94 protein-coding genes and 1 other RNA gene (2 of these 95 cut by a window edge) are annotated in these 115,343 nt (G+C 59.7%); 49 read left to right on the top strand and 46 right to left on the bottom strand.

Annotation, left to right across the window (positions count from 1 at the left end):
* On the top strand, window positions 1-704 hold the 3' portion of the coding sequence (tal, locus tag ACYZTY_RS08320) for a transaldolase (RefSeq protein WP_461958046.1). It extends 223 nt beyond the left edge of the window; the window shows 704 of its 927 coding nt (coding positions 224-927); its start codon lies off the left edge, out of view; its stop codon occupies window positions 702-704.
* A 101-nt stretch (window positions 705-805) separates the two neighbouring features.
* Here tal and rssC read toward each other — a convergent pair whose 3' ends face one another.
* Window positions 806-1,288, bottom strand: a complete 483-nt coding sequence (rssC, locus tag ACYZTY_RS08315; RefSeq protein WP_007935262.1) for an anti-sigma factor antagonist RssC — start codon at window positions 1,286-1,288, stop codon at window positions 806-808.
* Window positions 1,288-2,469, bottom strand: a complete 1,182-nt coding sequence (gene rssB, locus ACYZTY_RS08310; RefSeq protein ID WP_461958045.1) for a two-component system response regulator RssB — start codon at window positions 2,467-2,469, stop codon at window positions 1,288-1,290. Before rssB ends, rssC begins: the two co-directional genes overlap by 1 nt.
* Before the next feature lie 276 nt (window positions 2,470-2,745).
* On the opposite strand from rssB, the gene ACYZTY_RS08305 reads away from it, so the two are divergent.
* Entirely contained in the window at window positions 2,746-3,045 is a 300-nt protein-coding gene (locus tag ACYZTY_RS08305; protein WP_461958044.1) for a PilZ domain-containing protein, read from the top strand.
* A 61-nt stretch (window positions 3,046-3,106) separates the two neighbouring features.
* On the opposite strand, the gene ACYZTY_RS08300 is transcribed toward ACYZTY_RS08305, so the two are convergent.
* On the bottom strand, window positions 3,107-3,796 hold the full coding sequence (locus ACYZTY_RS08300) for an MlaA family lipoprotein (protein WP_461958043.1): 690 nt from the start codon (window positions 3,794-3,796) through the stop codon (window positions 3,107-3,109).
* A 199-nt stretch (window positions 3,797-3,995) separates the two neighbouring features.
* Here ACYZTY_RS08300 and ACYZTY_RS08295 point away from each other — a divergent pair, with 199 nt between their 5' ends.
* Together ACYZTY_RS08295 and ACYZTY_RS08290 are read left to right on the top strand one after the other, a co-directional pair.
* Window positions 3,996-4,616 (top strand): HAD family phosphatase, encoded by a 621-nt coding sequence (locus ACYZTY_RS08295; protein WP_461958042.1) that lies wholly within the window; start codon window positions 3,996-3,998, stop codon window positions 4,614-4,616.
* 109 nt (window positions 4,617-4,725) lie between these two features.
* Window positions 4,726-4,989 (top strand): DUF4404 family protein, encoded by a 264-nt coding sequence (locus tag ACYZTY_RS08290; protein ID WP_461958041.1) that lies wholly within the window; start codon window positions 4,726-4,728, stop codon window positions 4,987-4,989.
* Between the two features lie 188 nt (window positions 4,990-5,177).
* On the opposite strand, the gene queF is transcribed toward ACYZTY_RS08290, so the two are convergent.
* The gene (gene queF, locus ACYZTY_RS08285) at window positions 5,178-6,008 is read right to left on the bottom strand and encodes an NADPH-dependent 7-cyano-7-deazaguanine reductase QueF (RefSeq protein WP_461958040.1); all 831 of its coding nucleotides are present in this window, start codon (window positions 6,006-6,008) and stop codon (window positions 5,178-5,180) included.
* Window positions 6,009-6,069: 61 nt separating this feature from the next.
* Window positions 6,070-6,594, bottom strand: a complete 525-nt coding sequence (copI, locus tag ACYZTY_RS08280) for a copper-resistant cuproprotein CopI (RefSeq protein ID WP_461958039.1) — start codon at window positions 6,592-6,594, stop codon at window positions 6,070-6,072.
* 155 nt (window positions 6,595-6,749) lie between these two features.
* On the opposite strand from copI, the gene ACYZTY_RS08275 reads away from it, so the two are divergent.
* Window positions 6,750-7,430 (top strand): heavy metal response regulator transcription factor, encoded by a 681-nt coding sequence (locus ACYZTY_RS08275; RefSeq protein WP_461958038.1) that lies wholly within the window; start codon window positions 6,750-6,752, stop codon window positions 7,428-7,430.
* Entirely contained in the window at window positions 7,430-8,773 is a 1,344-nt protein-coding gene (locus tag ACYZTY_RS08270; protein ID WP_461958037.1) for a heavy metal sensor histidine kinase, read from the top strand. The genes ACYZTY_RS08275 and ACYZTY_RS08270 overlap by 1 nt, the downstream gene beginning before the upstream one ends.
* A gap of 94 nt (window positions 8,774-8,867) precedes the next feature.
* Here the strand turns inward: ACYZTY_RS08270 and ACYZTY_RS08265 are convergent, their stop codons facing one another.
* The 3 genes from ACYZTY_RS08265 to ACYZTY_RS08255 all read right to left on the bottom strand — a co-directional run bounded on the left by ACYZTY_RS08265 (window position 8,868) and on the right by ACYZTY_RS08255 (window position 12,119).
* On the bottom strand, window positions 8,868-10,112 hold the full coding sequence (locus ACYZTY_RS08265) for a lipoprotein-releasing ABC transporter permease subunit (RefSeq protein ID WP_461958036.1): 1,245 nt from the start codon (window positions 10,110-10,112) through the stop codon (window positions 8,868-8,870).
* 65 nt (window positions 10,113-10,177) lie between these two features.
* Entirely contained in the window at window positions 10,178-10,861 is a 684-nt protein-coding gene (gene lolD / locus ACYZTY_RS08260) for a lipoprotein-releasing ABC transporter ATP-binding protein LolD (protein ID WP_167360488.1), read from the bottom strand.
* A gap of 7 nt (window positions 10,862-10,868) precedes the next feature.
* Window positions 10,869-12,119 carry a lipoprotein-releasing ABC transporter permease subunit gene (locus ACYZTY_RS08255; protein WP_461958035.1) on the bottom strand — a complete coding sequence of 417 codons (1,251 nt, stop codon included), beginning with the start codon at window positions 12,117-12,119 and terminating at the stop codon, window positions 10,869-10,871.
* Between the two features lie 94 nt (window positions 12,120-12,213).
* Between ACYZTY_RS08255 and ACYZTY_RS08250 the strand changes: the two genes are divergently transcribed.
* Both ACYZTY_RS08250 and ACYZTY_RS08245 read left to right on the top strand, forming a co-directional pair.
* Window positions 12,214-12,792 carry a PilZ domain-containing protein gene (locus ACYZTY_RS08250; RefSeq protein ID WP_461958034.1) on the top strand — a complete coding sequence of 193 codons (579 nt, stop codon included), beginning with the start codon at window positions 12,214-12,216 and terminating at the stop codon, window positions 12,790-12,792.
* Between the two features lie 14 nt (window positions 12,793-12,806).
* On the top strand, window positions 12,807-13,529 hold the full coding sequence (locus tag ACYZTY_RS08245; RefSeq protein ID WP_461958033.1) for a glycerophosphodiester phosphodiesterase: 723 nt from the start codon (window positions 12,807-12,809) through the stop codon (window positions 13,527-13,529).
* A 42-nt stretch (window positions 13,530-13,571) separates the two neighbouring features.
* Here ACYZTY_RS08245 and sthA read toward each other — a convergent pair whose 3' ends face one another.
* Window positions 13,572-14,966 (bottom strand): Si-specific NAD(P)(+) transhydrogenase, encoded by a 1,395-nt coding sequence (gene sthA, locus ACYZTY_RS08240; RefSeq protein WP_007907752.1) that lies wholly within the window; start codon window positions 14,964-14,966, stop codon window positions 13,572-13,574.
* A 207-nt stretch (window positions 14,967-15,173) separates the two neighbouring features.
* Window positions 15,174-16,160: an FAD:protein FMN transferase gene (locus ACYZTY_RS08235; protein ID WP_461958032.1), complete on the bottom strand. Its 987-nt coding sequence runs from the start codon at window positions 16,158-16,160 to the stop codon at window positions 15,174-15,176.
* 401 nt (window positions 16,161-16,561) lie between these two features.
* Between ACYZTY_RS08235 and tcuC the strand changes: the two genes are divergently transcribed.
* Window positions 16,562-17,860, top strand: a complete 1,299-nt coding sequence (gene tcuC, locus ACYZTY_RS08230; protein WP_461958031.1) for a tricarballylate/proton symporter TcuC — start codon at window positions 16,562-16,564, stop codon at window positions 17,858-17,860.
* Window positions 17,861-18,060: 200 nt separating this feature from the next.
* On the opposite strand, the gene ACYZTY_RS08225 is transcribed toward tcuC, so the two are convergent.
* Window positions 18,061-19,524, bottom strand: coding sequence for a glyceraldehyde-3-phosphate dehydrogenase (locus ACYZTY_RS08225; RefSeq protein WP_461958030.1), 1,464 nt, complete (start codon window positions 19,522-19,524; stop codon window positions 18,061-18,063).
* Window positions 19,525-19,887: 363 nt separating this feature from the next.
* Between ACYZTY_RS08225 and mfd the strand changes: the two genes are divergently transcribed.
* From mfd to ACYZTY_RS08210, 3 genes are read left to right on the top strand one after another with little or no spacing between them, the layout of a single operon-like run.
* The gene (gene mfd / locus ACYZTY_RS08220; protein WP_461958029.1) at window positions 19,888-23,337 is read left to right on the top strand and encodes a transcription-repair coupling factor; all 3,450 of its coding nucleotides are present in this window, start codon (window positions 19,888-19,890) and stop codon (window positions 23,335-23,337) included.
* A gap of 10 nt (window positions 23,338-23,347) precedes the next feature.
* Window positions 23,348-23,914 carry a CsiV family protein gene (locus ACYZTY_RS08215; RefSeq protein ID WP_461958028.1) on the top strand — a complete coding sequence of 189 codons (567 nt, stop codon included), beginning with the start codon at window positions 23,348-23,350 and terminating at the stop codon, window positions 23,912-23,914.
* 10 nt (window positions 23,915-23,924) lie between these two features.
* On the top strand, window positions 23,925-26,618 hold the full coding sequence (locus ACYZTY_RS08210; RefSeq protein WP_461958027.1) for an SNF2-related protein: 2,694 nt from the start codon (window positions 23,925-23,927) through the stop codon (window positions 26,616-26,618).
* Between the two features lie 118 nt (window positions 26,619-26,736).
* Here ACYZTY_RS08210 and ACYZTY_RS08205 read toward each other — a convergent pair whose 3' ends face one another.
* The 4 genes from ACYZTY_RS08205 to ACYZTY_RS08190 form a co-directional block, all read right to left on the bottom strand.
* Complete coding sequence (locus ACYZTY_RS08205) at window positions 26,737-30,033, bottom strand: DEAD/DEAH box helicase (protein ID WP_461958026.1); 3,297 nt, start codon at window positions 30,031-30,033, stop codon at window positions 26,737-26,739.
* Window positions 30,034-30,078: 45 nt separating this feature from the next.
* Window positions 30,079-30,816 carry an S-methyl-5'-thioinosine phosphorylase gene (locus ACYZTY_RS08200; RefSeq protein WP_461958025.1) on the bottom strand — a complete coding sequence of 246 codons (738 nt, stop codon included), beginning with the start codon at window positions 30,814-30,816 and terminating at the stop codon, window positions 30,079-30,081.
* 12 nt (window positions 30,817-30,828) lie between these two features.
* Entirely contained in the window at window positions 30,829-31,827 is a 999-nt protein-coding gene (nagZ, locus tag ACYZTY_RS08195; protein WP_461959272.1) for a beta-N-acetylhexosaminidase, read from the bottom strand.
* 170 nt (window positions 31,828-31,997) lie between these two features.
* On the bottom strand, window positions 31,998-32,705 hold the full coding sequence (locus tag ACYZTY_RS08190; RefSeq protein ID WP_461958024.1) for a TetR/AcrR family transcriptional regulator: 708 nt from the start codon (window positions 32,703-32,705) through the stop codon (window positions 31,998-32,000).
* A gap of 229 nt (window positions 32,706-32,934) precedes the next feature.
* On the opposite strand from ACYZTY_RS08190, the gene lexA reads away from it, so the two are divergent.
* Window positions 32,935-33,543 (top strand): transcriptional repressor LexA, encoded by a 609-nt coding sequence (gene lexA / locus ACYZTY_RS08185; protein ID WP_046026989.1) that lies wholly within the window; start codon window positions 32,935-32,937, stop codon window positions 33,541-33,543.
* Between the two features lie 10 nt (window positions 33,544-33,553).
* Window positions 33,554-34,027, top strand: coding sequence for an SOS-induced cell division inhibitor SulA (sulA, locus tag ACYZTY_RS08180; protein WP_461958023.1), 474 nt, complete (start codon window positions 33,554-33,556; stop codon window positions 34,025-34,027).
* Between the two features lie 93 nt (window positions 34,028-34,120).
* Here the strand turns inward: sulA and ACYZTY_RS08175 are convergent, their stop codons facing one another.
* From ACYZTY_RS08175 to ACYZTY_RS08145, 7 genes are all read right to left on the bottom strand, one after another.
* The gene (locus ACYZTY_RS08175; RefSeq protein WP_010456352.1) at window positions 34,121-34,354 is read right to left on the bottom strand and encodes a hypothetical protein; all 234 of its coding nucleotides are present in this window, start codon (window positions 34,352-34,354) and stop codon (window positions 34,121-34,123) included.
* Between the two features lie 106 nt (window positions 34,355-34,460).
* Window positions 34,461-34,985, bottom strand: coding sequence for a DUF6586 family protein (locus ACYZTY_RS08170; RefSeq protein ID WP_131059949.1), 525 nt, complete (start codon window positions 34,983-34,985; stop codon window positions 34,461-34,463).
* Between the two features lie 141 nt (window positions 34,986-35,126).
* A complete protein-coding gene (topA, locus tag ACYZTY_RS08165) occupies window positions 35,127-37,754 on the bottom strand; it encodes a type I DNA topoisomerase (protein ID WP_461958022.1) in 2,628 nt (875 codons plus the stop codon).
* A gap of 114 nt (window positions 37,755-37,868) precedes the next feature.
* Window positions 37,869-38,105: a DUF1653 domain-containing protein gene (locus ACYZTY_RS08160; protein WP_046047845.1), complete on the bottom strand. Its 237-nt coding sequence runs from the start codon at window positions 38,103-38,105 to the stop codon at window positions 37,869-37,871.
* 100 nt (window positions 38,106-38,205) lie between these two features.
* Window positions 38,206-39,381: an acetyl-CoA C-acyltransferase FadA gene (gene fadA, locus ACYZTY_RS08155; protein ID WP_461958021.1), complete on the bottom strand. Its 1,176-nt coding sequence runs from the start codon at window positions 39,379-39,381 to the stop codon at window positions 38,206-38,208.
* A gap of 32 nt (window positions 39,382-39,413) precedes the next feature.
* Window positions 39,414-41,561: a fatty acid oxidation complex subunit alpha FadB gene (gene fadB / locus ACYZTY_RS08150; protein WP_461958020.1), complete on the bottom strand. Its 2,148-nt coding sequence runs from the start codon at window positions 41,559-41,561 to the stop codon at window positions 39,414-39,416.
* Window positions 41,562-42,222: 661 nt separating this feature from the next.
* A complete protein-coding gene (locus ACYZTY_RS08145; protein ID WP_461958019.1) occupies window positions 42,223-42,660 on the bottom strand; it encodes a hypothetical protein in 438 nt (145 codons plus the stop codon).
* 104 nt (window positions 42,661-42,764) lie between these two features.
* Here ACYZTY_RS08145 and ACYZTY_RS08140 point away from each other — a divergent pair, with 104 nt between their 5' ends.
* Window positions 42,765-43,205, top strand: a complete 441-nt coding sequence (locus ACYZTY_RS08140; protein WP_461958018.1) for a universal stress protein — start codon at window positions 42,765-42,767, stop codon at window positions 43,203-43,205.
* A 182-nt stretch (window positions 43,206-43,387) separates the two neighbouring features.
* Here the strand turns inward: ACYZTY_RS08140 and ACYZTY_RS08135 are convergent, their stop codons facing one another.
* A complete protein-coding gene (locus ACYZTY_RS08135; RefSeq protein WP_461958017.1) occupies window positions 43,388-45,307 on the bottom strand; it encodes an ATP-binding cassette domain-containing protein in 1,920 nt (639 codons plus the stop codon).
* Between the two features lie 213 nt (window positions 45,308-45,520).
* Between ACYZTY_RS08135 and ACYZTY_RS08130 the strand changes: the two genes are divergently transcribed.
* Window positions 45,521-47,449 (top strand): transglycosylase SLT domain-containing protein, encoded by a 1,929-nt coding sequence (locus tag ACYZTY_RS08130; protein WP_461958016.1) that lies wholly within the window; start codon window positions 45,521-45,523, stop codon window positions 47,447-47,449.
* Window positions 47,450-47,529: 80 nt separating this feature from the next.
* Here ACYZTY_RS08130 and ACYZTY_RS08125 read toward each other — a convergent pair whose 3' ends face one another.
* Entirely contained in the window at window positions 47,530-48,555 is a 1,026-nt protein-coding gene (locus ACYZTY_RS08125; protein WP_461958015.1) for a Fic family protein, read from the bottom strand.
* Between the two features lie 68 nt (window positions 48,556-48,623).
* Complete coding sequence (locus tag ACYZTY_RS08120; protein ID WP_461958014.1) at window positions 48,624-50,390, bottom strand: ABC transporter transmembrane domain-containing protein; 1,767 nt, start codon at window positions 50,388-50,390, stop codon at window positions 48,624-48,626.
* Between the two features lie 257 nt (window positions 50,391-50,647).
* Between ACYZTY_RS08120 and ACYZTY_RS08115 the strand changes: the two genes are divergently transcribed.
* Window positions 50,648-50,827: a PA1571 family protein gene (locus ACYZTY_RS08115; RefSeq protein ID WP_461958013.1), complete on the top strand. Its 180-nt coding sequence runs from the start codon at window positions 50,648-50,650 to the stop codon at window positions 50,825-50,827.
* Window positions 50,828-51,005: 178 nt separating this feature from the next.
* Here the strand turns inward: ACYZTY_RS08115 and pdxB are convergent, their stop codons facing one another.
* Window positions 51,006-52,148 carry a 4-phosphoerythronate dehydrogenase PdxB gene (gene pdxB / locus ACYZTY_RS08110; RefSeq protein WP_461958012.1) on the bottom strand — a complete coding sequence of 381 codons (1,143 nt, stop codon included), beginning with the start codon at window positions 52,146-52,148 and terminating at the stop codon, window positions 51,006-51,008.
* 340 nt (window positions 52,149-52,488) lie between these two features.
* On the opposite strand from pdxB, the gene ACYZTY_RS08105 reads away from it, so the two are divergent.
* Window positions 52,489-53,898: an MATE family efflux transporter gene (locus ACYZTY_RS08105; RefSeq protein ID WP_461958011.1), complete on the top strand. Its 1,410-nt coding sequence runs from the start codon at window positions 52,489-52,491 to the stop codon at window positions 53,896-53,898.
* Here ACYZTY_RS08105 and tusA read toward each other — a convergent pair.
* On the bottom strand, window positions 53,895-54,146 hold the full coding sequence (tusA, locus tag ACYZTY_RS08100) for a sulfurtransferase TusA (protein WP_123403368.1): 252 nt from the start codon (window positions 54,144-54,146) through the stop codon (window positions 53,895-53,897). The genes ACYZTY_RS08105 and tusA overlap by 4 nt on opposite strands.
* A gap of 210 nt (window positions 54,147-54,356) precedes the next feature.
* Window positions 54,357-55,430: a 23S rRNA (cytidine(2498)-2'-O)-methyltransferase RlmM gene (gene rlmM, locus ACYZTY_RS08095; protein WP_461958010.1), complete on the bottom strand. Its 1,074-nt coding sequence runs from the start codon at window positions 55,428-55,430 to the stop codon at window positions 54,357-54,359.
* 488 nt (window positions 55,431-55,918) lie between these two features.
* Here rlmM and acnA point away from each other — a divergent pair, with 488 nt between their 5' ends.
* From acnA to ACYZTY_RS08070, 5 genes are all read left to right on the top strand, one after another.
* Window positions 55,919-58,660: an aconitate hydratase AcnA gene (gene acnA, locus ACYZTY_RS08090; RefSeq protein ID WP_461958009.1), complete on the top strand. Its 2,742-nt coding sequence runs from the start codon at window positions 55,919-55,921 to the stop codon at window positions 58,658-58,660.
* Between the two features lie 244 nt (window positions 58,661-58,904).
* On the top strand, window positions 58,905-59,696 hold the full coding sequence (locus ACYZTY_RS08085; protein ID WP_461958008.1) for a lysostaphin resistance A-like protein: 792 nt from the start codon (window positions 58,905-58,907) through the stop codon (window positions 59,694-59,696).
* 103 nt (window positions 59,697-59,799) lie between these two features.
* Window positions 59,800-61,365, top strand: coding sequence for a methyl-accepting chemotaxis protein (locus ACYZTY_RS08080; protein WP_461958007.1), 1,566 nt, complete (start codon window positions 59,800-59,802; stop codon window positions 61,363-61,365).
* Window positions 61,366-61,574: 209 nt separating this feature from the next.
* Entirely contained in the window at window positions 61,575-61,721 is a 147-nt protein-coding gene (locus tag ACYZTY_RS08075; RefSeq protein WP_461958006.1) for a hypothetical protein, read from the top strand.
* 6 nt (window positions 61,722-61,727) lie between these two features.
* A complete protein-coding gene (locus ACYZTY_RS08070; protein ID WP_461958005.1) occupies window positions 61,728-62,147 on the top strand; it encodes a type II toxin-antitoxin system YafO family toxin in 420 nt (139 codons plus the stop codon).
* A 110-nt stretch (window positions 62,148-62,257) separates the two neighbouring features.
* Here ACYZTY_RS08070 and ACYZTY_RS08065 read toward each other — a convergent pair whose 3' ends face one another.
* Together ACYZTY_RS08065 and ACYZTY_RS08060 are read right to left on the bottom strand one after the other, a co-directional pair.
* Entirely contained in the window at window positions 62,258-62,617 is a 360-nt protein-coding gene (locus tag ACYZTY_RS08065) for a DUF6124 family protein (protein ID WP_461958004.1), read from the bottom strand.
* A 983-nt stretch (window positions 62,618-63,600) separates the two neighbouring features.
* The gene (locus ACYZTY_RS08060; protein ID WP_461958003.1) at window positions 63,601-64,281 is read right to left on the bottom strand and encodes an alpha/beta family hydrolase; all 681 of its coding nucleotides are present in this window, start codon (window positions 64,279-64,281) and stop codon (window positions 63,601-63,603) included.
* A 99-nt stretch (window positions 64,282-64,380) separates the two neighbouring features.
* Between ACYZTY_RS08060 and ccoN (ACYZTY_RS08055) the strand changes: the two genes are divergently transcribed.
* From ccoN (ACYZTY_RS08055) to ACYZTY_RS07970, 18 genes are all read left to right on the top strand, one after another.
* Window positions 64,381-65,805 (top strand): cytochrome-c oxidase, cbb3-type subunit I, encoded by a 1,425-nt coding sequence (ccoN, locus tag ACYZTY_RS08055; RefSeq protein ID WP_461958002.1) that lies wholly within the window; start codon window positions 64,381-64,383, stop codon window positions 65,803-65,805.
* A gap of 10 nt (window positions 65,806-65,815) precedes the next feature.
* Window positions 65,816-66,424 (top strand): cytochrome-c oxidase, cbb3-type subunit II, encoded by a 609-nt coding sequence (gene ccoO / locus ACYZTY_RS08050; RefSeq protein ID WP_461958001.1) that lies wholly within the window; start codon window positions 65,816-65,818, stop codon window positions 66,422-66,424.
* A gap of 21 nt (window positions 66,425-66,445) precedes the next feature.
* Window positions 66,446-66,646 (top strand): cbb3-type cytochrome oxidase subunit 3, encoded by a 201-nt coding sequence (locus ACYZTY_RS08045; RefSeq protein ID WP_461959271.1) that lies wholly within the window; start codon window positions 66,446-66,448, stop codon window positions 66,644-66,646.
* Complete coding sequence (gene ccoP, locus ACYZTY_RS08040; RefSeq protein WP_461958000.1) at window positions 66,643-67,596, top strand: cytochrome-c oxidase, cbb3-type subunit III; 954 nt, start codon at window positions 66,643-66,645, stop codon at window positions 67,594-67,596. The genes ACYZTY_RS08045 and ccoP (ACYZTY_RS08040) overlap by 4 nt, the downstream gene beginning before the upstream one ends.
* Before the next feature lie 483 nt (window positions 67,597-68,079).
* Window positions 68,080-69,522, top strand: coding sequence for a cytochrome-c oxidase, cbb3-type subunit I (ccoN, locus tag ACYZTY_RS08035; RefSeq protein ID WP_461957999.1), 1,443 nt, complete (start codon window positions 68,080-68,082; stop codon window positions 69,520-69,522).
* Entirely contained in the window at window positions 69,522-70,130 is a 609-nt protein-coding gene (gene ccoO / locus ACYZTY_RS08030) for a cytochrome-c oxidase, cbb3-type subunit II (protein WP_131059970.1), read from the top strand. The genes ccoN (ACYZTY_RS08035) and ccoO (ACYZTY_RS08030) overlap by 1 nt, the downstream gene beginning before the upstream one ends.
* A gap of 5 nt (window positions 70,131-70,135) precedes the next feature.
* On the top strand, window positions 70,136-70,321 hold the full coding sequence (locus ACYZTY_RS08025) for a CcoQ/FixQ family Cbb3-type cytochrome c oxidase assembly chaperone (protein ID WP_003175465.1): 186 nt from the start codon (window positions 70,136-70,138) through the stop codon (window positions 70,319-70,321).
* Complete coding sequence (gene ccoP / locus ACYZTY_RS08020) at window positions 70,318-71,301, top strand: cytochrome-c oxidase, cbb3-type subunit III (protein WP_461957998.1); 984 nt, start codon at window positions 70,318-70,320, stop codon at window positions 71,299-71,301. Before ACYZTY_RS08025 ends, ccoP (ACYZTY_RS08020) begins: the two co-directional genes overlap by 4 nt.
* 178 nt (window positions 71,302-71,479) lie before the next feature.
* A complete protein-coding gene (locus tag ACYZTY_RS08015; protein ID WP_461957997.1) occupies window positions 71,480-71,734 on the top strand; it encodes a type II toxin-antitoxin system Phd/YefM family antitoxin in 255 nt (84 codons plus the stop codon).
* Complete coding sequence (locus ACYZTY_RS08010; protein ID WP_461957996.1) at window positions 71,734-72,144, top strand: PIN domain-containing protein; 411 nt, start codon at window positions 71,734-71,736, stop codon at window positions 72,142-72,144. Before ACYZTY_RS08015 ends, ACYZTY_RS08010 begins: the two co-directional genes overlap by 1 nt.
* A gap of 206 nt (window positions 72,145-72,350) precedes the next feature.
* Window positions 72,351-73,760, top strand: coding sequence for a cytochrome c oxidase accessory protein CcoG (ccoG, locus tag ACYZTY_RS08005; protein WP_461957995.1), 1,410 nt, complete (start codon window positions 72,351-72,353; stop codon window positions 73,758-73,760).
* Between the two features lie 11 nt (window positions 73,761-73,771).
* Window positions 73,772-74,311, top strand: coding sequence for a FixH family protein (locus ACYZTY_RS08000; protein WP_109628930.1), 540 nt, complete (start codon window positions 73,772-73,774; stop codon window positions 74,309-74,311).
* Between the two features lie 172 nt (window positions 74,312-74,483).
* A complete protein-coding gene (locus ACYZTY_RS07995) occupies window positions 74,484-76,934 on the top strand; it encodes a heavy metal translocating P-type ATPase (protein ID WP_461957994.1) in 2,451 nt (816 codons plus the stop codon).
* Between the two features lie 24 nt (window positions 76,935-76,958).
* Window positions 76,959-77,177, top strand: coding sequence for a cbb3-type cytochrome oxidase assembly protein CcoS (gene ccoS, locus ACYZTY_RS07990; RefSeq protein WP_461957993.1), 219 nt, complete (start codon window positions 76,959-76,961; stop codon window positions 77,175-77,177).
* Window positions 77,170-77,853 carry a sulfite exporter TauE/SafE family protein gene (locus tag ACYZTY_RS07985; RefSeq protein WP_461957992.1) on the top strand — a complete coding sequence of 228 codons (684 nt, stop codon included), beginning with the start codon at window positions 77,170-77,172 and terminating at the stop codon, window positions 77,851-77,853. Before ccoS ends, ACYZTY_RS07985 begins: the two co-directional genes overlap by 8 nt.
* Before the next feature lie 194 nt (window positions 77,854-78,047).
* A complete protein-coding gene (gene hemN, locus ACYZTY_RS07980) occupies window positions 78,048-79,430 on the top strand; it encodes an oxygen-independent coproporphyrinogen III oxidase (RefSeq protein ID WP_461959270.1) in 1,383 nt (460 codons plus the stop codon).
* Between the two features lie 162 nt (window positions 79,431-79,592).
* The gene (gene fnr / locus ACYZTY_RS07975; RefSeq protein WP_090182045.1) at window positions 79,593-80,327 is read left to right on the top strand and encodes a fumarate/nitrate reduction transcriptional regulator Fnr; all 735 of its coding nucleotides are present in this window, start codon (window positions 79,593-79,595) and stop codon (window positions 80,325-80,327) included.
* 79 nt (window positions 80,328-80,406) lie between these two features.
* On the top strand, window positions 80,407-80,955 hold the full coding sequence (locus ACYZTY_RS07970; RefSeq protein ID WP_461957991.1) for an adenine phosphoribosyltransferase: 549 nt from the start codon (window positions 80,407-80,409) through the stop codon (window positions 80,953-80,955).
* A gap of 135 nt (window positions 80,956-81,090) precedes the next feature.
* Here ACYZTY_RS07970 and ACYZTY_RS07965 read toward each other — a convergent pair whose 3' ends face one another.
* The 5 genes from ACYZTY_RS07965 to dnaX all read right to left on the bottom strand — a co-directional run bounded on the left by ACYZTY_RS07965 (window position 81,091) and on the right by dnaX (window position 86,887).
* The gene (locus ACYZTY_RS07965; RefSeq protein ID WP_461957990.1) at window positions 81,091-82,239 is read right to left on the bottom strand and encodes an acyl-CoA dehydrogenase family protein; all 1,149 of its coding nucleotides are present in this window, start codon (window positions 82,237-82,239) and stop codon (window positions 81,091-81,093) included.
* Between the two features lie 196 nt (window positions 82,240-82,435).
* Window positions 82,436-83,038, bottom strand: coding sequence for a recombination mediator RecR (gene recR, locus ACYZTY_RS07960; protein ID WP_461957989.1), 603 nt, complete (start codon window positions 83,036-83,038; stop codon window positions 82,436-82,438).
* A 65-nt stretch (window positions 83,039-83,103) separates the two neighbouring features.
* Window positions 83,104-84,138 carry an NADP-dependent oxidoreductase gene (locus ACYZTY_RS07955; RefSeq protein WP_461957988.1) on the bottom strand — a complete coding sequence of 345 codons (1,035 nt, stop codon included), beginning with the start codon at window positions 84,136-84,138 and terminating at the stop codon, window positions 83,104-83,106.
* A gap of 264 nt (window positions 84,139-84,402) precedes the next feature.
* Window positions 84,403-84,741 carry a YbaB/EbfC family nucleoid-associated protein gene (locus tag ACYZTY_RS07950; protein WP_109628912.1) on the bottom strand — a complete coding sequence of 113 codons (339 nt, stop codon included), beginning with the start codon at window positions 84,739-84,741 and terminating at the stop codon, window positions 84,403-84,405.
* 67 nt (window positions 84,742-84,808) lie between these two features.
* A complete protein-coding gene (gene dnaX, locus ACYZTY_RS07945) occupies window positions 84,809-86,887 on the bottom strand; it encodes a DNA polymerase III subunit gamma/tau (RefSeq protein WP_461957987.1) in 2,079 nt (692 codons plus the stop codon).
* 144 nt (window positions 86,888-87,031) lie between these two features.
* Here dnaX and ACYZTY_RS07940 point away from each other — a divergent pair, with 144 nt between their 5' ends.
* On the top strand, window positions 87,032-87,781 hold the full coding sequence (locus ACYZTY_RS07940) for a substrate-binding periplasmic protein (protein ID WP_461957986.1): 750 nt from the start codon (window positions 87,032-87,034) through the stop codon (window positions 87,779-87,781).
* A gap of 143 nt (window positions 87,782-87,924) precedes the next feature.
* Here ACYZTY_RS07940 and ACYZTY_RS07935 read toward each other — a convergent pair whose 3' ends face one another.
* Window positions 87,925-89,625 carry a putative bifunctional diguanylate cyclase/phosphodiesterase gene (locus ACYZTY_RS07935; RefSeq protein WP_461957985.1) on the bottom strand — a complete coding sequence of 567 codons (1,701 nt, stop codon included), beginning with the start codon at window positions 89,623-89,625 and terminating at the stop codon, window positions 87,925-87,927.
* 303 nt (window positions 89,626-89,928) lie between these two features.
* Here ACYZTY_RS07935 and ACYZTY_RS07930 point away from each other — a divergent pair, with 303 nt between their 5' ends.
* Entirely contained in the window at window positions 89,929-90,243 is a 315-nt protein-coding gene (locus ACYZTY_RS07930; protein ID WP_461957984.1) for a helix-turn-helix domain-containing protein, read from the top strand.
* Between the two features lie 202 nt (window positions 90,244-90,445).
* Here the strand turns inward: ACYZTY_RS07930 and ffs are convergent.
* From ffs to ACYZTY_RS07900, 6 genes are all read right to left on the bottom strand, one after another.
* Window positions 90,446-90,542: signal recognition particle sRNA small type (gene ffs, locus ACYZTY_RS07925), an RNA gene on the bottom strand.
* 307 nt (window positions 90,543-90,849) lie between these two features.
* Entirely contained in the window at window positions 90,850-92,016 is a 1,167-nt protein-coding gene (locus ACYZTY_RS07920; RefSeq protein WP_461957983.1) for a zinc-binding metallopeptidase family protein, read from the bottom strand.
* A 199-nt stretch (window positions 92,017-92,215) separates the two neighbouring features.
* Window positions 92,216-94,573: an NAD-dependent DNA ligase LigA gene (gene ligA, locus ACYZTY_RS07915; protein WP_461957982.1), complete on the bottom strand. Its 2,358-nt coding sequence runs from the start codon at window positions 94,571-94,573 to the stop codon at window positions 92,216-92,218.
* A 125-nt stretch (window positions 94,574-94,698) separates the two neighbouring features.
* The gene (gene zipA, locus ACYZTY_RS07910; RefSeq protein WP_131059988.1) at window positions 94,699-95,553 is read right to left on the bottom strand and encodes a cell division protein ZipA; all 855 of its coding nucleotides are present in this window, start codon (window positions 95,551-95,553) and stop codon (window positions 94,699-94,701) included.
* A 258-nt stretch (window positions 95,554-95,811) separates the two neighbouring features.
* A complete protein-coding gene (gene smc / locus ACYZTY_RS07905) occupies window positions 95,812-99,300 on the bottom strand; it encodes a chromosome segregation protein SMC (protein WP_461957981.1) in 3,489 nt (1,162 codons plus the stop codon).
* A gap of 2 nt (window positions 99,301-99,302) precedes the next feature.
* A complete protein-coding gene (locus tag ACYZTY_RS07900; RefSeq protein ID WP_461957980.1) occupies window positions 99,303-99,962 on the bottom strand; it encodes a GntR family transcriptional regulator in 660 nt (219 codons plus the stop codon).
* 266 nt (window positions 99,963-100,228) lie between these two features.
* Between ACYZTY_RS07900 and xdhA the strand changes: the two genes are divergently transcribed.
* The 4 genes from xdhA to guaD all read left to right on the top strand — a co-directional run bounded on the left by xdhA (window position 100,229) and on the right by guaD (window position 106,368).
* Window positions 100,229-101,683, top strand: coding sequence for a xanthine dehydrogenase small subunit (xdhA, locus tag ACYZTY_RS07895; protein WP_461957979.1), 1,455 nt, complete (start codon window positions 100,229-100,231; stop codon window positions 101,681-101,683).
* The gene (gene xdhB / locus ACYZTY_RS07890; protein ID WP_461957978.1) at window positions 101,676-104,075 is read left to right on the top strand and encodes a xanthine dehydrogenase molybdopterin binding subunit; all 2,400 of its coding nucleotides are present in this window, start codon (window positions 101,676-101,678) and stop codon (window positions 104,073-104,075) included. Before xdhA ends, xdhB begins: the two co-directional genes overlap by 8 nt.
* Window positions 104,076-104,209: 134 nt before the next feature.
* On the top strand, window positions 104,210-105,055 hold the full coding sequence (gene xdhC, locus ACYZTY_RS07885; RefSeq protein ID WP_461957977.1) for a xanthine dehydrogenase accessory protein XdhC: 846 nt from the start codon (window positions 104,210-104,212) through the stop codon (window positions 105,053-105,055).
* Window positions 105,056-105,063: 8 nt separating this feature from the next.
* A complete protein-coding gene (gene guaD, locus ACYZTY_RS07880; RefSeq protein WP_461957976.1) occupies window positions 105,064-106,368 on the top strand; it encodes a guanine deaminase in 1,305 nt (434 codons plus the stop codon).
* Window positions 106,369-106,522: 154 nt separating this feature from the next.
* Here the strand turns inward: guaD and ACYZTY_RS07875 are convergent, their stop codons facing one another.
* Window positions 106,523-107,287: a GntR family transcriptional regulator gene (locus tag ACYZTY_RS07875; RefSeq protein ID WP_008027375.1), complete on the bottom strand. Its 765-nt coding sequence runs from the start codon at window positions 107,285-107,287 to the stop codon at window positions 106,523-106,525.
* A 355-nt stretch (window positions 107,288-107,642) separates the two neighbouring features.
* Between ACYZTY_RS07875 and ACYZTY_RS07870 the strand changes: the two genes are divergently transcribed.
* Window positions 107,643-108,833: a benzoate/H(+) symporter BenE family transporter gene (locus ACYZTY_RS07870; RefSeq protein ID WP_461957975.1), complete on the top strand. Its 1,191-nt coding sequence runs from the start codon at window positions 107,643-107,645 to the stop codon at window positions 108,831-108,833.
* 186 nt (window positions 108,834-109,019) lie between these two features.
* On the opposite strand, the gene ACYZTY_RS07865 is transcribed toward ACYZTY_RS07870, so the two are convergent.
* On the bottom strand, window positions 109,020-109,364 hold the full coding sequence (locus ACYZTY_RS07865; RefSeq protein ID WP_007896965.1) for a YggL family protein: 345 nt from the start codon (window positions 109,362-109,364) through the stop codon (window positions 109,020-109,022).
* A 234-nt stretch (window positions 109,365-109,598) separates the two neighbouring features.
* Here ACYZTY_RS07865 and dacB point away from each other — a divergent pair, with 234 nt between their 5' ends.
* A complete protein-coding gene (gene dacB / locus ACYZTY_RS07860; protein WP_461957974.1) occupies window positions 109,599-111,059 on the top strand; it encodes a D-alanyl-D-alanine carboxypeptidase/D-alanyl-D-alanine endopeptidase in 1,461 nt (486 codons plus the stop codon).
* Between the two features lie 129 nt (window positions 111,060-111,188).
* Here the strand turns inward: dacB and ACYZTY_RS07855 are convergent, their stop codons facing one another.
* A complete protein-coding gene (locus ACYZTY_RS07855; RefSeq protein WP_461957973.1) occupies window positions 111,189-113,588 on the bottom strand; it encodes a sensor domain-containing diguanylate cyclase in 2,400 nt (799 codons plus the stop codon).
* Between the two features lie 141 nt (window positions 113,589-113,729).
* Window positions 113,730-115,343 carry the 3' portion of a bifunctional 23S rRNA (guanine(2069)-N(7))-methyltransferase RlmK/23S rRNA (guanine(2445)-N(2))-methyltransferase RlmL gene (rlmKL, locus tag ACYZTY_RS07850; RefSeq protein ID WP_461957972.1) on the bottom strand. It continues 657 nt past the right edge of the window, so 1,614 of the gene's 2,271 nt are visible here — the last part of the coding sequence; its start codon lies off the right edge, out of view; it ends in the stop codon at window positions 113,730-113,732.

Genomic DNA, 115,343 nt, shown 5'->3' with positions numbered 1-115,343 from the left:
GCCAAGAGATTCTGAAGGTTGTACCGGGCCGTATTTCCACTGAAGTGGATGCCCGCCTTTCGTTCGACACTGACGCCGTATTGAAGCGTGCGCACCGTCTGATCGAGTTGTACGACAAGGCCGGCATTGGCCGCGACCGCGTGCTGATCAAGATTGCCTCCACCTGGGAGGGCATCCGCGCCGCCGAGAAGCTTGAAAAAGAAGGCATTCAGACCAACCTGACGCTGCTGTTTTCGTTTGCTCAGGCTGCGGCCTGCGCTGATGCCGGTGTGTTCCTTATTTCGCCGTTCGTAGGTCGCATCTATGACTGGTACAAGAAAGCCAACGGCAACGACTACACCGGCGCGGATGATCCGGGCGTGCAGTCGGTCACGCGTATCTACAACTACTACAAGGCCAATGACTACAAGACCGTGGTCATGGGCGCGAGCTTCCGTAACCTGAATCAGATCGAGCAGTTGGCCGGGTGTGATCGCCTGACCGTCAGCCCGGACCTGCTGGAGAAGCTGGCGGCGGACACTGGCAAGCTGGAGCGCAAGTTGGCCCCGGGTCATGCGGGTGAGGCGCGCTTGAGCCTGAATGAAGCGCAGTTCCGCTGGTTGTCCAACGAGGATGCGATGGCGACCGAGAAACTGGCCGAGGGGATTCGTCAGTTCGCTCGCGACCAGGAAAAACTCGAAGCACTGCTGCAAGCCAAGCTGTGATCTAGTTCAGCGCAATGCAAAAAGGGCGAACCCTTACAGGTTCGCCCTTTTTTATACTTTGAATTTTGGGTGTTTGCTCTGGCCCCATCCATATCAGGGAATCAATGCCGCTCTAAAGCATTCACCAAATCATGGAAGGCTTCACGATTCGAGTCGTTCAGGCCCATGAGGATTTTGTGTGCTTCGAGCACCTTGATCCGCACGACTTCTTCGGACTGATCCTGGTCTGGCAGGTCGGTCAGGCATTCAGGGCACGGGATCGGGCGGTCAACGATGTTGAACACTTGCTCGAACCCCATGGACTGCAACAGACGGGTGATGTCTTCGTGGGTGGTGACGACGGTCGGAAGCAGGCCGACCTTTTGCCGCGACAGGATCGACAGTTTGGCCAGCAGGCCAAGGGTGGTGCTGTCGATGCTGCGGGTTTCGGTCAGGTCGATCACGATCGCGTTGAAGTTCAACGCGGTGAAGATCCGCTCAATAGTCGCATCCAACGCCGAACACAGGGTCAGGCGAACTTCACCGACGAACTTCAGGACGAAGGTGCCATCCTGCTCGGCGAACTGGATTCTACCGGTACTCATTAAAGATTCCTGCTCAACACCAACAGGGCGATATCATCCGGCATCTCCCCTAGCGTGGCCAATCCAAAAACCTGCCGCAGACCATCCAGGCTGCCGCCCGCTGCCTTGACCCGCTGGGGCAAAGCCGCTTCTTTTTCTTTGAGTGTAGGTTCTGGCAAAAGGTCCAGAATGCCATCGGACATCAGCGTCAGGCTGAACGTCGGCGGCAGCTCCAGCACGTGGTCTTCATAGGTGGCTTCATTGAAGAGGCCCACCGGCAAACCACGCCCTTCCAGATAACGAACACTGTCTGGCGTGTACAACACAGGCAACGGCAAATGACCACCGATGCTATAGGTCAACAAACCTGTCTCCTCGTCGATGACTCCACCGACCATTGTGACGTGTTTACCCAGCTTACAACTGATCAGGCCCCGGTTGATATGACCAAGGACCTCTGAAGGCTTGAATTCTGGCAATGTGCCGCTGCGCTTGGATTCGAACAGCAAGCGCGTGGTCATGAACTTCAGCAGCACGGTAACAAAGGCTGAAGAGGCGCCATGACCGGAAACGTCCGCCAGGTAGAAGGCTACCCGGCGCTCGTCGACCCGAAAGTAGTCAACGAAATCACCCGACAGGTACAGCGACGGGATGATCTGGTGCGCGAACTGGAACTCGTCGATGGTCCAGGGGCTGACCGGCAGCATGTTCATCTGCACCTGGCGACCGGCGTTCTGGTCTTCCTGGAGCAGGTTCAGGCTGGCGGCGAGCTCTCGGTTGGCCTTTTCCAGCTTCTCGCGGTAGCGCTGGTTTTCCAGCAGCAGGCGCGCGCGATCCAGGGCCCGGCGCACAGAGTGCTCGAGCACAGCCAGATCTTCGAGAGGCTTGATCAGGTAGTCCGCCGCGCCCAGGCGCAAGGCCTCGACCGCGTCGTTCATCACGCCGGCTCCCGAAACCACGATCACCGGAATTTGCGGCGAAAGCTCGGTGACCTGGCGAATGAGTTCGAGTCCGCCCATCTGCGGCATGCGCAGATCGCAGATGACCAAGTCGGGCTTGTCTTGCTCGAATACCTGAAGTCCCTGCTGGCCATTGCTGGCCTGCAGGACACTGAAACCACTGTCTTCCAAGTAGGCCGCGAGGCTCGCGCGCACTACTTCGTCATCATCGATTATCAGCAGCGTGGCACTGGTTTTTGGCATGTGGGCAAACGGCGCCAGAATTAGGTTGGCGTAGCAGGCAGGGGTTTTGTCCCGGCTCACACTACTGGATTCGCTTTCTAGCCTCTCTAATGCACCGTTTTCGAGCGTTTGCCCTACACACAGGTACACCAGAGGTGCCCTTCTAAGGCGCAGACGGTACTCCCATCCGCGGGGCGTTTCAAGCTCACGCCGATGGTCGCTTGACGTCTTTACTTGTCAAATCACCGGGAGTTATAAGAACAGGCAAAACCGTAACCCAATGGAAGGATGAAGCCCATGAGTCAAACCGATCGGGACTACAGCGAAAAGCGCGATTTCATCCGCATGCGGGTTGATGCCGATGTGTCGCTGATTCACGAAGGCGATGAGGTGCCAGCCGTCTGCATCGACCTTTCCAGCAGTGGCATTCAGGTTGAAGCACCCCGCCTGTTCAAGGTCGGTGACCGGGTCAGCGTGCGCATCGATTCCGATCACACAGCGCTCAAAGGGCTTGAGGCCGACACCGAAGTGGTCTGGGTGAAAGAACAGGACGGTGGCAGTCAGAAACTCGGGCTTACAATCTTGAAGATGAAATAAACCCGCAGCCAAACGAAAGAAGGCGGCCGATTGGCCGCCTTCTTCATTTTACCGGTCGAAATCAAAAATCGTCTTCGACCTGGCCGTCTTTGACTTTGAACTCGCGGTTTTGCAAGTACGCATTGCGGATGAACGTGTACTTGTCGCCGCTGATCAGCTTCTCGCTCGACAGCAAGCTGGCGCGGGTGTCGACGATATTCAGGCCGAAGACCGAGTTACGCACCGGCACGTCGTTTATGTAGCGGTACGGGCCGGTGTAGCCGTCGACATACTTGGAAGGCGCATCACGCAAGGTGCTGGGGCCCAACAGCGGCAGCATTACGTATGGGCCGCTGCCCACGCCCCAGTAACCGAGCGTCTGGCCGAAGTCTTCGTCGCTACGATTCAGGCCCATTTGGGTGCCGACATCGAAGAAGCCCAGCAGGCCGAAGGTGGTGTTGAAGATCAGACGCGCGGTGTCTACGCCCGCGGCAGCCGGTTTGACCTGCAAGACGTTGTTGGCAAGGTTGGTGACATCACCGACGTTGCGGAACATGTTGTGAATGCCGTCTTCGAGGAACTGCGGCGTCACGAATTCATAGCCTTGAGCGATTGGCTTCAGGGCGTAAGTGTCGACGAAGTCGTTGAACTGGAAGATAGGACGGTTGACGCTTTCCCAAGGGTCGTCTTCCGTGGCAGCCTGGGCTGCGAACGGAACCAGCAACACGCTGGCACACACACAAAGCTGAGCTAGACGATTGCTCCAGCGCATAGATAACTCCTTGGATTGTACTGGCGAGGGCGCTTGGCCCAAGCGTTAAGCTGGCTAGTATAAGACGGAAAAGCCGATTTAGGGCAGCCTCGCACGCGATGGCCTACGGATGATTCGTCCTGATTGAGAGCGCTTCACATCAGTGTCACTCAACTGTCACCGGCGGCGCATAGCCTTGTCGCTATTTCAGGGACGTTATATGCCGCACGCCGAAGCCTTGCCCCTCGCTGCACCCAGCCTGACCGCCGTATTGTTCGGGCTCAGCGGTTGCCTGGTGGATTTCGGTGCCCGGATGCGCCAACACAACACTCTCACGGCCGAGCACGCCGAGGTTACGCTTGGCGCGCTGGACAGTCTGAACAGCTTGCAGCGCCAGCAGATTCCTTGCGCCTGGCTTGACGAGCTACCACCCGCACTCAGCCATTCCCTGGCCAGAGCCCTGCCCGCGTGGATCAAACCTTCGCAACACCCCGCAACAATCAATCCATGGCCGGCCCCGAACGCTTGCTGGCAAGCCTTGATGGCATTGAATGTCGAACAACTCGATGGTTGCGTGCTGGTCAGCGGCGAACCGCGATTGCTGCAATCGGGGTTGAATGCCGGGCTGTGGACGATCGGCCTGGCGTCCTGCGGCTCGCTCTGCGGGTTGGCGCCCAGCGAATGGCAAGTCTTGAGCCAAAAGGAACGCGAGCATTTGCGCGGTAAAGCGACCGTGCAGTTGTTCAGTCTGGGTGTGCATTCGGTGATCGATCACCTCGGCGAACTCGACACCTGCCTGGCGGACATCAGCCTGCGTCGGCTCAAAGGCGAAAAGCCCTGATCGAGATCATGCAGGCAACGCAGGAGTGGATTAATCTAAAGGCAAGCCATAGACCTTTGGCACGCTGCTGCGGTCTATGCCAGTGCCTATCGATAAAAGGAAGAACGCCATGCCTGCCCGCGAACTGCAACAACAACTCAATACTCTGCGCGAGCAATTGGAACAGAATCCGCCGCTGACGGAAGCCGAGCGCGAAGACCTGCACGCGCTGATGCAACAGATCGAACTTGAGCTTGAACTTGAAACCAAAACCCAGGACTCCAGCCTCGCCGATGGCGTCAACCTGGCCGTCGAACGCTTCGAAGTCGAACACCCCACCATTGCCGGCACCTTGCGCAACATCGTGCAAGCCCTCGGCAACATGGGGATCTGAACCCACCAGATGCAAAAAAGCCCTGCTATCGCTAGCGGGGCTTTTTCATATCCGGGATTTGCAATGCAATCCCCCTGTAGGAGTGAGCCTGCTCGCGATGTCTGAGTGTCAGGCGACATCTATGTTGGATGAGCCATCGCCATCGCGAGCAGGTCGAATCGTCGCACCGTCGCTCCCACAGGGTTACTTTATTGACGAACCAGGCGGTGGTTCGGCAGTTGAACGGTTTCAGTACTGCGATACGGGTTGATGTCCAACCCACCGCGCCGCACATACCGTGCATAGACCGTCAACTTCTCCGGCTTCAGCAACCGCTGCAAGTCGAGGAAAATCCGCTCCACGCACTGTTCATGGAAGTCCGAGTGCTGACGGAAGCTCACGATGTACTCCAGCAAACTCGCGTGGTCCAGCGCCGCGCCACGGTATTCCACCGCCACGCTGCCCCAGTCCGGCTGGCTGGTGACCGGGCAGTTGGATTTGAGCAAATGGCTGTGCACGCTCTCTTCAACAATGCGCGAATCATCGCAACGCAGCAGCTCCGGACGCGGATGCTCGTAGTTGCTGACGCTGATCTCCAGGTCATCGATGCACACACCCGGCAACGCCACGACGCCTTCGGCTTCAACATCCTTGAGGCTGCGGATCCGCACGCCAACCGGCTTGCCGGCAGCGGCCGAGAGGTCTTTCACCAGCGTTGACTCAAGGGTCGCGGTATCGGCAAACGGCGTCTGATTCAACGAGTTCAGGTACAGCTTGAACGACTTCGACTCGATGATATTCGGCGAATCCGCCGGGATGCTGAATTCGCCAATCGCCACCACCGGCTTGCCCGACGGCAACAACCACGACAACTCGAAGCAGTTCCAGAAATCCACACCCTTATAAGGCAGGGTTTGCGCCGTCAGGCCCAACTCGGCCCATTTCGCGGTGCGCGGGATCGGGAACAGCAAGGACGGCGTATAGGTGGCGATGTATTCGCTGGATTTGCCCAGCGGCGAGTGTTCGGCTGCGGGATGCATGGCGGAAACCTGACTGAAGAATCAGCGGATTCTACCAGCCTTTGCGCCCGCCTTAGAGTGCTTACTGACTGACAGTCAATTTGCCGACCATGCCCGCCTGGTAATGGCCGGGAACATTGCAGGCAAATTCCAGGTTAGTGGCCTTGGTGAAGGTCCAGGTCAGCTCGGCGGTTTTGCCCGGTTCGACGAGGACGCTATTCAGGTCATCGTGTTTCATCATCCCGTGATCCATGCCGGCCATCGAGCCGTGGTCCATTTCCTTCATGCCTGTAGGTGTGAGCATGCCGTTTTGCTGCATCTTCAACATTTCCTGCTGATGTCTAGCATGCATCGCCGCATCACCCAGGTTGAATTCGTGCAACAACTGGCCTTTATTCACCAGCACCAAACGAACCGTCTCACCGGCTTTGATATCGATCGCCTTGGGCGTGAACGACATGTCACCCATCACCACCTCGACACTGCGAGTCGCCTTGGCCGCGGGGGCCGGTTGACCGAAATCGTAGGTATGCGCCGGCGAAGCCCACACCGGCGAGCTCAGAGCCATCAAACACGCGGCCAGCACCAGAGGTTTGCGCAAAAACATAGTCGTACTCCAACAAGATAAGGTTCAGCCTGTGGAAAACTCTAAACTGTCGCCACTGCCCGCAACCTGACAGCCAGATTACAACTTTGTCAGGTTGAGCTGCATCAGCGCTGCCCACGGTATAAAGCGTTCGTTCCATTTGCCTCGAGTTGCCCATGAAGCTGCTGATCGTCGAAGACCAACCTAAAACCGGCCACTACTTGCGCCAGGGCCTGACCGAGGCCGGTTTCATCACCGAACTGGTGGCCGACGGCAGCACTGGCCAACAACTGGCATTGAGTGGTGACTACGCATTGTTGATCCTTGACGTGATGCTGCCCGGCCGTGATGGTTGGCAAATTTTGCAAGCGGTACGCAGTGCCGGTCTGGATACGCCGGTACTTTTTCTGACGGCGCGAGATGCAGTGGAGGACAGAGTCCACGGCCTAGAACTCGGCGCCGACGATTACCTGGTCAAACCGTTCGCTTTCTCCGAGTTGCTGGCTCGGGTCCGCAGTCTGTTGCGACGCGGTAGCGCCTCGCCTCAGGAAACCAGCCTTGCACTCGCCGACTTGCGCCTGGACTTGATCCGCCGCCGGGTGGAACGCAGTGGTCAGCGCATTGACCTGACCGCCAAGGAGTTCGCCCTGCTGGAAATGCTTCTGCGGCGCCAGGGCGAAGTGCTACCCAAATCACTGATCGCCTCCCAGGTCTGGGACATGAATTTCGACAGCGACACCAATGTCATTGAGGTCGCGATCCGCCGTTTGCGCCTGAAAATCGACGATGAATTCCCCAACAAGCTGATTCATACCGTGCGCGGCATGGGTTATGTCCTTGAAGAGCGCCCTGCCTGATGCGTCGACTTTCGTTAAGCAGTCGCCTGGCACTGCTGTTTGCGGCTTGTACTGCCGTGGTTTCGTTGTTTGCCGGGGTGTTGTTCAGTCGCGCCAGCGAGGCGCACTTCATCGAGCTCGATCAGCAGTTGCTTGACGGTAAGTTGATTGGTTTGCGCCGCGCGCTGCACGACGTCCGGTCGAGTGAAAGCGAAGTCAGACTGGCGGATGAACTGAGCCGGCAGGCCGATCTGTCGCTGCGAATCACCGGCAGCGATGGCCAGCGCTGGTATGACAGTTCATCGCGCCTGCCTGAAAACCTCCCGCAAAAACCGGGCTTATCCACGTTGAACGACGACGGCACCGATTATCGCGTGCTGAATGCGCCACTGTTTGTCGACCGACCTGACTCACCGCAACTGACCTTGCTGCTGGACATCACCCATCACCAGCACTTTCTGCAACGCATGCAGCACTTGATCTGGCTGACCGTCGGTTTGTCGGCCCTGGCCACCGCGTTACTCGGTGCATGGGCGGCACGCAGTGGCTTGCGCCCGTTGCGGCGCATGAGTGCGATCGCCAGCGGGGTTTCGGCGCAATCGCTTAATGCCCGACTCCCCGAAGAGAATATGCCGTCGGAACTCACCGAATTGGCCCACAGCTTCAACGCCATGCTCGGACGCCTGGACGACTCTTTTCAGCGCCTCTCGGCCTTCTCTGCCGACATTGCCCATGAACTGCGCACGCCTCTGTCGAATCTGCTGACCCACACCCAGGTCACCCTCACCCGCCCCCGGCCTATCGAGGATTACCGCGAAGCGCTGCACAGCAACCTCGAAGAACTGCAATGGATGGCGCAACTGGTCAACGACATGTTGTACCTGGCCAAGGCTGACCATGGGTTGTTGACGCCCAAGCGGGAATCGTTGGAGCTGGCGGAAGAAGCGGATGTGTTGCTGGAGTTTTTTGCGCCATTGGCTGAAGACGCCCGGGTGACGTTGAGCCGTGAGGGCAGCGCGCAGATGGAGGGTGACCGCAGCATGTTGCGGCGGGCGCTGTCCAATTTGCTGGATAACGCGTTGCGGTTTACGCCTGCTGATGGAGAGGTGCGGGTGCGGATTGTTGATCAGGTCAAAGGCTTGAGTTTGATGGTTGAGAACAGTGGAGGCGGGATTGAAGGGGCGTTGCTGCCGCGATTGTTTGACCGGTTTTATCGGGGTGATCCGGCGCGTCAGGAAGGTAGCAGTGAGCATGCGGGGTTGGGGTTGGCGATTACCCAGTCGATCATCCGAGCCCATGGTGGGCAGATTCGGTGTGAATCGGAGAATGGGTGGACGCGGTTTGTGATTGACATGCCCAAGTGAGAATGAGGCCAGCAGGTCCGGCCCCTTCGCGGGCAAGCCTCGCTCCTACGCGATCATGTAGGAGCGGGCTTGCCCGCGAAAGCGGTGTAACGGTTTACGAATACCGCAACGCGTGAGCCGGTTCGATCTTCGCCGCACGCCACGCCGGGTATACCGTTGCCAGGAAGCTCAAGATGAACCCGGCGGAGCAGATCAACAACACATCCCCACCCTGCAATTCCGACGGCAAGTTACTGACGAAATACACGTCAGAACTGAAGATGTGCTGGCCACTGACCCGCTCCATCCACCCCACCAGCTCACTGACGTTCAACGCTGCAATCACGCCGAGCACGCCACCGATCAAGGTGCCGACAATCCCGATCACCGTGCCCTGCACCATGAAGATCGCCATGATCTGCCGCGGTGTAGCGCCGATGGTGCGCAGGATCGCGATGTCCGCGCCCTTGTCGTTCACCACCATGATCAACGTGGCGATGATGTTGAACGCCGCCACGGCGACAATCATCAGCAACAACAGGCCGATCATGGTTTTTTCCATCTTCATCGCGCTGAACAGGCTGCCCTGGGTGTGGGTCCAGTCGTCAGCCTTGTAAGCCGTGCCCAAGCCACCCGCGATATCGCTGGAAACCTTCGGCGCGGCGTACAAATCCTTCACCGCCAGACGCACGCTCTGCACCTGGTTCGGCTCCCAGTGCTGCATCTGCGCGGCATCGGCGACGTGGATCAGCGCCATCGAGCCATCCAGCTCGGCACCCACCTTGAACACGCCGACCACGTTCAGGCGCTGCATGCGCGGGGTAATACCGCCCGGTGCGGTGCTGACTTCCGGCACGATCAGGGTGATCTTGTCGCCGACATTCAGGCGGAAACGCCGGGCGGTGATCTCGCCGATCACCACGCCGAACTCGCCCGGCTTCAACGCATCGAGACGGCCCTGAACGATGTGCTGGGCGACGATTGACACCTTGCCTTCCAGCGCCGGGTCGACGCCGCTGACCTGGATCGGCTGCATCGTGCCTTTATAGGAGAGCATGCCTTCCATCTCGGTGAACGGCACGGCGGCGGTGACTTCCGGGTTTTTCATCGCGGCGGCGGCCACCGGTTGCCAATCGTCGATCGGGTTCACGCCGACGATGGTCGCGTGCGGCACCATGCCGAGGATGCGCGAGCTCATTTCGCGCTGGAAGCCGTTCATCACCGACAGCACCACGATCATCGCCAGCACGCCGAGGGCGAGGCCGATCATCGAGGTCATCGAGATGAAGGAAACAAAGCGATTGCGGCGCTTGGCGCGGGTATAGCGCATGCCGATAAAGATCGATAACGGTCTGAACATTCGCTGGGGCACCGTATAAAAATAAAAGACCCGACGCACTGTTCAGTACGCCGGGTTTTGGTCAATCAGATGGGCGTCAGGCAACCTTCCTGCAAATGCAGGACGCGATCCATCTGGCGAGCCAGGTTCATGTCGTGAGTCACCACCAGGAACGCCGTGCGCATCGAGGTGCTGAGTTCCAGCATCAAATCCTGAATGCCCTGGGCGGTGTGGGAGTCGAGGTTGCCGGTCGGCTCGTCGAGCATCACCAGGCCTGGTTTGTTCACCAGAGCGCGGGCGATGGCCACACGCTGACGTTCGCCGCCGGACAGTTCGGACGGTTTGTGCTCCAGGCGATGACCCAGCCCTACCCGCTCCAGCAACGCGGTCGCACGCTGACGCGCTTCCGGGATCGCGGTTTTGCCGATCAGCAGCGGCATGCAGACGTTTTCCAACGCGGTGAACTCAGGCAGCAGATGGTGGAACTGGTAAACGAAACCCAGCGACCGGTTGCGCAACAGACCGCGATTCTTCTCACTCAGGGCTGACAGCTCTTCGCCGTCGAGCCAGACGCTGCCCTTGGTTGGCGTGTCGAGGCCGCCCAACAGGTTGAGCAAGGTACTTTTGCCCGAACCCGAGGTGCCGACGATCGCCACGCGCTCACCCGGATGCAGCTCCAGTTGCAGGCCGGCCAGAACTTCTACCGACTCCGGACCTTCCTCGTAGGATTTGCCCAGGTTGCGGCAGCTCAAGATTGCTTTATCACTCATACCCAACTCACTCATAACGTAGCGCCTCCGCAGGCTGGGTGCGCGCGGCACGCCAGGCTGGATACAGGGTGGCGAGGAAACTCAGGACCAACGCGGCGGCGCAGACCATCAACACGTCCTGGCTCTGCACTTGCGACGGCAGGTAATCGATGAAGTACACGTCGGCGTTCAGGAACTTGTGGCCGATCAACCCTTCGAGGGCGGAGATCGCGGCGCTGACGTTCAGCGCGGCGAAGATCCCGACCACCGCGCCGATCAGCGTCCCGATCACGCCAATGACCGTGCCCTGGACCATGAAGATGGCCATGATCTGCCCCGGCGTGGAGCCCAGGGTGCGCAGAATCGCGATGTCGCCCTTCTTGTCATTCACCACCATCACCAGCGTGGAAATGATGTTGAAGGCCGCGACGGCGACGATCAGCAGCAACAGCAGGCCGATCATGGCTTTTTCCATGCGGATTGCCTGATACAGGTTGCCGTGGGTGCGCGTCCAGTCGCGGGCATAGAAATGGTCTTCGCCGAGTTGCTGGGCGATATTCCACGCCGTGCGCGGGGCCTGGAACAGATCGTCGAACTTCAGGCGGATGCCCTGGACCTGATCCGGCTTCCAGCGATGCAGCTTCGCCAGATCCTGCAGGTTGGTGACACCCAGATAGCCGTCGATCTCACCAGCGCCGACATGGAAAATACCCACGACGGTGAAGCGTTTCATGCGCGGGAACATCCCGGCCGGGGTCACCGTGACTTCCGGCGCCACGAACGTCAGCTTGTCGCCGATCGCAGCGCCGAGCTTGGCGGCTGCCTTATCGCCGATGACGATGCCGAAACTGCCCGGCGTAAGGTCGTCGAGTTTGCCCTGCTGCATGAAGTTATCAATGATCGAGACCTGGCGTTCCAGCGCAGGGTCGATGGCATTGAGCAGGACTTTGGAGACTTTGCCGTTGTTGGTCAGCAAACCCTGCATCTGGGTGAACGGCGCCACGGCCGTCACCTGCGGGTTCTGCTTGACCTTGGTGGCCAGGCTTTGCCAGTCGCTGATTGGCTCACTGGACTCGATGGTCGCGTGGGGCACCATGCCCAGCACGCGGGTGCGCATCTCATGATCGAAGCCATTCATGACCGAAAGCACGACGATCATCACGACCACGCCGAGGGCGAGTCCGATCATTGAAGTCAGGGAAATGAACGACACAAAATGATTGCGACGCTTTGCACGGGTATAACGCGTGCCAATAAATACGAAGAGAGGTCTGAACATGTCGGGGCTTGTTCGGAGGGAAAAGGAACGTCCTTGTGGCGGGGGTCGATAACCAGCTTTACACTCAGACCACCGCCGCTACCATGGGTTCGCCATGTCGACATTAGATGAAGAAGATCGCCGCGAATACTACCGTATCGAGGACACGATCGCACTGGAAATTCGGCCCCTGTCCGCTCCCGAAGCCGCAGGCCAGGAAGTGTTGCAGGATGCTTCCCCACTGTTCAACTTGCTCAGCGAACTGCACCTGAGCGAATTCGAGTCGCAACACCTGTTACGCCAGATCAGTGAGCGCGACCGCAACCTCGCCGCATTCCTGAAATCCCAGAACAAACGCATCGATCTACTCAGTCAGGTGATCGCCATCACCGTGCTCGGGCAGATCGGCGAGCCGCAGCCGGTGATCATTTCCGAAGGCGGCATCGACTTTCAGTACCCGACGCCCATCGCCGTGGGTGCGCACCTGTCGGTCAAACTGGTACTGATGCCGCAAGCCCTCGGCCTGTTGCTGCGGGCCAGGGTCACGCATTGCGATCGCAAGGCTGGCGCCTACGATGTCGGCACCGAGTTCCAATACCCGACCGATGCCCAACGCCAATTGCTGGCCCGCTACATTTTGCAGAAGCAGGCCCAGGAACGACGTCTGGCCCGCGAAAACGAATCAGGCATTTAATTTAAGGAAGAACCGTGACCCTCATCTACGGCCATCGCGGCGCCAAGGGCGAAGCACCGGAAAACACGCTGACCAGTTTTCAGCAATGCCTCAAGCACGGCGTACGCCGCTGCGAACTGGACCTGCACCTGTCCATGGACAACGAGTTGATGGTCATCCACGACCCGACGCTCAAGCGCACCACCGACCGCCGCGGCAAGGTTGTCGAGCAAACCGCAAAGGACCTGGTGACCTACGACGCGCGCAAGGGTGGCCCGGGCTGGATCAAGCCCTGCCCGATTCCGACACTGGAAGAATTGTTCGAGAAATGCGATTTCGAGCATTGGCAGTTGGAAGTCAAAAGCGCTTCACGCACCCGCGCCGCGACGACCGTGCTGGCGATTCGCGAAATGGCTCAGCGTTTCGGCCTGCTGGACAAGGTCACGATCACGTCGAGCTCACGTGAAGTGTTGAAAGCCGCACTGGACCTGGTGCCGGACGTGTCTCGCGGTCTGGTGGCCGAGTACGCGTGGCTCGACCCGTTGAAGGTCGCGCAAAGTTATGGCTGTGAAATTCTGGCGCTGAACTGGACCCTGTGTACGCCGGAACGCCTGCAGAAGGCGCAGCGTCAGGGGTTGCATGTGTCGGTATGGACAGTCAACGAGCCCGCGCTGATGCGCAGACTCGCCGACTTCGGCGTTGACAGCCTGATTACAGACTTTCCCGGTTTGGCCAGCGCCACCCTCGAGAATTGCTGAAATCGGTCTCCCCGGCCGGCTCAGGCCACCGGCCGGAGCCGCTCAAAAAAGCCGGTTGAGGCCATCGTACGCCGCTACCCGATAGGCTTCGGCCATGGTCGGGTAGTTGAACGTCGTGTTGACGAAGTACTTCAACGTGTTCAATTCGCCCGGCTGGCTCATGATCGCCTGACCGATGTGAACGATCTCCGACGCCTGATAACCGAAGCAGTGAACGCCCAGCACTTCCAGGGTCTCGCGGTGGAACAGGATCTTCAACATGCCCTGAGGCTCGCCGGCAATCTGTGCACGCGCCATGCTCTTGAAGAACGCCTTGCCCACTTCGTACGGCACCTTGGCCTGAGTCAGCTCTTGCTCGTTCTTGCCGATCGAGCTGATCTCCGGAATGGTGTAGATGCCGGTCGGCACGTCGTTGACGAAGCGCCAGCTGTTGTTATCGACGATGCTGCCAGCGGCCGAACGACCCTGGTCATGCGCGGCACTGGCCAGGCTCGGCCAGCCGATCACGTCACCGGCACCGTAAATGTTCGGTACGCAGGTGCGATAGGCTTCGTCGACTTCGATCTGGCCACGGCTGTTGACCTTCACGCCGATGTTTTCCAGACCCAACTGATCGGTGTTGCCAGTACGGCCGTTGCACCAGAGCAGGGCATCGGCCTTGATCTTCTTGCCGGACTTGAGGTGCAGGATCACGCCGTTGTCCACGCCTTCGACGCGGTCGTAGTCTTCGTTGTGGCGAACCGTGATGTTGTTGTTGCTGAAGTGGTAGCTCAGGGCCTGGGAAATTTCCGAGTCGAGGAAGCTCAGCAACTGACCGCGGTTGTCCACCAGCTCAACCAGCACACCCAGGCCACTGAAGATCGAGGCGTACTCGCAACCGATCACGCCCGCGCCGTAAACAATGAGTTTACGCGGGGTGTGACCGAGGCTGAGGATGGTGTCGCTATCGTAGATACGCGGGTGATGGAAATCGATGTCCGCCGGGCGATAAGGACGCGAACCGGTGGCAATGATGATGTGTTTGGCCACCAGTTTTTCGACCACGCCGTTGGCGCAGACCACTTCGATGGTTTGCTCGTCGGCGAAGCTGCCGGTGCCGAAGAACACGTCGACACGGTTACGGGCGTAGTAGCCGGTGCGCGAGGCGACTTGTTTGGAAATGACTTTTTCGGCGCTTTTCAGCACGTCCGGGAACGAGAACCAGCGCGGCTCACCAATGGCCCGGAACATCGGGTTGGTGTTGAACTGCATGATCTGCCGGACCGAGTGACGCAGTGCCTTGGACGGGATGGTACCCAGGTGGGTGCAGTTGCCGCCGACCTGGCGACGGCTATCGACCATCGCCACCTTGCGCCCTGCTTTGGCGGCGTTCATTGCCGCGCCTTCTCCCGCCGGGCCGGAACCCAGCACCACCACGTCGTAGTTGTAGACAGCCATGCGTACTCCTCAGAACAGGCCGCGGCGCCCTCGGCACCTGCGGCTAAATCACGCCGATCTGCGGCGTGAAGGAACAATTTGGGGCCAGTGCAGAACCCGGACACAGTCTATAGAAGCGTCAACGCCGGGCACATTAACCCTTGGTCGCGTCGTAGGCTAGTTTTGCCTGCACTACAACGCCAGTCTTCAATGCGCGGATCACCGCAATCATTCGGTTTTGCCGCCACTGAGGCGCTCAAAAGCCTGATTGGTTCGTGTGACGAAACCTGTATCGGCACGAATCACAAAAAATGCGCCGATATCGTGTTTTTCTGCGTAGTCCCAACCGCGCTCCGGGCCGAGAATCAGCAACAGCGTCGATAAGCCATCGGCCATTAACGCTGAAGGATTAATCACCGTGACTGACGCCAGGGTGTGTGAGACCGGCGCACCGGTGCGGGCATCGAAGGTGTGGGAATAGCGCTTGCCGTCCTGCTGAAAATAATTGCGGTAGTCGCCAGAGGTGGACACGCCGTAACCGTCGACCGTGATGATTTTTTGCGCAACTTGCTGGTCGTCGCGGGGCTCCTCCAGCGCGATCTTCCAGGCTGAGCCGTCGAGTTTCTTGCCCGCCGCCTTGAGCTCGCCGGTGACCTCGGCCAGATAGTTGTGGATACCCAGCGCTTCGAGCTTTCCGGCAATGGTGTCGACGGCATAACCGGCGGCGATGCTGTTGAAGTCGACTTCGACGGCGGCGTCCTTGCACAGCTGATCGCGATCGATGCGCAGGTGCTGGTATCCCACACGCTGGCGTACTTCGGCGAGCGCCTGGGCAGCGGGGACTTTTTCCTCGCGGCCCTGCGGGCCGAAACCCCAGAGATTGAGCAGTGGTTCGACCGTCAGGTCGTAGGAGCCTTCGCTTTGTTCCGAGAGCTGCTCGCCGACGCGGACCAATTTAAGGATTGACGCGGGCATTTTCTGACAGCGATGGGCCGGGAGATCGTTAAAACGCTCGATGTCCGAGTCGCTGCGGTAGGTGGACATTTGCTGGTCAATGTCGGCGAGGATCTTTTCCACCTGCACCTGGACGTCTTTTGGAGTGGGAAGATCGGCATGGTGCACGTATTTGATCGAATAAGTGCTGCCCATGGTGGGGCCGCCGAAGCTTTCCATGGAGTCGGAGTTGCCACAGCCGGACAGGGCAACGAACAACACAAGGAAAGAACCCTTCCAGCGACTCAACAATTTTCACGCCCCCAACGCATTCCCTGACACCACGCCAAGGCTCGCCATTATGCGACAGAAATGTGGGAGTGAGCCTGCTCGCGATGAGGCTATGACATTCAACATTGATGTTGACTGTCAGACCGCCATCGCGAGCAGGCTCACTCCCACATTGATCTGCGTTGGTCACACGTTTTTAGTTCGCTCCAGCGCAATCCGTGACGCTTAATGGCTATATCGTTTAAGCAGCAAGCTAACTAGTTGTTGCCTAACGATCTTCATACACATATCGTTACAAAACTGTTCGCCGAGGGAGCCTGCCTTCATGGCGGCGGCGAGGACGCGTCTAAATCAGGGATTTCCGACAAGATAGCCAAAGTGAGTACGTTGAAATGTCCTCGAATACGGGCAAAGGCAAAGCGATTTTTCGCGTTGTCAGCGGTAACTTTCTCGAAATGTTCGACTTTATGGTCTACGGCTTTTACGCCACGGCCATCGCCAAAACCTTCTTCCCTGCCGACAGCGCTTTCGCCTCCCTGATGTTGTCACTGGCCACTTTTGGTGCCGGCTTCCTGATGCGTCCTTTGGGGGCTATTTTCCTTGGGGCCTACATCGACCGTCATGGTCGCCGCAAAGGCTTGATCATCACCTTGGCGATGATGGCTGCCGGTACGGTGCTGATTGCTTGCGTGCCAGCTTACGCCACACTGGGTGTTGCGGCGCCGCTGATCGTGCTGTTCGGTCGCCTGCTGCAAGGCTTCTCGGCCGGCGTGGAACTGGGCGGTGTGTCGGTGTACCTGGCGGAGATATCCACGCCGGGTCGCAAGGGTTTCTTTGTCAGTTGGCAATCCGCCAGTCAGCAAGCCGCGGTGGTGTTCGCCGGCCTGCTGGGCGTCGGTTTGAACCACTGGCTCAGCCCCGAAGAAATGGGTGACTGGGGCTGGCGCGTGCCGTTCCTGATCGGCTGCATGATTGTGCCGGTGATCTTCGTGATCCGTCGCTCACTGGAAGAAACGCCGGAGTTCCAGGCGCGCAAACACCGCCCTACCCTGCAAGACGTCGTCCGCTCGATCAGTCAGAACTTCGGCATCGTCATCGCCGGCATGGCGCTGGTGGTGATGACTACCGTGTCGTTTTACCTGATCACCGCCTACACCCCGACCTTCGGCAAAGCAGAACTGCACCTGTCGGATCTGGATGCGTTGCTGGTGACCGTGTGCATCGGTCTGTCGAACTTCTTCTGGCTGCCGGTGATGGGTGCTGTGTCCGACAAGATCGGGCGTAAACCCCTGCTCCTGGCGGCGACAATCCTGGCGATCCTCACGGCCTACCCTGCCTTGTCGTGGCTGGTGGCGAACCCGAGTTTCAGCCATTTGCTGATCGTCGAGTTGTGGCTGTCGTTCCTGTATGGCTCGTACAACGGGGCCATGGTCGTGGCGCTGACCGAGATCATGCCGGTGGAAGTTCGTACCACCGGTTTCTCATTGGCCTACAGCCTGGCGACGGCAACCTTCGGCGGGTTTACGCCTGCGGCGTGTACGTACCTGATCCATGTGCTGGACAACAAGGCTGCGCCGGGGATCTGGCTCAGTGGCGCGGCGGTGCTGGGGTTGATTGCGACACTGGTGTTGTTCAAAGGCAATCGGCATGAACTGCGGACTGCGCAAGCGGCGGTAGTCGGCAGCGCCTGATACATCGCCTTCGCGGGCAAGCCTCGCTCCTACAGGGCATGCGCCATTTCAAAACTGGCTAATTACCTGTAGGAGCGTGCGATGCGGCGATCCGACTTGCCCGCGAAGAGGCCTGGATCGACAAAACACTTGCAACTGACAAAACACACAAACAAAAACGCCCCGACCAAAGTCGGGGCGTTTTCATGTGCGGCTAAGGCTTAGCGCGGAAATGCTGGCGGGTTTACACCGGCCATGTCTTCCATCACGCGAACCACCTGGCAGCTGTAACCGAACTCGTTGTCGTACCAAACGTACAGAACAACGCGGTTGTCTTGGGTGATGGTTGCTTCAGCATCCACAACGCCTGCGTGGCGCGAGCCAACGAAGTCGGTGGAAACCACTTCCTGCGAGTTGACGTAGTCGATTTGCTTATGCAGATCGGAGTGCAACGCCATGTAGCGCAGGTACTCGTTCATCTCTTCACGGGTGGCGGCTTTCTCAAGGTTCAGGTTGAGAATGGCCATCGACACGTTTGGCGTCGGAACGCGGATCGCGTTACCGGTCAGCTTGCCGGCCAGTTCAGGCAGTGCCTTGGCGGCAGCAGTGGCAGCACCGGTCTCGGTGATCACCATGTTCAGCGCAGCGCTACGGCCACGGCGATCGCCTTTGTGGAAGTTGTCGATCAGGTTCTGGTCGTTGGTGTACGAGTGAACCGTTTCAACGTGACCGTTGATGATGCCAAACTTGTCGTTGACGGCTTTCAGCACCGGCACGATGGCGTTGGTGGTGCAGGAAGCGGCCGAAACGATCTTGTCATCAGCGGTGATTTCACCGTGGTTGATGCCGTGAACGATGTTCTTCAGCTTGCCTTTACCCGGCGCGGTCAGAACAACGCGATCGATACCCGGGCAAGCCAGGTGCTGGCCCAGGCCCTCAGCGTCACGCCATACGCCGGTGTTGTCCACCAGCAGCGCGTCTTTGATGCCGTACTGGGTGTAATCCACTTCAGTCGGGTTTTTCGCGTAGATAACCTGGATCAGGTTGCCGTTGGCGGTGATGGTGTTGTTTTCTTCGTCGATGGTGATGGTGCCGTTGAACGAACCATGTACCGAATCACGACGCAGCAGGCTGGCGCGTTTGGTCAGGTCGTTTTCGGCGCCTTTGCGCACCACGATGGCACGCAGACGCAGACCGTCGCCACCACCGGTTTTTTCGATCAGGATGCGCGCCAGAAGACGGCCGATACGACCGAAGCCGTACAGGACGACATCGGTGCCTTTGCGGGCGGAAGCGTTTTGCTGGCCAACCACGTCAGCCATTTCTTCGCGGACGAACTGCTCGGCAGTGCGGCCATTGCCTTCGACGCGGAATTTGTACGCCAACTTGCCCAAGTCTACCGAAGCTGCGCCGAGCTTGAGCTCGCTCATGGCCTTAAGCAGAGGGAATGTTTCGTGGACGGAGAGTTCGCTATCGTCGGAAGAACGATGGCGAGCAAAGCGGTGAGCTTTGAGAATCGCGATGACAGACTGGTTGATCAGGCTGCGGCCATAGATCGAGCTCACCACGTTGTTATTGCGGTAGAGCTGACCGATAAGTGGAATCATCGCTTCTGCGAGTGCTTCACGGTCGATCCATTCACCAAGACACTGGTCGGGCTTCTGAGTCACGGGAACCTTCCACATGTAGGGGCAGAAAAAAGGGGCTACATTATGCCGCCGAGTGGCTCCCGTAGCAATGCGCGCCTGTCGTGCGATCCGTAACAATTTCCCGTTCAAAAAAATCACGCACCGCTAAAGCCCAGTAAAACCGCGGCTTTCAGCGCAGTCAATTTTTTGGAGACACCGCTGTCTTATCCGTAACCCTCCGTAACACTCAATCGTTTTGCCACTACATAATCATCAATTTTCAACAAAAAACCGGCAGATTTTGTCTTTACCACTACATTTCGCCAAACCTGCGTAATAGACACAGTCTGCAACTGACAGGCGGCACCCGGGGCCGCTACAATTACCGACTTTGTCGCAACGCTTGGAGCTCAACCTTCCGTGCCCGTTCTGCGTCTACCGCTTCTCCCTGCCGCGGCAGGTAAACAGCACTGGGGCAACCTGCCCGGTGCCGCCCTGAGCCTGGCCATCGCCGAGGCCGCCAGCGCTGCTAAGCGCTTTACCCTGCTACTGACCGCCGACAGCCAAAGTGCCGAACGGCTGGAACAGGAGCTGAGTTTCTTCGCCCCGGATTTGCCCGTACTGCATTTCCCGGACTGGGAAACCCTGCCCTACGATCTGTTTTCGCCCCACCAGGACATCATTTCCCAGCGCATCGCGGCCTTGTACCGGTTGCCGGAGCTGAGTCATGGCGTGTTGGTCGTGCCGATCACCACGGCGCTGCACCGCCTCGCGCCGACCAAATTCCTGCTCGGCAGCAGCCTGGTGCTGGACGTTGGCCAGAAGCTCGACGTCGAGCAGATGCGCACCCGACTGGAAGCCAGCGGCTATCGCTACGTCGACACGGTGTACGAGCACGGCGAGTTCACCGTCCGCGGTTCGTTGATCGATCTGTTCCCGATGGGCAGCAAACTGCCTTTCCGTATCGACTTGTTCGACGACGAAATCGAGACGCTGCGGACATTCGATCCGGAAAACCAGCGCTCCATCGACAAAGTCGACACTGTTCGCCTGCTGCCCGCGCGGGAATTCCCGCTGCAAAAAGATGCGATCACCCGCTTCAAGGCTCGCTTTCGTGAGCGTTTCGATGTCGACTTCCGTCGCTGCCCGATCTTCCAGGATTTGAGCAGCGGGATTACACCGGCCGGTATCGAGTACTACCTGCCACTGTTTTTCGACGAAACCTCGACGCTGTTCGATTACCTGCCCCAGGACACCCAAGTGTTTTCCCTGCCTGGCATCGAACAGGCTGCGGAGAATTTCTGGAACGATGTGCGCAATCGTTACGAAGAGCGCCGCGTCGACCCGTCCCGTCCTTTATTGCCACCGGCCGAGTTGTTCCTGCCGGTGGACGATTGCTTCGCACGCCTGAAGAACTGGCCACGGGTGGTTGCCAGTCAACAGGACGTGGAAACCGGCGTCGGCCGCGAGCGCTTTCCAGCGCGAGAACTGCCGAACCTGGCCATTGAAGCCAAGGCCACTCAGCCGTTGGCGGCGCTGGCCGGTTTCCTCGACGAGTTCCCCGGACGCGTGCTGTTTACCGCCGAGTCTGCGGGCCGTCGTGAAGTGCTGCTGGAATTGCTCGAACGCCTGAAGCTGCGACCGAAAACCGTCGACAGCTGGCCGGACTTCGTCGCAAGCAAGGAGCGCCTGGCGATCACCATCGCGCCGCTCGACGAAGGTCTGGTACTCGACAACCCTGCCTTGGCGCTGGTTGCCGAAAGCCCGTTGTTCGGTCAGCGCGTGATGCAGCGTCGTCGCCGCGAAAAACGCACCGACGCCAACAACGATGCGGTCATCAAGAACCTTACCGAGCTGCGCGAAGGTGCGCCGGTGGTGCATATCGATCACGGCGTCGGTCGCTACCTCGGGCTCGCGACCCTGGAAATCGACGATCAGGCCGCCGAGTTCCTGACCCTGCAATACGCCGAAGGGGCCAAGCTTTACGTGCCCGTGGCCAACCTGCACTTGATCGCACGTTACACCGGCAGCGACGATGCGTTGGCCCCGCTGCACCGTCTCGGCTCCGAAACCTGGCAGAAAGCCAAGCGCAAAGCCGCCGAACAGGTGCGCGACGTCGCCGCCGAATTGCTCGACATCTATGCACGTCGCGCCGCTCGCGAAGGTTATGCGTTCGAAGACCCGAAAGCCGATTACGCGACGTTCAGCGCCGGGTTCCCGTTCGAAGAAACCCCGGACCAGCAGACCACCATCGATGCCGTGCGCGCCGACATGCTCGCGCCGAAACCGATGGACCGGCTAGTCTGCGGCGACGTCGGTTTCGGCAAGACTGAAGTGGCGATGCGCGCTGCGTTCATTGCGGTGCACGGCGGTCGCCAGGTGGCGATCCTGGTGCCGACCACCCTGCTCGCCCAGCAGCATTACAACAGCTTCCGCGACCGCTTCGCCGATTGGCCGGTGAGCGTGGAAGTGATGAGCCGTTTCAAGTCGACCAAGGAAGTGAACGCCGCGGTCGCCGATCTCGCCGAAGGCAAGATTGACATCGTCATCGGCACGCACAAGCTGCTGCAAGACGACGTGAAGATCAAAAACCTCGGGCTGGTGATCATCGACGAAGAGCACCGGTTCGGTGTCCGTCAGAAGGAACAGCTCAAGGCCCTGCGCAGTGAAGTCGACATTCTCACCCTGACCGCCACGCCGATTCCGCGCACGCTGAACATGGCGGTGTCGGGCATGCGCGACCTGTCCATCATCGCCACGCCGCCGGCCCGTCGCCTGTCGGTGCGGACCTTCGTCATGGAGCAGAACAAGAGCACGGTCAAAGAGGCCCTGCTGCGTGAGTTGCTGCGTGGCGGCCAGGTCTACTACCTGCACAACGACGTGAAGACCATCGAGAAATGTGCCGCCGACCTCGCCGAACTGGTGCCGGAAGCGCGGATCGGCATCGGCCACGGGCAGATGCGCGAACGCGATCTCGAACAGGTGATGAGCGACTTCTACCACAAGCGCTTCAACGTGTTGATCGCCTCGACCATCATCGAGACCGGCATCGACGTGCCAAGCGCCAACACCATCATCATTGAGCGTGCCGACAAATTCGGCCTGGCGCAGTTGCACCAATTGCGCGGCCGCGTCGGCCGCAGTCACCACCAGGCTTACGCATACCTGCTGACGCCGCCACGCCAGCAAATCACCCCGGACGCGGAAAAGCGCCTGGAAGCGATCGCCAATACCCAGGACCTCGGCGCGGGCTTCGTGCTCGCCACCAACGACCTGGAAATCCGTGGCGCCGGTGAGTTGCTGGGCGACGGCCAGAGCGGTCAGATCCAGGCCGTGGGTTTTACCCTGTATATGGAAATGCTCGAGCGCGCGGTGAAATCGATCCGCAAGGGCGAACAACCGAACCTCGATCAGCCGTTGGGCGGTGGCCCGGAAGTCAACCTGCGTGTCCCAGCGTTGATTCCCGAAGCCTACTTGCCGGACGTGCATGCCCGACTGATTCTCTACAAACGCATTGCCTCGGCCACCGATGAGGAAGGCCTCAAGGACCTGCAAGTGGAGATGATCGACCGCTTCGGCCTGCTGCCGGAGCCGACCAAGAACCTGATGCGCATCACGGCGTTGAAGCTGCAAGCCGAATTGCTGGGCATCAAGAAAGTCGACGGTGGCCCGCAAGGCGGCCGGATCGAGTTCGCGGCGCAAACGCCGGTCGACCCGCTGACCCTGATCAAACTGATTCAGGGCCAGCCCAAACGCTACAAATTCGAAGGCGCCACGATGTTTAAATTCATGGTCCCGATGGAAAGCCCGCAAGAGCGCTTTAATACTGTAGAGGCGCTGCTTGAGTGCCTCATTCCGAAAACTGCTTGAAGGACGCCGCATGCGCCTGTTTCGTTTACTGACTTTGCTGACCACTCTGGTCGCTCCAACGGCGTTTGCCGATAACCTGTATCAGGTTGAAATGATCCTGGTGCGGCAGAACGCCGTGCCTGCCATTGTCAGCAAAGCCGCACCGGAAGACTGGGCCGCCGGCGCCCAGCGCATCAGCCCCGACAGCTTCCGCACGCCGAGCCTGAATCCCGAAGTGGAAAAGCTCACCGCCAGCAATGAGTACTCGGTGTTGCTGCACAAAGCCTGGCAGCAGACTCTCGGTGAAGAAGCCACTAAAGTCGCGATCAGCGAAGGTACCGAACAATTTGGCCAGTTCCCGATCGAGGGCACGTTGAGCTTGAAACTGGGGCGTTTCACCGACGTCGACGCCGACTTCTGGGTCAACCAGATCGACGCCAACGGCATGGTCACCGCCAGCGAACGCCTGAAGCAGGAAAGCCACACCAAGAACGGTCAGCTGAACTTCCTCGACAACGGCCACCTGGCCCTGCTGATCAAGATCACTTCGTTGACCGCCCCGGCACCTCGGCCAGTCCCCGATGAAATTCCGGACTGATTGAGTCCTTATGTCAGCGACCCTGAGCAAACCCCTGGCACCTTCCTGGGTCAGCCGATTCAAGGAACAGAGCCTGGAGCGTGGCCGTCGCTACGCACTGGAGAACCGCGTCAGGATCGTCGAGGCCGGCGACGCCACGATCATCGCCGCTTGCGAAGGCTCTGGCGGTAACGTTTACCGTCAGACGATTCGCCTGCGCGAGTCAGCCAAAGCGACCTTGCTGATGGTCGACGCCACGTGCACTTGCCCGGTTCACGCCAACTGCAAACATTGCGCGGCGGTGCTGCTGAAAGTCCAGGAAACCCTCGCCTATCCTGCCGCCGCACAGGACGCCGAACTGCTGGAAAAACTTCAGGCCGTGCTGGAAAACCGCAGCCCGAAAGCCCCGCCCCAAGTCCTTGTGGATAACGTACAACCGGTGCCGCGCCTGTGGCTCGCCAGTATCGAGTTCAGCGCCTTCGAACCGCGCAACGGCAAGATGCAGCGCTACATCCAGCATCGTGCGGCGCTGTCTTTCAGCTACCTGGATGAATACGTCTGCGGACAGAAAAACGCCGACGTCCTGATTCGGCAAGAAACCCAGACGCTGCGGATAAAACGCCACCCGGACGTCGAACAGGCCTACAGGGAGCAGTTGCGAATCCTCGGTTTCAAAATCGCCACCCGCCAGAGCAAAGCCTTGCCGGAAAGTGCCGGCGATCTGTATGAGATGGTCAACGACAGCGCCTGGCTGACCTTTACCCTCAACGAACTGCCGAAGTTGCGCACCCAGGGCTGGGAGCTGCAGATCGATGAGGAATTCGGTTTCGACCTGACCGCCGTGGATGACTGGTACGCCACTGTCGAGCAGGCGCCGGAGCGCGACTGGTTTGATCTGGAACTGGGGATCATCGTCAACGGCGAGCGCCTGAGCCTGCTGCCAATCCTGTTGAACCTGATGCGCTCCCACACCGAAATACTCAATCCGGAACGCCTCGCCCGGCGTCGTGACGACGAACTGATTCTGGTGAACATTCCCAACCGCCCGAATTCCGAGTACGGCCCCTTGCAGGTCGCCCTACCCTTCGGTCGGTTGAAGCCGGTGTTGGCAACCCTCGGCGAGTTCTACCTGCAAGAGCCTGGCGAAACCACGCTGCGCTTGAGCAAGGCCGACGCCACGCGCCTGAATCCGCTGGAAGGCATGCCGCTGCTTTGGGAAGGTGGCGAGCAGATCCGCACGTTCGCCCAGCGCCTGCGGGACATCAAGGACTACACCGCGACGGCCCCCGAAGGCTTGAACGCAACCTTGCGCCCGTATCAGCTGGAAGGCTTGAGCTGGATGCAGTCGTTGCGGCAACTGGAAGTCGGCGGAATTCTCGCGGATGACATGGGCTTGGGTAAAACCCTACAGACACTGGCGCATGTTCTCAGCGAGAAGAACGCCGGACGCCTCGATCGACCGTGCATGGTGGTGATGCCCACCAGCCTGATCCCGAACTGGCTCGACGAAGCCGCGCACTTCACGCCGCAACTCAAAGTACTGGCGCTGTACGGCGCCAGCCGCAAAAAGCATTTCGACCATCTGGCCGATTACGACCTGGTCCTGACCACCTATGCATTGCTGCCCAAGGACGTCGAACACCTGGCGGCCCAGCCTCTGCATGTGCTGGTTCTGGACGAAGCGCAGTACATCAAGAACCCCAACAGCAAGGCTGCTCAGGCGGCCCGTGAGTTGAATGCGCGCCAGCGTCTGTGCCTGAGTGGCACGCCGCTGGAAAACCACTTGGGTGAACTGTGGTCGCTGTTTCACTTCCTCTTGCCTGGCTGGCTTGGTGACGTAAAAAGCTTCAACCGCGATTACCGCGTGCCGATTGAAAAGCGCGCCAGTGAAGTCAGACTTCAGCACCTCAATGGTCGGATCAAACCGTTTCTGCTGCGCAGGACCAAGGAGCAGGTGGCGACGGAGTTGCCGCCGAAGACCGAAATCATCCATTGGGTCGAGCTCAACGAAGCCCAGCGCGATGTGTATGAAACCATGCGCCTGGCGATGGACAAAAAAGTCCGCGATGAGATCACTCGCAAAGGCGTGGCACGCAGCCAGATCATCATTCTTGAAGCGCTGCTGAAGCTGCGCCAGGTGTGCTGCGATTTGCGCCTGGTCAACGATGCCGTGCTGCCGACGCGCGGCAGCACATCGGGCAAGCTCGACAGCTTGATGGAAATGCTCGATGAGTTGTTTGAGGAAGGTCGGCGGATTTTGCTGTTTTCGCAGTTCACGTCGATGTTGGCGCTGATCGAGGTCGAACTGAAGAAACGCGGCGTTGAATATGCGCTGCTGACGGGACAGACCCGTGACCGACGGGCGCCGGTGAAAGACTTCCAGAGCGGCAAGCGTCAGATCTTTCTGATCAGCTTGAAGGCAGGTGGTGTCGGTTTGAACCTGACGGAGGCGGATACGGTGATCCACTACGATCCGTGGTGGAACCCGGCGACGGAAAATCAGGCGACTGACCGGGCGTATCGCATCGGCCAGGAGAAGCCGGTGTTCGTCTACAAAATGATTGCCCGAGGCACGGTGGAAGAGAAGATTCAGCACCTGCAAAAGGAAAAATCCGACCTGGCGGCGGGGGTGCTGGATGGGCGCAAGACTGGGGACTGGAAGTTGCAGAGTGACGATATTGAAGCATTGTTTGCGCCGTTGCCGGATAAGCTGGAGAAGCGCTGAAATCTGCGGCGTCTGGTAGATCGTCTTCGCGGGCAAGCCTCGCTCCTACAGGATTGATGTGAGTCCGGTAGGAGCGAGGCTTGCCCGCGAAAGGGTCACCTCGGTCTTACTGAAGGCATCAGGGCTTGAGATTGGGCAGCGGCGCAAACAGCGCCTCAATATCACTCTGCTCAAGCTTCCAGCCGCCAGTTGTTCCACCTTCAAGCACCGCCCCGGCCAATGCAGCCTTCTCCAGTTGCAGCGCCTGTATTTTTTCTTCTACCGTGCCACGAGCTATCAGCTTGTAGACGAACACGGGTTTGTTTTGCCCGATCCTGTAGGCCCGGTCAGTCGCCTGGTTTTCGACCGCCGGGTTCCACCAGGGATCGAAATGGATGACCGTATCCGCAGCCGTCAGGTTCAGACCTGTGCCACCAGCCTTCAAACTGATCAGAAACAGCGGCACTTTACCGCTCTGAAAATTCTTGACCGGTGTGCGCCGATCCGTCGTCTCACCCGTCAACAACGAGTAGCCCAGACCACGTTGCTGCAACTCTTCCTCAATCAAGGCGAGCATCGAAGTGAACTGTGAAAACAGCAAAACCTTTCGGCCTTCGCTGAGCAACTCTTCCAGCATCTCCATCAAGCTGACCAGTTTTCCGCTACCAGAACGAAGGGCCTTCGCGGTGAGCGGCGTTTTGATCAACCGCAGATCGCAACACACCTGACGCAGCTTGAGCAATGCATCGAGGATGATGATTTGACTGCGCCCGACACCACTGCGGGCAATTTCGTCGCGAACCTTCTTGTCCATCGCCACGCGCACGGTTTCATACACATCCCGTTGTCCATCACTGAGATCAACCCAATGCACAATCTCGGTTTTCGGCGGTAACTCGGTCGCCACCTGATCTTTCTTGCGACGTAACAAAAAGGGCTTTATCCGCGCCGTCAGGTGCTGCATCCGCTCGGTGTTACCGTGCTTTTCAATCGGCGTGCGGTAGTCGCGGTTGAAGGTTTTGCTGTCGCCAAGCCAGCCGGGCAGCAAAAAGTGAAATTGCGACCACAACTCGCCGAGGTGGTTTTCCATCGGGGTGCCGGACAGGCACAATCGCTGGCGGGCCTGCAGGTCGCGGGCTGCCTGAGCAGCTTTGCTGACCGGGTTCTTGATGTTCTGCGCCTCATCGAGAATCAGCACACTCCACAACTGAGGCTGCAATACTTCCAGGTCCCGAGGCAGCAATGCGTAGGTGGTCAACACCAAGTCGTATTCGGCAAGACTGGCAAAATCTTTTTGCCGCGCGGCGCCATGCAGCGCCAATACCTTGAGCTGCGGAGCAAAACGCAGTGACTCGTCGAGCCAGTTGGGGATCAGGCTGGTAGGCATCACGGCCAGTGCCGGGCGATCAAGCCGCCCGGCCTGCTTTTCCGTTAGCAGATGAGCCAGGGTTTGCAGGGTTTTCCCCAGGCCCATATCGTCGCCGAGGATGCCGCCGACCTCCAGTTCGCGAAGGGTTTGCATCCAGTTCAGCCCTTCAAGCTGATACGGCCGCAGTGTCGCTTTCAACCCTTCGGGCGCCGAGACATGAGCATGATTCGACTCACGCAGACGCTTTGCAAAACTGCGCAGTCGTTCACCGCCCTGCCAAATGAGCGGGACGCCTTCCAGCGCACTGAGGCGCGCGGCATCCGGCAAACTCAAACGCAATGAATCACCTTGATGCGTCCCCAGGTACAACTCGCCCAGGGTGACCATCAGCGGTTTGATCCGGCCATAGGGCAGCGCGACTTTGCCATGGGGTTTGGCACCGAAACGCCCATCACCCAGCCCAATCAGCAACAGTTCGTCATCGTTGCGTTGGGCAAGGCTTGCGGGATCCATCAGCTGTGGCTGGCTACGCAGCAAATGCAGCAATATCGGCAGCAGGCTGTGACGTTCGCCGTTGACGACGATACCCAGCTGCAGATCGAACCACTGGTGCCCCGATCCTTCCTCGACTTGCGCATACCACTCTTCTACAGGCTGCACGTTGAAGTGAAAGTTATCGCTGATATCGATCAGCCAGTTTTTCTCCCTCAGCGCCGGGACTCCGTTTTGCGCAAAGGCAAGCCAGGCTGCGTCATCCGCCAGGGTGAACATTTCGCCGGGACGGTCCAGGCTGCTTTTGCGCGTGGCCTTTTTAAAACCTTGTTTTTGCAGGGCCTGACGCAGGGCTTTCTCGGCGGAGGGGTTGCGCTGTATACGCTGGGTTTCAGTCCCGGAAAGGATTAACACTTCCGGATTTCTGTCCGACGTCGGATGACCGTTGTAGGTGAACGCCAATGCGGCGCGATGCTCTGGCTCATGCTGCCAGCGGACGTAACGCTTGCCACTGGCGAGTGACAGGTGAGCCTGAGGGAAAACGCCGTCAATGACCCGCTCCGTCAGTGTGTGAGGTGGCGGTGCAACTTTCGTCGCCGCCCTCATCCGATGACTGAACTGCATGGCCTGACGCGCCGGAATATCCGGGACCAACGACAAGTGACAAGCCAGTTTTTCATCCATCTCGCTGAACAGCGGCCCTACTTGCAGCCGCTCGCGATCCAGATAGTACAAGGGCTCCAGGGCCAGGATCGTTTCCACTGGGGCTGCGTCACTGCCCCATTGTGGGCGAAAACTGCCATTGGCTTGTTCGGCCCACGCAAATTGACCCGTTCTTCTCATTCCCGGCGTCAGGGGTTGTGGCTGTTCTAGATCGAGGAAAAGGCGCGAGGTTCGCAACAGCATTTCGATGAGTTCGGCGCCACTGCTGCCTTCCAAGGGGTAGCCTGCGTAATAGGCGTGATGGGAGTGAACGGCGACTAATAGCCTGGCGATTCGAAGGTCGAGCTCCGTCAGGTAACCGGGTTGGCGTATCAGCGTGTCCGACAGCGAGTACATCGACTTGATGTCTTGCAAACGGCCGTCCTTGAGCTGACGCGCCTTGAAAATCTCCAGCGTCCATTTCCCGACGGTGGGCGTGGCCCTGAGTTTGTAAAACAGGCGCGTACTCGTCACCTGCGACGGTTCATCGGGGGGATTGCTTGCGGATGGAATACCGGCGAGCCAGCGCTCCAGTTCACGATTCAGGTGAACGGGAGCCGTACTGTCAGCAACAGCGACAGGAAGGTCTTGCAGATGATAAATAACGGTTGCGCAATGTTTGCAATCGATCACAACGGGGCATGAGCAGTTGCAGTCCAGCTCAAAAGTACCATTGGCATCTTCGACCAGCTCAATGTGCTGTTCGTAGACGTTACCCTGGGAGCCCCTGCAGGTTGCACGAACCAACACATCATCAAGTTCGAGGATTTTTACCCGATGCTCAGGGGCATATCTGCGCGCCTTATCCAGAGCGCGATGACTGAATGCCTCCGCCCACGGCAGCTGTTGAAGTTGCTCGATGATTGTCGACATACACTCAATGCTTTTGATAATGAATTAATGATGGTGGCGTACAACTTAGCCTTTTAACACCCGCGCCAACGTCGACTTCACCTTCCCCATCCCGTCCAGCAACGCCTGCTCGATCTCGGCCATGGTGATCACCGCCGTGGATTTGCCCGCTGCCGGGTTCACCACCAGCGCCAGGCACGCATAATCCAGTTCCAGCTCACGCGCCAATGCCGCTTCCGGCATGCCGGTCATGCCGACGATGTCGCAGCCATCACGTTCCAGTCGCGCGATTTCAGCGACGGTTTCCAGACGTGGCCCCTGGGTGCAGGCGTACACGCCATGACTGCTATAACCGACACCTTCAGCCGCCAACGCCGCGATCAATTGCTGACGTAGCGGTTGGCTGTAGGGATAGCTGAAGTCAATGTGGGTGACGTGCTCCAGGTTATCGGCGAAATAGGTGTGTTCGCGACCGCTGGTGTAGTCGATCAGTTGATGCGGCACACAGAAATGCCCGGTGCCCATGGCTGCATGAATCCCGCCCACGGCGTTGACCGCGAGGATCGCTTCGGCACCCGCCTGTTTCAGCGCCCAGAGGTTGGCGCGGTAGTTCACCTGATGCGGCGGCAAACGGTGCGGGTGACCGTGACGGGCGAGGAACAGCACTTCCTTGCCGGCGTATTCACCGATCTGCACTTCGGCCGAAGGCGGGCCATAGGGCGTATCCACCGCCAGTGACTGACGAATGCTCAGACCTTCGAGTTGAGTCAGGCCGGTGCCACCGATAATCGCGTAAACCGTCATAACGAAAAGTCCTTATTCAATCAGTTGAGCTTCTTTAAGCGCGCCAATGGCAGTCAGCCAGCGCGGGTTCTGACGGTATTCAGTATTGACGTACGACTGGCCACGCATCCGCGCAATGCGATCAGACGGTTGGACCTTCAAGCGCTGGGCGGCGCTCAAGGCCAATTCCGCAGCAGCCCGGTCGTTGCACACCAGCCCCATGTCGCAACCGGCGGTCAGCGCGGCTTCGATACGGCTGGCTGCGTCGCCAACCACGTGGGCGCCAGCCATGGACAGGTCGTCGCTGAAGATCACGCCATCGAATTGCAGCTCGCCGCGCAGGATGTCCTGCAACCAGCGACGGGAGAAGCCGGCGGGCTGGGAATCGACTTGCGGGTAAATAACGTGGGCCGGCATGACGGCGGCCAGTTGCTTGCTCAATTTGGCGAACGGCACAAGGTCGTTGGCGCGGATTTCATCGAGACTGCGTTCGTCGTTCGGGATCGCGACGTGGGAATCCGCCTCGGCCCAACCGTGACCGGGAAAATGCTTGCCGGTGGCGGCCATGCCGGCGCTGTTCATGCCGCGAATGAACGCACCCGCCAGCAGCGCTGCGCGCTCAGGGTCACCTTCGAACGACCGGGTACCGACGACGGCGCTGCGCTGGTAATCCAGGTCCAGCACCGGGGCGAAACTCAGATCGAGGCCAACGGCCAGCACTTCGGTGGCCATGATCCAGCCGCACTGCTCGGCCAGGTATTCGGCGTTCGGGTTGTCGGCGATGGCGCGCATGGCCGGCAATCGTACGAAGCCTTGGCGCAGACGCTGAACACGACCGCCCTCCTGGTCCACCGCCAGCAGCAGCTCGGGACGAATGGCGCGGATCGCGGCGCTCAGCTCACGCACCTGGCGCGGGTTTTCGATGTTACGGGCGAAAATGATCAGGCCGCCCACTTCGGGCTGACGCAACAATTGGCGATCTTCGGCCGTCAGCCAGGTACCGGCGACGTCCACCATCAACGAGCCTTGCAGGCCAGCAGTCATAGAGATTCCTTGATAACGAAAAACCCGGCTCGCGTGAATACGCCGCCTTGGGCTGTACCCGGCAGGTCGGCGATATCAGTAGGGAGCGGGTTCAGAACGAGAGTCGGCATGGGCGGCTAGCTTAGCGGATGTCAGCCGCCGCGCCCACCCGTGCGGTGTTAAACCTTGGCAGCAGCCGGGGCCGACTTGCTGCGCGGACGCAATTGCGCGGTGGCCATGGCCGTGTCGGTGACGCCGGTTTCGGCACGCATGCCCGCGGCCAGGAACGGCACCATCAGGCGCATCACTTGTTCGATGGAGGTGTTGACACCGAAATCGGTCTCGGCAATGGCGCGCAACGCCTTGATCCCCGACATGCTGAACGCCGCGGCGCCGAGCATGAAGTGCACGCGCCAGAACAATTCGATAGGTGGAATACGTGGCGCAGCTTCGTTGACCAGCATCATGTAGCGGCGGAACACTTTGCCGTACATGTCTTCCAGATAACGACGCAGGTGGCCCTGACTCTGGCTGAAAGCCAGCCCCAGCAAGCGCATGAAGATGGACAGATCGTTACCGCTGCGAGGCTGCACGACGAGCGCCTGCTCAACGAGAATTTCGAGCAGCTCTTCGAGGGTCGGTTTGTTTTCAGGCTTGGACTGACGCCGCTCCAGCTCTTTATCAAGGCTCAGGCAAAACGGCCCGAGAAAGCGCGAAAAGACAGCCTGGATCAGCGCCTTCTTCGAACCGAAGTGATAATTGACCGCCGCCAGATTGACACCAGCCTTGCTGGTGATCAGACGCAACGAGGTTTCAGCGAAACCTTTTTCCGCGAACAACTGCTCGGCAGCATCAAGAATGCGTTCAACGGTTTCCGACTGGGCCATGGCTACTCCGCCTGACAAACACTTGTTTGAAACATACGTTTCAGCCTGTGCATTGTCAAGCTTGCCGGTTCGTTTTGGGAATGGTCGGTCAGCTATTTAACCATACAACGGCGAGGCTTTAATCAGCAGGCTGATTGACCGTCCAGCGGCCGGCCAAAAAAGGGGCATTGCCAAGACCGTTTCACTGTATATAATCCCAGTCACTGTATAAAAAGACAGAGCGATCAATATGCTAAAGCTGACGCCACGCCAAGCAGAGATTCTGGCCTTCATCAAACGCTGCCTCGAAGACAACGGCTACCCGCCGACCCGTGCGGAAATCGCTCAGGAGCTGGGTTTCAAGTCGCCCAACGCGGCGGAAGAACACCTCAAGGCGCTGGCCCGCAAGGGTGCGATCGAGATGACCCCGGGCGCCTCCCGCGGCATTCGCATCCCGGGCTTCGAAGCCAAGGCCGACGATTCCACCCTGCCAATCATTGGCCGAGTGGCTGCCGGTGCGCCGATTCTGGCCCAGCAGCACATCGAAGAATCCTGCAACATCAACCCTGCCTTCTTCCATCCGCGCGCCGATTATCTGTTGCGCGTCCATGGCATGAGCATGAAGGACGTCGGCATTTTCGACGGCGACCTGCTGGCCGTCCACACCACCCGGGAAGCCCGCAACGGCCAGATCGTCGTGGCGCGAATCGGCGACGAAGTGACCGTCAAGCGCTTCAAGCGCGATGGCAGCAAGGTTTGGTTGATTGCCGAAAACCCTGAATTCGCCCCTATCGAAGTCAACCTGAAAGATCAGGAACTGGTGATCGAAGGCTTGAGTGTCGGCGTCATTCGCCGCTAAAGGAGGCTTTATGCAGTTCCCACACACATCACAGCAAGCCCAACTGCCGTTGTTCGAGGCATTCATGGTGCAACCGATGGCGCCGATCCTGAAAGACGTGGTCGAGTCGCCCTGGAGCACCGAACCCGAAGTTTTCAGCGAGCTTTCACTGCGTGGTGCGGCCGGGAACTGTCTGAACCTTTTGGCGCCGATTCTCCGGGAGCTGAGTCAGGATCAGGACGCGCGGTGGCTGACACTGATCGCTCCGCCAGCCAGCCTGACTCAGGCGTGGTTGCGAGACGCTGGCCTTAACCGCGAACGCATCCTGCTGCTGCAACCTCGCGGCACTCAAAGTGCTCAGCAGTTGACCTGCGAAGCCTTGCGCCTGGGCCGCAGCCACACCGTTGTCAGCTGGCTCAACCCGTTGAACACAAACTCACGGCAACAGTTGATCAGCGCAGCCCGTACCGGGGATGCGCAGAGCCTGAATATTCGCTTGGGTTAACGTGTAAACAAAGCGCGCAATGAATAGCGCGGGGCTTCTCAAAGGATAGAGAAGCCGGTCCGTAGCCGTATCAGCAGAAAGCGACGAATGGAATCAGTGGAGGACCCGCGAACTCTCATCGGTATTGAATTCGCCTTCAACCAGGCGTCCTGCCATCTGGACACCGACGCTCAACATCGCCTTGGCGACTTCCACGTGCTGGCCCTGCAGGAAAGCCTTGGCATCCTCGGAGAAATCCAAAGTAACCAGAGAACCCTCGTCCTCAGCCCTGCGCAGCTCGATTCGGCCGTCTGGTAACTCGACAATTTCTAGAAAGGACGTTGGCATAAAGGTCTGTTCTCCACGAAAGGCGGGGATTATATAGGCATCGGCCAGGCTTCGCTCGGTAACTTGACCAGCAGCGCTTTTAATCGCACTGCCTGGTCTCAGCCGATCAGCACTCGTTCAAGCCTTCGCGAAACCGGATCGCCAGCGCTTTCAGGTTTTGACGCCAGCTCTCCAGCTCTTCGCGACTCAACTCCTCTGGCGCCTCTTCCTCATCCAGGTTAACCGCCAGGATAAGCGGTTGAGTCACGTCACCCTTGGGCTTATGCGGAGCGCGAGGCGGTTGGAACATCGCCGCGTGAGCCGCTAGCAGCTTGGCTAGCCAGGTTTCCCGATTCTGAGCCAGCTCGACCATCTCTGCCATCTCAGGAATGGCGATGGCTTCCAGCACTTCGCGAGTGAGCAGCATCTCCGCCCGAGGCGCATTGGCCTGAGGCAAGCGGTAGAAACCGGCAATTTCATGGCACAGCCCCAGCAACGCACCGTACAAGTGAAACAACGCCGACTCGCGCCCGGCCTGAATCAGAGCAAGGGAATTCATCGCCCGCCCCTCTTCGGCTCTGGCGAGCGCTTCCAGCGACAGGCCGGCGAAATAAATCTTCTGGTTAGTACGGGTATAGAGTTCGTGGGCCATGACGGCAGCCTCCACAACGAAATAATTGCTTAACGCAGGTCAGACAGTGTCGGGGATCAGCCGATCTGACTGCAAGCACAAAACAAAAAGGCCGCATGAGAACCCGAGGGTTGTCATGCGGCCTTTTGTGTACAGCCTCTTTTACGCTTTGGCTGCCGGACGCTTGTCTTCAACCGTCCATTTGCCGCCGTCGTAGTACGCCTTCCAGCCAGTCGGCTTACCGTCGACTTCAGTCTGCACGTACTGCTCTTTGGTCTTGCGGCTGTAACGGATTACAGCAGGCAGGCCGTCCGGATCTTTCTTCGGTGCTTCACAGAGGAAGTGGTACTTCGGATCGATCTCATCCTTGTGCGGCACAATTTCGATGACCAGCGGAGCACGCGTCTCGCGGTTTTTCGGGAATTGGCTGGCCGCCAGGAACAGGCCGGAAGCACCGTCGCGCAGGATGTAGGTGTCGTTGACCTTTTCGCATTTCAGCTCAGGCATCTTCACCGGGTCCATCTTCGGCGGTGCCGCATCACCGCTTTTCAGCAGCTTGCGGGTGTTCTTGCACGTTGCGTTGGTGCAACCGAAGAACTTGCCGAAACGGCCGGTCTTGAGCTGCATCTCGCTGCCACACTTGTCGCATTCCAGGCTCGGACCTTCATAGCCCTTGATGCGATAGGTGCCCTCTTCGATTTCGTAGCCAGCGCAATCAGGGTTGTTACCGCAGATGTGCAGCTTGCGCTTCTCATCCAGCAGGTAAGCGTCCATCGCCGTGCTGCAGATCGGGCAGCGGTGCTTGCCACGCAGCACCAGGGATTCCGATTCACCCTCGTCGTCCGCAGCGATTTCGTCGCCCGGCACCAGGTTGACGGTGGCCTTGCAGCGTTCTTTCGGTGGCAGGCTGTAACCCGAGCAACCCAGGAACACGCCAGTCGATGCGGTACGAATCTGCATCGGACGACCGCACAACACGCACGGAATGTCAGTCATCACCGGTTGGTTGGCGCGCATGCCGCCTTCGGCGCTTTCGGCTACTTCAAGTTTCTTCTTGAAATCGCCGTAGAACTCGTCGAGCACGTTTTTCCAATCGCGTTCGCCCTGAGCCACGTCATCGAGGTTCTCTTCCATGCCGGCGGTGAAGCCGTAGTCCATCAGATTGGAGAAACTCTCGGCCAGACGCTCGGTCACGATGTCGCCCATCTTTTCCGAGTAGAAACGACGGTTGTGCAGTGCTACGTAGCCACGGTCCTGAATGGTCGAAATGATCGCCGCGTAGGTCGAAGGACGACCGATACCGCGTTTTTCCATTTCTTTAACAAGGCTCGCTTCCGAGTAACGCGCAGGCGGCTTGGTGAAGTGCTGGGTCGGATCAAGCTTGATCAGCTTCATCGCGTCGCCCTGAGCCATGTCCGGCAGCACGTCGTCGTCACCAGGCTTGGCAATTTGCGGCATGACGCGGGTATAACCGTCGAACTTCAGGATGCGGCCCTTGGCGCGCAGCTCGAAATCGCCGGCACCGACGGTGACCGTGGTCGACAGGTATTGGGCCGGCAGCATCTGGCAAGCGAGGAACTGGCGCCAGATCAGCTCGTAGAGCCGCTCTGCATCACGCTCCATGCCCGACAGCTTGCTTGGCTCGGTGTTGGCGTCAGACGGACGAATCGCTTCGTGAGCCTCTTGTGCGCCTTCCTTGCTGCTGTAGACATTCGGGTTTTCCGGCAGGTACTTCTTGCCGAACTCGCCTTCAATATAGGTGCGCGCCATCGTCACGGCATCGACCGAGAGGTTGGTGGAGTCGGTACGCATATAAGTGATGTAACCAGCTTCGTACAAACGCTGGGCCATCATCATGGTTTTCTTCACACCGAAGCCCAGGCGGTTACTCGCAGCCTGTTGCAGGGTGGACGTGATGAACGGTGCCGAAGGCTTGCTGCTGGTCGGTTTGTCTTCGCGCTTGACGATGCTGTAGCTGGAAGCCTTGAGCTTCTCCAGCGCGGCCATGGCCTGAGCTTCGTTGAGCGGCTTGAAAGCTTCGCCTTTCTCACGCGCCACGTCGAAGCGCACAGTCGCGCCCTTGGCGGTGCCGAGGTCAGCGTGGACTTCCCAGTATTCTTCCGGGTTGAACGCGCGAATTTCACGCTCACGCTCAACGACCAGTTTTACCGCAACCGATTGCACGCGACCGGCGGACAGGCCACGGGCGACCTTGGCCCACAGCAGCGGCGAAACCATGTAACCCACCACGCGATCGAGGAAGCGACGCGCCTGCTGGGCGTTGACACGGTCAATGTCCAGCTCGCCGGGTTTGGAGAAGGCTTCCTGGATCGCTTTCTTGGTGATTTCGTTGAACACCACGCGCTTGTAGCGGCTGTCGTCACCACCGATGGCTTCGCGCAGGTGCCAGGCAATGGCTTCCCCCTCGCGATCCAAGTCGGTTGCGAGATAGATGGTGTCAGCATCTTTGGCGAGCCGGCGCAGCTCTTCGATGACCTTTTCCTTGCCCGGGAGGATCTCGTACTTGGCTTTCCAGCCATGATCGGGATCGACACCCATGCGCGAGACCAGCTGCTTGCGCGCCTTCTCTTTCGGCGTGAGCACCGGACCTTCACCCGCGGCGGCCTTGCCGCGCTTGGCGGCTGGCTCTTTGCTGGCGCTAGCCGAACCGCTGGTGGGCAGGTCTCGGATATGGCCGATACTCGACTTCACCACGTATTGGTTACCCAGATACTTGTTGATGGTCTTGGCCTTAGCCGGGGATTCCACAATGACCAGCGATTTGCCCATGGATCAGAAAATTCCTGAATTCTAGAAGTGAAAGGCGGTTGGCGCCTGACGCGGCACCGCTATATATAGTGGCTACAAGGTGAGGTCAAGCGCAGGGTCTTGCGCGCACTCAGCTTATGGCTTGGAAAAAAGGCTCGGTTCGGCTTGCACCAAAGCAAAGCGTGGCACCTGTTCGCCGTCAACCTCGACTGACTCCAGGAACATGCTCAAGGGACGCACCCAAAAGCCGTAATCGCCATACAGGGCTTGGTAGAAGACCACTTCTTCTTCGGTTTCCGAATGCCGCGCGATGCTGAATACGCGGTACTGCGGACCTTTGTAATGCTGGTAGAGCCCAGGTTGTATCGGCATGGTTTGGCCCTCACTCAAATCTTTTAAAAATAAAAACAAAAAATAAATTCAGAAAAACAAAAACCGGGGCACTTGGCCCCGGCTTCCATCAGCGAAACGCTTAAACGCGTTCGAAGACGGTGGAGATGCCTTGGCCGAGACCAATGCACATGGTGGCTACCCCGAAGGTGCCGCCATTCTGCTTCATCACGTTCAGCAAAGTGCCGGAGATACGGGCACCGGAGCAACCGAACGGGTGACCCAGGGCGATCGCGCCGCCGTGCAGGTTAACCTTCTCGTTCATCTTGTCGAGCACTTTCAGATCTTTCAGCACTGGCAGGGCCTGTGCGGCGAAAGCTTCGTTGAGCTCGAAGAAGTCGATATCGTTAATGCCAAGGCCCGCACGCTTCAGTGCTTTTTGAGTGGCCGGTACTGGACCATAGCCCATGATTGCCGGATCGACACCTGCCACTGCCATCGAGCGGATAACCGCCAGCGGCTGGATGCCCAGGTCCTGTGCACGCTGCGCCGACATCACGATCATGCAGGAAGCACCGTCGGTGATCTGCGACGAAGTACCGGCCGTTACGGTGCCGCCCTTCGGGTTGAACGCTGGCTTCAGAGCCGCCAGGCTTTCCAGGGTGGTTTCCGGACGAATGGTTTCGTCGTAGTCGAACAGTTTCAGGAAACCGTTCTCGTCGTAGCCCTGCATCGGGATGATTTCGTCTTTGAACTTGCCTTCCAGGGTTGCCTTGTGAGCGAGCTGGTGGGAGCGCACGCCGAAAGCGTCCTGTTGTTCGCGAGTGATGCCGTGCATTTTGCCCAGCATTTCAGCGGTCAGGCCCATCATGCCCGAGGCTTTTGCCGCGTACAGCGACATGTGCGGGTTCGGATCGACACCGTGCATCATGCTCACGTGGCCCATGTGCTCGACGCCACCGACGACGAACACGTCACCGTTGCCGGTCATGATCGCTTGTGCGGCAGTGTGCAGCGCGCTCATCGACGAACCACACAGACGGCTGACGGTCTGGCCGGCAGCAGTGTGCGGGATCTGCGTCATCAGGGACGCCATGCGGGCGATGTTCCAGCCCTGCTCCAGGGTCTGGTTTACGCAGCCCCAGATCACGTCTTCGACTTCGCTCGGGTCAACCTTGACGTTGCGTTCCAGCAATTTGCTGATCAGGTGCGCCGACATGTCTTCAGCGCGGGTGTTGCGGTGCATGCCGCCCTTGGAGCGGCCCATCGGAGTACGACCGAAGTCGACAATCACGACGTCTCTTGGATTCAAGCTCATAAAATTTCACTCTCGCTCAAAAGTTGGGACGCTTAACCGAAGAACCGTTGGCCGGTTTTGGCCATTTCACGCAGTTTTGCGGTCGGGTGGTACAGCGCGCCCAAATCAGCGTACTGGTCAGCCAGGGCAACGAACTCGGCAACACCGATCGAATCGATGTAGCGCAGCGCACCGCCACGGAATGGAGGGAAACCAATACCGTAGACCAGACCCATGTCGGCTTCGGCGGCGGTTTCAACAATGCCGTCTTCCAGGCAACGCACGGTTTCCAGGCACAGCGGGATCATCATCCAGTTGATGATGTCTTCGTCAGTGACTTCGCGCTGCTCGTAAACGATCGGCTTGAGCACTTCCAGCACCGACGGATCGGCCACTTTCTTCTGCTTGCCGCGCTTGTCGGTCTCGTAAGCGTAGAAACCCTTGCCGTTCTTCTGGCCCAGGCGCTTGGCTTCGTAGAGCACGTCGATAGCCGAACGGCGATCGTCTTTCATGCGGTCCGGGAAGCCTTCAGCCATCACGTCACGACCGTGGTGGCCGGTGTCGATGCCGACCACGTCCATCAGGTAGGCCGGGCCCATTGGCCAGCCGAATTTTTCCATGATCTTGTCGATACGGACGAAGTCCACACCGGCGCTGACCAGTTTGGCGAAACCGCCGAAGTACGGGAACAGGACGCGGTTGACCAGGAAGCCCGGGCAGTCGTTGACGACGATCGGGTTCTTGCCCATTTTCTTGGCGTAGGCAACGGTGGTGGCAACGGCCAGCTCGCTGGACTTCTCACCACGAATCACTTCAACCAGCGGCATCATGTGCACCGGGTTGAAGAAGTGCATGCCGACGAAGTTTTCCGGACGCTTGAGGGCTTTGGCCAGCAAGGTGATGGAAATGGTCGAGGTGTTGGACGCGAGGATGGTGTCCTCTTTGACCTTGTCTTCGACTTCGGCCAGAACGGCTTGCTTGACCTTCGGGTTCTCGACAACAGCTTCAACGACCAGGTCAACGTGACCGAAATCACCGTAGGACAGGGTCGGACGAATGCCGTTAAGCACTTCAGCCATTTTCGCCGGGGTCATGCGGCCTTTATCAACGCGGCCGACCAGCAGCTTGGCGGCTTCAGCCAGGCCTTGCTCGATACCGTGCTCATTGATGTCTTTCATCAGGATCGGCGTGCCTTTGGAAGCCGACTGATAAGCGATACCGCCACCCATGATGCCAGCGCCCAACACGGCAGCCTGCTTCACGTCTTTGGCGATTTCGTCGTAGGCCTTGGCCTTTTTCTTCAGCTCCTGATCGTTCAGGAACAGGCCGATCAAGCTCTGTGCGGCAGAAGTCTTGGCCAGTTTTACGAAACCGGCGGCTTCGATTTCCAGCGCTTTCTCACGACCGAAGTTCGCGGCTTTCTGGATAGTCTTGATCGCTTCAACCGGTGCCGGGTAGTTCGGACCGGCCTGGCCTGCCACGAAACCTTTGGCGGTTTCGAAAGCCATCATTTGTTCGATTGCGTTCAGTTTCAGCTTTTCCAGCTTAGGCTGACGCTTGGCCTTGTAGTCAAATTCGCCGGAGATGGCACGCTTGATCAGCTCCAGGGCCGCTTCCTGCAGTTTCTCAGGTGCAACCACGGCATCGACGGCGCCGACTTTCAGCGCGTCTTCAGGACGGTTTTCCTTGCCGGCGGCAATCCACTCGATGGCGTTGTCGGCACCGATCAGGCGCGGCAGACGCACGGTACCGCCGAAGCCCGGGTAGATGCCCAGTTTGACTTCCGGCAGACCGATCTTGGCCTTGGTGGACATGACGCGGTAGTCCGCCGCCAGGCACATTTCCAGACCGCCACCCAGCGCGATGCCGTTGATCGCGGCGACAGTCGGGACATTGAGGTCTTCGAAATCGCTGAAAATCTTGTTGGCTTCCAGGTTGCCAGCAACAAGCTCTGCATCAGGCAGCTTGAAGTTCTCGACAAATTCGGTGATGTCGGCGCCGACGATGAAGACGTCCTTGCCACTGCTGACGATCACACCCTTGATCGAAGCATCTGCCTTGATAGTGTCTACAGCCTGACGCAGTTCGTTCAGGGTTAGACGGTTGAACTTGTTAACGGACTCACCCTTGAGGTCGAATTTCAATTCGACGATGCCACTTTCAAGAGCCTTAACCGTGATGGCTTTACCTTCGTAAATCATCAACTGATCTCCACGATATGGAAGCTGAACAGTACACGTCGGACGCAGGCGAATGGCTCGGCAGGACGCTTATCGTCGATGCTAACGCCAATCCACCCGGCACACCCGCCAACGCGATAGTCGGGATTCTGTAGGAGCGGTCTGAAATACAAACGCTCAATTCATACGCCCGTTTGATTTGGGTACGCCACCTTCACGGAATTTCCGACAATTGTCAATCGCCCAAAATACGGGTTGAAACGCGACTTTGCGGTCACTTCCGTACTGCGAAGATCTTCAACACGCATCTGCATGTGAAGCCATTCATAGAATCAATAGTTAGAAAAGTCGCCCTAATTCGCTGCAGCCCGTGTTTAACAAGCTACGCTGGCGGGAAGTCGAAGAAAAAACATGAACGCTTCCGGCGAATGCCCAGCGTAAGATCAGCCCTACAGCGAATTACCGGCCTGCCTGGCCATCCCCAGCCCGATGATGATGTCGGGCTTTTTATTGCCCGCGATAACGGCCAACGCCCCTGTAGCAGCTGCCGAAGGCTGCGTCCGGCTGCGCAGCAGTCGTCAATCAGGCGCCCCGGTGTATCGGGGAGTCTCGTGGTCAGGCTTTACGACGACTTCGTCGCCGAACGCAGCCTCGCGAGCTCGGCAGCTGCTACAGATCGGTGTCAGGCGAGCGCTTTGAGCGTGGCATCGATTTGTTGCAAAACCGTCGCCTCGCCTTTCTCGCCCCAATACAGGGTGATCATCTGTTTGTCCGCCTCAACCTTGTAGACGTTGGCCGGCAATTTTTCGAAATGATTGAGCAGCGCTCGATCTTCGCAAACTTCCTGCCACTGGTTCACCCACACACCCGGCGATTTTTGCCAATAACTCCAGCACGCCGGCTGATTGCCACGGCGCGGCCGATGATACTGGGCGCAAGGGCTCGGCGGCTCCTGGCTCAGCCAGTGCGGCCACTCCTGAGGCGCAAGCTGCATGGCCAACCCGATACGCCGTGCCTCCATGCGCAACGCCATGCGCCCGCTCTGCCCACGGGACGGTCGCAACCACGCCAGTGGACTCAGTACCACCAGCAGGATTGACACCACTATCCAGACCGTCATATCTGTACTCCCGATTCTTGATGAGCGCTTTGAGTCACTTTGGAACCAATGCGCTTGAAACCAGCCATACTTACCAATATTGCAATCCTCAGGAGGAGCACCTCATGCCCTACTACCACATTCTGGTCGCTGTAGATCTAACCGATGAGTGCGACCCTGTAATCCACCGCGCTCGCGAGCTGTCAGTGAGCAACGGCGCGAAATTATCCCTGGTCCACATCGTCGAACCGATGGCCATGGCCTTTGGTGGCGACGTCCCCATGGACCTGTCACAACTGCAACAGCAGCAGTTCGATCAGGCCAAGGAACGCCTCGACCGACTGATCGTGAAATATCCGGAACTCTCCAAAGAATACAGCCACCTGACCTACGGCCAGCCACGCCAGGAGATCCACCACCTGGCCAAGGAACAAACCTGCGACCTGATCGTGGTGGGCAGCCATGGCCGACACGGCCTGGCATTGCTGCTGGGCTCCACCGCCAATGACGTACTGCACGGTGCGCCATGCGATGTGCTCGCGGTGCGCCTGCAAAACAAGAGCTGACAACCGATCCTGTAGGAGCCGGCTTGCTGGCGATACAGGCACCGCGATCCATCAGGTGAACCGCGTCATCGCTCATCGTCGGAACGCCGCCCGCAGCAAGCCGGCTCCTACAGTGGATTGCATTCCATACGAAAAGCCCGGCGGTCATCACTGAACGCCGGGCTTTTTTATTGCAGGATCAATCAGGCATCCAGCTCGGCCCAACGCTCGACCATCACGTCGTGCTCAGCCTGCAACTGCTCAAGCTGAGCGATCACGGCAGCGGTCTCGGCCGCAGGACGCTGATAGAAACCGGCATCGGCCATTTGGGCCTCAACGGCTGCGATCTGCTGTTCCATGGCTTCGATCTGAGCCGGCAACATCTCCAGCTCACGCTGCAACTTGTAACTGAGTTTCTTCTTCGCTACAGGCGCTTCGACTGCCGCAGCAACCGGTGCCGCTTCGGCCTTCACAACCGCCGAAGTCAGGTCGGCTTTGCCGGACTTGCTTTCGGTCACGCCCAGCAGGCGCGGCGAGCCGCCCTGACGCAGCCAGTCCTGATAACCACCGACGTATTCGCGAACCTTGCCTTCACCCTCGAAGACCAGGGTACTGGTGACCACGTTGTCGAGGAATGCCCGGTCGTGACTGACCATCAGCACGGTGCCGTTGAAAGTCAGCAAGACCTCTTCCAGCAGTTCGAGTGTTTCCACATCGAGGTCGTTGGTCGGTTCGTCGAGGACCAGCAGATTCGCCGGTTTGCTGAACAGCTTGGCCAGCAACAGGCGCGCACGCTCACCACCCGACAGCGCCTTGACCGGCGTGCGGGCACGCTGCGGGCTGAACAGGAAGTCACCGAGGTAGCTCAGCACGTGACGGCTCTGACCATCGATATCGATGAAGTCGCGACCTTCGGCCACGTTGTCGATCACGGTCTTTTCCAGGTCCAGCTGATGGCGCAACTGGTCGAAGTAGGCCACGTCGATGCGCGTCCCCTCTTCCACTTTGCCGCTGGTTGGCTGCAGACCGCTGAGCATCAGTTTCAGCAGCGTGGTCTTGCCGGTACCGTTGGCGCCAAGCAGACCGATACGGTCGCCGCGCGTCAGGACCATCGAGAAATCCTTGATCAGGAACGGGCCACCCGGATGCGCGAAACTCACGTTATCGAGGACCATCACCTGCTTGCCGGATTTGTCAGCGGTGTCCAGCTGAATGTTGGCCTTGCCGGTGCGCTCGCGACGTTCGCTACGCTCGACGCGCAGGGCTTTCAATGCGCGCACGCGGCCTTCGTTACGGGTGCGGCGGGCCTTGATGCCCTGGCGGATCCAGACTTCTTCCTGGGCCAGCTTTTTGTCGAACAGCGCGTTGGCCGTTTCTTCAGCGGCCAGCGAGGCTTCCTTGTGCACGAGGAAACTGGCGTAGTCGCCGTTCCAGTCGATCAAACCGCCGCGATCCAGTTCCAGAATGCGGGTCGCGAGGTTCTGCAGGAATGAACGGTCGTGCGTGATGAACAGCACGGCGCCCTGGAAATCCTTCAGTGCTTCTTCGAGCCAGGCAATTGCACCGATGTCCAGGTGGTTGGTCGGTTCGTCGAGCAGCAGCAGGTCCGGTTCGGAAACCAGGGCCTGGGCCAGCAGGACGCGACGACGCCAGCCACCGGACAATTCGGCGAGGGTCTTGTCGGCCGGCAACTGCAGACGGCTCAAGGTGCTGTCGACCAGTTGCTGCAAACGCCAGCCGTCACGGGCTTCGAGGTCATGCTGGACGTGCATCAGTTTGTCCAGGTCGGCGTCGGTGACGATGTTCTGGCTCAGGTGGTGATACTGCGCGAGCAACTCGCCGACACCGTCCAGGCCTTCGGCCACTACGTCGAACACGGTCCGCTCGTCGGCTACCGGCAATTCTTGCGGCAATTCGCCAATCTTGAGGCCGGGTGCACGCCAAACGGAGCCTTCGTCGGGCTTCTGGTCGCCCTTGACGAGCTTCATCATGCTGGACTTGCCAGTGCCGTTGCGGCCGATGATGCACACCCGCTCACCACGGGCGATCTGCCAGGACACCTTGTCCAACAACGGCATAGCGCCGAAAGCAAGGGACACATCGCTGAATTTGAGCAGGGTCATGAGCTTCTCCAAAAACCGGGCGCGCATTCTACCTGACTTGAGGCTTCAGAAGGCCGGCAATTTCAATGTCGAAGCACTCTGCATGACAATTGTTGCGAACTTGTGCAGAGAGGCCGGCAAAGCTTTCGCCCGTTGCTGGCAAAAGGCTAAGCTACAGACAATTCAGTGCAGGTTAAGCCTGCGCTTGTCGTGATTTCTCTGCCCGGACGTCTCATGCGCAGTCGCCTTTTCAGTCTTTTGTCTTGTTTGCTTCTTTCTGCCACTGCCGTTCAAACCGCCCAGGCGGTGGACCTGTCCACCCAGCGCCAATATTACGATGAGGCCAAGCGTGCCTTGGCCAAGGGCGATACCGGCCCTTACTTTCGTTATAGCCAGGCCCTCAGCGATTATCCGCTGGAGCCGTATCTGGCCTATGACGAACTGACCGCACGGCTGAAAACCGCCAGCAATGCCGAGATCGAAAAATTCCTCGCCGAACACGGTGACCTGCCTCAGGCCAACTGGATGAAATTGCGCTGGTTGCGCTGGCTGGCCGATCGCGGCGACTGGGCGACCTTCGTCAAGTACTACGACCCCAAGCTCAATTTCACCGAACTGGACTGCCTGAACGCGCAGTACCAGATCGGTCATAACCAGAAAACCGAAGGCTACGCCAACGCCAACAAACTCTGGCTGACCGGCAAATCCCAACCTGCCGCCTGCGACGCGCTGTTCGGGCAATGGGCTGCCGAAGGCCAATTGACCGAACAGAAACGCTGGGAGCGCACCAAGCTCGCTGCCCAGGCGCGCAACTATCCACTGGCCAACAGCCTGATCAACGGCCTGACCACCCTCGCCCCTCGCGGTCGTTTGCTGGTGGATGTGGCGCAGAAACCCGAACTGCTGAACCAGCCATCGCGCTTCACCCCGGCCGACGAACCGATGTCCGACGTGGTCAGCCTTGGCCTGCGCCGCCTGGCCCGCCAGGATCCCGACAAGGCCATGGACCTGCTCGACGGCTATGCCAGCAGCATGCATTTCTCCCGCGATGAAAAAGTGGCGATCGCCCGTGAAATCGGGTTGACCCTCGCCAAACGCTTCGATCCTCGCGCGCTGGACATGATGACCAAATACGACCCGGAGCTGCGCGACAACACCGTGTCCGAATGGCGCATGCGCCTGCTATTGCGCCTGGCCCGCTGGGACGATGCCTATCAGCTGACTCGCCGCTTGCCGCAGGATCTGGCGACCACCAACCGCTGGCGCTACTGGCAGGCCCGCAGCCTGGAACTGGCACAGCCGCAGAACCCGGAAGCGCAAACGCTGTACAAGAACCTCGCCCGCGAGCGGGATTTCTACGGTTTCCTCGCAGCCGATCGTTCGCAATCACCTTATTCGCTGAACAACAAACCCTTGGTCCTGAGCCAGGCGCTGATCAACAAGGTGCGCAACACGCCAGGCGTGCGTCGCGCCCTAGAATTCCACGCCCGCGGGCAGATCGTCGACGGTCGTCGCGAGTGGTACCACGTCAGCCGTCACTTCAGCCGTGACGAAATGGTCGCCCAGGCGAAACTGGCCTACGACCTGAAATGGTATTTCCCGGCGATCCGCACCATCAGCCAGGCGCAGTACTGGGACGATTTGGACATCCGCTTCCCGATGGCTCACCGCGAAACCCTGGTGCGTGAAGCCAAGGTTCGTGGCCTGCATTCGAGCTGGGTGTTCGCCATCACCCGCCAGGAAAGCGCCTTCATGGCCGACGCCCGCTCCGGCGTCGGCGCCAGCGGCCTCATGCAACTGATGCCTGGCACTGCCAAGGAAACCGCGCGCAAGTTCAGCATCCCGCTGGCCTCGCCGCAGCAAGTGTTCGACCCGGACAAGAACATCCAGCTCGGCGCCGCTTACTTGAGCCAGGTTCACAGCCAGTTCAACGGCAACCGCGTCCTCGCCTCCGCCGCCTACAACGCCGGCCCCGGCCGTGTGCGCCAGTGGTTGCGCGGCGCTGATCACCTGAGCTTCGACGTGTGGGTGGAAAGCATCCCGTTCGACGAAACCCGCCAGTACGTGCAAAACGTGCTGTCGTACTCGGTGATCTACGGCCAGAAGCTCAACTCGCCACAGCCGTTGGTGGATTGGCATGAGCGGTACTTCGACGATCAGTGATGGTGCTTTGACGCGCAAAAAAAAATGCCCGTATTGAGAAATGCGGGCATTTTTTTTGATGTTCAAACATCTACGTCGAGTCAGTACCGCACCGCCGTTCGTTCGCCAAGCTCGGTCAGGCGATACCTTTGAACCGGACTGCGGGGGGAATCGGGATCTGTCATTTCAATTAAGCCGACAGTTAATGCAGGCTTGAGATAGTTTGCCCTGAAGGTCGCCTTGTGAGCTAACCCAACCTCAGCCATCAGATCGTTAACCTTCAGTGGAGCGCTTCCACGCAGAGCAATCAGCAGTTTCGCTACTTGGTCGGTTACTTGGTCGGTTACTTGGTCGGTCGTAGGTTCACTTCGGGCGGCCTCGCCAAGCGCAACGCTCAACGCTTGCAACATGAACTCGACAAAAGGCGTTGATTCGGCCAACTGATCGGCTGCCGACAACGCAGCGTAATAAGCGTCCTGCTGCTCTCGAATCACCGCTTCGACTGGCAGATAAGCCAATACCGGCCGCCACTGACTGAGTATCAAGGTTTGCCAGAGTCGTCCCATCCGCCCATTTCCGTCGGCGAAGGGATGAATAAACTCAAACTCGTAATGGAACACGAAGCTGACGATCAATGGGTGCCAATCTGAATCGCTGAGCCATGCCAGCAAATCGTCCATCAAGTGCGCAACGCGACTCGGCGGCGGTGCCATGTGGACTAATTTTTCGCCACGGTAAATACCTACACCCGCTCGGCGAAACTGCCCGCAGTCGTCAATCAATCCACCCATCAGCAACTCATGCGCCCGCAGCAGGTCGGACTGGCTGCTCGACCGCCACTCGGGCATGGCTTCATAAGCCGCAAACGCGTTACGCACTTCCTGGATTTCTCGCGGCAGGCCAAGAACCCGTCGGCCCGCCAGAACTGCGGTCACCTGCTCAATGCTAAGGGTGTTGTTCTCGATCGCCAAAGTAGCCTGAATCGTACGAATTCGATTGCTGCGACGTAGTTGAGGCGTCTGCAAACGTTCGTCCACAGCCGTCAGTTGACCGATTTGTTCGCTGATCTCGGCAATCAACGCCAACATCCTTGTAGTCAGGGTCAACGGTGGTTGATAACGGCTCATATCCTCATCCAGGCTCGTAACTGAGGTCGACATAATGCCCGAACCTTGCAGCGTTCAGCAGCTCTCATTCATGCGGCTTCGTGCCCATCACTAAACTGCAACGCCGCCAACCGCGCATACAGCGCATTGCTCGCAATCAACTCCTGATGCGTCCCCACTGCCACCAATTTCCCTTGATCCATCACCGCGATCCGGTCGGCATTTTTCACCGTGGCCAATCGGTGGGCGATGACCAGGGTGGTGCGGTTTTTCATCAGGCTCGGCAGGGCTTGCTGGATCAGGTGTTCACTCTGTGCATCAAGGGCGCTGGTGGCTTCGTCGAGCAACAGGATCGGTGCGTCCACCAGCAGCGCCCGTGCGATGGCCAGGCGTTGGCGCTGGCCGCCGGACAACCCGAGGCCGCCGTCGCCGAGGTGTGTCTGGTAGCCGTGGGGCATTTGCTCGATGAAGTCGTGTGCGTAAGCGATTCTCGCCGCTTCCTGGACTTGGGCCAGGGTCGCTGTCGGGTTGCCGTAGCGGATGTTCTCTTCGATGCTGCCGAAGAACAGCGCCGGATTTTGCGAGACCAGGGCGAAGCAACGACGCAGGTCGAGCGGATCGAGTTGGGTCAGCAGCACGCCATCCAGCAGGATCTGTCCCGAGGCAGGATCGTAAAAACGCAGCAGCAGGTCATACACCGTGGATTTACCGGCACCGGACGGACCGACAAGGGCGAGGGTTTCGCCCGCATTGATGGTCAGGCTCAGGCCATCCACGGCATAGCTGTCTGGACGCGACGGGTAGGAAAAGCGCACGTCTTGGAGCGACAGATCGCCCTTCACCCGATCAGGCAAAGTGACCAAACCTGAGGTGGGCGCCTGAATGATGTTTTCAGAACGAAGCAATTCGGCAATCCGTTCGGCAGCGCCTGCCGCACGCTGCAACTCACCTATCACTTCGCTCAACGTGCCAAAGGCACTACCGACGATCAGGCTGTAGAAAACGAATGCCGCCAGCTCACCTGCCGAGATCCGTCCGGCGATCACGTCCATACCGCCGACCCACAGCATCACCCCAACCGCGCCCAGTACCAGCACGATCACCAGCGTAATCAGCCAGGCTCGTTGAAAAATGCGTTTGCGCGCCGTGTTGAACGCCTCCTCCACTGTCACAGCGAAGCGCTGCTCGTCCTGAACCTGATGGTTGTAGGCCTGCACGGTTTTGATCTGGCTGAGGGTTTCGGAGACGTAGCTGCCAATGTCGGCAATGCGGTCCTGGCTGAGGCGCGACAGGCCGCGTACCCGACGGCCGAAAATCAGGATCGGCGCGATCACCAGCGGCAACGCTACCACCACGATGCTGGTGAGTTTGGGATTGGTGATAAACAGCAAGACAATCCCGCCGATCACCATCAGCAAATTGCGCAAAAACAGCGACAACGAAGAACCGATCACCGATTGCAGCAACGTGGTGTCGGCGGTCAGCCGTGACTGGATCTCGGAGCTGCGATTGTCTTCATAGAAGCCCGGATGCAGATAAACCAGATGATTGAACACTTGCTTGCGGATGTCCGCGACCACGCGCTCGCCGATCCACGACACCAGATAGAAGCGCGCAAAGGTGCCAACCGCCAATCCGACCACCAGCAACATGAACAGGCCGATGGTCTGGTTGAGCAAATGCGCCGATTGGGTCATGAAACCCTGATCCACCAACAAGCGAATGCCCTGCCCCATCGACAAGGTGATGCCGGCGGTGATGATCAGGGCGAGCAAGGCGCCGAAGGCCGGCCAGCGATAAGGTGCAAGAAAACGGCTGGTCAGGCGAATCGCACGGCGGTGACGGGCAGAGAGCATCGGGTTATCCAGTACGCAATTGATGGGGCCAGCCTATACCGCTTAAGTGGGGTGGAACTCTGTAAATCACAATGAGTCAGGTTAATTATGACCACAACGACTAGCGCCTAGACGCTATTGGTCTAATGTCCGGGTGGCAACACTGCGCTATTTCTGGTGGACTGATGTTGCCGCCCTGGAAAGATCGCAGGGAGTTGTCACAGCCCGGTCACCTGGCGGTTTTAAAGTAGGTACACAACCTGATGAGGAGACAGGCCATGTCCTTGCAAAACAGCAGCGAAGACAAAATTGAAGTGATCCGCACGCAGCCAAACCAGTCTCTGGGTTGCTCGATTATTGATAAGGAAGGGCGCGAAGTACCGATCACTGAAGACATGATCCAGCAAGCCTGCAGCGAACTGGAAAAGCGATTGGTCAAGCCTGCCGAACAAAAGTGATATAGCCACCGTCTTCTTTGACCCGGCCCTGATGGCCGGGTTTTTTATGGGTGATGATCCGGGAGTTGCGGTGCGGCTATTCGCGGGCAAGCCTCGCTCCTACAGGTCGTGCGTCAATTTCGGAGTCGCGTTCATCCCGTAGGAGCGAGGCTTGCCCGCGAAAGGGCCGACTCGGTCTCTAAACTGCCGTTGCACCCAACGCCGCCACTATCTTCAACAACTCAGGCGAACGCCCCTCTATCCGCACCGTCAACCCATCAATCTCCCGCCGCTGCGGGTAATGCTTGCGCAACGCATCAAACGCCGCACGCTGCTCGCTCACATTGCCTACAAGGCTGCGACGGAAATCCGCATCGTCCCGGCGCGGGTCGTACACACCGCGGCACAGCATCGCCAGCGCCCAGGCTGGATCAGTTTCAGCATGTAAGGTCACCTGCGACACCCATGGCGCCGGCAGCAAATCGCTCAAACTGACCTGGGCCGGTTGCCCGATAAATTCGCAATAGGCCTGGTAGATCTGCGCCGTCCCTCGCTGCTTGCCATCAAGGCTATAACCGGCAATGTGCGGCGTCGCCAGCACGCAGAGTTCGGCCAGCGCCACATCGACTTCAGGCTCGCCTTCCCAAACGTCGAGTACCGCTTGCAGGTCTTCGCGCTGCAACAACACCTGGCGCAGGGCGGCGTTGTCCACCACCGGGCCACGACTGGCGTTGATCAGCCAGGTGCCCGGCTTGAGTTGGTTCAGACGGTTTTTTTCGAACAGATGCCAGGTCGATTGTGAGCCGTGTTTCTTCAAAGGGGTGTGCAGGCTGATGACGTCGCACTGCTCGATGATCTGTTCGAGGCTGACGTAATCGCCACCTTCAGCGGCTTGCCTTGGCGGATCACAGACCAGCACGTTCCAGCCCAGGCCTTTCAAGACGTTGACCAGTCGACCGCCGACTTCACCGGCACCGACCACGCCGTAAGTGCGACGGGTCAGGTCAGCGCCTTCGATTTCGGCCAGGGTCAGCAAACTGCCAAGCACGTAGTCGACCACGCCACGGGCATTGCAGCCGGGCGCGCTGGACCAGGTAATGCCGGCCTGCTGAAAGTAATCCAGATCCAGGTGATCAGTGCCTATGGTGCAGGTGCCGACAAAGCGCACCTTGCTGCCTTCGAGCAACGCGCGATTGACGTTGGTCACCGAACGCACCAGCAGTACATCGGCCTGCTCGACGGTGGCGCGGTCGATGGAACGTCCCGGCACCCGGCGGATTTCGCCGAAACCTTCGAAAAAGGCATCGAGCAGCGGGATATTTTCGTCGGCAACAATCAGCATGGCAGGCTCCTTTGGCGGGTTGGCAGTGTAGGCGGAGATGACCATTGTGGGCCAGCAAGCATTGCGCGCCCGCTGTAGCAGCTGGCGAAGCCTGCGTTCGGCTGCGTAGCAGTCGTGAAATCAGACGCTGCGGTGATTCAGGAAAACCGCATGCTCAGGTCTCGCGACTGCTTCGCAGTCGAACGCAGGCTTCGCCAGCTGCTACAAGGTTGCGTCGCCACAGGGAGGTCGCTACGTTCGAAAACCGATTACAAATAGGTAACACAGGACTTTTCCTGACCACTGCGTCAAGGCGTAGAATGCGCCGCCTCGTGCATCAAAATCTCTGGACGTTTCGCCCTTGAATTCCGTGACTGACCGCCCCGCCGCTATTTCCCTCTCCCGCCCGGCCCGGGTTCGCCTGGAGCTGAAAAACCTGCTCGGCCTGGCGCTGCCGATCATGATCGCGCAACTGGCGACCACCGCCATGGGCTTCGTCGATGCGGTGATGGCGGGTCGGGTCGGCCCGCGTGATCTGGCGGCCGTGGCGCTCGGCAACTCGATCTGGGTTCCTGTGTTTCTGTTGATGACCGGCACCTTGCTGGCCACCACCCCGAAAGTCGCCCAGCGCTTCGGTGCCGGCACCCACAGCGAAATTGGTCCGATCGTGCGTCAGGCGTTATGGCTGGCCTTGGTGGTGGGTTTGATGGCGACCGGCATGCTGTTCAGTGCCGAACCGATCCTGCACATGATGAAGGTCGACCCCGAACTGATTGGCCCGTGCATGCAATATCTGCACGGTATCGCCAGCGGCCTACCCGCCGTCGCCCTCTACCATGTGCTGCGTTGTTTCAGTGATGGCCTCGGGCGTACGCGTCCGGCGATGGTGCTGGGTCTGTGCGGGTTGGCGTTGAATATTCCGCTGAACTACATCTTCATCTATGGCCACTTCGGTGTACCGGCCATGGGCGGTGTCGGTTGCGGCTGGGCCACGGCGATTGTGATGTGGGTGATGGCACTGGGCATGGCCGGCTGGGAACGCTGGGCTCCGGCCTATCAGTCGAGCCAGTTGTTCAGCCGTTTTGACTGGCCGCAATGGTCGGTGATCAAACGCCTGCTGGGCATCGGCCTGCCCATCGGCATCGCGGTGTTCGCCGAGTCGAGCATCTTCGCCGTGATCGCCCTGCTGATCGGCAGCCTCGGCGCCACCGTGGTTGCAGGACACCAGATCGCCCTGAACTTCAGCTCGCTGGTGTTCATGATCCCCTACTCCCTCGGCATGGCCGTGACCGTGCGGGTCGGCCAGGCGCTCGGTCGCGAGGAGCCGCGTGAAGCGCGCTTCGCTGCGGGTGTCGGCATGGGCACGGCGCTGGCGTATGCGTGTATTTCGGCGAGCATGATGCTGCTGTTGCGCGAACACATCGCAACGATCTACACCGCCGACCCGACGGTGATCCGAGTGGCGGCGATGTTGATTGTGTATTCGGCGCTGTTCCAGTTTTCCGACGCGATCCAGGTCACTGCGGCCGGCGCACTGCGCGGCTATCAGGACACTCGGGTGACGATGATCCTGACGTTGTTCGCCTACTGGGGGATCGGTTTGCCGGTGGGTTACGCGCTGGGCCTGACCGACTGGTTCGGCACGCCGAGCGGCCCGAGCGGGCTGTGGCAGGGTTTGATCGTGGGCTTGAGTTGCGCGGCGCTGATGCTGTCGATCCGCCTGACGCGCAGTGCACGCAAGCGGATCCGCATCAGTCATTCGGCGGGTTAAGCGAGTTTCTTGCGGATCCAGTAGAGGTAGGTGCCTGCCTCTTCATGCTGCCCGACCAGTTCGTGATCCAGAAACACGCAAAACTTGGGAATGTCGCGACGGGTCGAGGGATCGGTCGCGATTACCTTGAGCAGGCCGCCGGGTGCCAGGTCACGGATGTGCTGGTGCAGCATCATCACCGGCTCCGGGCAGTTGAGGCCGGTGGCGTCGAGGGTGCCGTCTACCGGCGTATCAATCATTTCACTCATGATTCACTCCTGAAACTTGCCGGCATTGTCGCGCATTGCCGGGTGTTCGGTCATCTGTGTCGTACACCGCCCCGCCCATGTAGGAGCGAGCGGTGCGGCGATCCGACTTGCCCGCGAAGGCGTCCTTGAAGACGCCAAAAGCTTCGCGGGCAAGCCTCGCTCCTACAGGGTTGTGTGGCGCCCCGCAAATACGAGGGTAAGCAGTGTGTATTAGCGGGATTTGGGTTTCTTTACGTCAATCCGGCGCAGGTGGCAGGTCACTTCTTCACGGTCGTGATACAGCTGCTTACAGCCGATCTCGACCCGAATGCCACGCTCCTTGAACCCGTCGGCGATGCGCTCCAGCAAGCGTTTCACTTCGGCGTAACGCTGTTTCATCGGCAACTTCAGGTTGACCACCGCTTCGCGGCAATGGCCCTCGCCAATCCACTCTTCCAGCATCGCGGCGTTGCGCGCCGGTTTCTCGACGATGTCGCAAACCATCCAGTCCACCGGCTGCCGGGGTTTGTAAGTGAAACCGTCGGCCATTAAGTGCTGCACCAGTCCGGTGTCCATCAGGCTTTCGGCCATCGGACCGTTGTCGATGGCGGTCACCAGCATGCCGCGGTTAACCAGTTGCCAGGTCCAGCCGCCGGGGGCGGCACCGAGGTCGACGCCGGTCATGTCGCTGTGCAAGCGCTCATCCCACTGATCGCGAGGGATGAAGTGGTGCCACGCTTCTTCCAGCTTCAGCGTCGAACGGCTCGGGGCTTCACGGGGAAACTTCAGGCGTGGAATGCCCATCGGCCACATCGCCGAGTTGTTGGACTCGGCCAGGCCCATGAACACTTCGCGGCCGCTTTTGAAAGTCAGCAGCAGACGCGGCTTGTGGGCGTCCTCCACCAGCTTGCCGGCCGCCATCAGGGCTTTGCGCAGGTGGCCTTCGAATTTCTTGCAGAAGTTCGACAGTTCCTTGCCATCGTTGGTGTCGACCATTTCCAGCCACAGGCTGCCGCACAGCGGGAAGTCCGCCATGTGCGCGAGGATCACGCTGATACGGTCGGTTTCCGGCAGGTCGATGAAGATCCCGCGAGCCCATTGGCGTGGGAAGATCAGCTCGGCGAAACGCTGGCCGCGCATCAGGCGCTCGGCGCCGTCTTCTTCGGTGCAGATGAATTCGGCGCAGGCGCTGGCGGTCTTGGCCTTGGCATAACCGGCCACGTTCAGCCGCGCGGCGTGTTCGGAAATCTCGGAACAGACTTCGCCTTCGAAGCCCGGCCGGCAATGCATAAAGAGGGTGTTCATTCTTACTCCTGGGCAGTTGGCGAAGAATTCAGCCACTGCGCGATGCCCAGACTTGCGTTGAAGCAAAGCCTGTCACGAAAACCGGCGCATGATAGCCGAGTTCGGAACCCAGGGTCTGTTAACGCTTGCTGACGACCGCGACGCTGCCCCATTTGGCGCTGGGCAAGACGCGAGGAACGCAGTTTGGTTGTTCCAAATAAGTTCCGAGCAACGCCGCCCAGCGCCAAATGGGGCGCGTCCCTTCGGGTTGCGCGCCAAAGTGTGCGAGGCTGCGTTGCGGGATTTGCTAAGGGAACAACCATTGGCGGCATCCCGCGCCTTGCCTCGCGCACTTTGGCATCGCAACGCGGCTCGTCAGCAAGCGTTAACAGACCCTGAGACTTGGCCATAGAGTCCAGTTATTAGCTTTAACGAATGAACAGGGCTAGGTTAAGGGCTCTGTCTGTCCCGTCAGTCCGTAGCCGTGCGGACCCAAAGGAGTCATTTCAATGCCGTCCCTCGATAGCCTGAAAACCCTTAAAACCTTACAAATCGACGACAAGACCTATCACTATTTCAGCTTGCCGGATGCCGCCAAAAGCCTGGGCGATCTGGACAAGCTGCCGATGTCGTTGAAAGTGCTGCTGGAAAACCTGCTGCGCTGGGAAGATGAAAAAACCGTCACCGGCGCCGACCTTCGGGCAATTGCCGCCTGGCTCAAGGAGCGTCGCTCCGACCGCGAAATTCAATACCGTCCCGCGCGGGTATTAATGCAGGACTTTACCGGCGTTCCCGCCGTGGTCGACCTGGCCGCCATGCGCGCCGCCATGGCCAAGGCCGGCGGCGACCCGCAGCGTATCAATCCGCTGTCACCGGTGGACCTGGTGATCGACCACTCGGTGATGGTCGACAAATTCGGCAGTTCCAGCGCCTTTGAACAGAACGTCGACATCGAAATGCAGCGCAACGGTGAGCGTTACGCGTTCCTGCGCTGGGGCCAGAGCGCCTTCGACAACTTCAGCGTGGTACCGCCGGGCACGGGCATTTGCCACCAGGTCAATCTGGAATACCTGGGCCGCACGGTCTGGACCAAGGACGAGGACGGCCGCACCTACGCCTTCCCCGACACCCTGGTCGGCACCGACTCCCACACCACCATGATCAACGGCCTCGGCGTACTCGGCTGGGGCGTCGGCGGGATTGAAGCGGAAGCGGCGATGCTCGGCCAGCCGGTGTCGATGCTGATTCCGGAAGTGATCGGCTTCAAACTCACCGGCAAGCTCAAGGAAGGCATCACCGCCACCGACCTGGTGCTGACCGTCACGCAGATGCTGCGCAAGAAAGGCGTGGTCGGCAAATTCGTCGAGTTCTACGGTGACGGCCTCGCCGATCTGCCGCTGGCCGACCGCGCGACCATCGCCAACATGGCCCCTGAGTACGGCGCCACTTGCGGCTTCTTCCCGGTGGACGACATCACGCTCGAGTATCTGCGGCTGTCCGGTCGCCCATTCGAAACCGTGAAACTGGTCGAGGCCTACAGCAAAGCCCAGGGCCTGTGGCGCCTGCCGGGCCAGGAACCGGTGTTCACCGACACGCTGGCGCTGGACATGGGCAGCGTCGAAGCCAGCCTTGCCGGGCCGAAACGCCCGCAGGACCGGGTATCGCTGCCGAATGTCGCGCAAGCGTTCAGTGACTTCATCGACCTGCAATTCAAACCCACCAGCAAGGAAGTCGGTCGCCTGGAAAGTGAAGGCGGCGGTGGCGTGGCGGTGGGCAATGCCGATCTGGCCGGTGAGGCTGATTACGAATACGACGGCCAGATCTATCGATTGAAAAACGGCGCGGTGGTGATCGCCGCGATCACCTCCTGCACCAACACCTCCAACCCGAGCGTGATGATGGCCGCCGGGCTGGTGGCGAAGAAAGCCGTGGAGAAAGGCCTCAAGCGCAAACCGTGGGTCAAGAGTTCCCTGGCCCCAGGCTCAAAAGTGGTCACCGACTACTACAAGGCTGCCGGCCTGACCCAATATCTGGATGAGCTGGGTTTTGCCTTGGTCGGCTACGGCTGCACCACTTGCATCGGCAACTCCGGCCCCTTGGCGGAGCCGATCGAAAAAGCCATCCAGGCTGCCGACCTGACTGTCGCCTCGGTGCTGTCGGGCAATCGTAACTTTGAAGGTCGGGTGCATCCGCTGGTGAAAACCAACTGGCTGGCGTCCCCGCCACTGGTCGTGGCCTATGCGCTGGCGGGAACGGTGCGGACCGACATCAGCAGCGAGCCATTGGGCAACGACAAGGACGGCAATCCGGTTTATCTGCGGGACATTTGGCCGAGTACCCAAGAGATTGCCGACGCGGTCAATCAGGTCAACACCGCCATGTTCCATAAGGAATACGCCGAAGTGTTTGCCGGCGACGAGCAATGGCAAGCGATTGAAGTGCCCCAAGCGGCGACGTATGTCTGGCAGGACGATTCGACTTACATCCAGCATCCGCCGTTCTTCGATGACATCGGCGGCCCGCCGCCCGTGGTCAAGGATGTCGCCGGTGCCAGGGTCCTCGCGCTGCTCGGCGATTCGGTGACCACCGACCACATCTCCCCCGCCGGCAACATCAAGGCCGACAGCCCGGCCGGTCAGTACCTGCGCGAGAAAGGCGTGGAACCCCGGGACTTCAACTCCTACGGTTCGCGTCGCGGCAACCACGAAGTGATGATGCGCGGCACCTTCGCCAACATCCGCATTCGCAACGAGATGCTCGGTGGTGAAGAAGGCGGCAACACGATCTACATTCCGACCGGGGAGCGGATGCCGATCTACGACGCGGCCATGCGCTATCAAACGTCGGGCACGCCGCTGGTGGTGATCGCTGGTCAAGAATACGGCACCGGCTCGAGCCGCGACTGGGCGGCCAAGGGCACCAATCTGCTGGGTGTGAAAGCGGTAATCGCTGAAAGCTTCGAGCGGATTCACCGTTCCAACCTGGTGGGCATGGGCGTACTGCCGTTGCAGTTCAAGCTGGATCAGAACCGCAAGAGCCTGAACCTGACCGGCAAGGAGACGCTGGACATCCTTGGTTTGACGGGCGTGGAGTTGACGCCACGGATGAACCTGACACTCATCATCACCCGCGAGGACGGCAGTCGCGAGAAAGTCGAGGTGTTGTGCCGAATCGATACGCTCAACGAAGTCGAGTACTTCAAGTCAGGGGGGATTTTGCATTACGTGTTGCGGCAGTTGATTGCGTCGTAACGCCTGCTGACACAGACACCGCCTTCGGGCGGTGTTTTTATTGGGGCCTGTTTATAATCGCACCCCGCTAACATTGCACACTTTGTGGCGAGGGAGCTTGCTCCCGCTCGACTGCGAAGCAGTCGTAAAACAGGCCGATGCGATCTGATTGAAGTATCAGGTCACCGGGTTTGGGGCTGCTTCGCACCCCAGCGGGAGCAAGCTCCCTCGCCACAAAAGTTCTTCACCCTCTAAGGACTACTTTATGCTCGCCCTGCCATGGACTTACCTGGCCCTTCTCTCCCTCGGCTACGCCCTCGCCCTGACCTACGGCCAACTCGGCTGGCTGGCCGGCATCTCCGTCGCGCTGCTGCTTGTCGCCGGTTTCGCGGTCCGTCAGCAAAAGATTCCCGTCGCTCGCTACCTCGGCCACGCCGTGTTCATCATCCTGGCCCTGGCCCTGGCGATGCACTGGCTACCCGGTTTCTACAACGGTCGCGGCATCGACCCGCAACGCTTCACCGATGACGCCGTGCCGTTTTCCATGTACCTGAATCAGGACAAACCCCTGATCGGCTTTTGGCTGTTATTGGTTTGCCCGTGGATTGTCGGCCGGCGCTCCCTGCGCCTTTCAGCTTATGCCACAGCACTCGCCCTGACTCTGAGCGCCGTGCTGGCCTTGGGTGGCGCACTTGTGCTGGGTGTGATCAGTTGGGCACCGAAGTGGCCGGATCAAGCCGGGTTGTGGGTGCTGAACAATCTGCTGCTGGTCACGCTGGTGGAGGAAGCGCTGTTTCGCGGTTATATCCAGGGCGGTCTGAGCCGGCAGTTCAAACACCTGCCCTACGGTGAAAACCTGGCGCTGCTGCTCGCATCGCTGTTGTTCGGTCTGGTGCATGTGGGGGCGGGTTGGCAATGGGTGCTGCTGGCGGGTCTGGCAGGTGTCGGCTATGGTCTGGCCTACCGTTTTGGCGGTTTGGGGGCGGCCATCGCCACCCACTTCGGTCTGAACCTGCTGCATTTCGCACTGTTTACTTACCCGATGCTCGCCGGCTGATGCAATGGCCGTTTTGCGACGCGCCGCTGATTATTGAAAAATAATTTCAATTAAATCCCGACGCCGCCGACAACCTCTCAAAGCCTTGCGGATTGAAAAAGCCATGCGTAACAACCAGCCCACCACACAACGCGAACGGACCTTCCCGGCTCAGCAACGGTTGATTTCCACCACCGATGCCAAGGGCGTGATTACCTACTGCAACGACGCCTTCGTCGAGATCAGCGGGTTTTCTCGCGAGGAACTGATCCGTGCGCCGCATAACCTGGTCCGTCACCCCGACGTCCCGGCCGCGGTGTTCGCGCACATGTGGGGCACACTGAAACAAGGCTTGCCATGGATGGGCATTGTCAAGAATCGCTGCAAGACCGGTGACCACTACTGGGTTAACGCCTATGTCACTCCGGTTTTCGAAGGCAATCAGGTTGTCGGTTACGAGTCGGTGCGGGTCAAACCCACCGCCGAACAGATCCAGCGTGCCGAAGCGCTCTACCAACGCATCAACCAGGGCAAGTCTGCGATTCCTTCCACCGATAAATGGCTGCCGGTGCTTCAGGACTGGCTGCCATTCATTCTGGTCAGCCAGCTGAGCTTCATGATCGGTGCCACGCTCAACTCCCAATGGGGCTTCGCCCTCGCCGCCGGTCTTTCGGTGCCGCTGGGCCTGTTGGGCTTGAGCTGGCAACAGCGCGGCCTCAAGCGCCTGCTGCGCCTGGCCGAGCAGACCACTTCCGACCCGCTGATCGCGCAGATGTACACCGACAGTCGTGGCGCCCAGGCACGTCTGGAGATGTCGATTCTCAGCCAGGAAGCGCGTCTGAAAACCTGCCTGACCCGTCTGCAAGACACTGCCGAGCACCTGAGCGACCAGGCCAAACAATCCGACACCCTGGCTCACAGCAGCTCTACTGGTCTTGAACGTCAGCGCGTCGAAACCGAACAAGTGGCCACCGCCGTCAATCAGATGGCCGCCACCACGCAGGAAGTCGCCAGCCACGTTCAGCGCACCGCCGACGCCACTCAGGAAGCCAATCGCCTGACCGGTCGCGGTCGCGACATCGCCGGCGAAACCCGCGAAGCCATCCAGCGCTTGTCGGTGGTGGTCGGTGAAACCGGGCTGACCGTGACCCAACTGGCCAAGGACAGCGACGAAATCGGCGGCGTGGTCGATGTGATCAAAGGCATCGCCGACCAGACCAACCTGCTGGCCCTGAACGCCGCTATCGAAGCCGCGCGTGCCGGCGAAATGGGCCGTGGGTTTGCGGTGGTGGCTGACGAAGTGCGCCAACTGGCACAACGTACCAGCGAATCCACCGGGCAGATTCACGCCCTGATCGCCAAGCTGCAACAGACTGCCAGCACCGCAGTGCAAACCATGGAAGCCGGGCATCGCCAGGCCGAAGAAGGCGTGGCGCGGGTACTGGAAGCGGATCAGGCGCTGGTGGGGATCAGCGAAGCGGTGGCCAACATCACCGACATGACTACCCAGATTGCTGCCGCGACTGAAGAGCAGAGTGCGGTGGCCGAGGAAATCAGCCGCAACATCAGCAACATCTCGCAACTGGCTGACCAGACGTCGGAACAGGCACAGCACTCGGCGTTGTTGAGTGAAGAGCTGACCAAGACCGCGAATACCCAGTATTCGTTGGTGGAGCGGTTTAATCGCTGATTGAATTGGTAATGCAAAAAACCCGGATAGCGAGAGCTTCCGGGTTTTTTATTGTGGCTCACCGCGTGACTACACATAGGGGCGCCATGCCCTACAAACAGGCCAGAATCCGCTGACTGGTGCACTTTTTGGGTCGGCTCTATCGTTTGCCGGTAGAAACCCAATCCCTTAAGCTGGTCAGCATGAATACATCTCCTTTGGAGGCTCCGATGGCCACCACCAGAAAGATCGACAAGCCGGTCAAAAAAGTCGTTCGCGATGAACTGACTTTTCTTGATGTCCGGCAAGCCGCGCGTGATGGGCAGAAAGCGTTCGATAAATATGTGATCACTGGCAAGCTACCCATAACAAAGTAGCCATAGATGCCAGCCGTCAAAATCTCTGCGCTTTTTGAACAAATCAGCAATTGGAAAAACTTCGCCGCTCATTTTTATAACTACAAAGTGTGCGGTGAACTGCCCGCTATTTTCGGACGAGACGAACGACTCGACCTCAGCGATATGCACCACATCCACCTGGCCAGCACCCAAGCGATCCAGGCACGATGGGCAAAAATAGACCGCCAGTATTATCGAACTGCCCTGGTTGACGATCCTGACAACGACTTCTGGCTTATCTACGCCTATGACGCTTTCCGGGATGAATACCTTTTGCTGACGATCACTGGCCCGGATGCCCATAACCGGAGTGAGTGGGGCTCATTCCTGCGCACCGTGCATTGCGAGATTGTTGAGCCATGGGTTGTGGGAAAAGTCATCTACCTGGATCTCGATGACTTCTGACCAACAGGCTGGCCAGTTCTCGGAGCGCGCATTGAGTGGGGTGATAACAAAAAAACCGGATAGTGAAAGCTATCCGGTTTTTTTTGTTTTTGATTTGGTGTTATTCGCGGTTACTGCGGCAAACGGAGCCTGTCCAGCAGTCGATTCACCAGCAGCTCGTTCAACATGATCAGTTGTTGCAGCGCCAGCAGCGGCTTGCGCTCCGGGCCTCTCACCGAGTTGGCGATATTGCCGGCCATGGCGTTGGCTGACGACAGTGATTCACTGGCTTCGACGAGCAGCGTTTCGTCATCGAGCGTGGGATCGACCATGTAGATGGGACGGGCCTTGGGTGGAAAGTACTTCGGAATTTCAGTGCCGAGGTAAAAGTCGAGTGCGCGGTCGGCGGCTTCTTTTGTCTTTTGAGACTCGAGCGCTGGGTCGTTGGAGGTTGGATCGGTTTCTGGCGGGTTGGGTGTGGCTTTGAACATGGATAAAACTCCAATTCGAAAAAATGGGAGCCATCACCCTCGCTACCAAACGGCGGGTGGCGGCCATGCGCGGGTTGGTAGACCGGTCGAATTGGGAAACCCGGCGCTCACGAATGAGCCCCACGCATGCCCACCATAAAATGCTGAACCTCAAAAAAGAGACAGCATTGAAGGTGTCGCAATAACCACAACTCGAATCGGGCTACCAAACCCGATCACTGTTTTCAGTGACAGGGAAACGATATAGCCCTCTCCAAGCCGCGTAAGCCGGCGGATTCTGGCGTAGCCGTAGGCAACGACGCAAGGTGTTGTAGCCCTTATGGCGTAACGGTTCGTGTACTTTAAACGTGGTCGCCCAATCGTGTTTATTCGCTGGAAATGCCGGGCTGGGGGAGCTTTCAGTTTTGGTGGCGTGTCAGTGAAACCTTCCCCCTCACTTAGCCCTCTCCCCGTGGGAGAGGGGACTGACCGAGGTGTTTGGGCGAGGTACGCCGACGTGGGATATCGAGTTGAACTCAGGTTTTGATCAGCACTTCAATCGGTTCCTAACCACTCAACACGATGAGCGTTAGCTCGAGTACCGCTTTTGATCTTCGGGCGACGTCGGAAGGCTGAGTGGAGGGATTTATCCGGGGGTGGGAGCGCAGCGACCGTTTGGCGAAGCCAAACACATCGAGAGGAGGTGCAGCGAAGCAAACCGTAGGCGATGCCCCCCGGATGAATCCCGGAGCGAAGGAACCCCGAGCCCCAGCGAGCGGGCCGAACGTAGGAGCAAGCCTTTTTTTGCTTACTTTTTTGAGGCGTTTGTCAAAAAAGTGAGTCGCCGTAAGGGCGAAACCCTAAGTGGCCTTAACCGCAGCAACGGATATGTACACAGATCGAAAAAGGTGGCGGGTTCAAAATCCATCCCCCTCACCCCAGCCCTCTCCCCCAAGGGGGCGAGGGGGAAAGGGAGCCGATCTTCATGCGGTTCAAAATCTCGATCAGTGCTTGAGAAACTCGGCCACCTTCTGCGCGGCGCTAGCCAAATGCTGCTCATGCGTAAACCCGGAAACCTTGAGCGGCTTCAAATCATGATCCCCGGCCGCCAACCAAAACACCTCGATACTCGGCGATAACGAATACCCCTCAACCGCCTCCCGATTACCGAGAGCATCCCGCTCGCCTTGCACGATCAACGTCCGAGTCCGTAAAGAAGCCAAATGCTCGACCCGAGGTTTCTCCGGCTTACCCACCGCATAAAATGGATACCCCAGACACACCAGCGCGTCCGCTTCCAGCTCATCTGCCAAAAGACTGGCCATCCGCCCGCCCATGGACTTGCCGCCAATGGCCAAACGCCCAGTGACATGGCGTCGCACCTCGGCATACACCTCACGCCAGCATTCCAGCAGTTTCGGTGCCGGATTCGGTGGGCGCTTGCCCCCGTCAACACGCCTTTGCGCCATGTACGGAAACTCGAAGCGCACCACGTTGACGCCTTGATCGGCAAGGCGCGCAGCCATGTCGCTCATCCAGCCGCTGTCCATCGGTGCGCCGGCGCCGTGGGCGAGGATCAGGGTTGCCGATGCAGGTCCAGAGGCGGCATTCCATAACCATCCATGATCCCGCACACACTGCGCCCATTGATCCCCGTCAATACTGGCCTTGTGCTCTTTGTCCATGCTTGCCTCGCTTTTAGTCTGCCTATAACTCCAGGCGAAGGACGCGCTGCCTTTTTGTTGCGAGCGCGCTCACTTCGGCTGAACCGTGGATGGGGAACCATGAACACTTCTATCAGTACCGCCTACAACTACAAGGTGGTCCGCCAATTCGCCATTATGACGGTGGTGTGGGGCATCGTCGGCATGGGGCTCGGGGTTTTTCTCGCCGCCCAATTGGTCTGGCCGGAACTCAACTTCGATTTGCCGTGGACCAGTTTCGGCCGGTTGCGCCCGCTGCACACCAACGCAGTGATCTTCGCCTTCGGCGGTTGCGCCCTGTTCGCCAGTTCGTTCTATTCGGTGCAACGCACCTGCCAGACCCAGTTGTTCGCGCCGAAAATCGCCGCGTTCTGTTTCTGGGGCTGGCAAGTGGTGATCCTGCTGGCGGCCATCAGCCTGCCGTTGGGTTACACCAGTTCCAAGGAATACGCCGAGCTGGAATGGCCGATCGACATCCTGATCACCATCGTCTGGGTTGCCTACGCCATCGTGTTCTTCGGCACATTGGCCAAGCGCAAGACCAAACACATCTACGTCGGCAACTGGTTCTTCGGTGCGTTCATCATCACCGTGGCGATTCTGCACATCGTCAACAACCTTGAATTGCCGGTGAGTTTCACCAAGTCCTACTCGGTGTACGCCGGTGCGACCGATGCCATGGTCCAGTGGTGGTACGGCCACAACGCCGTAGGCTTTTTCCTTACCGCCGGTTTCCTCGGGATGATGTACTACTTCGTGCCGAAACAGGCCGAACGTCCGGTGTATTCCTATCGCTTGTCGATCGTGCACTTTTGGGCACTGATCACCCTCTACATCTGGGCCGGCCCGCACCACTTGCACTACACCGCGCTGCCGGACTGGGCGCAGTCGCTGGGCATGGTGATGTCGCTGATCCTGCTGGCGCCAAGCTGGGGCGGGATGATCAACGGGATGATGACGCTTTCGGGGGCCTGGCATAAGTTGCGCAGCGACCCGATCCTGCGCTTCCTCGTGGTGTCCCTGGCGTTCTACGGCATGTCGACCTTCGAAGGGCCGATGATGGCGATCAAGACGGTCAACGCCCTCTCCCACTACACCGACTGGACCATCGGCCACGTTCACGCCGGGGCACTCGGCTGGGTGGCGATGATTTCCATCGGCGCGCTGTACCACATGATCCCGAAAATCTTCGGTCGCCCGCAGATGCACAGCATCGGCCTGATCAACGCGCACTTCTGGCTCGCCACCATCGGCACCGTGCTCTACATCGCGTCGATGTGGGTCAACGGCATCGCCCAGGGCCTGATGTGGCGCGCAGTCAACGAAGACGGCACGCTGACCTACTCCTTCGTCGAAACCCTGGTGGCCAGCCACCCAGGCTTCGTCGTGCGACTGGTGGGCGGTGCGATCTTCCTCAGCGGCATGTTCCTGATGGCTTACAACACCTGGCGCACCGTGCGGGCCTCGCAGCCTGCCGAAGTCGCCGCTGCCGCGCAGATGGCCTGAGGAGTCCGCCATGAAACACGAAACAATCGAGAAAAACGTCGGCCTGCTGTTGCTGCTGATGGTCCTGGCCGTGAGCATCGGCGGTCTGACCCAGATCGTCCCGCTGTTCTTCCAGGACGTGACCAATAAACCGGTGGAAGGCATGAAGCCCTACACCGCGCTGCAACTGGAAGGTCGCGACATTTACATCCGCGAAGGCTGCGTCGGTTGCCACTCGCAGATGATCCGGCCGTTTCGCGCCGAGACCGAACGCTACGGGCACTACTCGGTGGCCGGTGAAAGCGTCTGGGATCATCCGTTCCTGTGGGGTTCCAAGCGCACCGGTCCGGACCTGGCCAGGGTCGGCGGTCGCTATTCCGAAGACTGGCACCGCGCGCACTTGTACAACCCGCGCAACGTGGTACCGGAATCGAAAATGCCGGCCTACCCGTGGCTGGTGGCAAACCAACTCGACAGCAGCCACACCAAAACCAAGATCAAGGCCATGCGAACCCTCGGCGTGCCGTACACCGACGACGACATCGCCGGCAGCGTGGCCTCGCTCAAGGGCAAGACCGAAATGGACGCACTGGTCGCCTACCTGCAAGTGCTCGGCACTGCCATCAAGAGCAAGAGGTGAGCCATGGCCATACCCTTTGAAATAGTGAGCGAATTGAGCAGTGGAATGATCCGCGGCCTCGGCACGGTCGTGGTGTTCGTGGCCTTCGTCGGCCTGACGTTGTGGGTGTTCAACAGCAAGCGCAATCCGGATTTCGCCGAAGCGCGTTTGCTGCCATTCGCCGATGATCCCCTGGCCGACGACGCCACCCAAGAACCTGAAACAAGGAGTACCCGGCCATGACCACCTTCTGGAGTACGTGGATCTGCGTACTGACCATCGGCAGCCTGATCGGCCTGACCTGGCTGCTGATCGGCACCCGCAAGGGCGAAACCAAGGGCAGCGTCGACCAGACCATGGGCCACAGCTTCGACGGCATCGAGGAGTACGACAATCCGCTGCCGCAGTGGTGGTTCATGCTGTTCGCTGGCACGTTGGTGTTTGCCGTGGGTTACCTGATCCTTTATCCGGGCCTGGGCAACTGGAAAGGCGTCTTGCCGGGTTACGAGGACGGCTGGACCGGCGTTCACGAATGGGAAAAGGAGATAAACAAGGCTGATGCGAAGTTCGGACCGATCTTCGCCAAATTCGCCGCCATGCCCGTTGAAGAAGTCGCTCAGGACCCGCAAGCGCTGAAAATGGGCGGTCGTCTGTTCGCCTCCAACTGCTCGGTGTGCCACGGCTCGGATGCCAAGGGTGCCTTCGGCTTCCCGAACCTGGCCGACAGCAACTGGCGCTGGGGTGGTGATGCCGAGATGATCAAGACCACGATCATGGGCGGTCGCGTGGCGGCAATGCCGGCCTGGGGTGAAATCCTCGGTGATGCCGGCGTGAAAAACGTTGCCGCGTATGTGCGTCATGAGCTGGCCGGCCTGCCATTGCCGGCTGACGACACCGCCGACCTGCAAGCCGGACAGCAAGCGTTCAGCACCACGTGCGTAGCCTGTCATGGGGCAAAGGGCCAGGGCACTGAAGCCATGGGCGCGCCAAACCTGACGCAACCGGCCGGATTCATCTACGGTACAAGCCTGGCACAGCTGCAACAGACCATTCGTCATGGCCGCCAGGGCCATATGCCGGCGCAGAACGAATTGCTCGGCAACGACAAGGTGCAATTGCTCGCCGCTTACGTTTACAGCTTGTCGCACGGTCTGAGCACCGAGCGCTTGCAAGCCGAAGGCAAACGCGAATAAATCTCGACCGCTCTGCTGCCGCATTCTCCCGGATGCGGCAGTTCCCTGCCTCTTTGCGACCAAGTGTCGCACCCCTCCGTTGGTCCTCCTTTCGATTCCCCGGATTCGGGTCTAAGCTTGTTCCGATGCGAACTGGCATGAGCCGGTTCCAGGTCGACTCAACCCGATGTGTTCGACGAATCTGCTCGATGACAAGCCGCAAAGGCTGGTAGATACCGGCTGTCGTGCCGATTGCCATCGATCACCTGAACGTTGTGTTTGAACACACCCCGTAACAACTGACCTGACCCCCTCACACTTTTCGTTCGCTGCGACATTTTGTCCGAGGCCGATTTTGTCCTTACGCGGCGCATGGAAAGGCCGCAGAATCAGCTTTGGAAAGCATTGACCCAGGTCATGGCGCGTTGCAATGACCCCCCGCTTTCTACATACTTGCGGCCGATTTTTACTCCTAATAAAACACCCAAACCGTGGAACCTTAGAATGAGCACAGCAATCAGTCCGACTGCTTATAACTATAAGGTAGTCCGCCAGTTCGCCATCATGACGGTGGTCTGGGGGATCCTTGGCATGGGGCTTGGTGTCTTCATCGCCTCACAGCTCGTATGGCCGGAATTGAACTTCGGCCTGCCGTGGACGACCTTTGGACGCTTACGCCCGTTGCACACCAACCTGGTGATTTTCGCCTTCGGTGGTTGTGCTCTGTTTGCCACTTCTTATTACGTCGTGCAGCGAACCTGCCAAACGCGACTGATTTCCGACAGCCTCGCCGCCTTCCACTTCTGGGGATGGCAAGCGGTGATCGTTGGTGCAGGCATTACCTTGCCGCTGGGTTACACCACCACCAAGGAATACGCTGAGCTGGAATGGCCTCTTGCAATTTTGCTGGCCATTGTCTGGATCGTTTACGCATTGGTGTTCTTCGGCACCATCGTCAAGCGCAAGACCAAGCACATCTATGTGGGTAACTGGTTCTACGGTGCCTTCATCGTCGTGACGGCGATGTTGCACATCGTCAACCACATGTCCCTGCCGGTCAGCCTGTTCAAGTCCTACTCTGCCTACTCGGGTGCGACTGACGCGATGATCCAGTGGTGGTACGGCCACAACGCGGTTGGTTTCTTCCTGACCACGGGCTTCCTGGGGATGATGTACTACTTCGTTCCGAAGCAGGCCGAGCGTCCGATCTACTCCTATCGCCTGTCGATCGTGCACTTCTGGGCGCTGATCACCCTGTACATCTGGGCCGGTCCGCACCACCTGCACTACACCGCTCTGCCAGACTGGGCTCAGTCGCTGGGCATGGCGATGTCGATCATCCTGCTGGCTCCGAGCTGGGGCGGCATGATCAACGGCATGATGACCCTGTCGGGCGCCTGGCATAAGCTGCGCACCGACCCGATCCTGCGCTTCCTCGTGGTATCGCTGGCGTTCTACGGCATGTCGACCTTCGAAGGCCCGATGATGGCCATCAAGACCGTGAACTCGCTGTCGCACTACACCGACTGGACGATCGGCCACGTACACGCCGGTGCCTTGGGCTGGGTTGCGATGATCTCGATCGGCGCCATCTACCACATGATCCCGAAACTGTTCGGTCGCGCGCAGATGCACAGCATCGGCCTGATCAACACGCACTTCTGGCTCGCGACCATCGGTACCGTTCTGTACATCGCTTCGATGTGGGTCAACGGCATCACCCAGGGTCTGATGTGGCGTGCAATCAACGACGACGGCACCCTCACCTACTCGTTCGTCGAAGCCCTGCAAGCCAGCCACCCTGGTTTCATCGTTCGCGCTCTGGGCGGTGCGTTCTTTGCCAGCGGCATGCTGTTCATGGCCTACAACGTATGGCGCACCGTACGTGCCTCGAACCCGGCTGAAGCCAAAGCCGCTGAACAGATTGCTGTAGTTGGAGCTCACTGATGAAGCATGAAGCAGTCGAGAAGAACATTGGCCTGCTGGCCTTCTTCATGGTTATCGCCGTCAGCATCGGCGGCCTGACCCAGATCGTTCCGCTGTTTTTCCAGGACGTCACCAACAAGCCGGTCGAAGGCATGAAGCCTCGTACCGCCCTTGAAGTCGAAGGACGTGACGTCTATATCGCCAACGGTTGCGTCGGCTGCCACTCGCAGATGATCCGCCCGTTCCGTGCTGAAACCGAACGTTACGGCCACTACTCGGTTGCCGGTGAAAGCGTCTGGGACCACCCGTTCCTGTGGGGTTCCAAGCGTACCGGTCCGGACCTGGCCCGTGTCGGCGGTCGTTACTCCGATGACTGGCAGCGTGCGCACTTGTACAACCCGCGCAACGTGGTGCCTGAGTCGAAAATGCCAGCCTACCCGTTCCTCGTGGAAAACAAGCTCGACGGCAAAGACACCGCCAAGAAACTGGAAGTCTTGCGCACGCTCGGCGTCCCTTACACCGACGAAGACATCGCCGGCGCCAAGGATGCTGTGAAGGGCAAAACCGAAATGGACGCGCTGGTGGCCTATCTGCAAGGCCTGGGCACCATCATCAAAAGCAAACGGTGATTTAGATGGATATCGGGATGATTCGTGGCCTGGGCACCGTTGTTGTGATGGTGGCCTTCATCGGACTGGCGCTGTGGGTGTTCAGCCCCAAGCGCAAGTCGGAGTTTGAAGACGCGACCTTGCTGCCTTTCGCGGATGATCCCGAAGCCATCAAGCACGTCGAGCAAGCTTCTAGGAGTAACAAAGAATGACTACGTTCTGGAGTCTGTACGTCACAGTCCTCAGTCTCGGCACCATCTTCGCCCTGACCTGGCTGCTGCTGTCTACCCGCAAGGGCCAGCGCGCCGAGCAGACAGAGGAAACGGTTGGCCACTCCTTCGACGGGATCGAGGAGTACGACAACCCACTGCCGAAATGGTGGTTCATGCTGTTCGTGGGCACCATCATCTTCGCCCTGGGCTACCTGGTGTTGTACCCGGGCCTGGGTAACTGGAAAGGCCTGCTGCCCGGCTACAACTACCTGGATACCGAGAAGCAGACCGCGTTCGCCAACGGCCAGACCGGCTGGACCGGCGTTCACGAGTGGGAAAAGGAAATGGCCAAGTCGGACGCCAAGTTCGGTCCGATCTTCGCCAAGTTCGCCTCCATGCCGATTGAAGAAGTCGCCAAGGACCCGCAAGCCCTGAAGATGGGTGGCCGCCTGTTCGCCTCCAACTGCTCGGTCTGCCACGGCTCCGACGCCAAAGGCGCTTATGGCTTCCCGAACCTGACCGACGCCGACTGGCGCTGGGGCGGTGAAGCGGAAACCATCAAGACCACCATCATGGGCGGCCGTCACGCGGTCATGCCGGCGTGGGCTGACGTGATCGGCGAGCAAGGCGTTGCGGACGTTGCTTCGTTCGTGCTGACCAACCTCGACGGCCGCAAAATGCCGGAAGGCACCAAGGCCGACCCGGTTGCCGGCCAGAAGCTGTTCGCCGCCAACTGCGCGGTGTGCCACGGCCCGGCAGGCAAAGGTACGCCAGCGATGGGCGCACCTGACCTGACCCACCCGGCCGGGTTCATCTACGGTTCGAGCTTCGCTCAACTGCAGCAGACCATCCGTTACGGCCGTCAGGGCCAGATGCCTGCGCAAGAACAGCTGCAAGGCAACGACAAGGTTCACCTGCTGGCCGCTTACGTCTACAGCCTCTCTCACGGTGAGAAAGCGCCGGCGGAAGACGCTCAGTAAGGCAAACGCTTGATGCAACAACAAACGGCCCCGCCAATGTGAATTGGCGGGGCCTTTTTTTTTGCCCCTGAAGTCCGCCCCCCAGCGACCAGCGGTAGCAACGCGTCCCCTTTCATGGTTGCGACCCGGCCCCGCTGGTAGTAACGTTTCTACAAAGTACTTCAGGAGGGCAACCAGGATGGCCATCACCACCATTTCCAGTCGTGAATTCAACCAGGACACAAGCAGTGCCAAAAAAGCCACGCGTCAGGGTCCGGTAATCATCACCGACCGTGGCAAGCCAGCCCATGTACTGCTAAGCATTGAGGACTACCAGAATCTCACCGGCAGCAACGCCAACATTGTCGATCTATTGGTGATGCCGGAAGCGGCAGATATCGAGTTCGAAACCGAGCGCGCCGTGATCACTCATCGACCCGTGGACCTGTCCTGATGTTTCTACTCGACACTAATGTGATTTCTGAACTACGCAAACCCCGGGCGGACGCAAACGTCGTCGCCTGGGCCAAAAGTGTCATCGCGCCACGTATGTTTATTTCGGCCATTACCCTAAAGGAGCTGGAGACCGGGGTTCTGCGAATGGAGCGTCGTGACCCCGCGCAGGGAAAGGTTTTGCGTACCTGGCTGAAGCGACATGTCATGCCAGCCTTCGATGCCAGAATCTTGCCGGTCGACGCCGCCGTGGCCCTGCGCTGTGCCGGTTTGCATGTGCCAGACAGCGCAAATGAAAGCGATGCCCTGATTGCAGCGACTGCCCTGGTTCATGGTTTGACGGTGGTCACTCGCAATATCGGCGACTTTCAATCCAGCGGCGTTGCCCTGATCAATCCATGGGCCGATTGAAACGTCGGCACTCGTAAAACCGTCCATAATTCACAAGTCAATTGATTCAAGTCATTACACCGTCAGTTGATTTCTACCAACGTGACCAAAGGTCGCACCCTTGAGTTAGAGCGACAGGCGTATCATTGCGCCACTGCAACACCTCTTTTTGACCGCGGTCGGCATGTACTGACCGGGGCATTTTTCCACTGCCGTGGGATGCAATGATGAGTAATCAGATTCCGGTACACGACGTTACACCGCCTGCCAAGAACGCGAGCGTCGACCTCTACGCCTCACGAGAAAAGATCTACACCCGCGCCTTCACCGGCCTGTTCCGTAACCTGCGAATGATGGGCGGTGCCGGGTTGTTTCTGCTGTATTTCGGTACGGTCTGGCTGAACTGGGGTGGTCATCAGGCCGTCTGGTGGAACCTGCCGGAGCGCAAATTCTTCATCTTCGGCGCGACCTTCTGGCCTCAGGACTTCATCCTGCTCTCAGGGATTTTGATCGTCAGCGCCTTTGGCCTGTTCTTCATTACCGTGTATGCCGGCCGAGTGTGGTGCGGTTATACCTGCCCTCAGAGCGTCTGGACGTGGATTTACATGTGGTGCGAAAAGGTCACCGAAGGCGACCGCAACCAGCGCATCAAGCTCGACAAGGCGCCGATGAGCGCCAACAAATTCCTGCGCAAATTCAGCAAACACACGATGTGGCTGTTGATCGGCTTCGTCACCGGCATGACCTTCGTCGGTTACTTCTCGCCCATTCGCGAACTGACGATCGATTTTTTCACCGGCGAAGCAGATGGCTGGTCGTATTTCTGGGTCGGTTTCTTCACCCTCGCCACCTACGGCAACGCTGGCTGGTTGCGCGAGCAAGTGTGCATTTACATGTGCCCGTATGCGCGCTTCCAGAGCGTGATGTTCGACAAAGACACGCTGATCGTTTCCTACGATCCGCGCCGTGGTGAAAGCCGTGGCCCGCGCAAGAAAGGCATCGACTACAAGGCCCAGGGCCTGGGCGACTGCATCGATTGCACCATGTGCGTCCAGGTCTGCCCGACCGGTATCGACATTCGCGACGGCCTGCAGATCGAATGCATCGGCTGCGCGGCGTGTATCGATGCCTGCGACAGCATCATGGACAAGATGGACTACCCGCGCGGCCTGATCAGTTACACCACCGAGCACAACCTGTCCGGGCAAAAAACCCATAAACTGCGCCCGCGCCTGATCGGCTATGCCGTGGTGTTGCTGGCCATGATGGGATTGTTGGCCGGTGCGTTCTTCATGCGTTCGCTGGTCGGTTTCGACGTCAGCAAAGACCGCGTGCTGTACCGCGAGAACGCCGAAGGCCGGATCGAAAACGTCTACAGCCTGAAGATCATGAACAAGGACCAGCGCGACCATACCTACGTGCTGGAAGCCTCCGGTTTGCCGGACCTGCAACTGCAAGGCAAGCGTGAAATCAAAGTCGCTGCCGGGGAGATTTTCAGCCAGCCGGTCGAACTGTCGATCGCACCGGAAAAACTGCCGTCGAGCACCAACGAGGTGAAATTCATCCTCAAGGATGCCGACGACGACAGTATCCACGTTGAAGCCAAGAGCCGATTCATCGGCCCACAAATTCGTTGAGAGAAGTGATCATGCCCGCAGCAAACGCCGCAAGCCCTTGGTACAAGCATCTTTGGCCGTGGATCATCATCGCCATCCTGGCCTGTTCCGTGACCCTGACCTTGTCCATGGTGACGATCGCGGTGAACAACCCGGATAACCTGGTCAACGACAACTACTACGAGGCCGGCAAAGGCATCAACCGCTCACTTGATCGCGAGTTGCTGGCCCAGACCCTGCTGTTGCGAGCCAGCGTTCACCTGGATGATGTGACCGGCGAAGTCGACCTGCGCCTGAGCGGCAACAGCCAACCAAAGACCCTTGAGCTGAACCTGATCTCGCCGACCCAGCCGGAGAAAGATCGCAAGATCACCCTGGCCCGCAGCGAAACCGAACAGGGCCGTTACATCGGTCAGTTGAGCGACAAGGTTGAAGGCCGCCGCTTTGTTGAATTGCTGGGCACTCAGGACGACCACATCTGGCGCATGTTCGAAGAAGAACTGGTCAGCCATGATAAAGACCTGCTGCTCGGGGATGAGCCGCTGCAAGGCGCGGAAGACCTGAAGAAGTAATTTCCGGTGAATACGGTCAACTGTGGCGAGGGAGCTTGCTCCCGCTGGGGTGCGAAGCGCCCCTGAAACCAGCAAACCGATTCTTTCAGGCATCGCGAGTTCGCAATAGCGACTGCTTCGCAGCCGAACGGGAGCAAGCTCCCTCGCCACAATGGTTCTCATGGCAACAGACATGACCACGCCAACCCCCTGCTACCACTGCGCCCTGCCCGTCCCAACCGGCAGCCGCTTCACCGCCGCAGTCCTCGGTGAAACCCGCGAGTTCTGCTGCCCGGGTTGCCAGGCCGTGGCTGAAGCGATCGTGGCCGGTGGGCTGGAAAGCTACTACCAGCACCGCAGCGAGTCATCGGCCAACCCCGAAGCGTTGCCGGTGCAGTTGGTGGATGAGTTGGCGCTCTACGACCGTGCCGATGTGCAAAAGCCTTTCGTACGCCATGACGGTGAGCTCGCCGAAACCACCCTGTTAATGGAAGGCATCAGCTGCGCCGCCTGCGGCTGGCTGATCGAAAAACACCTGCGCGCCCTGCCCGCGGTGGCCGAAGCGCGACTGAACCTGTCCAACCATCGCCTTCACGTGCGCTGGGCCGACGCGCAATTGCCGTTGAGCCAAGTGCTCAGCGAATTGCGCCACATCGGTTACGCCGCGCACCCATATCAAGCCGACCGCGCCAGTGAACAACTGGCCAGCGAAAACCGTCTGGCCTTGCGCCAACTCGGTGTCGCCGGTTTGTTGTGGTTCCAGGCGATGATGGCGACCATGGCCACCTGGCCGGAATTCAACATCGACTTGAGCCCCGAGCTGCACACCATCCTGCGCTGGGTCGCGCTGTTCCTCACCACGCCGATCGTGTTTTACAGTTGCGCGCCGTTCTTCAAAGGGGCGATGCGCGATTTGCGTACCCGTCACCTGACCATGGATGTGTCGGTGTCATTGGCAATAGGCAGCGCCTACATTGCCGGGATCTGGACCTCGATCACCGGCGTCGGCGAGTTGTATTTCGATGCGGTGGGAATGTTTGCGTTGTTCCTGCTGGCCGGGCGTTATCTGGAACGTCGCGCCCGGGAACGCACCGCCGCCGCTACCGCACAGCTTGTAAACCTGCTGCCCGCCTCGTGCTTGCGTTTGAGTACTGACGGCCAGAGCGAGCGGATCCTGCTCAGCGAACTGCGCGTCGGCGATCAAGTGCTGGTGCACCCGGGCGCGATCCTGCCGGCCGACGGCAAGATCCTCGATGGCCAATCGAGCATCGACGAATCGCTGCTGACTGGCGAGTACCTGCCGCAACCGCGCACCCAGGGCGACGCGGTCACCGCCGGCACCCTGAACGTTGAAGGTGCGTTGACCGTGGAAGTGCTGGCGCTGGGTCAGGATACACGTCTGTCAGCCATCGTCCGCCTGCTGGACCGCGCCCAGGCCGAGAAGCCGCGACTGGCGGAAATCGCCGACCGCGCCGCGCAATGGTTCCTGTTGCTCACGCTGATCGCATCCGCCTGCATTGGCCTGTTGTGGTGGGAACTGGATTCGTCGCGAGCCTTCTGGATTGTCCTGGCGATGCTGGTTGCGACGTGCCCGTGCGCCTTGTCGCTGGCCACGCCCACCGCCCTCACCGCCGCCACCGGCACGCTGCACAAACTCGGTTTGCTGCTGACGCGCGGTCATGTGCTGGAAGGTCTGAACCAGATCGACACGGTGATTTTCGACAAGACCGGCACATTGACCGAAGGTCGCCTGGCCTTGCGTTCGATCCGCCCTCTCGGCGCGCTCGATAGCGATCAATGCCTGGGTCTCGCCGCCGCCCTGGAAAACCGTTCCGAACATCCGATCGCCCGTGCATTTGGCCGGGCGCCGCTGGCGGCCGAAGAAGTTCTCAGCACGCCGGGGCTTGGCCTTGAGGGCCTGGTCGGCACGCAACGCTTGCGTATCGGCCAGCCGGGTTTTGTCTGCGAACTCAGTGCCGCTGCTGTACCGGTGATGCCCGATGAGGCAGGCCAATGGTTGCTGCTCGGCGACAGCCAGGGCCCGCTGGCGTGGTTTGTCCTTGATGACCGTTTGCGCGCCGATGCACCGGCGCTATTGGAAGCTTGCAAAGCTCGCGGCTGGCGCACATTGCTGCTGTCGGGCGATACCTCGCCGATGGTCGCCAGCGTGGCTGCAGAACTGGGCATCGACGAAGCCCGGGGCGGTTTGCGTCCGGACGATAAGTTGCAGGTCCTGCAACAACTGCACAAGGAAGGCCGCAAGGTGTTGATGCTCGGTGACGGGGTCAACGACGTGCCGGTGCTGGCCGCTGCCGATATCAGCGTGGCGATGGGTTCGGCCACCGATCTGGCGAAAACCAGTGCCGATGCAGTGTTGCTGTCGAACCGTCTCGACGCGCTGGTGCAAGCCTTCAGTCTGGCGCGGCGCACCCGTCGGGTAATCATCGAGAACCTGCTGTGGGCCGGGCTGTACAATGGCCTCATGTTGCCGTTCGCCGCCCTCGGCTGGATCACGCCGGTATGGGCCGCAGTCGGCATGTCCATCAGTTCGTTGACCGTGGTGCTGAACGCCCTGCGCCTGACTCGCCTGCCGAGCACGCCAGCCGCCCGCACCACGCCAGAAACCCGCCCGCTGCCGGCCTGAGCCGCGCGGGCATGGAGCCTCACCATGCCAGCTCTCTACGTGATGATCCCGGCCGCGCTGCTGATCGTCGCTATCGCGGTCTATATCTTCTTCTGGGCGGTCGACAGCGGTCAGTACGACGACCTCGACGGCCCGGCCCACAGCATTCTGTTCGACGACCAGGACCCTAACCACAAGGCTGCGGTCGACGAAGCCAGCGGCCATTCGGCCACACCGGACGACAAGGCACCGCCTCATGCTTGAGTTGGCGCCACTGCTGGTGTCTGCGGTGATTCTCGGCCTGCTCGGCGGCGGGCATTGCCTGGGCATGTGCGGCGGCTTGATGGGCGCGCTGACCCTGGCGATTCCCAAGGAGCAACGCAGCCGCCGCTTTCGCCTGCTGCTGGCCTATAACCTTGGGCGAATTCTCAGCTATGCAACGGCCGGGCTTCTGATAGGCCTGGCCGGATGGGCAGTCGCCAACAGCCCGGCGGCGATGTTCATGCGCGTGATCGCCGGACTGTTGCTGATTGCCATGGGCCTGTACCTCGCCGGTTGGTGGAGCGGCCTGACCCGGATCGAAAGCCTCGGGCGCGGCCTGTGGCGACATATCCAGCCGGTTGCCAACAAACTGCTGCCGGTGTCGAGCCTGCCCCGCGCATTGCTGCTGGGAGCGCTGTGGGGATGGCTGCCGTGCGGGTTGGTTTACAGCACGCTGCTGTGGGCGGCGAGCCAGGGCAATGCGCTGGACAGTGCGTTGCTGATGCTCGCGTTCGGGCTCGGCACCTGGCCGGTGCTGCTGGCCACCGGGCTGGCGGCTGAGCGGGTCACGGCGTTGTTGCGCAAGCGTAGTGTGCGGATGGCCGGTGGGTTGCTGGTGATGGTATTCGGCATCTGGACGTTGCCGGGGCCGCATCAGCATTGGCTGATGGGGCACTAGATCGGCGGTGCGGCCTTCGCGGGCAAGCCTCGCTCCTACAGGGGATTGCGATCCCTTGTAGGAGCGAGGCTTGCCCGCGAAGAGGCCCTCACTGACAACACAAATCCTGACCGTTGATGCAAATCAAGATGCCCCAGCGTCGCACCCCATAGACTCGCTGACACAGCCAGCCTATCCGGGGGAATGCCCGCATGATGCTCGACGCCATTCGTTGGGACACCGATCTGATCCGCCGTTACGACCTGGCGGGACCGCGTTACACCTCTTACCCGACTGCGGTGCAATTCGACGGGCAGGTCGGCACGTTCGACCTGTTCCACGCCCTGCGCGACAGCCGCAAAGCCCTGCGCCCATTGTCGCTGTACGTGCATGTGCCGTTCTGCGCGAACATTTGCTACTACTGCGCCTGCAACAAAGTCATCACCAAGGACCGTGGCCGCGCCCTGCCCTATTTGCAGCGCCTTGAGCAGGAGATCCAGCTGATCGCCTGCCACCTCGACCCGGCACAAAAAGTCGAACAACTGCACTTCGGCGGCGGCACCCCGACCTTTCTCAGTCACGACGAACTGCGCCAGTTGATGGCTCAGTTACGCAAACACTTCAACCTGCTGGACGATGATTCCGGTGACTACGGCATCGAAATCGACCCTCGCGAAGCCGATTGGTCGACCATGGGCCTGCTCCGTGAACTGGGCTTCAATCGCGTCAGCATTGGCCTGCAAGACCTCGACCCGGCGGTGCAACGGGCGGTCAATCGCCTGCAAAGCCTGGAAGAAACCCGCGCCGTGATCGACGCCGCCCGGACCCTGCAATTTCGCTCGATCAACATCGACCTGATCTACGGCTTGCCGAAGCAGACGCCGGAAAACTTCGCCCGCACGGTCGACGAAGTCATCGCGCTGCAGCCGGATCGGCTCTCGGTGTTCAACTACGCGCACCTGCCGGAACGCTTCATGCCGCAACGGCGAATCAACAGCAACGAACTGCCGACGCCGGCGCAGAAGCTGGAAATGCTCCAGCGCACCATCGAACAACTGACCGCTGCCGGTTACCGTTACATCGGCATGGACCACTTCGCCCTGCCCGATGACGAGCTGGCGATTGCCCAGGAAGAATCAACCCTGCAGCGCAACTTTCAGGGCTACACCACTCACGGCCATTGCGATTTGATCGGGCTTGGGGTGTCGGCCATCAGCCAGATCGGCGACCTCTACTGCCAGAACAACAGCGACCTGAACCAGTACCAGAACGCCCTCGCCGTCGCGCAATTGGCGACCAGCCGCGGCCTGATCTGCAACGCCGACGACCGCGTGCGGCGGGCGGTGATTCAGCAGTTGATCTGTACGTTCACCCTGGAGTTCGCGGACATCGAACAGGCCTTCAACATCGATTTTCGCGGTTACTTCGGTGAACTGTGGCCTCAGCTACTGACCATGGCCGATGATGGCTTGATCAGCCTCGACAACGAGCGGATCAGCGTACTGCCCGCCGGTCGCTTGCTGGTGCGTTCGGTGTGCATGGTGTTCGATGCCTATTTGCAACAGCACAATCACCAGCGGTTTTCCCGGGTGATCTGATGGCTGGGAAACAGGTTTCTTGCACGATTGCGGATGCTAGCCTGACGGCCGCCGAGCGCGGCCTTTTATCGTCATGCGACAAAAACGGCACAAACTGGCCTGAATGTCCTCCCGTGAGTTACCCTTACGGCTTATGTGTGTTTTCCCACAAGGATTGAAGAAATGTCCGAGCCAGTAAAACTGCGCGCTCACAGCCAGGCCCATTGCAAGGATTGCAGCCTGGCTCCCCTCTGCTTGCCACTTTCTCTGAATCTGGAAGACATGGATGCGCTGGACGAGATCGTTAAACGTGGCCGCCCGCTGAAAAAAGGCGAGTTTCTGTTCCGCCAGGGCGACACCTTCGATTCCGTTTATGCAGTTCGCTCCGGCGCTCTCAAGACCTTCAGCCTGAGCGATGGCGGTGAAGAACAGCTCACCGGTTTCCACTTGCCGAGCGAACTGGTCGGCCTGTCGGGCATGGACACCGAAAAGCACCCGGTTTCGGCGCAAGCCCTGGAAACCACGTCGGTGTGCGAAATCCCCTTCGAACGCCTTGACGAACTGGCCCTGCAACTGCCGCAACTGCGCCGTCAGCTGATGCGTGTCATGAGCCGCGAGATTCGCGACGATCAACAAATGATGTTGCTGCTGTCGAAGAAAACCGCCGACGAGCGCATTGCCACGTTTCTGGTCAACCTTTCGGCACGTTTCCGCGCCCGGGGTTTCTCGGCCAACCAGTTCCGCCTGAGCATGTCGCGCAACGAAATCGGCAATTACCTGGGCCTGGCGGTGGAAACCGTGTCCCGGGTGTTCACGCGCTTCCAGCAGAACGAACTGATCGCCGCCGAGGGCAAGGAAATCCATATCCTCGACCCGATCCAGCTCTGCGCGCTGGCCGGTGGCTCGCTCGAAGGCTGACAGCAACAATTGCGGCTGAGCGAAACGGTTCAGCCGCCGTTATACTGCGACGTTTGCAGCCTGCCAGGATTCTTCGACTATGGCCTTCGACGCCTTCGACATCAAATCCCTGATCCGTCCCGTGATCGACTTCCCCAAGCCGGGCGTGATCTTTCGCGACATCACGCCGTTGTTCCAGTCGCCAACGGCCCTGCGCCTGGTGATGGACAGCTTCGCTCATCGTTATGTCGAGGCGGACTTTACGCATATCGGCGCGATGGATGCGCGTGGTTTCCTGATTGGCTCGGTCCTCGCCTATCAGTTGAACAAGCCGTTGGTGCTGTTCCGCAAGCAAGGCAAACTGCCGGCCGACGTGTTGGCCGAGGGTTATGCCACCGAATACGGTGAAGCCTTTCTCGAAGTGCACGCCGACAGCTTGTGCGAAGGTGACTCGGTGGTGATGTTTGATGATTTGATCGCCACCGGCGGTACGCTGATTGCGGCAGCGAACCTGATTCGGCGCATGGGCGCGCGGGTTCATGAAGCGGCGGCGATTATTGATCTGCCGGAGCTGGGTGGGTCGCAGCGGCTGGAAGAGATGGGGATTCCGACTTTTTGCCTGACGCAGTTTGCGTTGAGCGAGAAGTAGACGGCGTCCTCACTGACGCCTTCGTGGGCAAGCCTCACTCCTACACGATCAGGGTCGTGTCGGATATTCGGCTTCGACCGAAAACCGTAGGAGCGAGGCTTGCCCGCGAAGGCGCAAGCCGCTACACCAAAAGACTCAAAGCCCCATCTGCTTACTGATGATCTCGTTCATCACTTCCCGCGTCCCGCCGCCAATCGACAGAATCCGGTTATCCCGATACAGCCGCTCCACCAGACTCTCGCGCATGTACCCCAAACCACCCAAAATCTGCACCGCATCCGTCGTAATCCGGTCAGCCGTGTCGGTCGCAAAATTCTTGGCCATGGAAATCTCCTTGATCACACTCTGCCCCGCCGCCATTTTTGCCGCCTGACGGTAAGTGAACTCCCGCGACACCTCCAATGCCGTAGCCATTTCCGCGAGGCGATGTTTAAGCACCTGGAACTTGCCGATGGGTTTGCCAAAGGCTTCGCGCTGACGCGCCCATTTCAGGCTTTCCTCCAGCGCCAGCTGCGCCGTCATGTTGGCCATCAACGCCAACGCCAGGCGTTCGCTCTGGAAGTTGCCCATGATGCAGGCGAAGCCCATGTTCTCGGAGCCAATCAGATTTCCCACAGGCACCCGGCAATCATCGAAGAACAATTCAGCCGTGTCCGACGCCCACCAGCCCATTTTCTTCAACTGACGGCCGACGGTGAAACCGGGCGTGCCCTTTTCGATCAGCAGCAGACTGATGCCACCGAAACCCGGTTCACCGGTGCGCACCGCGACGGTGTAGAAATCCGCGCGGACGCCACTGGTGATAAAGGTTTTACTGCCGCTGACCCGGTAAAAATCGCCGTCACGCACGGCACGGGTTTGCAGATTGGCCACATCGGAGCCGCCGCTGGGTTCGGTGACGGCCAGCGCGCTGATCTTCTCGCCGGCCAGCACTTGCGGGACGACACGATCACGGACTTCAGGCCTGGCCCACTTGAGAATCGGCGGCAGGCCGATGTCCAGTGAACCGAGGCCCGCCACCAGACCGCCGGAGCCGCAGCGCATCAGCTCTTCGCTGGCAGCGACCTTGGCGAACACATCACCTTCGTGGCTGCCGCCCAGGGATTCGGGATATCCAATCCCCAGGATCCCCGCTGCACCGGCCTTGAGGTAGAGCTCGCGGGGAAAACTTTCAGCTTCCTCCCACTGATCAATGTCCGGAAGAATCTCACGCTCGACGAAACGTCTGACGCTGTCGCGGACCAATTGGTGGCTGGGATCGAAGTATTCCTGAAAGGCAGGCATCGGCGAGCTCCACTGAAGGTTCAGCGAAGTTAACCGAGCGCTTGCTTGGTTTTCAATAGAATTGTGTGAATCAGAGGGACCGAGCCGCGGCCTTCGCGGGCAAGTCGGATCGCCGCACCGCTCGCTCCTACAGGGTCACTGGTCCTTCTGTAGGAGCGAGGCTTGCCCGCGAAGGCTTCAGTGCAGACACCCCAAATTACAAGACGATCGGCTTACGCCCCGCAAACGAATGCGCCAATGTCCCGCCATCCACCAGTTCCAGCTCACCCCCCAACGGCACCCCGTGGGCGATACGCGAAGCAATCAAACCTTTATTGCTCAGCAATTGGGCGATGTAGTGCGCCGTCGCCTCACCTTCCACGGTCGGGTTGGTGGCCAGGATGACTTCAGTAAACGTGCCCGCCTCCTCAATCCGCGCCAGCAGCTGCGGAATACCGATGGCTTCCGGACCCAGCCCGTCGAGCGGCGAGAGATGGCCCTTGAGCACAAAGTAGCGACCCCGGAAACCGGTCTGCTCCACGGCGTACACATCCATCGGACCTTCCACCACGCAGAGCAAGGTGTCGTCACGACGAGTATCGGAACATTGCGGGCAGAGGTCGTCTTCAGTCAGCGTGCGGCACAACCGGCAATGGCCCACCCCTTCCATCGCCTGGCTCAGTGCCGACGCCAGTCGCGAACCACCGCTGCGATCACGCTCAAGCAGTTGCAGCGCCATGCGCTGAGCAGTTTTCTGACCGACACCCGGCAAAATTCGCAGGGCATCGATCAGTTGGCGAATCAAAGGGCTGAAGCTCATGGGGAAACGTCCGACAAAACAACGAGACGCGGTTTATACCCGCGCCTCTGTTTAGCGTCAATTATTCAGTCTTGAGCGACCCGAACCACCAGTTTGCCAAAGTTGCGTCCTTCCAGCAGACCGATGAAGGCCTCGGGTGCATTCTCAAGGCCATCGACCACGTCTTCGCGGAATTTGACCTTGCCGTCTCGCACCCACGGCGCCATGGCGCTGATGAACTCCGGCTGACGATCACCGTAGTCGTCGAACACGATAAAGCCCTGGATTCGTACGCGCTTGGTCAGCAACGTGCGCTGCAATTGCGGCAGGCGATCCGGGCCGGACGGCGCTTCGTGGGCGTTGTAGCCAGCGATAAGGCCGCAGAGTGGAATCCGTGCCTTGGCATTGAGCAGCGGCACCACCGCGTCGAACACCTTGCCGCCGACGTTCTCGTAGTAGATATCGATACCTTCGGAGCACGCCTGAGCCAGTTCATCGGCGAAGTTCGGGCTCTTGTGGTCGACGCAGGCATCGAACCCCAACTCCTCCACTACATAGCGGCATTTTTCCGCTCCACCCGCCACGCCAATCACGCGCAGGCCTTTGATCTTCGCCACTTGGCCGACCACCGAGCCCACCGCACCCGAGGCGGCGGCGACCACCAGGGTTTCGCCAGCGTTGGGCTGGCCGATGTCCATCAGGCCCATGTACGCGGTCATGCCCGGCATGCCCAGCACACCCAGGGCCATTGACGGGGTCGGCAAACCGCTCGGCACTGGAATGATGTTGCGGCCATCGCTGATGCTGTGGCTCTGCCAGCCGGTGGCACCCACCACCAGGTCGCCTTCGTGGAATTTCGGATTCAGCGAGCGCTCGACGCGGCTGACAGCGCCACCGGTCATCACCTCGCCGATTTCCACCGGCGCGGCGTAGGACGGCGCGTCACTCATGCGACCGCGCATGTAGGGGTCCAGTGACAGGTATTGAGTCTTGAGCAGGACCTGGCCGTCGGCCAGGTCTGGCAACGCGACCCGCTCCAGGCGGAAATTCTCCGGCGTCGGCGCGCCTGTGGGGCGGGACGCCAGGACGATACGTTGGTTGAGGGTCAATGCGTCTGGCATGTGAGCGTCTCCTTTGATCGATGAATTCGGCGGTATAGGGGAGCAGACCTTTGTGGTGGCAGGGCGTTCGATGTTTCGTCAGTTGTACCGAGGTGAATTCTTCGCGGGCAAGCCTCGCTCCTACAGGAGTTCGCGATCCCATGTAGGAGCGAGGCTTGCCCGCGAAGGTTGCTTCACAGGCGCTACATTTCCAACTGACAGAAACAAAAATGCCAGGCGCGATGCCTGGCATTTTTTGTAGCTTATCCGATGCGCTTTGGCGAATCAGAACGGCAGTTTCATCCCCGGCGGCAGTTGCATGCCAGCGGTCATGTTGCCCATTTTGTCCTGGCTGTTGGCTTCGATCTTGCGCACGGCGTCGTTGACGGCGGCGGCGAACACCGCTTCCAGCATCTCTTTGTCGTCTTCGCTCAGGCCTTCAACCAGGCTTGGGTCGATGGTCACGCGCTTGACGTCGTGACGACCGGTCATCACCACAGTGACCATATCGCCGCCGGCTTTACCGGTGACTTCGGCGTTGGCCAGTTCTTCCTGCATCTTGGCCATTTTTTCCTGCATCTGCTGCGCCTGCTTCATCAGGCCGGCCATGCCACCTTTCATCATGGGAATCACCTCAAAAGTACTTGGATTTAAACAGCGCCCGGCGTTTGGGGCCGAACGCCTTCAGTTATTAGCCCTGACTGACCAGGGCTTCGACAGGTTCAATAGTATCGTTACGGACCACCGCACCGAACTGCTGCATCATTTGCTGGATGAACGGATCACCGTGGATTGACTCCTCGGCCTCGCGCTGACGGTTGACGCGGCGCCGGGACGCGGCCTGGGCCGGGGTTTCCTGCTCAGGCTTGATCAGCTCCATGGTCAGGGTCAGCGTACGCCCGTGAAACTGGTTCAACGCATCGTTGAGACGACGTTGCTGGGTCGCGTTGAACAAGGCGCTGTGGGCCGGGTCCAGGTGCAACAGCCAGTTGTCGCCATCGACAGCGATCAGGGTGCAGTTGGCGGCGATGCTGCCGGTCATGCCCGAGATCGGCAATTTCGGGAACAGCTCCAGCCATTGCAGGGCCAGACCGGTGGCGGGCATGGCGGCCGGCTCAGGCTCGGGTTCCGGCGCGGGTTCGGCGGCGTGTTCGCTGGCCAGTTCATCGAGGTAGCTGTAAGCCGAATCCATGTCCGGCTCGATGTAGTCTTCGTCCAGCGGCGGCTCGTCATCCAGGTCTACGCCCGGCGTGGCGGCATCGACGTCGGCCACCGAAGGCTCCGGGATCGGCGCTGCGGCCCACTCCGGCGCGTCCGGCACCACGCTGTCAGGCGTCGGCAACGGCATCGGCGGCAGATCGGGTTGTTCGCTGGCGGTTTCCAGGACCGGCTCGACGGCGGGTTGCTGGACGGGTTCGGGCTCGACCGGGTCATTCCACGGCAAGTCGACCACCGCTTCGACCGCGAGAGGCTCAACCACAGGCTCGGCCATGACAACGGGCGCAACCGGTTCCGGCTCTGGAGCAGAAACCGCCGCAGCGACGGGTTCAGGCACAGGCGCAGGGGCAACTGCCGCAGCGACTACCGGCGCCACAACCGGCGCGGCAGCCACTGAATTTGCGGAATCAACTGTGGCCTGGCTGATCCCCACTGGCTTTAGCGGTTGCCTCGGGGCGTCCGCGGTGTCCGCCGGTCGGAACGCGAGCATTCGCAGCAAGACCATTTCGAAGCCACCACGGGGGTCCGGCGCCAGCGGCAAGTCGCGGCGGCCGATCAGGCCCATCTGGTAATAGAACTGCACATCTTCGGCCGGTAAGGCCTGAGCCAGTGCCAGTACCCGATCGCGGTCGCCCTGGCCGTTGTCGACACCTTCAGGCAACGCCTGGGCGATGGCGACACGGTGCAGCACGTTGAGAATTTCCGAGAGCACGCCGTTCCAGTCCGGGCCTTGCTCGGCCAGATGGCGAACGGCTTCGAGCAAGGCCTTGGCGTCGCCTTCGATCAGCGAATGCAGAACGTCGTAGACCTGACCGTGATCGAGCGTGCCGAGCATTGCCCGCACGTCGGCGGCCATGACCTTGCCTTCACCGAAGGCAATGGCCTGGTCGGTCAGGCTCATGGCGTCACGCATCGAGCCGTCGGCGGCGCGACCCAGCAGCCACAGTGCGTCGTCTTCGAACGGCACGTTCTCGACGCCCAGCACGTGGGTCAAATGCTCGACCACACGCTCCGGGGTCATGTTCTTCAGGGAGAACTGCAGGCATCGCGACAGAATGGTTGCAGGAAGTTTCTGCGGATCGGTCGTCGCCAGGATGAACTTGACGTAGGGCGGCGGCTCTTCGAGGGTTTTCAACAGCGCATTGAAGGAATGGCTGGAGAGCATGTGCACTTCGTCGATCAGGTAGACCTTGAAGCGCCCGCGGCTCGGTGCGTATTGCACGTTATCGAGCAGCTCGCGGGTGTCCTCGACCTTGGTCCGGCTCGCGGCGTCGATCTCGATCAGGTCGACAAAGCGACCCTCGTCGATTTCGCGGCACACCGAACACTCGCCGCAAGGCGTCGAAGTGATACCTGTTTCACAGTTCAGGCATTTGGCGATGATCCGTGCGATGGTGGTCTTGCCGACCCCGCGCGTACCGGTGAACAGGTAGGCATGGTGCAGCCGCTGGCTGTCCAAGGCATTGATCAGAGCCTTGAGCACATGGGTCTGGCCGACCATTTCGCGGAACGAGCGCGGACGCCATTTACGTGCAAGAACCTGATAACTCATCGAAAACCGTCGCAACGAAGGAACAGAAGCGGCTAATGCTAGCGGAGCAAGGCCAAAATTGCATCCGGTGCGCTCGTCTAATCTGGCTAAGATGCACTTTGGGGGGCTTTTATCGGCTCAGGTTTGCGATGTACCGGAGCGTTTATGCGTTTTGCCTTGGGGGCACTGCTGTGGATAAGTCTGAGCGTCGCTGCCGCTGACGCGCCGCTACGTTTCGTGGTGCCCGACAGTTGGGCGATGCCGATGGTGCAACTGGAGCGCGGACAAGTGACCCAGGGCATCCTGTTCGACGTGATGCTCAGCCTCGCGACCCAGGTCGGCGTGCCGGCCGAGTTTCATGTGCTGCCACGGGCGCGGGTGCAAAACGCCATGGAACACGGCGAGGTCGATGTCCGCTGCTATGCCGCGCAGTCCTGGCTGCCGAATCAGTCCGGAGACTACATCTGGAGCATTCCGCTCTGGTTTCAGCGCGACATGCTGATCAGCCGACAAGATCCGCCAACCTCCGTGGTGCTGGCGAACCTGCCGCCACAACCTGTCGGCACGGTAAATGGCTACAGCTACCCGACTCTGCAACCCCTGTTCGATGCGAACCGACTGCATCGCGAAGACGCGCGCAACCAGGAGCAAGTGCTGGAAAAACTCTCGGCCGGGCGCTATCGCTATGCCGTGAGCAATCAATGGACACTGGACTGGTTCAATCAGCGCCTGTTGCCCGACCAGCAACTCAAAGGCGTGGCGGTGTTGCAGGAACAAAGCGTCGGTTGCTACGTGCGCAACGACCCCAAGGTGCCGGTGCAACGCATACTGCGCACGTTGCTGCGGATGAAAATGTCGGGGGAGATTGATGACATTATCCGGCTCTATATAGGTTCCGAGCCCGGTACACCTTAAGCGAATCTTCTGATCGACACCGGTCCCTTGTAGGAGTTAGCCTGCTCGCGATAGCGGTCTGACATTCAACATTGATGGTGACTGACATACCGCTATCGCGAGCAGGCTCACTCCTACAGGGGTCCGGTGGTGATTTCAAGACTTCAGCCAACCTGATCCAGCACCCGCCATTGCAGTGGCGCGACAAACCCCGCCACCCACGCCGGCACCTCGGCGGGAGGCATTGGCCGGGCGATGAAATAGCCCTGGGCAACTTCACACCCCAGTCGCAGCAGCAACTCCCCGTGCTCGATACTTTGCAGCCCTTCGGCAATCACCTGCCGGCCAAACGCTCGGGCCAGACCGATCACCGCTGTGGTCAGCGCCAGGTCATCGCGATCATCCAGAATGTCGCGCACAAACGATTTATCGATCTTGATGGTTTGGGTGCGCAAACGCTTGAGGTAGCTCAGCGACGAATAGCCGGTGCCGAAGTCACCCAATGAAAACTGCACCCCGAGTGCCTGACAGGCCTGCAAACAGGCGCTGACGTGCTGGATATTCTCGATCGCCACTGACTCGACGATTTCCAGGTCAAGCATCTGTGGGGCAACGTCGGCATGCCGGGCGAGGACATGCCTGAGGCGGTCGACGAAATCCGCGCGCTGAAAATGCCGTGCCGCGATGTTAATGCTGATCGGCCAGCCCTGCCCCGCCTGCTGCCATTGGCGCAACTGCGTCAGAACCTGATCCATCACCCATTCGCCGATGTCGACGATCAGGTCCGTCTCTTCCACCAGCGGCAAAAACTCCCGTGCCGGCACCAGGCCATTGTGCGGATGCTCCCAGCGCAACAACGCCTCGAAACCGACCACCACGCCAAGGCGCATGTTGACCTTGGGTTGAAAATGCAGACGCAACTCATCGGCGGCGAGCGCCTGGCGCACTCGCTCGACCGTCTGGTGAGTGGCCTTGACCTCTTGATCTCTGGACACGTCGAACAGATGGAATCGGTTGCGACCGCGCTGCTTGGCCACGTACATGGCCTGATCGGCGTGACGCAACAGGGTTTCGGCATCTTCATTATCGAGGGGAAACAGCGTGACGCCGATACTGGCGAACACATTGATGTCCTTGCCATGCAAGGTGTACGGCGCCGAGACTGCCCCCAGCACCCGATTCAGCGCCGCGCGCAATTCCGGCAGATCCCGCACGTAACGCAACACCAGCACGAACTCGTCGCCAGCCAACCGCGCGACCACATCTTCGCCACGCACGATGTGGCGCAAACGCTTGGCCACTTCCACCAGCAACTGATCGCCACTGGCGTGGCCGTAGCCGTCGTTGACCGCTTTGAACCCGTCAAGGTCGAGCATGCAGACGGCGAGCGGGATGTTTTCCTGTCGGGAGAACTCCAGCGCCTGGTCCAGCAGATCCGAGAGGAACGCGCGATTGGGCAGCCCGGTCAGCACGTCATGGCCGACCCGCCATTGCAGGGAATGCAATAACTGGCGTTTTTCGCTGATGTCGAAACGAATCGACAGGTAGCGATCAATCCGTCCGGTGGCATCATTGAGCACCGGCACCATGGTACTTTCGACCCAGTACAGGCTGCCGTCCTTGGCGCGGTTACAAATATCGCCCTTCCAGACGTTGCCCAGCGCGATGGTGCGCCACATGCCAGCGAAAAAATCAGCGGTGTGTACGCCGGAATTGAGGAGACGATGGTTCTGCCCGAGCAACTCGTCGCGGCTATAGCCGGACACGGCGCAGAACTGATCGTTGACGTGGGTAATCCGGCCGCTCAGGTCAGTCTCGGAAAAAATGGCGGCGGCATCCACGGCCCTGCGGTAATTCTCATCCATGAATCAGGCTCGCTGTCGCTAGCGGTGGGACTGCGCAAACACGTTTTCACTCCATGACCAGCATTTGCTGACTTCGCAGAACCGAAGATCGGCTAGTCTCAAAAACCTCGTGCAAGGCTGGCAAGGGAGCGCAATGCTGGCGGTTTCGCATCGCCCATTTTCTGGAAACAGGTCACCAAACACCCCTTATTGGCGGCGATTCTACGAAATGCATCACATTTTGCAAAGCGAGGTGATGAATCATGCAGTTGCCTAATGCAAAAATCTATCGTTAAGTTCTTGATTCTAAATGGGAATTGAGCGATGCAAATTTCAAGTTTGGGTCCAGCCATCCGACGCTACCGCAAGGTCGCGGGGCTTACTCAGGCTGAACTCGGCGAAAAAACCGGTTTTGACCCCAAAACCATCAGCCGCTTTGAAACCGGAACCTATACCCCCAGCGTTGACGCCTTGTTTCTGCTTGCCGAGGTGCTGGGCGTAAAGCTGAAAGCCTTTTTCGCAGATTTAGGCGATGAAGATGAACAGCGGGCGTATCTGTTCGGTGTCATTCACAAAGCCACCCCGAAGGATCTGGGAAAGCTGATTGCAGCGGTTGACCAGGCCTTGTCCAAGCCTTAGTGCCAGAAATAAAGAACAAATGCCGGAAATGAAAAAAGGAGGCCGACGTGTCTGATACGACACGCCGGCCTCCTTTTTATGTTCATTCTGAAAATCGGAAACGACAAAAAACCGCCTGGGACAAGCGCCATGGCAGCACGACAAAACAGGTATTTTCAGAGAGATAACGCGAGAGAGGACTCGCGGTGCGTTATGGAGGCAACCCCACCAGCCACACCCCGGCACACAATGTTCCCGCTGTGGCTGCTTCCTTCCGGATCTGACCAGGTTCACGGGTAATCGTTGCGGGGGGACCGATGGGGTCACCATAACGACGCTCACCTGACGGCGAGCCGCGCCATTGTACCTATCTGAGACGAAGTTACAACCGTTCGGGGGGATTAAAAAATATGTGCTGCTTCAAGGACATGCAAAACCTGAAGAACACCGCAGTCATGTAGCAGCTGTCGAGCCTGCGAGGCTGCGTTCGGCTGCGAAGCAGTCGTAAATCCGGTATGCGCGGTTTACCTGAAAAATCGAGTCGCCTGATTTTACGACTGCTTCGCAGCCGAACGCAGCCTCGCAGGCTCGACAGCTGCTACAAACGAACCCAGGCGCCGACATCTCCTAAAGGTCTTGCACCACCTCATCCGCCCTGCCGCCCTCTTGCTGGATCACCAGGTGAATGAAGTGCAGCTTGGCTATCACCGCTGGCGGAAGGACGAACGGATAGAAATCCGGTTGCCCCATGCTGCGCGACAGCTCGTTGAGCATGCCGGCCAATTCGATCCATGCGTTGACGAATGACAGGAACGCCGCGCCGCCGGGATGCTGCGGATCGTAGAGCGTCTCGGACGGAAACGGCTGGTAGTCGAAATCCATCTCCCGCGCACTCATGCCAAACCCCAGCGCCGTGTCCACCGCGTCCATCATGTGCAGGTAATGCGCCCAGGTTTCCGCCCAGTCTTCCCAAGGATGCATGGTGGCGTAGGCGCTGACGCACTGTTGCTGCCAGTCGGGTGGTGCGCCTTGCTGGTAATGGCGCTCCAGAGCGTCGGCGTAGCTGGCACGCTCATCACCGAACAAGCTGCGGAACGACTCCAGCCAAGGGCTATCGGCGATCAACCGGTCCCAGTAGTAATGCCCGACCTCATGACGAAAATGCCCGAGCAGCGTGCGATATGGCTCGTGCATTTGCACCCGGACCTTCTCGCGATGGGCGTCGTCGGCTTCCTTGATATCGAGGGTGATCAGACCGTTGGCGTGCCCTGTGGTCGGCGGCTTGCCTTCAAGGTCGACGCCGATGAAGTCGAAGGCCAGGCCGGTCTGTTCGTCGACGGTTTTTGGAATCACCTGCAAACCCAGGCTGATCAACTGTGCGACCAGACGACGCTTGGCGGTTTCGACCTTGCGCCAGCGGTCGTGGTTTTCGGCAATCGACAAGTCAGGGATGGTGCGATTCAGGCTACAGGCGATGCACAACGCATCGTGGTCATTGGCCGGCAGCAGCCAATTGCACGCGGCCGGGGAATCGAGGTTGGCGCAGCGCCGGAACAGGCCGGCTTCGGGATCGGCGTGGAGCAGCCAAGTGTCCGCCTGTAAGCCTGGCTGCAGCGACGACAAGCGGCTCTGCTCCGGCTGATAACCCAGCGCTGCCGAACAGGCCAGGCACTGGCTGTTGCGAAAGAACAGCGACTGCCCGCAGCGACAATGCCAGACCATGCTGTTGCGCGAAATTTCGCCCATGAAGGGCGCGGCGATGCGTGAGCTGAGCTGTTCGAAGAAGCGGTACATGGCGATATCTCCCTGGGGCTTGCCAAGACTAGATCATCCTTGCGTGCAGATCGTTCCCGCGCCGCGATGAAGCAAGCCTGGCACGGACAATGTGGGAGTGAGCCTGCTCGCGATAGCGGTGGACCAGTCACCCTCCATGCCGCCTGTAACGGCCTCATCGCGAGCAGGCTCACTCCCACAGGTTTTGAATTGCCAAGTCTTAATCCAGCTTGCCGTGCTCGCGCAATGTTTGGATAAGCCCATCTTCATCGAGAACCTTCAATCCAAGCTCATTAGCCTTGGCCAACTTCGAACCCGCACCCGGCCCAGCCACCACACAATGGGTCTTGGCCGACACCGAACCCGCCACCTTGGCGCCGAGGCTTTCGAGTTTGTCCTTGGCGATATCACGGCTCATCAATTCCAGCGAACCGGTCAGCACCCAAGTCTGACCAGCCAGCGGCAGGCCTTCGACGACCTTCTTCTCGCTCTGCCAGTGCATGCCGAAATCGCGCAACTGCTTTTCGGCAGCCTCAGCAATCTGGCGATTTTCTGCCACGGCAAAAAACTCGCGAACCGAGTTCGCCTGCTTCTCCGGCAATGCCTGACGCATGTCCAGCCAGTCCGCGTTCATCACCGCTTCCAGCGAACCGAACTTGTCCGCCAGCTTCTGCGCACCACCCGGCCCGACCGAAGGAATGTGCAGCTTGTCGAGGAAACCGCCCAGCGTGGTGCTGGCGGCAAACTCGGCACCCAGCTCGCCCTGATCCTGAATCTGCAAACCGTGCTTGAGCAGATCCGCAATCACCTGTTGGTTGTGCGCATCCTCAAAGAAGCTGTGGATCTCATGAGCCACTTCCAGACCGACATCCGGCAAGTACGTCAACACTTGCGGCAACGCCTGCTGAACCCGCTCCAGCGAGCCGAGGGAACGCGCCAGCACCTTGGCCGTCTCTTCGCCGACATCCGGAATTCCGAGGGCGTAGATGAACCGTGCAAGGCTCGGCTGCTTGCTGTCTTCGATGGCGCCGAGCAGGTTCTTGCTCGACAGTTCGGCAAAGCCTTCCAGATCGACGATTTGCTCGAACGTCAGGGCGTACAGATCGGCCGGCGAGTTCACCAGCCCTTCGTCCACCAACTGCTCGACGCTCTTCTCGCCCAAGCCTTCAATGTCCATCGCGCGACGGGAGACGAAGTGAATGATCGCCTGCTTGAGTTGCGCACCACAGGCCAGTCGACCGACGCAGCGGTAGACCGCGCCTTCGCTGACGGTCTCGCGACCCTTGCTGCGTTTGACCAGTTGCGTGCGCTCGACATGCGAGCCGCAGACCGGGCACTTCTCGGGAATCTGCACCGCACGCGCGTCATCCGGACGACGTTCCATGACCACCTGAACTACTTGCGGAATCACATCACCCGCGCGGCGAATGATCACGGTGTCGCCGATCATCAAGCCCAGACGCGCCACTTCGTCCATGTTGTGCAACGTCGCATTGGCCACGGTGACACCGGCGACCTTGACCGGTTTCAAGCGCGCCACAGGCGTCACGGCGCCGGTGCGGCCGACCTGGAATTCCACGTCGAGCAGTTCGGTGAGTTCTTCCATGGCCGGGAATTTGTGGGCAATCGCCCAGCGCGGTTCGCGAGCACGGAAACCCAGTTCACGCTGGGAGGCGATGCTGTTGACCTTGAACACCACGCCATCGATTTCATAGGCCAGCCCGTTGCGGCGCTCACCGATGTCGCGGTAGTAATCCAGGCACTCGTCAATGCCGTGCGCCAGTTTCAGCTCACGACTGATCGGCATGCCCCATGCCTGGAGCTGCTTGAGATTACCGATGTGCGTGTCAGCGATGTCCGCCGAAATCTGGCCGATGCCATAGCAGCAGAACTCCAGAGGACGGTTGGCGGTAATCTTCGAATCCAGTTGACGCAAGCTGCCCGCCGCTGCGTTGCGCGGGTTGGCGAAGGTCTTGCCGCCGACTTCCAGTTGCGTGGCGTTCAGCCGCTCGAAACCGGCCTTGGACATAAACACTTCGCCGCGCACTTCCAGGGTCGACGGCCAGCCCGTGCCTTGCAGCTTGAGCGGGATATTGCGCACGGTGCGCACGTTGACGCTGATGTCTTCGCCGGTGGTGCCGTCGCCGCGGGTCGCGCCGCGTACCAACACGCCGTCTTGATAAAGCAGGCTGACCGCCAGGCCATCGAGCTTCGGTTCGCAGCTGTATTCCACCGCCGCGCCGCCGCCAAACAAGTCGCCGGCCGGCAGGTCGAGGCCTTCAGTCACCCGGCGATCGAACTCGCGCATGTCGGTTTCTTCGAAGGCGTTACCGAGGCTGAGCATCGGCACTTCGTGACGCACCTGAGTGAACGCTGACAGCGCCGCGCTGCCGACGCGCTGGGTCGGCGAGTCGCTGGTGATCAGCTCTGGATTGGCCGCTTCGAGGGCCTTGAGTTCGTGGAACAGCCGGTCGTATTCGACGTCCGGAATGCTCGGCTCGTCCAGCACGTGATAACGGTAGTTGTGCTGATCCAGCTCAGCGCGCAGCTCTAGAATGCGGTTTTTGGCGGCGGTCATGGGTGTTCTCTCATAAAGCAAAAGAGCAGCCGAGGCTGCTCAATCTGTAGATTTTTGTAGGAGCCAGGCTTGCCGGCGAAGGCGTACTTGAGATCGCCTTCGCCGGCAAGCCTGGCTCCTACAGATCAGCGCTTCTGGGTCAGGGCGCGGCGTTCGAATTCAACGATGCGCTGACGGTAGTGCTCAATCGTCTGGGCGGTCAGCACGCTGCGCTGGTCGTCTTTCAGTTCGCCGTTCAGCTCCTGAGACAGTTTGCGCGCCGCGGCCACCATCACGTCGAACGCTTGCTTCGGATGACGCGGGCCTGGCAGGCCGAGGAAGAAGCTTACCGCCGGCGTGCTGAAGTGGTCGATGTCGTCCAAATCGAAGATGCCCGGCTTGACCGCATTGGCCATGGAGAACAGGACTTCACCGTTGCCAGCCATGCTTTCGTGGCGGTGGAAAATATCCATCTCGCCGAAACGCAGACCGCTCTCCAGAATGTTCTGCAACAACGCCGGGCCTTTGAAGCCGGCCGTGTCGCGGCAGATCACGCTGATCACCAGCACTTCTTCGGCTTGCGGTTGTTCCTTGTCGCTGACCGAAGGCGAGGCCTTGGTGTCATCCGGGAAGTCGTCGTCACGGCTGCTGAAGCTCGGGCCGCCGTCCAGATCCAGGCTGAGGTTCATGTCACCCTGGGAAGGCTCGCCGTGGCCACGCTTGCCGCGCTTGGAACCCGATTCACGCGGCTCACGGGCAGGCATGCTCACCGACGGCAGATCGTGCTCGTCCAGTTGCGGTTCTTTATGATTATCCAGCACGCGGGGCGGGCCCAACAGCTCGGCGCTGGTGTCCTCGTCCGGCAGGTTGGACAAACTTCGGTCAAGACGGAATTTCAGTTTTCCCTTGCCGCCGCGCATGCGACGCCAGCCATCGAAAAGAATACCGGCAATGACAATAATGCCGATGACGATCAGCCACTCGCGCAGACCGATTTCCATGTAATCCCGTGCCTCTATAAAAAATGCTGAAAAATAAGGGGTTTACAACTCGCAAACCGCTTTAAAACGTGGCGCCAACTCTATGTTCTGACAGGCGTTTTGCCCACGTATACGAAAAATTGACATTAAACTAGCACGACCAAAGGCAACTTTACACCGTCTGTCACAATGGCTTGCGCGAATATGTCGATTGGCCAGCAAGTCGAGACAGGTAAAAAAGTCCTACAGACTAAAAATACTTGCCCTACAAGCGCCGACTCAGGCCTCCACCATCGCCATCGCCTCCTCGACATCCACTGCCACCAGACGCGAACAACCCGGTTCGTGCATCGTCACACCCATCAATTGCTCGGCCATTTCCATGGCAATCTTGTTGTGGGTGATATAGATGAACTGCACCGTCTGCGACATCTCTTTGACCAGCCGTGCGTAGCGTCCAACGTTAGCGTCATCCAATGGCGCATCCACCTCATCGAGCATGCAGAACGGCGCAGGATTCAACTTGAAGATGGCAAATACCAGGGCCAAAGCGGTCAGGGCTTTTTCGCCACCGGAGAGCAAATGGATGGTGCTGTTCTTCTTTCCTGGCGGCTGCGCCATGATCGTTACCCCTGTATCGAGTAGATCTTCGCCCGTCAGTTCCAAATACGCGCGTCCTCCGCCGAAAACTTTTGGGAATAACGCCTGTAAACCGCCATTGATCTGATCAAAGGTATCTTTGAAACGGTTTCGGGTTTCTTTGTCGATTTTGCGAATCACGTTTTCAAGCGTGTCCAGTGCTTCCACCAGATCATCGTTCTGCGCATCCAGATAACGTTTACGCTCGGATTGTTGCGTGTATTCGTCGATGGCCGCCAGGTTGATCGCACCGAGGCGCTGAATGCGCGCGGCAATGCGTTCGAGTTCTTCTTCGGCGTCCTTCTCGCTGGCCTCGGCGGTCAGCGTGGCGAGCACGCCGTGCAGGTCGTAGCCGTCTTCCAGCAGTTGATCTTCAAGTGTCTTGCGGCGCACGGTCAGGGCTTGCCATTCCATGCGCTGGGTTTCCATCTGCCCGCGAATCAACTGCGATTGCTGCTCGGCCTGGTTGCGACGTTTTTCCGCATCACGCAATTCACGGTCAGCATCTTCCAGAGCGATCTGCGCGGTCTTGAGTTCTTCGTCGACGGTCATGCGTTTGTCGAGCAGCTCTTCGAGCTTGAGGCGCAATTCTTCCAGCGGCGCTTCGCCCTCCTCCAGATTGAGACTCAACTGTTCGCGTTTTTCGGTCAGGCGCTCGGACTGCATTTCCAGTCGTTCCAGCGCCTGGCGCGTCGAATCGTGTTGCGCCTTGAGCGAGCCCAGACGCACCGCCAATTGATGCGCGTGATCCTTGTGTTGCCGGGCTTCCTGACGCACCCGATCAAGTCGCTCGCGCAGGCTGTCGCGCTGGGCCAGCAGCAACTCGCGTTGCTCGGTGTCCAGCGCCATGGCGTCGAGGGCTTCCTGCAATTGCAGGCGCGCTTCACCGATGTTTTCGTGCTCCAGCGCGCGCTGTTCAGCCAGCTCGGTGAGTTCTTCATCGAGTCGCGTACGACGCAACGTCAGTTGTTCAACCTTGGCTTTGCCGGCAGACAACTGGGCTTTCAATTCGCCTTGTTGACGCGCTTCGTCTTGCAGCAGACGACGCAAATGTTCGCGACCGTTTTCCTGCTGACGCTGCTGCGCCCGGAGATTCTGAAGTTGGGTTTCCAGGGTTTCGACCGTGGCTTCACGCTCTTCGCGCTCGATGCTCAGACGCTGGATTTCCTGACCACGGGCGAGCACGCCGCTTTCCGCTTCACTGGCCCGGCGTACGCGTAAAAAGTGTCGACCGACCCAATAGCCGTCGCGGCTGATCAAGCTCTGGCCGACGGTCAACTGACTGCGCTGGGCCAAGGCCTGTTCGAGGTTCTCAACGGGCTTGACCTGCCCCAACCAAGGCGACAGATCAATCTGCGCTTCGACTTTATCGAGCAGGCTGCCAGGCACGCGCACGCCATCGCTCGCCGGGCTGAGCAAACGCAAATCGCCTTGGGCAAAACCGGCCAGATCGAAATCGCCGAAGTCATCCACCAGCACCGCTTGCAGGTCGGCGCCGAGCACGGTTTCCACCGCCAGCTCCCAACCCGCTTCAACTTTCAAACCTTCGGCTAGACGCGGGCGATCCGCCAGATGCTGTTCGCGCAACCATTCAGCGGTGCCGGTGCCCGGATCGAGGGCGGCTTGCTGCAAGGCTTCAAGGGACGCGAGGCGACCATTGAGGCGCTGCAAATCGCCCTGGGCCTGTTGCTGATTCTGCAGCGCCAATTGCAATTCCTGACGCAGTTGCTCAAGGCGCTCGACCTGAGCTTCTTCGCTGGCCTGCAAATCTTCGAGGGTCGCTTCGCTCGCGGCCAGTTGCTCGCTAAGCTCCATGATCGCAGCGTCTTCCGGGTCCGCCGACAGCAACGCGCGCTCTTCGCCGAGGCGCTTCTGCCGATCGGCCAAACGCTCCATGCTGGTTTCGAGTTGCTGGATCCGCGACTGCTGAACTTCGGATTGACGACGTGGCTCGGCGGCAGTCAGGTTGAACGTGTCCCACTGCTCCTGCCAGCCGTGCATGGTGGTTTCGGATTCTTCCAGGGCAGCGGCGGCTTCTTCGGCGGCGGCGCTGGTGACTTCCTGCTCCGGCGTGAGCATGTCCAGCTCTTCGCCGAGGGTCAGCAGCAAGGTGCGGTCGTGGCCCAGGTGCGATTCGGTTTCCAGACGCGCGCGCTCGGCTTCTTTCAGATCGTCCTGCAACTGGCGCAAACGCTGCTGACCGTGCTGGATGCTCTGCTCGACCCGGGCGATGTCGCCGCCGACCGAATAGAAGCGCCCCTGCACCAGATTGAAGCGCTCTGACAGGTCATGGTGCCCGTCACGGAAGCGTTCGATGCTGGCGTCGGCGTTACGTTGCTCGGCGACCAAGGCTTCGAAGGTGACTTCCTGATTACCGATGACCGCTTCGCGCTGCCCGACCTGTTCGTTCAACGCCTGCCAGCGCAGGGCCGACAGCTGGGCCTTGAGCTGACGCTCCTCGCCTTTGTATTCCTGATACTTCTTGGCAGCCTCGGCCTGGCGGTGCAAGCGTTCGAGTTGACGCTCAAGCTCTTCGCGCAGGTCGGTAAGGCGGGCCAGGTTTTCGTGGGTGCGGCGAATGCGGTTCTCGGTCTCGCGCCGACGTTCCTTGTACTTGGAGATGCCGGCCGCTTCTTCGATGAAGTTACGCAGGTCTTCGGGCTTGGACTCGATCAGCTTGGAGATCATCCCCTGCTCGATAATCGAATAGCTGCGCGGGCCCAGGCCGGTGCCGAGGAAGATGTCGGTGATATCGCGACGGCGGCATTTGGTGCCGTTGAGGTAATAGGTGGTCTGGCTGTCGCGGGTCACTTTGCGGCGAATGGAAATTTCCGCATAGGCGGCGTATTCGCCGAGCAAGGTGCCATCGGAGTTATCAAACACCAGCTCGATGCTGGCCTGACTCACCGGCTTACGGCTGGTCGAACCGTTGAAGATGACGTCGGTCATCGACTCGCCACGCAGGTTCTTCGCCGAACTTTCGCCCATCACCCAGCGCACGGCGTCGATGATGTTCGACTTGCCGCAGCCATTGGGTCCGACCACGGCTGCCATGTTGCTCGGGAAGTTCACCGTGGTCGGGTCGACGAAGGATTTGAACCCTGCCAGTTTTATGCACTTGAGCCGCACGCTTAAGCGTCCGTCAGGGCAGAAACCACCAGATCGCAGCTGCGCTGGGCATAGGCCGTCAGCACTTCGCGGATCTGCGGAAAGTCACGGGCCAGTACGGCGGCGAGCAAACGCTCGAACAATTCGAGGAACTCGCTCATCGACGCCTTGCGCTGGTCCAGGGCAAGGAAATACGCCCGGCTCATGGCCGGCTGCAGGTTCTCGACGGTTTCCTGCAAGTACGGGTTGTTGGCGAACGGATACGCAGCGCGCATCACGTTGAAGCTGTCGTCGACGAAGGTGCGGATGTCCTGACGCTCGTAGCTGGCGGCCAGGCGTTGCTGGATCTGCACGAATGGCGCCATGTCGGCCTGGACTTGCCAGCCTTTGGCCACGGCATTGCCCAGCAGAATATAGAGCTCGCTCATCAGCGTGCACAGGCTCTGTACCTTGTGGGCGGTGAGCTCGGTCACGTGGGCACCGCGTCGCGGCAGGATCGCGATCAGGTGGCGGCGCTCGAGGATCAGTAAGGCCTCACGGACCGAACCGCGGCTGACATTGAGGGCCAGCGTGACCTTCTGTTCCTGGATGCGCTCCCCGGGCTTCATTTCGCCACGAATGATGCGTTCGGCGAGGTGGTGAGCGATTTGCTCGGCGAGGCTGTCCGGCGCCTTGAACGTCATGGTTGTCCTTCAAACTCTTCGATCTGCACAAGCGGCGCAGTGTAGCGCACATGAAGGGTCATGGCGGAGTGCCCACTCAGCGGTTTTTGGCACGAATCAAGCAAAAAGCAGGCTAACCCGCGAGGGTCAATAATGAAGGGACGAGTCGTTGATCGACAAAACGGGTTTTCCTGACCTTTAAGTCAGAAAATCATTGACCGCAAAGTCAGACCTGATAAATTCGGTCCAAGTCGGTTAACAACAATAATGAGTCTGCGAGGCCTTCCGTGATCCAGTTTTTACTTAACCAGGAACTCCGTAGCGAGCACGCCCTGGACCCAAACCTGACCGTGCTCAATTATCTGCGCGACCATGTGGGCAAACCCGGCACCAAAGAAGGCTGCGCCAGCGGTGACTGTGGCGCCTGCACCGTGGTGGTCGGCGAGCTGCAAACGGATGACGATGGCCGCGAACGCATTCGTTATCGCAGCCTCAACTCGTGCCTGACGTTCGTTTCGTCTTTGCACGGCAAACAACTGATCAGCGTCGAAGACCTCAAGCACCAAGGCGAACTGCACAGCGTGCAGAAAGCCATGGTCGAGTGCCACGGCTCGCAATGCGGCTTCTGCACCCCGGGCTTCGTGATGTCGCTGTTCGCATTGCAAAAGAACAGCGATGAGCCCGATTCTCACAAGGCCCACGAAGCACTGGCCGGCAACCTCTGCCGCTGCACCGGTTATCGGCCGATTCTGGCCGCCGCCGAACAATCCTGCTGCGGCAAGCAAATGGATCAATTCGATGCTCGCGAAGCCGACACCATCGCTCGCCTGAAAGCCATCGCCCCTACCGACATCGGCGAACTCAACAGTGGCGACAAGCGCTGCCTGGTGCCGCTGACCGTGGCCGATCTGGCCGACCTTTATGATGCTTATCCACAGGCCCGGCTGCTGGCCGGCGGTACGGATCTGGCGCTGGAAGTCACCCAGTTTCATCGCGCGTTGCCGGTGATGATCTACGTCGGCAACGTCGCCGAGATGAAGCGCATCGAACGCTTCGACGACCGCCTGGAAATCGGCGCCGCGACCGCCCTCTCCGATTGCTACGAAGCCTTGAAAACCGAATACCCGGACTTCGGCGAATTGCTGCAACGCTTCGCTTCATTGCAGATCCGCAACCAGGGCACCCTCGGGGGCAACATCGGCAACGCCTCGCCGATCGGTGACTCGCCACCGCTGCTGATCGCGTTGGGCGCGCAGATCGTTTTGTGCAAAGGCGAAACCCGCCGCACCCTGGCCCTGGAAGATTACTTCATCGATTACCGGGTCACCGCGCGCCAGGAAAGCGAGTTCATCGAGAAGATCATCGTGCCCCGCGCCAGCGCCGAACAGCTGTTCCGTGCGTACAAGGTTTCCAAGCGTCTGGATGATGATATTTCCGCTGTCTGCGCGGCGTTCAACCTGCGCATCGACAACGGTGTCATCGCGGATGCCCGCGTGGCGTTCGGCGGCATGGCCGCGATTCCGAAACGCGCGAATAACTGCGAAACCGTATTGCTCGGCGCGCCGTTCAACAACGCCACCGTCGAACGTGCCTGCGCCGCACTGGCCGAAGATTTCACGCCGCTCTCGGACTTCCGCGCCAGCAAGGAATATCGCCTGCTCAGTGCGCAGAACCTGCTGCGCAAATACTTCATCGAACTGCAAACGCCGCACATCGAAACTCGGGTGACCGCTTATGTCTAATCATCACGCCGTAGAGAAGACCCAGGCCGAACTGGCTGAACTGTTCGCCAAGGACCTGACCACCGGTGTCGGCCGCAGCGTCAAGCACGACAGCGCCGCCAAGCATGTGTCCGGCGAAGCGCAGTACATCGATGACCGGCTGGAATTCCCCAATCAGCTTCATGTTTACGCTCGATTGTCGGACCGCGCCCACGCGAAAATCATCAGCATCGACACCAAGCCGTGCTACGCCTTTGAGGGCGTGCGCATCGCCATCACCCACGAAGACGTGCCGGGCTTGAAAGACATCGGGCCGCTGCTGCCGGGTGATCCGTTGCTGGCCATCGATGATGTGCAATTTGTCGGTCAACCGGTGCTCGCCGTTGCCGCGAAAGATCTGGAAACCGCACGCAAAGCCGCCATGGCCGCGATCATCGAATACGAAGATCTCGAGCCGGTGCTGGACGTGGTCGAAGCCCTGCGCAAACGCCACTTCGTGCTCGACAGCCATACCCATCAGCGCGGCGATTCGGCTGGCGCATTGGCGACTGCCGAACATCGTATTCAAGGCACGCTGCACATTGGCGGCCAGGAACACTTCTACCTCGAAACCCAGATCTCTTCGGTCATGCCGACCGAAGACGGCGGGATGATCGTCTACTGCTCGACCCAGAACCCGACCGAAGTACAGAAACTGGTGGCCGAAGTTCTGGACGTGTCGATGAACAAAATCGTCGTCGACATGCGCCGCATGGGCGGTGGTTTCGGTGGCAAGGAAACCCAAGCCGCCAGCCCGGCGTGCCTGTGCGCCGTCATCGCCCACCTCACCGGCCAGCCGACCAAAATGCGCCTGCCCCGCGTCGAAGACATGCTGATGACCGGCAAGCGTCACCCGTTCTACGTCGAGTATGACGTCGGCTTCGACAGTACCGGCCGCCTGCACGGTATCGCCCTGGAACTGGCCGGTAACTGCGGTTGCTCGCCGGACTTGTCGGCGTCGATTGTCGACCGTGCGATGTTCCACGCCGACAACTCGTACTACCTGGGCGATGCGACCATCAACGGTCACCGCTGCAAGACCAACACCGCGTCGAACACCGCGTACCGGGGTTTCGGCGGCCCGCAAGGCATGGTCGCCATCGAAGAAGTGATGGACGCGATCGCCCGCCATCTGGCCCTCGACCCGCTGGCGGTGCGCAAGGCCAACTACTACGGCAAGACCGAGCGTAACGTCACCCATTACTACCAGACCGTCGAGCACAACATGCTCGAGGAAATGACCGCCGAACTGGAAGAAAGCAGCCAGTACGCCGAGCGCCGCGAAGCGATCCGTCGCTACAACGCCAACAGCCCGATCCTGAAAAAAGGCCTGGCGCTGACCCCGGTGAAATTCGGTATTTCCTTCACCGCCAGCTTCCTCAACCAGGCCGGCGCGCTGGTCCACGTCTACACCGACGGCAGCATCCACCTGAACCACGGCGGCACTGAAATGGGCCAGGGTTTGAACACCAAGGTTGCCCAGGTGGTGGCTGAAGTATTCCAAGTCGAAATGGACCGGGTGCAGATCACCGCGACCAACACTGACAAGGTGCCAAACACCTCGCCGACTGCCGCTTCCAGTGGCGCCGACCTGAATGGTAAAGCGGCCCAGAACGCGGCTGAAATCATCAAGAAACGCCTCGTGGAATTCGCCGCGCGCCAATACAAGGTCAGTGAAGAAGACGTCGAATTCCACAACGGCCACGTGCGGGTTCGCGATCATATCCTGACCTTCGAAGCGCTGATCCAGCAGGCGTATTTCGCTCAGGTTTCGCTGTCGAGCACCGGGTTCTACAAGACCCCGAAAATCTTTTACGACCGCAGTCAGGCCCGTGGCCGGCCGTTCTACTACTACGCCTTCGGTGCAGCCTGTTGCGAGGTGATCATCGACACCCTGACCGGCGAGTACAAGATGCTGCGTACTGACATTCTCCACGACGTCGGCGACTCGCTGAACCCGGCCATCGACATCGGCCAGGTCGAGGGTGGTTTCATCCAGGGCATGGGCTGGCTGACCATGGAAGAACTGGTGTGGAACAACAAAGGCAAACTGATGACCAACGGCCCGGCCAGTTACAAGATCCCGGCCGTGGCAGACATGCCGCTGGACCTGCGGGTGAAGCTGGTGGAAAACCGCAAGAACCCGGAAGACACGGTGTTCCATTCCAAGGCCGTGGGTGAGCCGCCGTTCATGCTAGGCATCGCATCGTGGTGTGCGATCAAGGATGCGGTGGCGAGCCTCGGTGACTACAAGCATCAACCGAACATCGATGCGCCGGCGACGCCGGAGCGGGTGTTGTGGGGGTGTGAGCAGATGCGGCAGTTGAAGGCGGCGAAAGCCGTGGAAGCCGAGGTTGAGTTGGCTTCGCTCTAGACCGAGGCGCGCCCTTCGCGGGCAAGCCTCGCTCCTACAGGTTGGTGGTGATCGTGTGACCGCTATCAATCCTGTAGGAGCGAGGCTTGCCCGCGAAGAGGCCCGACCAGACAACAAAGATGTCGAGGTGAAACATGTATAACTGGATCGACGCCCTCGCCGACCTGCAATCCCAGGGTGAGCCCTGCGTGTTGGTGACCATCATTGAAGAGCTCGGCTCGACGCCGCGCAATGCCGGTTCGAAAATGGTCATCAGCGCCACCCAGGCCTTCGACACCATCGGTGGCGGGCACCTGGAATACAAGGCCATGCAGATCGGCCGCGAGATGCTCACCAGCGGCAAGCATGACACGCACCTGGAGCGCTTCAGCCTCGGAGCCAGCCTGGGCCAGTGCTGCGGCGGCGTGACCGTGTTGCTGTTCGAACCGATGGGCCAGGTCCAGGCGCAGATCGCTGTGTTCGGTGCCGGCCATGTCGGTCGGGCGCTGGTGCCGCTGCTCGCCAGCCTGCCCTGCCGGGTGCGCTGGATCGATTCGCGTGAAGCGGAATTCCCAGAACAGATCCCCCACGGCGTTCGTAAAATCGTCGCCGAAGAACCGGTTGATGAAATCGACAACCTGCCCGCCGGCAGCTACTGCATCGTCATGACCCATAACCACCAGCTCGACCTCGAACTCACCGCCGCGATCCTCAAGCGCAACGACTTCACCTACTTCGGCCTGATCGGTTCGAAGACCAAACGGGTGAAGTTCGAACACCGCTTGCGTGACCGTGGTTTCGACAGCGCCGTGCTGCAACGCATGCGCTGCCCGATGGGCATCGGCGAAGTCAAAGGCAAGTTGCCTGTGGAAATCGCCATCTCCATCGCCGGCGAAATCATCGCCACCTATAACGCCAGTTTCGGCCAGCAAACTGCCAACGCCGGAACATCGATTGCCAAACTGCTGCCTGCTTCACGCCGCAGCCAAGCCACGAATTGAGAAATTTTATGCCTCTGACTCGCAAAGCCTACCGCGCCGCCATCCTGCACAGCATCGCCGACCCTGCCGAAGTGGGTATCGAAGCGTCTTATGAGTATTTCGAAGACGGCCTGCTGGTGGTCGATAACGGCCAGATCAGCGCCCTCGGTCACGCCAGCGAATTGCTGCCCACCCTGCCGGCCGACATCGAGATCACTCATTACCAGGACGCGCTGATCACCCCCGGCCTCATCGACACCCACATTCACTTGCCGCAAACCGGCATGGTCGGTGCCTACGGCGAGCAGCTGCTGGACTGGCTCAACACCTACACTTTCCCTTGCGAAAGTCAGTTCGCCGACAAGGCTCACGCCGATGAAGTCGCGGACATTTTCATCAAAGAACTGCTGCGTAACGGCACCACCACTGCCCTGGTGTTCGGCAGCGTGCACCCGCAATCGGTGAACTCGTTCTTCGAGGCCGCCGAACAGCTGGACCTGCGGATGATTGCCGGCAAGGTGATGATGGACCGCAACGCGCCGGACTACCTGACCGACACCGCCGAATCCAGCTACGTGGAAAGCAAGGCGCTGATCGAGCGCTGGCACGGCAAGGGCCGCCTGCATTACGCGGTCACCCCGCGCTTCGCCCCGACCAGCACCCCGGAACAACTGACCCTCGCCGGCCAGTTGCTCGGTGAATACCCAGACCTGTACATGCAGACCCACATCAGCGAAAACCTGAAGGAAGTCGAGTGGGTCAAAGAGCTGTTCCCGGAGCGTAAAGGCTATCTCGATGTTTACGATCACTACCAATTGCTCGGCGAGCGCTCGGTGTTCGCCCACGGCGTGCACCTGTGCGACGACGAATGCGCGCGGCTGGCGGAAACCGGCTCGGCCATCGCGTTCTGCCCAACCTCCAACTTTTTCCTCGGCAGCGGCCTGTTCAATCTGCCGATGGCTGAGAAGCACAAACTCAATGTTGGCCTGGGCACAGACGTTGGCGGCGGCACCAGTTTTTCGCTGCTGCAAACGCTGAACGAAGCCTACAAAGTCATGCAGATGCAAGGCGCACGGTTGAGCCCCTTCAAGTCGCTGTACCTGGCCACCCTCGGCGGCGCTCGTGCGCTGCGGCTGGAAGACAAGATCGGCACCCTGCAACCGGGCACTGATGCGGACTTCCTGGTGCTGGACTACAACGCCACGCCGCTGCTCAGCTATCGCTTGAAGCAGGCCAATAACATTGCCGAGACGTTGTTTGTGCTGATGACGCTGGGGGATGACCGGACTGTTCTGCAGACGTATGCGGCGGGGAATCAGGTGCATCAGCGTTAAGGTTTTCCAGCCCAAAAAAAATCCCCCGCAGCTTTTCAGCCCGGGGGATTTTTGTTGTCTGTCACATCGCCTTCGCGGGCAAGCCTCGCTCCTACAGGTGCGGCGTGATCCCTGTAGGAGCGAGGCTTGCCCGCGAAGGACGCGCCGCGGTCTATCAGATTTTCGCCGGCGAGCGCCCAGGCTTCTTGGTCTGCAACAAATGCGAAAACACCGCATGCAAATCATCCGACGCGCTTTCTTCGTCGAGGTTGAGTTTGCTGTCGATGTGATCCATGTGGTGCATCATCAGATTCACCGCCAACTCACCGTTACGCGCTTCGATGGCGTCGATCAGTTGGGTGTGCTCGTCGTAGGAACAGTGGGAACGGTTGCCGCTTTCGTACTGGGCAATGATCAACGAAGTCTGCGACACCAGACTGCGCTGGAAGCTGATCAGCGGTGCATTCTTCGCCGCTTCGGCCAGTTTCAGGTGAAACTCGCCAGACAGACGGATACCGGCGCCGCGATCGCCACGGGAGAAGCTGTCGCGTTCGTCGTTGACCATCTGCCGCAACTCGGCAATCTGCTCGGCGGTGGCGTGCTGAACCGCCAGTTCAGTGATCGCGCGTTCTACCAGACGCCGTGCCAGGAACACCTGACGCGCCTCTTCGACACTCGGGCTGGCAACGACGGCGCCGCGATTCGGACGCAGCAGCACGACGCCCTCATGGGCCAGGCGCGACAGCGCGCGGCGAATGATGGTGCGACTGACCCCGAAAATTTCCCCCAGCGCTTCTTCGCTCAACTTGGTGCCGGGCGCCAGACGCTGTTCGAGGATGGCCTCGAAGATATGCGCGTAGACAATATCGTCCTGGGTACCGCTGCGGCCGGCTTTGCCTGCTCGCGGTTGTTTCTTAAGGGGCTGCAACTGTTCGTTCATGGGCACTCGAGTCGGGAGAACTGCGGCGAATTGACCGTGACTGTAATACGGCACAGTGGGTCGCTGGCAAGTATCGCGTAAAAAACACCGCGATTGTACACAATGGATGGTGGCAACACGACTGTACGGCTGTTTGTCGCTTCTGCTGTATCGCAACGGTTGGTTACTTTTGAGTTTAGGCTTGATCGCAGAATCCGCCTTTTGCGCACAATCCCCTGTAGGAGTGAGCCTGCTCGCGATGGCGGTGGATCAGTCGACAACGTTGTTGCCTGACACTCCGCTATCGCGAGCAGGCTCACTCCTACAGATTTGCGCTATTGCGGACATCTTCATCTGTATAAGGAACACCGCTGTCATGAACGACGCCACGCACACGCAGCTCCGCCCCTGGGCCGATACGTCACCGTCGGCGATCGTCGCCGGGTTCATCGCGATGATGACCGGCTACACCAGCTCCCTGGTCCTGATGTTTCAGGCCGGACAAGCGGCGGGCCTGACCAGCGGGCAGATTTCGTCGTGGATCTGGGCCATCTCGATTGGCATGGCGGTGTGCTCGATCGGCCTGTCCCTGCGTTATCGCACGCCGATCACCATCGCCTGGTCGACCCCCGGCGCGGCGTTGCTGATCACCAGCCTGGGCGGCGTGACCTACGGCGAAGCCATCGGTGCCTACATTACTTGCGCGGTGCTGGTGACCATTTGCGGCCTGACCGGCAGCTTCGAACGCCTGGTGAAAAAGATTCCGGCGTCATTGGCTGCAGCATTGCTGGCGGGGATTCTGTTCAAGATCGGCAGCGAAATCTTCGTCGCCGCCCAGCATCGCACCGCGCTGGTACTGGGGATGTTCTTCACTTACCTGCTGGTCAAGCGCCTGTCGCCGCGTTATGCGGTGCTTGCGGCATTGTTGATCGGCACGGCGCTGTCGGGGTTCATGGGACTGCTCGACTTCAGCGGTTTCCATCTGGAAGTGGCGACACCGGTCTGGACCACACCGCACTTCTCCCTAGCCGCGACCATCAGCATCGGGATTCCATTGTTTGTGGTGGCGATGACTTCGCAAAACATGCCCGGCATCGCCGTATTGCGCGCTGACGGCTACACCGTGCCGGCCTCGCCGCTGATCACCACCACCGGCATCGCCTCGCTGCTGCTGGCGCCGTTCGGCTCCCACGGGATCAACCTCGCGGCTATCAGCGCGGCGATCTGCACCGGGCCGCATGCCCATGAGGATCGCAACAAACGTTACACGGCGGCGGTCTGGTGCGGGATTTTCTACGGGATTGCCGGGGTGTTCGGCGCGACGCTGGCGGCGCTATTTGCGGCACTGCCTAAAGAATTGGTGCTGTCGATTGCGGCGCTGGCGTTGTTCGGCTCGATCATCAATGGCCTGAGCATTGCCATGACCGAAGTGAAGGAGCGTGAGGCGGCGTTGATTACCTTTATGGTCACGGCGTCGGGGCTGACGCTGTTTTCCATTGGTTCGGCGTTCTGGGGGATTGTGGCGGGGGTGTTGACGTTGGTGATTCTGAATTGGCGTAAGGCCTGAGGGCCCCTTCGCGGGCAAGCCTCGCTCCTACAGAGGGCTTCACGCTGAACCTGTAGGAGCGAGGCTTGCCCGCGAAGGCATCCCCGAAATCAATATCGCAAGCCAAGCCATACGCCTACAAAAAGCAGGCATAAAAAAACGGCGACCCTTGGGTCGCCGCTTCTTTTATGACATAAAGCTATGACATCAAGCTACCGGATTGATCGGCTTTTCCGGGTACCAGACGTCGATCAGCGGGCTGACGGTTGCTTCGGTCAGTTCGCTGCGGCCTTTGAGCCAGGCTTCAACAGCAGCACGCTGCTCTTCGGACACCGAGCCACGCTTCTGCAGGCAAACCAGACCGAAGTCGTCGCCGCCAACATAGCCCAGACCGTTGGCTTCCATGGCTTCTTTCAGGAACGCGTCGAGGAAAGCATCAATGGCTTCATCAGCCAAATCTTCTTTGAAATCCAGGTTCAGCTCGAAACCCAGCTCTTGAAATTCATCGACGCACAGTTTTTTGCGCAGACGCTGGGAACGGTTAGTCGCCATTGGAACAATCCTCATAAGTAATAACGGGCGGCACTTTAGCAGTTTAAGGCGCTGATTGCCCGTCTCTCGGCAGCGCTACGCCTACCGTCGGTAAAAAAATAGCGGATTAGAAGGCCACAGCAAGGCACAAGCCGTTACACCTTGGGGCATAATGCCGACACTTTCATGACCACTGAGGGAATTTATCTTCATGCCCTCGTCTTTTTTCCCCTCGAATGTAGGGTTTTACTTCACATGATCAAATCTTTGCGTCCATTGTTGCTGGCCGGTTTCCTTCTCCCCCTGGCCCTCCCTGTTTCCGCCGCCACCATCAATACCGCGCTGTCGCCCAACGTCGAAAAAGCCCTCAAGGCCAGCAAGCTGCAGGACAACGCCCTGTCGCTGGTGATGATCCCGCTCAACGGCCCTGGCACCCCGACCATTTTCAACGCGGACGTCTCGGTCAACCCGGCCTCCACCATGAAACTGGTGACCACCTATGCGGCGCTGGAAATGCTCGGCCCGAACCACCAGTGGAAAACCGAGTTCTACACCGACGGCACCCTCAGCGGCGGCATCCTCAACGGCAACCTCTACCTCAAGGGTGGCGGCGATCCGAAACTGAACATGGAAAAACTCTGGTTGCTGATGCGCGACCTCCGGGCCAACGGTGTGACGCAAGTCACCGGCGATCTGGTGCTGGACCGCAATTTCTTCGTGCAACCGCAACTGCCGGAATTCAACGATGACGGTAATGACGAGAACAAACCGTTCCTGGTCAAACCCGACTCGCTGCTGGTCAACCTCAAGGCCCTGCGCTTCGTCGCGCGCAACGACAACGGCCGGGTGCTGATCTCGGTAGAGCCGCCGATTGCCAGCATCCGCATCGAAAACCAGGTCAAAGCCGTCAACTCCAAGCAATGCGCCGGTGGCGTGCGTTACAACCCGGTGAGCCAGGCCGATGGCAGCGTCACCGTGACCGTCGGCGGGCAGTTGGGCGAAGGCTGCAGCTCGCAGACTTACTTGTCGTTGCTCGACCATGCGACCTACACGGCGGGTGCCGTGAGGGCGATCTGGAAAGAACTGGGCGGCAGCATTCAGGGCAAGGATGTTCTGGCGCCCACGCCGAAAGACGCCAAGGTCCTGGCTCGCGCCTACTCGCCGGATCTGGCGGAAATCATTCGCGACATCAACAAATACAGTAACAACACCATGGCTCAGCAGTTGTTCCTGAGCCTGGGCCAGAAATTCCGCACCGACGCCGACGGTGACGACGCCAAGGCTGCCCAGCGTGTGGTGCGTCAGTGGCTGGCGAAGAAAGGCATCACCGCGCCGCACCTGGTGATGGAAAACGGCTCAGGCCTGTCCCGTGCCGAACGTGTGAGCGCCCGTGAAATGGCGGCGATGCTGCAAGCCGCGTGGCGCAGCCCGTACTCCGCCGAGTTCATCAGTTCGATGCCGATTGCCGGCACCGACGGCACCATGCGCAAACGCCTGAAGACCACCGCGATGCGCGGTGAAGCCCATGTCAAGACCGGCACCCTGAACACCGTACGCGCGATCTCCGGCTTCAGCCGTGACGTCAATGGCAACACCTGGGCGGTGGTGGCGATCCTCAACGACAAGGCCCCGTTTGGCGCCTCGTCGGTGCTGGATCAGGTGCTGCTGGATCTGTATCGCCAGCCGAAAGTGCCTGAAACGGCTTCGGTGCTCTAACCAAAGAACACCACAGATCCAATGTGGGAGTGAGCCTGCTCGCGATGACGGCGGCACATCCAGAAATGATGTGACTGACAGGCCGCTATCGCGAGCAGGCTCGCTCCTACAGGGGTTTTGCATGAGGCCTTAGCTGGGTTGTGCGACCACTCTATCCCGACCAGCCTGCTTCGCCGCGTAAACCCCCGAATCCGCCCGCAGCAACAGCGCGTCCGCGCCCTCTCCGACTCGCCAACTGGCAATCCCGAAACTGGCGGTCACGGTCCCCACGCCTTCGATCGGTGAACTGCGCAGTCCTTGCCACAGCTGCAAGGCCAGCACGTGAGCCTGTTCGCCGTCGATGTCCGGGCACAGCACCATGAACTCCTCGCCCCCCAGGCGACAGAACACGTCGGTACGTCGAAGGCGATGACTGATGCGTTCGCACACGGCCTGCAACACCCGATCGCCCACGGCGTGGCCATGCAGGTCGTTGATGCGTTTGAAGTGGTCGATGTCGAGCATGATTACCGACAACTCCCCGCCACCACGCTCGACCCGAGCCATTTCGGTGGTCAGGCGCTCTTGGAAGTAGCGGCGGTTGTGGATCCCGGTCAGAGAATCGGTGATCGACAGCGCCCGCAGCTCTTCTTCCACTCGCTTCAGATCGGAAATATCGGAAATGTAACCATGCCAGAGCACGCCGCCACCCGGCAGTTCCTCCGGGGTCGCCTCGCCGCGAACCCAGCGCAGGCCGCGCCGAGGCAGTTGCACGCGGTATTCCTCGCGCCACGGGCTGAGCGTATCCGCCGACGCGCGGATCGAGGCACGCACGCGAGTCGTGTCCTGTGGATGAATCCGCGTGAAAATTGCTTCGGCATTGAACAACAGAACGTCCGGCTCGAGTTCGTAGATCTCGCGAATCCCGTCGCTGGCGTAGATCACGCTGAAGCGACCGTCGAATTCCATCTTGAATTGATAAATGCCACCGGGCACATGAGCGCTGAGTTTTTTCAGCAACAGGTCGCGGGCTGCCAGGGCTTCGTGAACGCGCTTGCGTTCAGTGATGTCGATGCAGATTGCCAGATGCCCGACCCACAGACCCTGCTCGTCGAGTACCGGGGTCGCGAGCATGTTCACCGTCAGATGGCTGCCATCCTGACGAACCAGCGTCCACTCCCGCGCTTCGTGACCGCCCTCTTCTCCACCTTCGACCAACATCGCCTGACAGGTCGGAATCGGCTTGCCATAGCGCGCACTCAATTCCGCCGAGCGTGCGACCAGCTCGCGAGGAAAGTGCAGGTTTTCCAGGGTCATGTGACCCACCACTTCAGCGCTGGAGTAACCCAGCATCTGCTCGGCCCCGGCGTTAAAGGTGCTGATGACACCCCGCAGGTCGGTGGCAATGATCGCCACCTGAGTCGCGGCATCCAGCACGCCGCGCAACTGCCCGTGAGTGCCGCGCAATTCCTGCTCACGGGCGTGCAATTCCTGGGTGCGCTGCTCGACCATTTTCAGCGCCCGCTGGCGTTGGCTGACCAGCACGTACAGCAACGCACTGAGCAGCACACTGAGTAAGCCACCGAGTACCACCAGGCTGGTCACCGAAGAATGGTTGGCTTTCAGGAAGGCTTCGCTGGGCAGGATATCAACTTGATAGTCATGGTCGGCCAGACGCAGCAGGCGTGTCGCGGACAACTCGCTGGCGGCAGGCGAGTTGTAGGACTCGTAGAGCACTTCGTGCTGATCGTCGGTGGACAGGTCGAGGATGCGCACCGAGAGATAGTCATGACTGGACTCCGGCAGCCCGTCCGCCAGCAACTGGCGCATGCTGATCACCGCCATGACGTAACCGTAGGGTTTCGCGGTCGCCGTGGCCGCGTCACTCTGACGCTTCACCGGCGCCACCAGCAGCACACCCCGCGCGTAGGCCGGCTCGATGCCGACCAGATGCATCGGTTGCGAGACGGCCATGCCGCCCAGCTTGTCTGCCCGTTCCAGGGTGGCGCGGCGCAACGGCTGGGCGAACAAGTCGTACCCGAGAGGCGAGCCGAGCCGGCTTCGGGTCTGGCTGTAAAGCACCGCCACGTACTCATCCCGTTCGGCGGCCAATTGCAATTGGCCGTCGGCATTGAGCTCACGAAGGGTGAAATCGCTAAACCCCTCTTCGCGCACCTTGCGCTCGAACGCCGCTCGCTCATCACGGGTCACCCGCGCAGCGAATGAATACGCCTCGGTGCGGTGCAGCAGCGGTTGGGTGTAGCCGTCGAACTCCTCGCGGGAGACCGACTGGGAATTGGCGAAGAATCGGCGCAGGCCGTCGAGGCGCTGCTCCTGATCTTCGAAACGTTCTTCGATGCGGCTGTAACGTTCACTGGCGAGCAGCTGGAAACGTTGCCGCAATTGATGGTGAAACAGATTCAGCGTCGACCAGACCAGCAATCCGGTGAGAATCCCGCCGACGAGCAACACCAGCAGCGCGACCAGCCAGGCCGAGACGTCTTCACTGATAAATCCCAGGATCTTCGGGCGCACGGCGTGCAACGACATAGACGCAACTCAAAACGCCAGGTGCGGGAAAGCCCATTGGCCATGAGTTGAGTTATAGCTATTAGCCACTAATTTGACCAGCACTGAAAGAACCAGAGAGCCTTTAAAAATCAAGGCTCTGTGGATCCAATCGCTTATCTATCAACGCGCTGTGATTTTCCAGGCACGGTGGATCTTGCCATTACGGGCGAAATCCGGATCGATGGTCTGGGCGGTGATTTCTTCAACCGCATAACGCTCGGCGAGGTTTTCCTCGAGCGTGAACTTGCGGAAGTTGTTGGAGAAGTACAACACGCCGCCCGGCGCCAGGCGCGCCATGGCCAGGTCGATCAACTGCACCTGGTCGCGCTGCACGTCGAAGATCCCTTCCATGCGCTTGGAGTTGGAGAACGTCGGCGGATCGATGAAGATCAGGTCGTATTCGTCACGGCAGGCATCGAGCCAGGCCATCACGTCGCCCTGCTCCAGACGGTTCTTGTCGGAGAAACCGTTCAGCGACAGGTTGCGACGCGCCCAGTCCAGATAAGTTTTCGACAGGTCGACGCTGGTGGTGCTGCGCGCGCCGCCCTTGGCTGCGTGAACACTGGCGGTTGCGGTGTAGCTATATAGGTTGAGGAAGCGTTTGCCGGCCGCCTCTTTCTGAATCCGCATGCGCATCGGCCGGTGATCGAGGAACAGCCCGGTGTCGAGGTAATCAGTGAGGTTCACCAGCAGCTTCACGCCACCTTCGTTGACCTCGACGAACTTGCCCTGCGCCGCTTGGCGTTCGTATTGCTTGGTGCCGCTCTGACGCTCACGACGCTTCACCACCACGCGGCTCTTGTCGATGTTCAGCGCCTGGGGAATGGCCGCCAGGGCGTCAAACATGCGCGCCGAGGCTTTTTCCGGGTCGATGGATTTCGGCGCGGCGTATTCCTGGACGTGGACCCAATCCTGATACAGGTCGATGGCCATGGAATATTCCGGCATGTCGGCATCGTAGACGCGGTAGCAGTCGATGCCTTCACGCTTGACCCACTTACCCAGGGCCTTGAGGTTCTTTTGCAGGCGATTGGCAAACATCTGCCCGCCTTCGCTCAAGCGCGGTTGCTCGATCACCGGAGCGGGTGCCGCGGCCGGTTTGATCGGGTTACCGTTTTTGTTGTACTGGCGTTCCTGCGGCTCGTTCGGCGCCTGATCGTATTCCGCCTGCTCACGCTCGACCTGGCGCTGTTCCGGAGTGCGACGCTCGCCGGTGACGAACTGGTCCGGCGTGACTTTGATCAGCAGCAGTTTGCACGGCAAGGCGCCGTTCCAGAACGAATACTGTTTGTGGCTGCGGATGCCCATGCGCTTGCCCAGGTCCGGGGCGCCGGTGAATACAGCAGCTTCCCAGTTCAAGCAGGCCTGACGCAGACGTTCACCGAGGTTCTGGTAGAGGTAGAGCAAGCTCGCCTCGTCACCCAGACGCTCGCCGTACGGCGGGTTGCAGATCACCAGGCCTTTCTGGTTCTGGTCCGGGCGCGGCTCGAACGTGCCGACTTCGCCTTGGTAGATCTTGATCCACTCGCTCAGGCCCGCACGCTCGACGTTGTTGCGGCCCGGTTGAATCAGGCGCGGGTCGGCTTCGTAACCGCGAATCCACAGCGGTGGCTTGGCCAGACCGGCGGCGGCGCGTTCGGTCGCTTCTTCGTGCAGTTTTTTCCACAGCGCCGGGACGTGACCGAGCCAGGCGGTAAAGCCCCACTGCTCGCGACGCAGGTTCGGCGCCATATC

The organism is Pseudomonas sp. LB1P83 (assembly GCF_054897885.1).
The sequence above is the reverse complement of the archived record's forward strand: the minus strand, read 5'-3'. Positions and strand labels throughout refer to the sequence as shown.

Excerpts from the sequence above, each read along its gene's own strand:
- rssC (WP_007935262.1), bottom strand. The coding sequence starts at position 1,288 with ATGAGTACCGGTAGAATCCAGTTCGCCGAGCAGGATGGCACCTTCGTC.
- rssB (WP_461958045.1), bottom strand. The coding sequence starts at position 2,469 with ATGCCAAAAACCAGTGCCACGCTGCTGATAATCGATGATGACGAAGTA.
- ACYZTY_RS08305 (WP_461958044.1), top strand. The coding sequence starts at position 2,746 with ATGAGTCAAACCGATCGGGACTACAGCGAAAAGCGCGATTTCATCCGC.
- ACYZTY_RS08300 (WP_461958043.1), bottom strand. The coding sequence starts at position 3,796 with ATGCGCTGGAGCAATCGTCTAGCTCAGCTTTGTGTGTGTGCCAGCGTG.
- ACYZTY_RS08295 (WP_461958042.1), top strand. The coding sequence starts at position 3,996 with ATGCCGCACGCCGAAGCCTTGCCCCTCGCTGCACCCAGCCTGACCGCC.
- ACYZTY_RS08290 (WP_461958041.1), top strand. The coding sequence starts at position 4,726 with ATGCCTGCCCGCGAACTGCAACAACAACTCAATACTCTGCGCGAGCAA.
- queF (WP_461958040.1), bottom strand. The coding sequence starts at position 6,008 with ATGCATCCCGCAGCCGAACACTCGCCGCTGGGCAAATCCAGCGAATAC.
- copI (WP_461958039.1), bottom strand. The coding sequence starts at position 6,594 with ATGTTTTTGCGCAAACCTCTGGTGCTGGCCGCGTGTTTGATGGCTCTG.
- ACYZTY_RS08275 (WP_461958038.1), top strand. The coding sequence starts at position 6,750 with ATGAAGCTGCTGATCGTCGAAGACCAACCTAAAACCGGCCACTACTTG.
- ACYZTY_RS08270 (WP_461958037.1), top strand. The coding sequence starts at position 7,430 with ATGCGTCGACTTTCGTTAAGCAGTCGCCTGGCACTGCTGTTTGCGGCT.
- ACYZTY_RS08265 (WP_461958036.1), bottom strand. The coding sequence starts at position 10,112 with ATGTTCAGACCGTTATCGATCTTTATCGGCATGCGCTATACCCGCGCC.
- lolD (WP_167360488.1), bottom strand. The coding sequence starts at position 10,861 with ATGAGTGATAAAGCAATCTTGAGCTGCCGCAACCTGGGCAAATCCTAC.
- ACYZTY_RS08255 (WP_461958035.1), bottom strand. The coding sequence starts at position 12,119 with ATGTTCAGACCTCTCTTCGTATTTATTGGCACGCGTTATACCCGTGCA.
- ACYZTY_RS08250 (WP_461958034.1), top strand. The coding sequence starts at position 12,214 with ATGTCGACATTAGATGAAGAAGATCGCCGCGAATACTACCGTATCGAG.
- sthA (WP_007907752.1), bottom strand. The coding sequence starts at position 14,966 with ATGGCTGTCTACAACTACGACGTGGTGGTGCTGGGTTCCGGCCCGGCG.
- tcuC (WP_461958031.1), top strand. The coding sequence starts at position 16,562 with ATGTCCTCGAATACGGGCAAAGGCAAAGCGATTTTTCGCGTTGTCAGC.
- ACYZTY_RS08225 (WP_461958030.1), bottom strand. The coding sequence starts at position 19,524 with ATGTGGAAGGTTCCCGTGACTCAGAAGCCCGACCAGTGTCTTGGTGAA.
- ACYZTY_RS08215 (WP_461958028.1), top strand. The coding sequence starts at position 23,348 with ATGCGCCTGTTTCGTTTACTGACTTTGCTGACCACTCTGGTCGCTCCA.
- ACYZTY_RS08210 (WP_461958027.1), top strand. The coding sequence starts at position 23,925 with ATGTCAGCGACCCTGAGCAAACCCCTGGCACCTTCCTGGGTCAGCCGA.
- ACYZTY_RS08205 (WP_461958026.1), bottom strand. The coding sequence starts at position 30,033 with ATGTCGACAATCATCGAGCAACTTCAACAGCTGCCGTGGGCGGAGGCA.
- ACYZTY_RS08200 (WP_461958025.1), bottom strand. The coding sequence starts at position 30,816 with ATGACGGTTTACGCGATTATCGGTGGCACCGGCCTGACTCAACTCGAA.
- ACYZTY_RS08190 (WP_461958024.1), bottom strand. The coding sequence starts at position 32,705 with ATGGCCCAGTCGGAAACCGTTGAACGCATTCTTGATGCTGCCGAGCAG.
- lexA (WP_046026989.1), top strand. The coding sequence starts at position 32,935 with ATGCTAAAGCTGACGCCACGCCAAGCAGAGATTCTGGCCTTCATCAAA.
- sulA (WP_461958023.1), top strand. The coding sequence starts at position 33,554 with ATGCAGTTCCCACACACATCACAGCAAGCCCAACTGCCGTTGTTCGAG.
- ACYZTY_RS08175 (WP_010456352.1), bottom strand. The coding sequence starts at position 34,354 with ATGCCAACGTCCTTTCTAGAAATTGTCGAGTTACCAGACGGCCGAATC.
- ACYZTY_RS08170 (WP_131059949.1), bottom strand. The coding sequence starts at position 34,985 with ATGGCCCACGAACTCTATACCCGTACTAACCAGAAGATTTATTTCGCC.
- topA (WP_461958022.1), bottom strand. The coding sequence starts at position 37,754 with ATGGGCAAATCGCTGGTCATTGTGGAATCCCCGGCTAAGGCCAAGACC.
- ACYZTY_RS08160 (WP_046047845.1), bottom strand. The coding sequence starts at position 38,105 with ATGCCGATACAACCTGGGCTCTACCAGCATTACAAAGGTCCGCAGTAC.
- fadA (WP_461958021.1), bottom strand. The coding sequence starts at position 39,381 with ATGAGCTTGAATCCAAGAGACGTCGTGATTGTCGACTTCGGTCGTACT.
- fadB (WP_461958020.1), bottom strand. The coding sequence starts at position 41,561 with ATGATTTACGAAGGTAAAGCCATCACGGTTAAGGCTCTTGAAAGTGGC.
- ACYZTY_RS08145 (WP_461958019.1), bottom strand. The coding sequence starts at position 42,660 with ATGACGGTCTGGATAGTGGTGTCAATCCTGCTGGTGGTACTGAGTCCA.
- ACYZTY_RS08140 (WP_461958018.1), top strand. The coding sequence starts at position 42,765 with ATGCCCTACTACCACATTCTGGTCGCTGTAGATCTAACCGATGAGTGC.
- ACYZTY_RS08135 (WP_461958017.1), bottom strand. The coding sequence starts at position 45,307 with ATGACCCTGCTCAAATTCAGCGATGTGTCCCTTGCTTTCGGCGCTATG.
- ACYZTY_RS08130 (WP_461958016.1), top strand. The coding sequence starts at position 45,521 with ATGCGCAGTCGCCTTTTCAGTCTTTTGTCTTGTTTGCTTCTTTCTGCC.
- ACYZTY_RS08125 (WP_461958015.1), bottom strand. The coding sequence starts at position 48,555 with ATGAGCCGTTATCAACCACCGTTGACCCTGACTACAAGGATGTTGGCG.
- ACYZTY_RS08120 (WP_461958014.1), bottom strand. The coding sequence starts at position 50,390 with ATGCTCTCTGCCCGTCACCGCCGTGCGATTCGCCTGACCAGCCGTTTT.
- ACYZTY_RS08115 (WP_461958013.1), top strand. The coding sequence starts at position 50,648 with ATGTCCTTGCAAAACAGCAGCGAAGACAAAATTGAAGTGATCCGCACG.
- pdxB (WP_461958012.1), bottom strand. The coding sequence starts at position 52,148 with ATGCTGATTGTTGCCGACGAAAATATCCCGCTGCTCGATGCCTTTTTC.
- tusA (WP_123403368.1), bottom strand. The coding sequence starts at position 54,146 with ATGAGTGAAATGATTGATACGCCGGTAGACGGCACCCTCGACGCCACC.
- rlmM (WP_461958010.1), bottom strand. The coding sequence starts at position 55,430 with ATGAACACCCTCTTTATGCATTGCCGGCCGGGCTTCGAAGGCGAAGTC.
- acnA (WP_461958009.1), top strand. The coding sequence starts at position 55,919 with ATGCCGTCCCTCGATAGCCTGAAAACCCTTAAAACCTTACAAATCGAC.
- ACYZTY_RS08085 (WP_461958008.1), top strand. The coding sequence starts at position 58,905 with ATGCTCGCCCTGCCATGGACTTACCTGGCCCTTCTCTCCCTCGGCTAC.
- ACYZTY_RS08080 (WP_461958007.1), top strand. The coding sequence starts at position 59,800 with ATGCGTAACAACCAGCCCACCACACAACGCGAACGGACCTTCCCGGCT.
- ACYZTY_RS08075 (WP_461958006.1), top strand. The coding sequence starts at position 61,575 with ATGGCCACCACCAGAAAGATCGACAAGCCGGTCAAAAAAGTCGTTCGC.
- ACYZTY_RS08070 (WP_461958005.1), top strand. The coding sequence starts at position 61,728 with ATGCCAGCCGTCAAAATCTCTGCGCTTTTTGAACAAATCAGCAATTGG.
- ACYZTY_RS08065 (WP_461958004.1), bottom strand. The coding sequence starts at position 62,617 with ATGTTCAAAGCCACACCCAACCCGCCAGAAACCGATCCAACCTCCAAC.
- ACYZTY_RS08060 (WP_461958003.1), bottom strand. The coding sequence starts at position 64,281 with ATGGACAAAGAGCACAAGGCCAGTATTGACGGGGATCAATGGGCGCAG.
- ccoN (WP_461958002.1), top strand. The coding sequence starts at position 64,381 with ATGAACACTTCTATCAGTACCGCCTACAACTACAAGGTGGTCCGCCAA.
- ccoO (WP_461958001.1), top strand. The coding sequence starts at position 65,816 with ATGAAACACGAAACAATCGAGAAAAACGTCGGCCTGCTGTTGCTGCTG.
- ccoP (WP_461958000.1), top strand. The coding sequence starts at position 66,643 with ATGACCACCTTCTGGAGTACGTGGATCTGCGTACTGACCATCGGCAGC.
- ccoN (WP_461957999.1), top strand. The coding sequence starts at position 68,080 with ATGAGCACAGCAATCAGTCCGACTGCTTATAACTATAAGGTAGTCCGC.
- ccoO (WP_131059970.1), top strand. The coding sequence starts at position 69,522 with ATGAAGCATGAAGCAGTCGAGAAGAACATTGGCCTGCTGGCCTTCTTC.
- ACYZTY_RS08025 (WP_003175465.1), top strand. The coding sequence starts at position 70,136 with ATGGATATCGGGATGATTCGTGGCCTGGGCACCGTTGTTGTGATGGTG.
- ccoP (WP_461957998.1), top strand. The coding sequence starts at position 70,318 with ATGACTACGTTCTGGAGTCTGTACGTCACAGTCCTCAGTCTCGGCACC.
- ACYZTY_RS08015 (WP_461957997.1), top strand. The coding sequence starts at position 71,480 with ATGGCCATCACCACCATTTCCAGTCGTGAATTCAACCAGGACACAAGC.
- ACYZTY_RS08010 (WP_461957996.1), top strand. The coding sequence starts at position 71,734 with ATGTTTCTACTCGACACTAATGTGATTTCTGAACTACGCAAACCCCGG.
- ccoG (WP_461957995.1), top strand. The coding sequence starts at position 72,351 with ATGAGTAATCAGATTCCGGTACACGACGTTACACCGCCTGCCAAGAAC.
- ACYZTY_RS08000 (WP_109628930.1), top strand. The coding sequence starts at position 73,772 with ATGCCCGCAGCAAACGCCGCAAGCCCTTGGTACAAGCATCTTTGGCCG.
- ACYZTY_RS07995 (WP_461957994.1), top strand. The coding sequence starts at position 74,484 with ATGACCACGCCAACCCCCTGCTACCACTGCGCCCTGCCCGTCCCAACC.
- ccoS (WP_461957993.1), top strand. The coding sequence starts at position 76,959 with ATGCCAGCTCTCTACGTGATGATCCCGGCCGCGCTGCTGATCGTCGCT.
- ACYZTY_RS07985 (WP_461957992.1), top strand. The coding sequence starts at position 77,170 with ATGCTTGAGTTGGCGCCACTGCTGGTGTCTGCGGTGATTCTCGGCCTG.
- hemN (WP_461959270.1), top strand. The coding sequence starts at position 78,048 with ATGCTCGACGCCATTCGTTGGGACACCGATCTGATCCGCCGTTACGAC.
- fnr (WP_090182045.1), top strand. The coding sequence starts at position 79,593 with ATGTCCGAGCCAGTAAAACTGCGCGCTCACAGCCAGGCCCATTGCAAG.
- ACYZTY_RS07970 (WP_461957991.1), top strand. The coding sequence starts at position 80,407 with ATGGCCTTCGACGCCTTCGACATCAAATCCCTGATCCGTCCCGTGATC.
- ACYZTY_RS07965 (WP_461957990.1), bottom strand. The coding sequence starts at position 82,239 with ATGCCTGCCTTTCAGGAATACTTCGATCCCAGCCACCAATTGGTCCGC.
- recR (WP_461957989.1), bottom strand. The coding sequence starts at position 83,038 with ATGAGCTTCAGCCCTTTGATTCGCCAACTGATCGATGCCCTGCGAATT.
- ACYZTY_RS07955 (WP_461957988.1), bottom strand. The coding sequence starts at position 84,138 with ATGCCAGACGCATTGACCCTCAACCAACGTATCGTCCTGGCGTCCCGC.
- ACYZTY_RS07950 (WP_109628912.1), bottom strand. The coding sequence starts at position 84,741 with ATGATGAAAGGTGGCATGGCCGGCCTGATGAAGCAGGCGCAGCAGATG.
- dnaX (WP_461957987.1), bottom strand. The coding sequence starts at position 86,887 with ATGAGTTATCAGGTTCTTGCACGTAAATGGCGTCCGCGCTCGTTCCGC.
- ACYZTY_RS07940 (WP_461957986.1), top strand. The coding sequence starts at position 87,032 with ATGCGTTTTGCCTTGGGGGCACTGCTGTGGATAAGTCTGAGCGTCGCT.
- ACYZTY_RS07935 (WP_461957985.1), bottom strand. The coding sequence starts at position 89,625 with ATGGATGAGAATTACCGCAGGGCCGTGGATGCCGCCGCCATTTTTTCC.
- ACYZTY_RS07930 (WP_461957984.1), top strand. The coding sequence starts at position 89,929 with ATGCAAATTTCAAGTTTGGGTCCAGCCATCCGACGCTACCGCAAGGTC.
- ACYZTY_RS07920 (WP_461957983.1), bottom strand. The coding sequence starts at position 92,016 with ATGTACCGCTTCTTCGAACAGCTCAGCTCACGCATCGCCGCGCCCTTC.
- ligA (WP_461957982.1), bottom strand. The coding sequence starts at position 94,573 with ATGACCGCCGCCAAAAACCGCATTCTAGAGCTGCGCGCTGAGCTGGAT.
- zipA (WP_131059988.1), bottom strand. The coding sequence starts at position 95,553 with ATGGAAATCGGTCTGCGCGAGTGGCTGATCGTCATCGGCATTATTGTC.
- ACYZTY_RS07900 (WP_461957980.1), bottom strand. The coding sequence starts at position 99,962 with ATGACGTTCAAGGCGCCGGACAGCCTCGCCGAGCAAATCGCTCACCAC.
- xdhB (WP_461957978.1), top strand. The coding sequence starts at position 101,676 with ATGTCTAATCATCACGCCGTAGAGAAGACCCAGGCCGAACTGGCTGAA.
- xdhC (WP_461957977.1), top strand. The coding sequence starts at position 104,210 with ATGTATAACTGGATCGACGCCCTCGCCGACCTGCAATCCCAGGGTGAG.
- guaD (WP_461957976.1), top strand. The coding sequence starts at position 105,064 with ATGCCTCTGACTCGCAAAGCCTACCGCGCCGCCATCCTGCACAGCATC.
- ACYZTY_RS07875 (WP_008027375.1), bottom strand. The coding sequence starts at position 107,287 with ATGAACGAACAGTTGCAGCCCCTTAAGAAACAACCGCGAGCAGGCAAA.
- ACYZTY_RS07870 (WP_461957975.1), top strand. The coding sequence starts at position 107,643 with ATGAACGACGCCACGCACACGCAGCTCCGCCCCTGGGCCGATACGTCA.
- ACYZTY_RS07865 (WP_007896965.1), bottom strand. The coding sequence starts at position 109,364 with ATGGCGACTAACCGTTCCCAGCGTCTGCGCAAAAAACTGTGCGTCGAT.
- dacB (WP_461957974.1), top strand. The coding sequence starts at position 109,599 with ATGATCAAATCTTTGCGTCCATTGTTGCTGGCCGGTTTCCTTCTCCCC.
- ACYZTY_RS07855 (WP_461957973.1), bottom strand. The coding sequence starts at position 113,588 with ATGTCGTTGCACGCCGTGCGCCCGAAGATCCTGGGATTTATCAGTGAA.